The sequence below is a fragment of the Winogradskyella sp. MH6 genome, from assembly GCF_022810765.1.
In the GTDB taxonomy this organism is placed as follows: domain Bacteria; phylum Bacteroidota; class Bacteroidia; order Flavobacteriales; family Flavobacteriaceae; genus Winogradskyella.
In genome coordinates this window covers 3,287,276-3,402,618 of the sequence record NZ_CP094494.1, presented here as the reverse complement: position 1 = coordinate 3,402,618, position 115,343 = coordinate 3,287,276, and the positions used below count along the sequence as shown (strand labels likewise).

Below are 115,343 nucleotides of genomic sequence, written 5' to 3'. Positions count from 1 at the left end.
GATGGGATTAATTTATGTAAACCCAGAAGGTGTTAATGGCAAACAAGATCCTTTAAAAACAGCAGCCCAAGTTCGTGAAACATTTAAGAGAATGGCAATGAACGATGAAGAAACGGTTGCATTAACAGCCGGAGGACATACTGTTGGAAAAACTCACGGAAATGGAGATGCCAGTATTTTAGGACCAGATCCAGAAGCAGCACCAGTTGAAGAGCAAGGTTTTGGATGGCACAACCCAACAAAATCAGGTAAAGGACGCTATACCGTTACCAGTGGTTTAGAAGGAGCTTGGACCACACATCCTACTAAATGGGATAATGGTTTTTTTGAAATGCTATTTAACCATGAATGGGAATCTAGAAAAAGTCCTGCAGGCGCCAATCAATGGGAGCCAGTAAGTATTAAGGAAGAAGATATGCCAGTTGATGTTGAAGATATGACAACTAAGCATAACCCTATGATGACCGATGCTGATATGGCCATGAAAATGGATCCTATTTATCGTGAGATTTCATTAAAATTTATGAATGATTTTGATTATTTCTCCGATGCATTTGCACGTGCTTGGTTTAAATTAACACACAGAGATATGGGACCAAAAGACCGTTGGTATGGTCCTGATGTGCCTCAAGAAGATTTAATTTGGCAAGATCCTGTTCCTAAGGGTAATAAAGATTATAATGTTGATGCAGTTAAATCAAAAATTGCTGATTCAGGACTTTCAATAGCAGATATGGTTTCTACTGCTTGGGATAGTGCAAGAACTTTTAGAGGATCTGACTTTAGAGGCGGTGCCAATGGTGCGCGTATCCGTTTAGCGCCTCAAAAAGATTGGCAAGGAAACGAACCTGAACGTTTAAGTAATGTATTATCCGTTTTAGAGCCTATAGCATCTGAGTTTGGTATTAGCATTGCCGACACAATTGTTTTAGCTGGAAATGTAGGTGTTGAAAAAGCGATTAAAAATGCAGGAATGAATGTATCTGTACCATTTTCACCAGGACGAGGAGACGCTTCTAGCGAAATGACAGATCCAGAATCTTTTGCGCCATTAGAGCCATTGGCAGATGGATTTAGAAATTGGTTAAAAAAGGATTATGTGGTTAGCCCAGAAGAATTATTGCTAGATAGATCTCAACTAATGGGTTTAACAGCTCCTGAGATGACAGTCTTAATCGGAGGAATGCGTGTGATGGGAACCAATTATGGAGGAACAAAACATGGTGTATTTACTGATAATGAAGGTGCATTAACCAATGATTTCTTTGTGAATTTAACAGACATGTCTAATAGTTGGAATGCTAAAGACGGTATGTACGAAATCTGCGACCGTAAAACAGGAGTTAAAAAATGGACAGCTACTAGAGTAGATTTGGTCTTTGGCTCAAATTCTATTTTACGAGCTTATGCAGAAGTTTATGCCCAAGATGATAGCAAAGAAAAATTTGTAAAAGACTTTGTTGCAGCTTGGACAAAAGTGATGAATGCTGATAGATTTGATTTAAAATAACAATTGATTAATAGCAAAATCAACCCAATGAAGGAATGTGTTAAAGTTTAGCACGTTCCTTTTTTTAATGAAAAATACAATGAACGAAAACGAATTATTCTTTAGAACCATACAATCAGGTAACGTTGAAAATATAGGATTCCAGTTAGATAAAAATCCAAATTTAGCTAACATAAAAGATGGAAGAGGTTTTACTCCATTGATTTTTGCTACTTATTTTGGTCAACCTGATATTGCAAAATTATTAATCGAAAGAGGAGCAGATGTTAATGCGCAAGATGCGTCAGGAAATACAGCTTTAATAGGTGTAAGCTTTAAGGGAAATAAAGATTTGGTAGATTTATTACTAGATTCTAATGCAGCTGTTGATGTTCAGAATAAAAACGGTACAACAGCCCTAATTTTTGCAACACAATACAATCAAAAAACTATTGTGGATACTTTATTAAATCGCCAAGCCAATACATCTATTAAGGACAACGAAGGTAAAATGGCTTTAGACTATGCTCAAGAAAAAGGCTTTGAAGCTATTGAGGCATTACTAAAGTAAGGGTATAAAAAAACCACTTCTATAATTTGAAGTGGTTTTTATTCTTCTTTTTCAATTAATTCTATTTATCAATAGACCCAAGAACACGAGACATAAAAGTGTTTAAGGCTTCCTTTTTTGGTGTACCGTCTTTTACCATTTTATGGACTTCAATAGCACCATACATATTAGAAATCAATTCGCCTATAACGTCTAACTCTTCATCTTTTAAAGATGTTACTTCGGTTAGGTTTTCTAAGGTTTCAATGGTTTCTACTACGTAGTCTTCATCGTTATCTTCGATAAATTGTGTTAATTGCTTTATTACAGGTAATTTCATAATTAAATAACTTCATCAACAAGTTCTTTTAAAACATCGAACTTATTTGTTTGTACTTGATTTTTGAATTCACCATTTTTAAAAGTAGCGAACGTAGGTAAGTTGTCTACGGTTGCTAACTTTCTGCTTTCAGGAAATTTTTCGGCATCAGCAATTACGAATGTTACATTTTCGTTTTCTGTTGCTAATTTCTTGAATTTAGGTTTCATAATACGACAGTTACCACACCATGTTGCTGAGTATTGTACAACAACAGTATCGTTTTCTGAAACTATATTTTGTAAGTTATCTTGATCTAAATCTTGAATCATACTACAAATACTTAGTTTAAGTGTGCTTTTAAATATTCTCTTGTACCTTGGGCATTAGCTTGCATAGCATCTTTACCTTCTTCCCAGTTTGCAGGACAAACCTCACCTTTTTCTTGTACGTGTGTTAAAGCATCAATGATTCTTAAGTACTCATTTACATTTCTACCAAGTGGCATGTTATTGATACTTTCGTGTTGTACAGTACCTTCTTCATCGATGATGTAAGTAGCTCTGTAAGTAACGTTATCGCCATCAACAGTTACAACACCTGTTTCTTCATTGTAAGTTTCGTTAGAGATGTCTAAAATACCAAGAGTTGACGCTAAGTTTCTGTTAGAATCAGCTAAAAGAGGATAGGTTACACCTTCAATTCCGCCATTGTCTTTTGCTGTGCTTAACCAAGCAAAATGAACTTCGGCAGTATCACAAGACGCACCAATAACAATGGTGTTACGTTTTTCGAACTCACCTAAAGCAGCTTGAAAAGCATGTAACTCAGTTGGGCAAACAAAAGTGAAATCTTTTGGGTACCAGAATAACACTACTTTTTTGTTGTTGTTTTTTGCTTCTTCAAGAACGTTGAGTTTAAAAGTATCACCCATTTCGTTCATTGCGTTTACGTTTAAATCTGGGAATTGTTTTCCTACAAATGCCATTATCTATTTTTTAAGTTATTAATGATTTGAAACAAAAATACCCAATAGACAAGTATGTTTTTATAGCAATTATTTATTATAAATCAATAGGATTATAGTGTAAGTATATGGCTTCAAAAAAGCACCTTTAAATTTATGATAATGATAAAATAGAATAGGATAAAATACGAACCTCTTAAAATTGGTTGATTTTACTTGAAAAATAAATTTTTACTTTTTCAATAAATATTTAATCTTAATTCTGAATGCAGCAAAAAGCAATGTGGTAAATGGACTAAGCCAGTTAAAAATAGCATAGAAGAAATATTCGCCAACACCAACACCCAAAACACCACTTTGGTAAGCACCACAAGTATTCCAAGGGATTAAAACAGAGGTTACCGTACCAGAATCTTCTAATGTTCTACTGAGATTTTCTGGCGCAAGACCTTTGTCCTCGTAGGCTTTTTTAAACATTTTTCCAGGAACTACTAAAGCTAAGTATTGGTCTGAAGCTGTTACATTAAGCGCTAAACAACTCGCAACAGTACTTGCAAAAAGACCAAAAACAGAGGTGGCCATACTTAAAAGTGATTTGCTTATTTTAGATAAGGCACCAATAGCATCCATTACACCTCCAAACGTCATGGCGCATAGGATTAGCCATATAGTACCGAGCATTCCACTCATTCCTTTACCAGAAGCAGAGAAGAGGCTTTTAAGAGTATCATTATCTGTTTCAATCGTAGTACTTACTGTGATGGCATCCATTATACCTTGGTAAGCAGACTTAACAGATAAAGATTCAACACCTGCTATTTGAGCAACAATTTGTGGTTGAAAAATTAAAGCAAAAATACCTCCTAATATTGTACCTACTAGCAGCGCAATTAAAGGCGAAGTTTTCTTTATGATTAAGAATATAACAAATATTGGAACCAAAAATAACCAACCAGAAATGTTGAAGGTTTTATCAATATCATTGATTAGGGTAGAAGTATCTGCTGCACCTTCTGTGTTTTGAGTAAAGCCTAAAATGATAAATACAATAAGTGTTATAACAATAGTTGGCACAGTTGTGTATGCCATATATTTTATATGAGAGAATAATTCACCTCCAGACATGGCAGGCGCTAAATTTGTGGTGTCACTTAAAGGAGACATTTTATCTCCAAAATAAGCACCAGAGAGCACTGCACCAGCAGTCATTCCCATTGGAACACCCAAGGCTTCTCCAATTCCTATTAAAGCAATACCAACTGTGGCAGATGTGGTCCATGAGCTGCCAGTTGCTACAGATATAATGGCACAAATTATAACGCAAGCGGCTAAAAATATGGTAGGATTTAGAATTTGTAAGCCATAATATATCATTGCGGGTATAATACCACTTATTAGCCAAGTGCCTGCTAATGCACCAACCATCAAGAGGATTAAAATTGCACCTGCTGTAGATTTTATGTTTTCAGCAACTTCTTCAACCATTTGATCAAAGGATACTTTATTGAAAAAACCTACAATGGCAGCCACAGCTGCACCTAATAATAGTATAAATTGATTACTACCGCTCAAAGCATTATCACCATACACATATACATTAAATGCTAGCATACCAACCAAAGCAAACACAGGGATTAAAGCCTCCCAAATATTAAGTTCTTTATTTTCTACTATATTTTCGTCTTGTGGTTGTCTTGGTTTAATATTTTGACTCTCCATAGGGTGTTTCTAATTTATCTCCGTAATGTTACAATTTTGTTAAGCGATTTGCAAATGATAACATTGTTGATAGTGCATATTAGTAATGAATATTTTGACACAAATAGTATTTGCAAATTTGTTACTATATCAAAAAAGCCTGATAGATAATCCATCAGGCTTGTTTAGAAGGGTATGTTTTATTGTTTTTAAACTAATTCTTTTTCTAAAATATTTAGTTCTATCATACAGGCTTTCATCATTTCGTATGTACGATGTATATCAGCATCTAAACCAATTGAAAAACGAATAAGTCCATCACTTAATCCCATTTCGGCTTGTTCGTCCTCAGGTATTTCAGAAGATGTAGAACTGCCAGGTGCACTAAATAAAGTTTTGTAGAACCCTAAGCTAACTGCTAGATATCCAAGATTACGCTCTTGCATTAATTCCATTAACGCATTGGCTTTATCCAGAGAACCTACATCAATGGTAAGCATTCCTCCAAAGCCATACATGTCATTCATCATAGATTTAAATAATTCATGAGATGGATGAGAGGCTAAACCAGGATAAACGGTTTTTAAGCCATCATTTTCAAATTTTTCTGCAAGATAACTAGCATTATGGCTATGCTGTTGCATTCTTATATGAAGCGTTCTTAAGTTTTTTAAAACTGATGCTGAACGCAAACTGTCCATTGTAGAACCTAGTAACATTGCTGCTCCATCATTTACATTTCTTAATTGGTCAATGAATTCTTGTGTGCCACAAACTACTCCACCAACAGTATCTGAAGAACCGTTAATAAACTTTGTTAAACTATGAATAACGACATCAGCACCCAATTTTGCAGGTGAGATAGACAGCGGAGAAAAAGTATTGTCCACAACCAGTTTTAAGTTGTGTTTTTTTGCAAGATCAGCTAAGCCTTTGATGTCTGCAACTTCTAGCAATGGATTACTTACAGACTCACAATAGAGCACTTTAGTTTTTGGTGTAATGGCTGCTTCAACAACATCTATTTTTGTGATATCTACAAATGAAGTTTGTATTCCTAATCTTGGTGCAAAGTTCTTTAAGAAAGCATAGGTTCCGCCATAAATGGTTCTACTACTAACGATGTGTTCACCTGCTTCACACAGTTGCATTAATACAGGTGTAATGGCTCCCATGCCAGATGCAGTAACCGTGGCTGTTTCTGTACCTTCCATTGCGGCAAGTGCTTCACCTAAATATAAATTTGAAGGCGAAGAGTGTCTTGAGTAGAGATAACAGCCATCCGCATTCCCTTCAAAAGTATCGAACATGGTTTTAGCAGATAAAAAGGTATAGGTAGAAGAGTCAGATATTGATGGGTTTACTCCACCAAACTCTCCAAAATATTGTAGGTCTTGTATGTTGTTTGCAGGTTTAAATTTCATTTTAAAATGATTTAAAAGGTTTATACAAATTTGAAAGTTATTAGAATAAAAATCAATACTTTATATTATTAAGTGAATATTATTCATTATTTTTTGTGTATGATAGAACAATAGTTGTTATTTTTATTCAAAAGGTAATTTCTACCGAAAAATATTAAGCAAATGTTAGATGAAATAGATAAAGCGCTTCTAGAACTTCTTCAAAAAGATAGTAAACAAACCAATAAAGCACTTTCTTATGCACTCGGTTTATCGGTTACAGCTGTATATGAGCGTATTAGAAAGTTAGAAAAAAAAGGGATTATTAGTAATTATGTTGCGCTAGTTGATAAAAAGAAAGTTGATAAGGCTTTTGTAACCTTTTGCCACGTAAAGCTGGTACAACATTCTCAGGACTATGTTATGAAATTTGAAAGAGAAGTTCGTAAATTAGACGAAGTGCTAGAGTGTTATCATATTAGTGGAGACTATGACTACTTGTTAAAAGTGTTGGTTAAGGATATGGAAGCGTTTAGAGATTTTATGGTTAAAAAGCTTACCAATATAAACCATATAGGTAGCACGCATAGTATGTTTGTAATAAATGAAGTAAAGCACACAACAGCAATAACATTATAATATGCAAAGCATAAGGTATAGACTTTTTGAATTTTTTATTGGGTTTGTATTAATTCCGGTAAGTTTTGTATTAGAGTTTCAGCTTTGGATTAAACTAGTTATAGGTTCATTGGCATTTGTTTATGTAACCTACGTACTTCTTAAGGTTGAAAATAATAAGTTTAAAATTAGACAGCATATTAATTGGACTCAATTTTGGCAACGAACCATCATAAAGTTTTTAGTAATAGCAATTATCACTAGTATTTATGTGTATATAGTTGACTATAAAAATTTATTTGAGGTCATAAAATCAAAGCCTATGTTGTGGGTGGCGATTTTGTTTGTGTATTCTGTTTTTTCGGTATATCCACAAGAGTTGGTTTACAGAACGTTTTTCTTTCAACGCTACGAATCGCTATTTAGAAGCAATGCCTTGTTTATAATGGTAAATGCTGCATTATTTTCATTGGCACATATATTCTTTAAAAATACTTTAGTCATGATTTTTACGTTTATAGGAGGTATTTTATTTGCACTAACTTTTAAAAAAACAAAATCTACACTTTTAGTTTCTATAGAACATGCTATTTATGGTTGTTGGCTATTTACGGTGGGTATGGGTGAGATGTTAGGGTTTCCTAATTAAAATGATTAATACAGTTTATGAAGTATTCCAAAATCAAAGAATTATACAATTTTATATTTGAATCTTACGATAAACCATCTTTAGAGAAGCATATAGAGAAAATCATAGAGATGGATCGTTTTTTACCTTATAGCTCAACCTTTTTTTGCATAACCAATACGCAAGATCTAACCTTTGAATATGTTAGTAAAAATTACAAAGCTTCCTTAGGACTAGATCCAAATGAACTTAAGGAAAAAGGAATGCGTTACTTCTGGAGTAGAATTCATCCTGAAGATATAGAGTTTTGGCTACAAGCATTAAATAGTCTTATGAAGTTTACATTGAGTGAAATTCCGAAGGAAAAAAGACAAGATGCTAGTTATACATGGAATTTTAGATTTAAAAACGCACAAAATATTTATGTAAATGTGGTACAAAATACCACACCATTGATTTTTGACTCAGAGAACAAGCCAATTATAGGCTTGGCTCATTATACAATTATGCATCCAGATGTTAAGTTAGATATTACAGCCTCTGCCAAATTGCTAAATGATAAGCAAGAATACGAAACCATATACTTTGATAGCTTTTCTCAAAAATTACTGCACGATAGTGTTACCAATAGAGAAAGAGACATTATAAGACTTTTAATTTTAGATAAGACAAGTAAAGAAATTTCCGAAAAGCTTAACATCAGTTCACATACCGTAGATACGCATAGACGTAATATTCTAAAGAAGTTAGATATTACATCTACAGGAGAATTAGTTGGTATTTTAAAGTTAAATCCGCATTGGCTATAAAAAATACTCAAATTGAGTATTGTAGAGCTGTTTGTTATTTTGCAACTTTGAATGCTATTAACTTTTAGGGAATAAAGAGTCCATTTTAATTAGATTTTTGATCTGTTAATTATGGGCTTTTTAATTTCAGTTTATAATCAAAATTTATTTAAGCTCTTTTCGTTAATCACTAATCAATATTGTATTTTTGTCTGAGATAAAATTAACATCAAAAAAACACTTATGAAATCATACGATGTAGCAGTAATTGGATCAGGACCTGGAGGCTATGTAGCAGCAATTCGTTGTGCGCAACTAGGCTTGAAAACTGCAATTATTGAAAAATATTCTACGCTTGGCGGTACATGTCTTAATGTAGGTTGTATTCCAAGTAAAGCCTTATTAAGTTCTTCGCATCATTATGAAGAAGCTACAAAACACTTTGAAGAACACGGTATTGAAATTCCTGGTGAGATAAAGGTTAATCTCGAAAAGATGATTGCACGTAAGCAAGCCGTTGTAGACCAAACTACAGGAGGTATAGATTTCTTAATGAAGAAAAACAATATTGATGTTTACGAAGGTTTAGGATCTTTTAAAGATGCAACCCACATCAAAATAGAAGGAAAAGATGCTGGCGAAATTGAAGCTAAAAACACAATTATAGCTACAGGTTCTAAGCCATCTAATTTACCATTTATCAACATAGATAAAGAAAGAATAATAACTTCAACGGAAGCTTTAAAACTAAAAGAAGTACCTAAGCATTTAATTATTATTGGAGGTGGTGTTATTGGTTTAGAGTTGGGACAAGTATATCGTCGTCTTGGAGCTGAGGTTACTGTTGTAGAGTACATGGACAGAATCTTACCAACTATGGATGCTGGTTTGTCTAAAGAACTTAACAAAGTATTTAAAAAGGCAAAATGTAATATGATGGTCTCTCACAAAGTTCAGTCTGTAGAACGTAATGGTGATGAGGTTGTGGTAAAAGCTGAAAACAAAAAAGGTGAGGTTGTTGAGTTTAAAGGAGATTACTGTTTGGTATCTGTTGGTCGTCGTCCTTATACAGATGGATTAAATGCCGAAGCTGCTGGTGTAAAACTTAACGATAGAGGTCAAGTAGAAGTTAACGAGCATTTACAAACAAATGTATCTAACATCTACGCTATTGGTGATGTTATCAAAGGTGCAATGTTAGCGCACAAGGCTGAAGAAGAAGGAGTTTTTGTAGCAGAAACTTTAGCTGGACAAAAACCACATATAGATTACAACTTAATTCCAGGAGTCGTTTATACTTGGCCAGAAGTTGCAGCAGTAGGTAAAACAGAAGAAGAATTAAAAGAAGCTGGTACCGAATATAAAGTAGGTCAATTTCCATTTAGAGCTTTAGGTAGAGCCAGAGCAAGTGGAGATATTGATGGCTTTGTAAAAATCTTAGCAGATAAAACTACAGACGAAGTACTTGGTGTACATATGATTGGTGCACGTTGTGCCGACTTAATTGCAGAAGCAGTAACAGCTATGGAGTTTAGAGCATCTGCCGAAGATATATCACGCATGTCGCATGCACATCCTACGTTTGCAGAAGCTGTAAAAGAAGCGGCTTTAGCTGCAACAGACGATAGAGCATTACACGTTTAGATTTTAAAAATATTATCATTCTAAACTTGCTTGTGCTGAACTTGTTTCAGTATTTAAGAATCTGAAAAGCGAACCATTTGGTTCGCTTTTTTTGTTTTAAATACAACTTCAGCCACATAAGAAAATACTCAAATTGAGTATATAGGTGTATTCATATAATACTTAGATTTGTTAAAACGTAAGTTATTTCTTAAACCCCAAACAAGAAACCATGAAAAAAGCCTATGCACATTACTTACTAGTCATCTTTGTACTATTAAGTACACTTCCTGTTTTTAGTCAAAATGATAATGAACCAATAAAACTTGGATCTGATGTTATGTTTACAATTTTTGAAGTTACAGGTGGTGGTCCAAAAATTGTTCTACTCTTACAGAAAAAGGATAGCACAGAAGTATCACTTGAAGAATTTAAAAGTTATTCATATCAAGATAAACCAGGAATTCCTGAAGGTTTTAAAGAATTAAAGCTAGAACCTGGTAATTATACGTTCGACAATTTTTTTCAAAGTGCAGATTTTGATTATTATGGTAGATATTCTCAGGGTAGATATACATTGTTTTTTTACCCAATCACTGTAATTCTTAATGTGGAATCCGGTCAAATAATGGTCAAATCTTGGCGTGATTCTTCAAGGGCAGATAGTAAGGAGCCTGTTACATTTGAGTCTGAAGAATACTATGACAATGGAAAAATATCTGCCAAAGGATTCATAGAAAAAGAGGGCAATAAAACGGGAGAATGGAAACATTACGATAAAGATGGTAACCTAACCACGTCAGGTGCATATGAAAATGACAAAAAAAATGGAGTATGGAAATATTATGATAAAGAAGATGGTCATCTAACCATGTCAGGAGCATATGAAAATGATGAAAGAGTTGGAGTGTGGAAAGTATATGGCAGCAATGGAAAGGTAAAGGAAGAAGTAAACTTCAGTAAAAAAAGTGAAGGCAATGCTTTCGAGTATTTTTCTAAAAACTAAACTTTATAATTATGAAAAACCTACTACTAATCACAGTACTACTACTTACTAATGTGTTTTTTGCACAATCCTCTAAAGAAGTTTCTGAAACTGAAGAATACTATCTGTATCATGAAAACGGAAATATTAAACTAAAAGCATATAAGGACAAGAATACTAAGGATGGAGAAATAGTTCTTAATGGTGAGTTTACAGTATATTATGAGGACGGAACTATTATGAAGAAAGGTAATTCAGTAAATTCTAAAATGGATGGTGTAATCTATAGTTATTATGAAAGTGGAAAGCTACAAAAAATAGACAATTATAAAAATGGCAAGCCACATGGTGAGAGTAAAGGCTATTATGAAAAAGGAAACTTAAAATACATTACCCATTACAAAGATAATTTACATCATGGTACAGAAAAAAATTATTACAGTAATGGTAATTTACAATCTGAGGGAAATTATATTGACGGAGAACCAGATGGATTGTGGCAGTATTATTATGAAGAAGGTGGAATAAAAGAAGAAATAAAATTTAAAAATGGAGAGAAAGTTTTGACTGAAGAACAAAAAAAAGCTAGGTCTTCTTTGTTTTGGCTTACAGATGGTGAAGGAGCAAGTTATTTAAAAGAAGATATAGAGAAAAAGAGACATTATTATTACGGAGGTGATGAATATGAATTAAAAATGGGCGGTTACCGTATAAAATTTACAGATAATCATTTTATTCTTGAACATTATGAAAATAAATATGAATTGAATAACGATTTTATTGAAGTAAAAGTCGGTGAAACGGTAAGCAAATCTTATTTTCCATTAAGTTGTATATCAAACATTAACAATTTAGGCAGAACTAATGCGTCCTCTAACGAAGGAACATGGATAGGAGCCATAACTATTTTTTTTAAGGAAGATTGTGTTTACCATGAAGATACAAAAGAGTATAATAATAAATTATCAATCCCTTTTAAAAAGATGAAGATAAGTGATGCACAATTTAGTATATATTGGGATCATTTAGAGAATGTAATGATTGCAGGAGGAGCAAAACTGTAGTCTAAAATTTAATAATCTAATGAATAATAATAACTTCTTTTACTTGTTTATATAAAAACCAACACTTTAAATATGAAAAACAAACTATTATTAATCTTAATTTGTTTTGCAGCAGCTAATCTTGCAAACGCTCAAACAACAGTAAAAAAAGAATACCATATAACTGGAGAACTCTTGTCTACGCAAGAATATAAAAACGGAAAAAAAGACGGCTGGTATAGAATTTACAATTTAGAGGGAACACTTACCGCAACATTTATATATAAAAATGGACTAAAGCAAGGTGAAAGTAAAAGTTATTATGATAACGGAACATTAAGTGAGGCAGGTCAATTTTTAAATGATAAACAGACTGGTCTGTGGAAAAAATGGAATGATGAAGGTGTTTTGATAGCTGAGGATAATTATAAAAATGGGAAAAAAGTTGGAATTTCTAAAGCGTATTATAAAAGTGGTGAAATAAGAAGTATTACTGAATACAAGGAAACTAACAGTAGAAAGGAAACGTCTACACACAAATGGTTTTATAAAAATGGTATTATAGAAGGGAGTCAAAGTTTTATCGAAAGTGTGCGCCAAGATTATAAAACTTATTATGAAACAGGTGTCTTATCTTCTTCTTGGGTTTTAAAAGATAATGGTAGAGGTCCAAAAGAAAATTTTTATCCATCTGGTAAACTATCCTCAACGGGAAATTATAAATTTAGCGGTAGTGATAAAATAGATGATTGGAAGTATTACTATGAAAGTGGGCAATTAAAAGCAATAGGTAGTTATACTTATACAAGTGATAAAGATGGAGAGTGGAAACATTATTATGATAACGGCAAACTAGAAGCCATTAAAGTTTATAAATGGGGAAGAAAAGTTGGTCAATGGAAATATTATGACAGAGAAGGGAATTTAACAAAAACTTTAAGCTATTAACATTTACAATTTTTGATAACAAACCAAGTTAATAGTATATCCTGCTAATCAAAAACCATAATCATGAAACGCAATTCTATTTTTTTCATAGTCATAATACTTTTTTCGTTAAACGTTAAAGCCCAAGACATATCAGACAAACAAATCTTAAAAAAGATAAAAGGCAAAAAGATAGAATGGATACCTAATGAAAATGGTTTTGCAAAAGTATTAATGAAATCTACCAAAAAATGGGGCATTTATCATATAGATGCTTATAAAGATTTGGATGAAGAAATTATTGACTTTGATATGGTAATAGAACCAAAATTCGATTCCATTGGCTGGTTTAAAAACATGGAACCATTTACCATTGTAAAAATCAAAAAAAAATATGGCATTCTTTTAAACCCTTATGAAATACACGATGCAGCTGAGAGAGCTAACTGCATTTATGATGCTGTAAAATTAAAGGAAGTAGATGGTAGGTTTTATGCGCTTATAAAACAAAACGAAAAATGGGGATTAGTAGATTGGTTCGAAGATGTGGTTTTAGTAGATCCAACTTTTGATAATCCAGAAGATGTGCCTTTGGTTTGGATAGAAGGTTGGGCAAAAGATATGTTTGTGTCATCCAAGAAAAAATTAAAAGCCGATATTCTTATTTTTGATGAAGGTAATGGTGATGGTGTATTTAAGGCAAGGAATAAAGCCACTAAAAAATGGGGAATGTATCAATCCTTAGGAGAAAAGAATCTAACAACACTTATTCCTGCAAAATACGATAGTATTCGTTTTTTTGGATACAATTCAAAATACACGGCAGTTTACAACAAAGGAAAAGTAGGTATGCATTTGTCTTATTGGAGTTATAATGAAAATACAAAACTGTCTGTGCCTTGTATTTACGAAGATTATAAAAATTTTAATGCAGATGGTGTACTAAAGCTAGCTGTTAAAAAAGATGGAAAATGGGGTTGGGTAAACTGGTTAACAGGAGAAGAAAAATCAGAATTTAAATACGAAACCACAGACGATTTGCCATATCCTTATTATAAACAAGACATTTGGATTGAAGACTAGATAAAACCTATTTTTAGTAATTTTATAAATGAATCTTCAACCCTTAAAAATACCAGCAGGTTGGTCTGTAGAGTGGAATTTGTTAACAGATACAGATCCAACAGAAGACACCATACACGAATTTACAGGTAGTTCGCTATTGCTTATAAACTCACCAACACGACTAAAATCGATTGATGTATCATGGCGACCAGAAGGTGATATTAATGGAGCATACCTATTGCAGGTTATTTATTTGTTGCCAAAATTCAATAGTAAAACCAATACAATAGAATATGAAGGTGTTTGGGAAGCTCCAGAGTTAGAATTTTCAACCCAAAACCGATTAGAACTAGTCGATAAGCTAAATCATTTACTGTTTTACTTAAAACCCTATACAGATACACGCATTTTACTACAACCTGGTGTTGTAGATGAACCTAATGAAGCTATTAGGCAAGAGTTGTTAGCTAACAATTTAACTGAAGAAGTTGTAAAAAAAATAATGGCATCTAACCATAAAAAACTTCAGGAGTTACTGTTAGACCACGAAGCTGTTTCGTATGCAGTTGTAGAAAAATTATCGCAAGAGGGTGCTACTAAAGGTGTAAAAAACAAAGCAAAGCAATTGCTAAACAGCAAACAGTTTAGAAATCAGAAACCTGAGACATCATCAGAATTTGAAAAGGCTAAACTCATTTCAAATATTACAAATAGGATGGAAGCTGTTCTTGCAGAGTTACAACAGCTAAAACCAGAAAAAGAATTCACGCTTAAAACTTATGAGTCTAATGGATATTGGAGTTTCCATTGGAAAAGCACAAAACTTTGGAAAACCGAACATTATTTAAAAGAATGGTTTACCGTTAGTTTAGATGGTAGTATTGATGCGTTTTCATTAAGTGGCTCTCATAGCATTAAAGATATTTTTGAACAACTTGAAGACAGGCATTTTCTATATAAAGAAAAAACAATAGAAACGCTTCATAAAATGATTAACACTATTGAAAAGCAAACTAAAGAAGCTGTTTTAAAAGCTATAGACCAACAATTTGATCCTAGTTTTTAAAAAACGAAAGTTTATAACTCTTGCATTAAATCTATAATCCGTAAACGCTTGGCATAATTGTCTTCATTTACATCTCGTACAAAGCAGTACGCACTAATGTCATCTTTTTTCACCTTTTCTTTAAGCTCTTCAACGGTAAAAGGTCCAAATTCTTCAGATTTTGAGATGTAATAGAATTCGTGTTTGTGTATAACCTTGTTAACCTTCTTTTTGTATTTATCTTTTAGATAGTCTTGAATATCTTCAATAGAATTCAAGTCTTCAGAATAATTAGTTGTATTAATATACATAGCAAACTCTTCTTTATCCTGATGATTTAAGACTAAAATATCATCATCCTTAAAGTAAGCTTTGACGGTTATTATACCGTCTTCGGTTTCGATAGTAAATATATTCTGTATACTTATTGTCCAAGACGTTGTAATAGTTGCGTCCTTTCTTTCAATCTCTAAAATATTGTTGTCTCTAAACGTGTAAATCGCTTTCTTTTTAGAAATACCATTCACCAAAACCCATTGCTGATTTATAAAATGAGAATCGTGATGACGCTCGTAATCAAACGGTTTTAAATTTGGGATGGTATTATGAAGGTATGCACTCATTAAGCGGTTAATAACATAGTCTAGAGACTATGATAACGATAGATTTGGACTTTTATTTATCTAAAGTTAAAAATTTTCAAGATGATTTAAAACATCTTTCTTATAACTTCGACTAATAGGTAGTGCTTTTCGATTAACTGTAATCTCTTCGTTTGTAAAGGATTGAATTTTTGCCAAGCTTACAATGTATGAACGGTGGATTCTTAAAAAGTCTTTTTGTGGTAGTTTGGCTTCAATGGCACTTATAGTTTCTCTGGTAACTATACAGGTTTCAGTAAGATGAATTTTAATATAATCACTTAAACTTTCAATATAGAGAATGTCTTTAAAGGTGATTTTTAGCATACGTCTATCAGACCTCACAAAAATAAAATCATTGTCATCTAATTGATTGGATTCATTTTTTAAATGCTTAGCATTGACTTCAAAATAGCGATTTACCGCTTTTAATAATCTTTCAAAAGGAATAGGTTTTAATAAATAATCTACAGCTTGAAGATCAAAACCTTCTACAGCATAATCTCTGTAGGCTGTGGTAAAAATTATTTTGATGTTTTTATTGATGGATTTTGCAAAGGCAATTCCTGAGATTTCAGGCATATTAATGTCTAGGAAGATAAGGTCCACGGCATTATTGTTTATAAAATTGAAAGCTTCAATAGCATTTTTACATTGTGCTACAACTTCAATATTTTTTATGCGAGATAAATGTGTCGCTATAATATCTCTAGCCATGCTTTCGTCGTCAACTATGATGCAAGAAATAGGTTTAGTCATGGGCTAGTTTGGATTTTATGTTAAGTTCTAAGTCAACTTTAAATGTAGAGTCATTGTGAGTGATGTCTAACTTATAACGATTAGGGTATAATAAATCTAATCGTTTTTTAATGTTTTGTAAACCAATGCCATCGTTGTGAGTTTTTTGATTACTGCTGCTGTTGCTAATATTAAAAATAATGGTTTCTGAATTGGCTTTTACTGAGAGGTCAATAGATAAAACGCCTTCTTTTAAAGTGCCATGTTTAAAACTGTTTTCTACAAAGGGAATAAAAAGCATTGGTGCTATATCAATAGCTTTTGATTGAATGTCTTTATAAAATGTAATAGCTAATGTGTTGTTAAATCGCATTTTTTCTAAAGAGATATAATCTTCAATATGATTTATTTCGTCTTCGAGACTTACAAAAGGTTTATCGACTTGATACAGTAAATAGTCTAATAGATTAGACAATTTTAAAATCATTTCGGGCGTTTCATCTGCCTTTTTTAATGCAGAGCCGTACATGGTATTTAATGTGTTAAAAAGAAAATGAGGATGAATCTGCATTTTCAAATAGTTTAATTCTTGCTCTTTTAGTTTTAGTTGGGTTTCTAGAATTTTGGTTTCTAGTTTTTTAGTGATTTTGGTTTGTTTTAAATTTAATTTTAAAAGCTTAAAGGCACTAATTACAAAAACAATAAGATACACAGCGCCAAGAACTAAAATAATGTTCTTTGTTGCCGGATTCATTTCAGAATACTCAAAGCCAGATAAATAAATTAAGCTAAAAAACACACTGGCCACAACTAAATAAGCAGAAATAATAAGGGTGTATATACTATATAGAGCAAATCTTGCGTAACGTTTGCTAATGAGGTAATCTGGTATTAGTTTATAAATAAAAACATAAGTAGTAGCAATGGTTATAGGCATCAAAAATAAGCTAAACGAAAATGAATTTTTAAAACTCGTATTACCTATACTAAAGAAATAACTGTAGAAAATTAGTACTGCTAACCAAAATAAAGTATGCAGCAGTATCTGAAGACATTTGTGTAATAAAAAACGTTTTAAAGACATTTAGTTATAACCTCTTACAATAATACTATATTTTTAGAGCCAACAGGAATTTTGTAGACGAATAGCAGATTTAGTAATGGATTTAGCATTTAGTTAAATCACATGCCAAAAAGGTTATTCGTCGCAAAATAAAAAATTGACAAGATGTAGTTTATAGTTTTGAAATGCAATCAAAAAACAAACAGTTTTAAAACTATAATTAAATTTACACACTATGCAATCAACAATTTTATCTTTAACAGTTCAATTCGCAGATCGTTTTTACGAAGGAGGACCGCTTTTTATGTCGCTCATCTTAATCTGCTTATTGCTTTCTCTAGCTTTACTTACAATAGGTTTTATTAATCTAAAAAAAGATTCTAAGAAAGCTCGTAAAATGCTCAATCTTACCGTAGACAGTAGTCTATTGGGTTTGGTTATTGGTTTTTTTGCCTCCGTAATCGGATTGATTACAGCTTTTGATTCTGTAGAAGCCTTAGGAGATCCAAATCCGGCTATTTTTGCAGGTGGACTTAAAGTATCATTATTAACAGCAACATTTGGTTTGTTTACCTTTATAATTGCAAGAATAGGTATTCTAATATTAAGATGGTTGCTGCAAAACAAAGAGTAATCTTAGAAGAGTAATTATATACTAGCGAACTTATTAAGTTCGCTTTTTTTATGCCTAGAAATTAAATTCAGTAATTTTGTAAAAAGTTTTTTATATGGAAGAACTTACGCTTACAACTCCGGCACTTTTATTCTCTGCAATTTCTCTAATCATGTTAGCATACACAAATCGCTTTTTAGCTTATGCGGCAATTATTAGAAATCTTAGTGATAAATATTTAGAACGTAAGGAAGCTGTGTTAATGCGGCAGATTAATAACTTAAAACTAAGGTTAAATCTTACACGATGGATGCAAATTTTAGGTATTTCTAGTCTTTTGCTATGTGTCTTAACTATGTTTTTAATTTATATAGATCAACACAATGCTGCTATTTGGATTTTTGGTTTTGCATTGTTACTACTTATTTTTTCTTTGGCATTTTTAATAAGAGAAATTCAAATTTCAACATTAGCTCTAGAGCACCATCTTAGAGATATGGAAGATCAAATTAATGAGTAAAAAATTTTTTTTAAAATTTTTGTGACTTGTTAAGAAGCTTTGTGTCTTAAACGTATAACCAATCAAGTTAAAATAGAATTTTCAACCAAAATTGACTGAAGACGCAATTCATAGCCTAACCGATGAAGCGCTTGTGGAAGCAATCGTAAAAACCAACGACACTATGTTGTTCGAGGTGCTTTATGATAGATATGCCACTATGGTATATAATAAATGCTACGGGTTTGCAAATGGAGTCGATGAAGCTAAAGACCTAACTCAAGACGTGTTTTTGAGAGTCTTTGTTAAATTAGCTAGCTTTAAAGGGAAGTCTAAATTTTCAACTTGGCTATATGCGTTTACATATAATCATTGTGTAAATTATGTAACCAGAAATACAGCAAAAAAGTTCGAAAAACAATCTGTAAGTTCAGAAAGTATTGATATACAAAATATAGGTGAGGAAATTGATTCTGCTCGTGAGTTTGAAAATATGCGAGTAGATAAGTTAAAAGGCGTAATGGAGTTGATTTCACCTGAAGAAAAAATGATATTGTTGCTAAAGTATGAAGATAACTTAACAATTAAAGAATTATCAGAAGCTTTAGATATAGGGGAAAGCGCAGTTAAAATGCGATTAAAAAGAGCAAAAGAAAAACTCGTACATAAGTACGATAATTATACGAAAGATGGAGAATCCATTTAAGCAAATAAACCAGCCTTTAAAAGAGGTACCAGCAGAGCTAAAGAGCAAAGTTATGAGCGACATTGCTATGGCAAAATTGCTCATGGAATTAGCCGAACTGTTTTCGTATAATTTAGGCTATATCATAGATACTGTAAGTAAGAACAGAAAAAAATAATTAAATATATAGTAACCCTAACATTATACTATAAGTATGGAAAAAGTAACAGATTTTAAAAATTCGGCAATGCAGTCATTATCTTCTATGTGGCCAGAAGTTTCGGCGTTTTTAGTTAAAGCTTTAGCTGCACTAGCTATTTTAATTATAGGGTGGATAGTGACAAAACTTGTTGTAAAGGCTGTAAGGAAAGTTTTAAAATTAGCTAAGGCTAATAAATTAGACGACAGTCTGAATGATATTGAAATCATAGAAGGCAAAAAGTTGAATTTTGATACGATTAAGATTGTGTCAAAATTCGTAAAATGGGTGATGTATATCATTCTGGTAATAATGATGTCTGATGTTTTAGGATTAGAGATAATCTCCAATCAGATAAGTGAATTGTTATCATATTTACCACAGCTATTTGCAGCCTTAATCATTTTTACATTGGGTTTGTTGTTTGCCAATTTTGTAAAAAATGGATTGAAATCATTTTTTGAATCTATGGATTTATCTGGAGGCAAAATGATTAGCCATATAGTTTTCTTTTTATTGTTAATATTTATTTCAATTACAGCTCTAAATCAAGCAGGTATAGATACTACAATAATTACAAGCAACATTACCATGATTTTGGGAGCTTTTCTTTTGGCTTTTACAATTGCATTTGGTCTTGGAGCAAAAGGTGTTGTATCTAAGCTTATGCATACATTTTATGCAAGAAAAATGTTTGAAGTTGGGCAGAAAATAGTTTTTAATAACGAAAGTTATACAGTAGATGAAGTTAGAAGTATATCAGTGATATTAAAAGGTTCAAAAGGTAGGTTAATAGTACCAATAAACGATTTAATGGATAATCAAGTACAAGTGCAGGATCAACTATAAGGTTAGGGTTATAGATTTTATTTCATATAAAATGCGGTCCTGCGGTACTTGACGTATATAGAAAACCTCTTCAATTTTTGAAGAGGTTTTCTTTTTTTATCAGCGTTTCTTTTTGTTACGCTTGTTATAATTTTTATCACCTCGTGTTTTAGGCTTCTTGTACTTTTTAGAAATTTCGCGTCTGTAAGAACCACCTAAATTTACCTTTTTGTTCTTCTCCTTCTTTTCGTGAAATGCAGGACCAGGTATATCTTCAGTACTACGCTTTGTGGGATTATTGCGTTCTCTAATTTGAGGTCGCTCTTCTTCAATAAGTTCAGTTGAGATTTCTACAACATTTGGTATGTCCTTAGTTTCAATCTCTAGTTGCATTAAAGCTTCAATACGTTCTCTGGCTTCTTGCTCTTTTTCGGTAGAGAATAATAGCGCATAACCTTGTTTTTCTGCACGACCAGTTCTACCGATTCGGTGCATATAGTTTTCAGGATAATCTGGTGTGTCAAAATTGATAACGTGTGTAACATCATCAATATCTAATCCTCTTGCCATAACATCTGTGGCTACCAATAATCTGTGCTCGCCTTCACTAAACTGTTCTATACTTCTAAGTCTATAATTCTGTGTTTTGTTAGAGTGAATAACACAGCTTTGACCAGGAAAAAGCTCTTCTAATTTATCAAACAATCGGTCTGCCATTTTCTTGTAGGCTACAAAGATTAAAACTTTAGAAAACTCATCTTTATCACTTAATAGGTATTCTAGTAAATTAACTTTTGTATAAAAATTAGGAACATTGTAACGTTCTTGTTTAATATTTTCTAGCGGAGTACCAGAGACTGCAATTTGAATTTTAGTAGGATTAATAAAAAAATCTGTTATCAACTCATCAACATCTGCTGTCATCGTTGCAGAGAACATAATGTTTTGTCTGCGCTCTGGAAGAATATCAAAGATGTTCATTAATTGATGTCTAAATCCTAAATCTAGCATCACATCAACCTCATCTATCACTAATTTTTGAATAGATTTAAGCTGTAAAACTCGGCTAACTGCAAGGTCGTATAAACGTCCTGGTGTAGCCACAATAATATCTAAACCTTGTGCAACAGCTTGTTTTTGCGTATTGATATTAGTACCTCCATAAACACCTAAAACACGGTTATTAATGTATTTAGACATTTTTTCTATTTCGCTTACAACCTGTACAACGAGCTCGCGTGTTGGTACCAAAACTAAAACTCTTGGATTGTCTTGTCTTGAGTATTTAAGATGACGCAAAATAGGTAGCATATACGCAAAGGTCTTACCAGTACCAGTTTGCGCTATACCAACCACATCTTTACCAGAAGCTACAACATTAAATGCTTCAGATTGTATTGGAGTAGGAGTTGTAAATCCTAAGTCTTCAATAGCATTGTATAAAGGAGTATTTAGATTTAAATCTTGAAAAGTCACAGCCATAGATTTTGTGCAAAGCTACTATTAATAATCTATATCAGTTTAACAAATTGCGATTAAGCGTTATACTATACGTTGCTTTGAATAATTTTTTGGGTTCTAAAGTCACAATACCTTCCTTATCTTTTAGTTGTTGATTGGTACTTTCTGAATCAGCGATGCCAATCCAAGGCTCAATACAAACGTAAGGTGCATTAGGTTTTGCCCAAATGCCCAAAAAAGGAAAACCTTCAAATTTAACATTAAGAATTTCACCTTTTGCTTTGTGTTTTAATGCCACTTGTCTCGATTTTAAATCTTTAAAAATCAATGCATCTTCATTAAAAAGATCTCCATGTAAATTTATAGTGTTGGGACTGTCAAAAACAGGTTTTGTTTTATCCGAGACCAATCCTGTTGCCATATTAAGCAAATATGATCTGCTGGTTTCTTGTTTTTCAAACTCTAAAAAATAATCGGTATAAGATTCATCTTTAAACAAAGGACATGCAAACGCAGGATGTCCTCCAAGAGAAAAATACATGGTCTTAGAATCTGTGTTTTTTACAGTATGGTGTATTAAAAGTTCATTGTCATTAAGCTCGTAAGTGATTAAAAACTCAAACTCAAAAGGATAAATTGCTCTTAGCTCATCATTTGAGTTTAGTTGAAATGTAACTTCAGAATTTGAATTAGAAATCACTTCAAAATCTTTGTTGTGCCTTACAAAACCATGTTTTGGCATGTTATACTTTTTGCCGTTATAGATATAACTGTTCTCTTTCATGGCTCCAATAATTGGAAACAGATTTGGAGCATGACTTCCCCAAACATCTGGGTTTGCTTCCCAAATAAACTCGGTATTATTTTTTAAGGAACGTATACTACATAGCTCGGCTCCTTTAGACTTTATTTCAATTTTAAGTAGGTCGTTTTCTAAAAATGGCATGGTTTTTATTTTTTATTGAAAGATACAATTCTTCTACGCTAGAAAATGTATTCTCATTATTTTTACAAAATTATTTTACTCCGTTGAGAACATCACATAATCAAACAATAAAAAATCCTAAAGTTTTTAAACAACAGTTGTTGTGTTGGGCACAGCAGTTTGATGATGTTGTTTGGTTAGACTCTAATGATTATAAAGACCAATACAGTAATTATGATGCTGTTTTGGCTGTTGATGCTTTCACAAGTTTGCAAACAGACTACATAGACGCTTTTGAGCGTTTAAAGGAATATCAAAAAACTACTAAAGACTGGATTTTTGGTTACTTAACGTATGATTTAAAGAATTCAATTGAAGACTTAGAGTCTAAAAATTTTGATGGTTTAGGATTTCCGGATTTGTATTTTTTTCAACCAAAAAAACTGATTTTAATTAAAGGTAATATTGCAGAATTTCAGTATTTAAACCTAGTTGATGATGAGATTGAAAGTGATTTATTAGCAATAGAACAATCTGGTAATCTAAACATCCAAGAATCTAAACATCCGATTAAGATAAAACTCAGAATTCACAAGGACGAATACTTTGAGAAAGTCAACACAATGTTAGCGCGTATTCATAGAGGAGATATTTATGAAGCTAATTTTTGTCAGGAGTTCTATGCAGAAAATAGCGTTATAAATCCATTAGAAGTTTACAACAAATTAAATCAAATCTCTAAACCACCTTTTGCAACCTTATTTAAGTCTTTTGATAAGTACCTTTTGTCTGCTTCGCCAGAGCGTTATATCAAAAAAGAAGATGATAAGGTCATTTCGCAGCCTATAAAAGGTACAGCCAAGCGTTCTAAAAATGAAAAAGAAGATCTCAGATTAGCTGAAAATTTAGCCAGCGACCCAAAAGAGCGTAGTGAGAACATTATGATTGTAGACTTGGTTAGAAATGATTTGTCTCATACAGCAACAAAGGGAAGTGTACAGGTGGAAGAATTGTGTAAAGTGTATTCCTTTTTACAAGTACATCAAATGATTTCAACGGTAACTTCTAAAGTTTCAGAAGATATTCATCCTGTAGATATTATAAAAACTACGTTTCCTATGGGAAGTATGACAGGAGCACCAAAAATCTCAGCGATGAAAATTATTGAAGATTTAGAGGAGACCAAACGTGGATTATATTCTGGTGCAGTTGGTTATTTTACACCAAAAAACGACTTTGACTTTAACGTCATAATACGAAGTATTCTTTATAATGAGACCAAGAAATATGTGTCTTATTCAGTTGGTAGTGCCATTACAGCAAAGAGCAATCCGCTTAAAGAATACGAGGAATGTTTGGTAAAAGCCAAAGCCATGCGAGAGGTTTTGGAAAATTAGATATTTAGACGGTTAGATACTTAGATCTTTAGACTCTTTCTAATGGTAATCGTATCTAACAAATCCAAATATCTAATTATCTAATAGGTCTAAAAAATCTATTCAATATGCGATCTAAAGCTCTTTTTAACACGATCAAAAATAAACTCAATTCTAGACGTTGTAATGTTCTTTATTTTGGCGATGTCCTCAAATTCTAAATTACCGAAAATATACAAATCAATAATATTAGAAATATTAATTGGTAGCCAACTGTAAAAGCGACCAAAGACTTTAGGAGACTCTTTGGTGGACAAATCTTTAACTTCAAAAGCATTTAAAATAGAAGTTTCTTTATCTTCATATAAGTACAGCTCATTATCCATTTCTTGTCTGTAAGAAATGTCATTAAGCTCAGTATTTAAGATTAAATCTAAGTCAGCGTCAACGGTGTATTCTTCGCCAAGTTTAGCGATTTCATGTCGTCTAATGTCGTCTGTGCTAATGGTGTTTTTATGAAAAACTTCTTTCTTAAAAAGTTCGTTCATATAATTATCCACGAGTTTAAAAAGCTCAAGTCTAACTGCTGAATATTCAGCTTCTATATTAAAACCATTGCTGTAAAGTGTAATGATACATTCGTCAATTATACCGTTAGATGAATACATGTTTTTTGGTAAAATGCCTGTAGATTCTGCTATGTAAATTCTGTGTTTTACATATGGATGCAAATGCTGTACTGCGGTTAGCACTTTTTTATCAAAAGTAGTTTGTGCAGATTTTGCTGAAAGTTCTTTTATTGTGCTCATAACCATAGTTTTTAAATTACTTCTTTAAAGTTACCAATAAAGGAACAATTTCGATATGATTTTTATCATTTTTAACTAATTGTAAGAGTAGTACATTATCGTATCTTTACGCTATGTTAACTGCTTTTAAAAACCATATTGAGGAACAATTTCCTTTTCTGAAAAATTCTCGTTTAGTCATTGCTATTTCTGGTGGAATAGACAGTGTGGTATTGGCGCAGCTATGTCATAAATTGAATTTTGATTTTGCTTTAGCACATTGTAATTTTAATTTAAGGGGAAATGAAAGTGATGCTGACGAAGATTTTGTTTTAGACTTAGGAGAGCAGTTGAATGTTGAAGTGTTTGTTCAGAATTTTGATACTGAAGCCTATGCTGAAGAAAACAAATGTTCTATTCAAATGGCTGCTCGCGAATTACGATACGATTGGTTTTCAGAATTAGCACAACAATTAAAATTCGATTACATCCTTACCGCACATCACGCAGATGATAACCTTGAAACATTTTTAATCAATTTCACCAGAGGAACTGGACTTAATGGTTTAACAGGAATTCCGGAACTGAATGGAAATATTGCTAGGCCATTATTGTCATTTTCTAGAGAAACAATAGAAGCATACGCTAAAAGTGAAAACATAGCCTGGAGAGAAGATAGTAGTAATTCATCAAGAAAATACCTTAGGAATAAATTAAGGCATGAAGTGATTCCAATTCTAAAGGAAATCAATCCTAATGTTTTGGATAGCTTTCAGAATACCTTATCAAACCTAAAGGAGACGGAAGCTATAGTCAACCAAAGTATAAAAGATTTTCTAAGTAAAGCAATATTAAAAGAAGAAGGAAATACGATAACCTATGCAGTTTCAGAATTTAAAAAACAAAATAACCCTAAAGCCTTTTTGTTTGAAGCTTTTAAAGAATGTGGTTTTAATGAATGGAATGATGTTGAAGGTTTACTAGATGCCGAAACAGGTAAATACATAACTTCAAACACGTATAAGCTCACCAAGCATCGCGATTTTTTGATTTTATCTGAATTATGTCATTCAGAGCAAAGCGAAGAATCTCTATTAATTACAAAAGAAAATCGCTCTATAAAAACACCCATTGGTATTTTGTTTTTTAATGAAGCAGAGGCTCTAATGGACAAATCTAAAACTACAATTTACGTAGATGCAGAAAAACTAAACTATCCTTTAGAACTTAGACCATGGGAAACTGGCGATGTTTTTTATCCTATTGGTATGAAAGGCAAAAAGAAAGTGAGCAAATACTTAAAAGATGAAAAGTTAACTCCCATTGAAAAAGAGAGCACTTGGGTTTTAACATCAGAAAATAAAATAGTTTGGGTTGTTGGGAGAAGAGCAGATGAACGTTTTAAGGTTACAGACCAAACAAATCAAATTTTAAAAATTGAATTAAAATAATATTGTCATTCCTGCGTAGGTAGGAATCCATTTCTAATATGACATTAAAAGGAAACATAGTAGACATACAAAACCGTAGCATCTACAAAGGAGAAATCACTATAGAGAATGGTAAAATCAAAGCTATTAAAGAAAACGACTGCGAAGAAAGCCTCTATATATTACCAGGTTTTGTAGATGCACATATTCACATAGAAAGCAGTATGTTAGTGCCAAGCGAGTTTGCAAAAGTAGCTGTAAAACATGGTACAGTAGCCACAGTTTCCGATCCACACGAAATAGCCAATGTGCTCGGAGTAAAAGGAGTGGAGTTTATGATAGAAAACGGCAAACAAACGCCTTTTAAATTCAATTTTGGAGCACCAAGTTGTGTACCAGCCACTAGTTTTGAGTCTGCTGGAGCTGTTATAGATTCCGATGACATAAAAACCTTAATGGCAAATCCAGATATTAAGTATTTGGCGGAAATGATGAATTATCCAGGAGTCATTTACGACGATGCTGAAGTGCTTAAGAAAATTGAATGGGCAAAACATTACAATAAACCTATTGATGGGCATGCACCAGGTTTAAGAGGTGAGGATTTAACCAAATATATCTCTACAGGAATTTCCACCGATCATGAGTGTTTCACCTATGAAGAAGGTTTAGAGAAACTTCAAAAAGGCATGAAAGTTATCATCAGAGAAGGTAGTGCTGCTAAAAATTTTGAAGCCTTGATTGGTTTATTAGATGAGCATTACCAAAACATGATGTTTTGTAGTGATGATAAACATCCAGATGATTTGTTGGTAGGACATATTAATCAGCTTTGTGCAAGAGCAGTAGATAAGGGCAATGACATTTTTAAAGTCCTTCAAGTAGCTTGTGTTAATCCTGTTAAGCATTACAATTTAGATGTTGGTTTGTTACAAGTTGGAGATACAGCAGATTGTATATTGGTTGAAGATTTAACCGACTTTAAAACCCTTCAAACCTATATAAATGGAGAATTGGTTTACGATAATGGCGAATCTAAAATACAACACGTCAATTTTGAAAATCTAAACAACTTCAATACCAGCAAAAAATTAGTTGAAGATTTTAGAGTTGAAGCTAGTACAACCAAAATTAGAGTTATTGAATGTCTAGATGGAGAATTGGTCACCAATCAAATTATTGAAGATGCTACTATTAAAGATGGCAATTTAGTGTCTAACACAGAAAACGATATCTTAAAAATGACAGTCGTTAACCGTTACCAAAATAATAAACCAGCGATGGCATTTATAAAGAATTTTGGACTTAAAGAAGGGGCAATTGCAAGTTCTGTTGGTCACGATTCGCATAATATTATTGCAGTTGGGGTATCTGACGAAGCTATTTGCAAAGCAGTTAATCTTATTATTGAAAATGAAGGAGGAATTTGTGCGGTGAGTAATACAGAACAAAAAGTAGTTGCACTTCCTGTTGCTGGTATCATGAGCGATAAAGATGCTGAAACTATAGGGAAACAGTATTCTGAATTAGATAAAATGGCAAAACAATTAGGTTCTAAGCTTCACGCACCTTATATGAGTTTGTCCTTTATGGCATTGTTGGTGATTCCTTCTTTAAAACTCAGTGATAAAGGTCTGTTTGATGGAGGGAAGTTTGAGTTTACGGATTTGGCGTACATTCCATCTTAACATTGTCTTCAAACTTTTATATAATTTTAAAGATTATCTTTAAACCTTTCAAAAAAGTTAACCCTATTATGATTAAGAATTTTACGCTCATTTTACTACTATGTATCGCTTTAGTTAATTGCAAAGACGAAAAACATCAAGCTCTCGAAAATCCTGAAACAGCTAAAGTTGAAGATACTTTTGTCAAGGATAATTACACTAAAAAAGAGGTCATGATTACCATGAGAGATGGTATTAAGCTACATACAACCATATATTCTCCAAAAGACACCACTAAAACGTATCCTATGTTAATGATGCGTACACCATACAGTTGTAGACCTTATGGAGAAGATGAATACAGGAGTAAGATAGGACCAAATAAATATTTAATGGAAGAAGGAAACATCATGGTGTATCAAGATGTTCGTGGGCGTTGGAATAGTGAAGGAGTTTATGATAATATGCGAGCTTATATTCCGAATAAAACAGGAAAAGAAACTGATGAAGCAAGTGATACTTACGATACCATAGAATGGTTAATCAATAATGTTGAAAACAACAATGGCAAGGTTGGTACGTATGGTATTTCGTACCCAGGATTTTACACGACGTATTCACTGTTAGATGCGCATCCAGCTTTAAAAGCAGCATCTCCACAAGCGTGTATTGGCGATTTCTTTTTCGACGATTTTATTCATAACGGAGCCTTTTTATTGAGCTATTGGAGAGCGACGTCGGTGTTTGGATATATGAAAGATACACCAACAACAGCATCTTGGTACGAATTCCCAGACATTGGAACAGAAGATCAGCATCAGTTTTTCTTAGATAACATGCCTTTGAGCAAATTGAATAAATTTTACGACAGTACCAATGTGTTTATGGAACAGATAAAAACACATGTCACGTATGATGATTTCTGGAAACCTAGAGGTATTATTCAGCATTTAAAAGATATAAAACCAGCAACGATGGTTGTTGGCGGTTTCTTTGATGCCGAAGATTTATATGGTCCTTTCAATACCTACAAAAACATTGAAAAGAATAGTGATAATTACAACACCGTAGTTTTTGGCCCTTGGAGTCATGGTGATTGGGCAAGAAGTTCTGAAAGACAGGTTGTGGGTAATATTCACTTTGGAGATAGTATTTCAGACTATTTTCAAAAGGAAATTGAAACTAAATTCTTTAATCATTTCTTAAAAGGTGAAGGTGATGGCAAAACAGGATTGCCAGAAGCACAAATGTTTAATACAGGTACAAAATCATGGCAATCTTTTGAAAGTTGGCCACCAAAAAACACAGCTAAAGAAAGTTACTTTTTACAACCTTACGAGCGTTTAACGCAACGTGCTACAAGAAATATAGCGACGTCAGATTTTATAAGTGACCCTAAAAAGCCAGTGCCTTACACTGAAGATATTAAAGTTGGATTCACACCGCGAAAATTCATGACAGACGATCAGCGTTTTGCATCGAGACGTCCAGATGTATTAACCTTTGAAACCGAAGTTTTAGAAAATGATATCACTTTAGCTGGTGATATTTTAGCGAAACTAAACGTATCAACTACAGGAACTGCAGCCGATTGGATTGTAAAAGTAATCGATGTGTTTCCGGCAGATACAGAAAATACAGATGATGTGCAAGATCATTTAAAGTTGAGTAATTACCATATGATGGTACGTAGCGAAGTGCTGCGTGGTCGTTTTAGAAATAGTATGGAAAAACCTGAACCTTTTGTGCCAAATCAAAAAACGTCAGTAAACATTAAGTTGCAAGATGTATTTCACACGTTTAAAAAAGGACATAAGATTCAGGTGCAAGTACAGAGTACATTTTTTCCTTATATAGATGCTAATCCTCAGACGTATGTAGATAATATTTTTAAAGCCAAAGAATCAGACTTTAAAGCGCAGACACACAGGGTATTTAACGACTCGTCTATTGAGTTTACAGTTTTGAGATAAACAGTCTTTGAGCTAACTGCCAAAAGCTAATAGCCAATAGCTAGAACATGCCAATAATAGAATCCACATACAAACCACCATTTTGGGCAAAGAAAAGCTTTGTGTCTACTGTATTTTCAGGACTAGCAAGAACAGTAAGCGGTGTTCTACAAACCAGAGAACGTATTGAGTTAGACGACGGTGATTTTATAGATGTAGATTGGAGTTATGCAGAAAGTCCTTCGGACAAAGTGATTGTCTTACTTCATGGTTTAGAAGGCAATGCGCAACGACCATACATTACAGGAACCGCTAAATTATTTAATGAAAATGGTGTAGATGCTTGTGCTGTAAATTTTAGAGGTTGTAGTGGTGAGCCAAATCGCTTGTTTAGAAGTTACCATTCTGGTGCTACGGAAGATTTAGAAGCAGTCATTGACTATATTTTAAAACAAGACAAATACAGCGACATTTATATAAAAGGTATTAGTCTTGGTGCTAACATGGCTTTAAAATATGCTGGTGAGCGAGAACAATTACCAAAAGCACTAAAAGGTATTGTTGCAGTTTCATCTCCATGTTATCTAAAAGGGGCTTCAGATGCTTTGATGCATATAAAAAACCGACACTATGCTATCAGGTTTTTAGCGCATCTTAAAGACAAGTTGAAGCCCAAGCTAGAGCAGTTTTCACAAGATATTTCTACTGCTGATTTTAATGCCATTAAAACCTTGGTAGATTTTGATGATGTATATACATCAAAAGCCCATGGTTTTAAGGATGCTTTAGACTATTACGAACACGCTAGCAGTTTACAATATCTATCGAGTATTGCTATTCCAACACTAATTATCAATTCGCTTAACGATTCTTTTTTGTCAGCAGAATGTTATTCCGTTAAGGAAGCTAAGCAAAATCCAAATCTTTATTTAGAAATGCCAAAGTATGGTGGGCATGTTGGGTTTATTGATAAAGGGAATATATATTATAATGAGAGACGAGCTCTAGATTTTGTAAATCAACTTTAATTTGTAGATTTAAGCAAATCAATTCTTTATGCTCAAAAAAGTTTTTGGAAGCGCCGTTTTTGGTGTCGAAGCTACAACGATTACAGTAGAAGTAAATGTAGATAAAGGTGTAGGTTACCATTTGGTTGGACTTCCAGATAACGCCATAAAAGAGAGTAATTACCGTATTGCAGCAGCTTTGCAAAATAACGGTTACAGAATTCCAGGAAAGAAGATTACAATAAACATGGCGCCAGCCGATTTACGCAAAGAAGGTTCTGCTTACGATTTAACTTTGGCAGTGGGAATTCTAGCAGCATCTAATCAAATTAAAGCAGAAAATTTAGATGAGTATCTCATAATGGGTGAATTGTCTTTAGATGGTAGTTTGCAACCTATAAAAGGTGCGTTGCCAATTGCGGTAAAGGCTAGAGAGGAAGGTTTTAAAGGTTTTATTTTGCCAAGCCAAAATGCCAAAGAAGCAGCAATAGTTAATGATCTCAAGGTTTATGGTGTCGATAATATAGAACAGGTTATCAACCATTTTGATAACGATGAAACCTTAGAGCAAACCATTATCAATACACGAGAAGAGTTCTATAAAAACCTCGATTTTCCTGAATTTGATTTTGCAGATGTCAAAGGCCAAGAAAGCATTAAACGCTGCATGGAAATTGCAGCAGCAGGTGGTCATAACATTATTCTTATTGGTCCGCCAGGCTCTGGAAAAACCATGTTAGCAAAGCGTTTGCCAAGTATTTTGCCGCCAATGACCTTGCATGAAGCACTAGAAACAACCAAGATTCATTCTGTGGTTGGGCGTGTCAAAGACCATACAGGTTTAATGGCACAACGACCATTTAGAAGTCCACACCATACTATTAGCAATGTAGCCTTGGTTGGCGGCGGAAGCTATCCACAACCAGGTGAAATCTCACTATCTCATAACGGAGTTTTATTTTTAGATGAGTTGCCTGAATTTAAACGTGAAGTTCTAGAAGTTATGCGCCAACCGTTGGAAGATAGAGAAGTGACAATTTCCAGAGCAAAGTTTACTGTTACTTATCCAAGTTCGTTTATGTTGGTCGCAAGTATGAATCCAAGTCCAGGCGGTTATTTTAACGATCCTGATGCGCCTGTAACGTCTAGTCCAGCGGAAATGCAACGTTATATGAGTAAGATTTCGGGACCATTATTAGATCGTATCGATATTCATATTGAAGTGACTCCAGTACCATTTGAAAAACTTTCCGACGATAGAAAAGGTGAGTCTTCAGTTGATATCAGAAAACGTGTTACAGCAGCTAGAGAATTACAAACCAAACGCTTTGAAGATTTAGAAAATGTGCATTACAATGCTCAAATGAATACCAAACAAATACGTGAGTTTTGTAAACTCGATGAAGGCTCTTTAGAGTTGTTAAAATCTGCCATGGAGCGTTTAAATCTCTCGGCTAGAGCTTACGACAGAATCTTAAAAGTGTCTAGAACTATCGCAGACCTAGAAGGTTCTAATGATGTCACTGGAGCACATATCAGTGAGGCCATTCAATATAGAAGTTTAGATCGTGAAGGCTGGTTAGGCTAAAAATTCCTTAAAAGTCGATATCTTGTCGTACAAATTTTCAATTTAGTTTTTGATAAACCATGAAAAATAAAATTATTTTAATATTACTTGTGTTAGGTTTCAATTGTAATAATCAAAAGGAAAAAGAGGTTGATGTTACAGAAGCCAACCCAAAACCTTTGGAAATAGTTGAAGTCCCACAACTCAACCTCGAACAAGCCAATCGTTTAGCAACACTGCCAATTCACTGTATTAATACAGAATATCCTAATAAGTTAGGACAGGTTTTAGGTGGTAATGACGATTTAAAATCTCCGCAAGAATTACATCCTGCTTTTTATGGTTGTTTCGATTGGCATTCTGCTGTGCATGGTCATTGGAGTTTGGTAAAACTATTGAAGGAGTTTCCAGAGTTGAATAATCGTGAAGAAGTCATTCAAAAATTATTAGCTAACATTTCAAAAGAAAACATAGAGCAAGAAGTTATCTATTTTACAGGGAAACACAACACTTCATACGAGCGTACTTATGGTTGGGCATGGCTGCTAAAGTTAGCAGAAGAATTACATACTTGGAATCATCCTGAAGCTAAAATCTTAGAAGAAAATCTTCAGCCTTTAACCGATTTAATTGTTGAGCGTTATTTGGAATTTCTGCCAAAACTAAATTATCCAATTAGAGTGGGAGAGCATCCTAATACTGCTTTTGGGTTGAGTTTTGCCTATGACTATGCTTTGGCTGCTGAGAATACACAGCTACAAACTTTGATTGAAAATAGAGCAAAGGAATTTTATTCAGAGGATCAAGATTGTCCGTTAGAATGGGAGCCAAGTGGTTTTGACTTTTTATCACCTTGTTTGGAAGAAGCAGCCTTAATGAAACGTGTGTTGCCAAAAGAAGAATTTCTGTCTTGGGTAAATGATTTTCTTCCAGCATTAAATAATAAAGATTTTAATATCGAAGTTGGTAAAGTGTCAGATAGAACCGATGGTAAGTTGGTACATTTAGATGGTGTGAATTTTTCAAGAGCATGGAGTCTAAATTACATTGCGAAGAATTTACCAGAGTTTAATCATCTTCAAAATTTGGCAAACAAACACATTAACTATTCCTTGCCAAGCATTGTTGGTGATAGTTATGAAGGCGGTCATTGGCTAGGAAGCTTTGCTATTTATGCACTAAACTCAGTAAGTAACTAATGAAAAACTGGTTCAAAAATATTGGGCCAGGACCTTTGGTAGCTGCTGCATTTATTGGTCCAGGAACTGTAACCGTTTGTACTTTAGCAGGTGTTAACTTTGGTTATGCCTTGCTTTGGGCAATGGTATTGTCGGTTTTTGCAACAATAGTTTTGCAAGAGATGGCAGCACGATTAGGAATTATTGCCCAGAAAGGATTATCTCAGGTTATCCGAGAAGAGGTAAAAAGTCCTGTTTTAAGAGGTTTTAGTGTTGTTTTAGTGTTATCAGCCATTGTTGTTGGTAATGCAGCTTACGAAGCAGGAAACATTAGTGGAGGTGCGTTGGGTTTAGAAACACTTTTAGGGCATCCAACCGTTAATATATTTAATGTAGAGTTATCTGTTCTTCCATGGGTATTAGGATTACTGGTCTCTATGCTACTGTACTTAGGAACTTATAAAGTGCTTGAAAAAGTTTTAGTAGGTCTCGTTATTTTAATGAGTTTGGCGTTTTTGTCAACAACAATTCTTACCAAACCAGATGTTATTAGTATACTGAAAAATATGCTGGTACCACAATTCCCTGATGAAGGTATATTAACTATTGTGGCACTTATTGGTACAACTGTAGTGCCTTACAATCTGTTTTTGCATGCCTCGTTGGCAAAAACGAAATGGAACAAGAAATCGGATATTAAATTGGCTAGAAAAGATACTGTTTTGGCTGTGGTTTTGGGAGGTATTGTTTCTATGAGTATTATTATTTCTGCAGCGGCAATCAATATAAAAGATGTAAGTAATGCAGCAGATTTAGCTTTGGCTTTAGAGCCATTATTTGGTGTTAATGCCAAATATTTTTTATCGGTTGGCCTATTTGCAGCAGGAATCACAAGTGCTATTACAGCACCTTTAGCTGCAGCTTATGTGGCAAGTGGTTGCTTAGATTGGAAAGCTGATTTAAAATCTTCACGATTTAGAGCAGTTTGGATGTTTATCTTAGGTCTTGGTGTTGTGTTTTCTTCGGTAGGTTTTAAATCCATAGAAATTATAAAATTCGCGCAAGTTGCTAATGGTTTGCTATTACCTATAATTGCTGGATTTTTATTGTGGATTATGAATAAAACATCAGTTTTAGGCACCTATAAAAACTCAAAATTTCAAAACTTTTTGGGTTTAATTATTTTGGTAATCACTATCTTATTAGGACTAAAAGTAATTCTAAGTGTTTTTAATCTTATATGAGTTTTAAAACTGTAGATATTAATGCCGATGTTGGTGAAGGTTTGGGTAACGAAGCGTTGCTGATGCCTTATTTATCGTCCTGTAACATTGCTTGTGGAGGTCATGCAGGCGATGCCAAAACCATGACTGAAGTAGTGCGTTTAGCCAAAAATCATGAGGTGAAGATAGGTGCGCATCCTTCATTTCCTGACCCATTGAATTTTGGAAGGGCTGTTATGGATATATCTGCAGCAGACTTGTACAGTAGTTTAAAGTCGCAAATTCGAAGACTGCAACAAATTCTGCATAAGGAAAATGCACAATTACATCATATAAAACCACATGGTGCGCTTTATAATTTAGCAGCTAAAGATGAAAAAACAGCCAAAATAATTATTGAAGTGGTAAAAAGTATAGCCATGCCAATTCAACTTTATGTGCCCTATAATTCTGCAATTTCTAAGCTTGCTGAGCAGGAAAAAGTCAATATGACTTTTGAGGCTTTTGCAGATCGAAATTATGAAGAAAATTTAAGTCTGGTTTCGCGTAAAAAAGAGGATGCAATTTTACATAAAAATTCCAAAATTTTGAATCATATTTTAGGGATGATTCATCGCGAAAAAGTAACGACAATTAATGGAGTAGAAGTGCCAATAAAAGCATCGACATTTTGTGTGCATGGAGATACTAAAAATGCACTTGAAATTTTGGAATTTTTAACGAAGGAATTGCCAAAATATAATGTAAAAATTCAGTAGCTGTTTAATGGAGTATGAATTAAAATTTTCGCGTTATAATGAACATTCAATTTTAATTGAATGGCCAGCTATTATGGATGAAAATATGCTAAAAGACATCCTTAATTTCAAAAATATAATTGAGAAAAAATATATTAAACAAAAAGTTGAGGTAATTAATGCATTCAATTCGATATTAGTAATTTATAATTACACTATAGATAATATCAATGATGAGATATTTAGGCTAAAAGCGCTAAAATTTACCGAAGATGATCTTGTAGATTCAAAATCTAAGTTATGGAAAATTCCGGTGTGTTATGACGATGAATTCGGGATGGATTTAAACGAATTTTCCAAACAAAAACAGCTTTCAGAAACTGAAGTTATTGAGCTTCATTCTACTGCAATATACACCATTTTTTTTATAGGGTTTTTACCTGGGTTTTTATACTTGGGAGGGCTCGATAAGAAGCTCCATTTAGATCGAAAATCAACACCAAATTTAGATGTGAAAAAAGGTGCTGTTGGCATAGGAGGAAACCAAACCGGAATCTATCCACAAAACAGTCCTGGAGGTTGGCATATTATTGGCAATACTCCTGTAGATTTTTTCAATCCAAAAACAAATCCTCCTTGTGTTTTTAATGCAGGTGATCAACTCAAATTTTATCCCATTTCTAAGTCAGAATTTTTAGACTTAGAACAAGATGTAAAGCATGGTTGTTTTCAATTAAAGCCTTTACAAAATGCTTAAAGTTCTACAACCTGGATTTTATTCAACCCTACAAGATTATGGTCGTTTTGGCTATAGAGACTATGGAGTTCCTGTTTCTGGTGTTATGGATTCGTATTCGGCTCAATTTGCAAATGCTTTGCTTGGTAATACTAAAGATGCTGCACTTATTGAAATGACTATGGTAGGTGGTAAATTTCAGTTTTTAGAACCAACCACTATTGTTGTTTCTGGTGCTTTTATGAATCCTAAACTCAATGATATGCCTATTGAGCAGCATAAATTAATGCATATTCACTCTAATGATGTATTGCATTTTGCACAAGTAGAGCAAGGCTTTAGAACCTACTTAGCCATTAAAGGAGGTTTTAAATCTGATGTGCTTTTAGGGAGTAGAAGCCAGTACAATCCAGTTACTTCCAACAACACAATACACAAAGGAGAGTTAGTTCCTTATCAATCTTTTTCTAGCCTTCATGGTTCAAATTCTAAAGTCAAATTTGATGATTCCATATTGAAGTCTAACACCTTAGATGTCTTCAAAGGGCCTGAATTTGATAGACTTTCAGAAAAACAAAAACAGCAAATAGAAAATGGAGAGTTCAAAGTGTCAAAAAACAATAACCGAATGGCTTATCAGTTAGAGCCAATGGTTGAAAATGACTTAGAACCAATACTAAGTGCACCAGTTTTACCTGGAACTGTCCAACTTACACCAAATGGCAATTTAATAGTTTTAACGAGAGATTGCCAAACTACAGGAGGCTATCCAAGAGTACTACAGTTGATGGAAAGCGCAATAAATATGCTTGCTCAAAAAACAACAGGAAACACATTAAAATTTAGATTAAAAGAATAAATTTGTAAGAAAAGAATGAATAATAGTTTTTATATGTTTCATAATTTCAATACATTAGATTTAACTATTAATTAAACCTCAACATTATGAAAAAGCTATTGTTACTTCTAGTAGGTGTGGTTATTGGTATTGCCGGAACCTATTACTATCTATCAACCAATCAAAATTTAGAAGAAATGACAAAACCAAAAGGATTAATTACTCCAGCTGAAATTAAAGCACTCGACCAAGCTTATAATAGCAGACACACTATTATTAGCGATTCTTTAATTAAAACACCAGACAACAGATCGTCTTGGTATGCTCTAGAAGAGATAGAGTCTTATATTGCACATGCTAAGCAACAAGCAGATTCATTAGGTTACACCTTAGACGGATTAAGACTTTATGCTGGTGCCTATCCAGATACCAAAGAAGGACCAGGATTAATGACCATGTTCTTTGTGCCAACAGGCTCTAAAAATGTATCAGAAGGTTCTGTGTTGCCAACTTTACAAGGTGGAGGTAATGATATTGGAGATGCTGATGGCCTTAATAAGGGAGGTGATGGAAGCCCACCAAGTGCAAATTATCCTCAGTAAGTCTAAAGTAAGTGTCAAATTATTTACTGGCAATTCATATTGTTGAACTTATTGCTGCTCTTGCAGGTACTTATTACTATCTAAAAACTAAAGATAGCCAAATGAAAATTTTCATTTGGTATCTATGGTTTGTTGTTTTGGTTGAAACTGTTGGGATGTATGGTTATCTATTGCTAAACAACTATGATTACGATTGGTTTATATGGCTTAAAAACAGTGTTATATGCTCTAATACTTGGTTGTATAACATCTATTCATTTGTCTCAATTCTAATATTCGGAAAGTTTTTTAGAGATATTATTCATTCAAAACCATCTAAAATTATCATTAAAATTACAGTTGTTTTATATGTAATTTTTACAATTTCGTATTTTTTAATTAGTGGGACATTCTTTGAGAAGTCGTTACCTTATGATGAGTTTTTGGGAACATTTGCCGTTCTTATCTTTGTAATTTTATATTACAAACAATTATTGGCTAGTAATAAAATTTTGCTTTTTTACAGATTACCAGTATTCTATATAAGTTCTGGGCTACTTTTATTTTATTTGTGTGTAGCTCCACTGTTTACGTTTGATAGTTATTTTTTAGCAGTAAATAAAGGGTTCGTTCAATTTAGAATAGTTTTCATGTTCCTTATTAATACGTTTTTATATTCATGCTTTACATTTGCCTTCTTATATACTATTCAGTTCAAAAAAGAATAACAGAAGAAGAGATTGCATTAATTGTATATGTTGTCTTTTTTGTATTAACTATTGTTGTTGTTTTTGTTGCTTTCTTTTTGACCTTTCAAAAGAGAAAAAACCAACTATTATTAAAAAATATTGAACAACAAAAGCAATTTGACCAAGAGCTAATAAAAACACAACAGGAAATTCAGGAGCAAACGCTTAAGAATGTTGGGAGAGAACTGCACGACAATGTTGGTCAGTTATTAGCTTTTGCAACTATGCAAATGAATAGTGTGTCTCGTAATGCTACTGAAGACCTTAAGCCTAAAGTAGAGAACGCTTCAGAAGCCTTGAGGGAGAGTCTCGCTGAAGTCAGAGCCTTATCAAAATCACTAAACAGTGATGTGATACAAAATATGGGTTTTAAGGCAACTGTTGAAAATGAAATTAATCGCTTAAACAAATCAGGCTTAATAGAAGCATCGCTTAAAATTAAAGGTAAGGATCAAAATCTTGAGAATAAAAAGGATGAAATTATTTTGTTCAGGATAATCCAAGAGTTTCTTTCTAATACCTTAAAATATGCTGAAGCTGAAACTTTAAAAGTTTATCTGGACTATGGTATCGATAAGCTCAAAATTAAGGTTAAAGATGATGGAGTAGGGTTTGATACAGAAGGTGCTGAACAAGGTTCTGGAATGACAAATATGAAAAAGCGCGCTGAACTTTTGGATGCTAAATTTAGCTTAGAATCAGAGCCAGATAAAGGCACTGTGCTTACCTTAATCTATCCGTATCGTAAAGCTTAATCTTCGCAAGCTAGCCATAAGGCATCTTCTGGTAAAGGTGCGGTAATGCTAAGTTTTTCTTTTTTTACAGGATGCGTAAATTCTAGTTGTCTGGCATGAAGGCTTATGCTAGCGTCCTTGTTGCTACGAGGAAACCCATATTTTAAATCCCCTTTTATTGGGCAACCAATTTTGGCCAACTGACAACGAATTTGGTGATGTCTTCCGGTTTCTAAATCAATTTCAAGTAAGTAGAAATTATCTAAAGTTTTGAGAATACGATAATTTAAAATTGCTTTTTTACTGCCTTCAACTTCGTTGTCAAAGGCAGTAGATTTATTGTTCTTTGGGTTTTTCTTTAGCCAATTTACAAGTCTGTCTTGTGTTTTTGGTGGTTTGTTTTTTACCAAAGCCCAATAGGTTTTATTGGTTTTCTTTTCAGCAAATAATTTATTTAAACGTGGTAAGGCTTTACTGGTTTTAGCAAAAAGCACAATACCTGTAGTAGGTCTGTCTAAGCGATGTACTACACCCAAATACACATTACCAGGCTTGTTGTATTTGTCTTTTAAAAAGTCTTTTACAACATCGCTTAGCGGTTTGTCACCAGTTTTATCACCTTGTACAATATCTCCAGCACGTTTGTTAACCACAATGATGTGGTTGTCTTCATAAAGGATTTGAAGATTGTTCTTATTTGATAAAATTTTTGACACGATTTGTTAATTTTCCCTTATTGCGAATAAAGGGACTTTTTAATACTGCTCTTTCTCATTAGGAAAATCCTGACTCTTTACATCTTCTACATATTGTCCAATAGCATTCGTCATCTCTTCGTAAAGGTTCATGTAACGGCGTAAAAATCTTGGGTTAAATTCGTGAGTCATGCCAATCATATCATGAAGTACTAACACTTGGCCATCAACACCATCTCCAGCTCCAATACCAATAACAGGAATACTCACACTATCAGCAACTTCTTTAGCTAAAGCAGCAGGTATTTTTTCTAATACAATAGCAAAACAACCTGCTTTTTCAAGCATTTTGGCATCCTCTTTTAATTGTTGTGCTTCTTGTTCTTCTTTTGCTCTTACTGTATAGGTTCCAAATTTATAGATAGACTGAGGTGTTAGTCCTAAATGACCCATTACAGGAATCCCAGCATTTAAAATACGCTTAATAGAATCTTTAATTTCTTTACCTCCTTCTAATTTCACAGCATGTCCACCAGATTCTTTCATAATTCTAATTGCAGAACGTAACGCTTCTTTAGGATCACTTTGGTATGTACCAAAAGGTAAATCTACAACAACTAATGCTCTATCTATTGCACGAACAACCGAAGAGGCGTGATATATCATTTGGTCTAATGTAATGGGAAGTGTTGTTTCGTGACCTGCCATAACATTACTTGCAGAATCACCAACCAAAATAACATCAACACCAGCTCCATCTACAATTTTTGCCATTGTATAATCATAAGCGGTGAGCATTGATATTTTTTCGCCTCTAGATTTCATTTCTACAAGGCTTTTTACGGTTATTCTTTTATATTCTTTTTTTGCGACTGACATAGTAGTTAAATTAATATCTGTAAAAATAAAGAGTTTTGTTAAACTTTCTTTAATCTAAGACACAAATACTGACAAATCATTAATTTGAACCAAAACTATTTCAAGATGAAAAAACTATTACTATTAATCATGTTTTGCTGTTCGTTTGGTGTTCAGGCACAAGACACAGATTCTGAAGCTGTAAAAGCAACAATTGTCAACTTTTTTGATGCGTTTCACAAACAAGATACCACAGCTTTAAAAACCATGGCAAAAGGTGACATAAAGCTACAATCAATCTCTGTAAATAAAGAGGGTAAATCAGTCTTACATGAAAGTGAATACGGTCAGTTTTTAAAAAACATTGCAAGTATTCCAAAGGATAATACATTTGAAGAAAAGTTATTAAGCTTCAATATTCAAGTAGATGGAAATATGGCAAACGCTTGGACACCTTACGAATTTTGGTATAACGGAAACTTTAGCCATTGTGGGGTCAATTCTTTCCAATTAATGAAAGAAGATGACGTGTGGAAAATTATTTATTTAGTAGACACAAGACGAAGAGAAGAATGCAAAAAATAGATCATTAGATTTATAGAATTTTAGATTATATCAAATCTAACAGATCTAACCAATCTAATTAATCTAAAAAGTCTAAATCAACAATCGCTTAAATGTACACCAACAGCTAATCCTCCTTCAGAGGTTTCTTTGTATTTTGTATTCATGTCCTTAGCGGTTTCCCACATGGTATTTACCACTTTGTCGAGAGGTACTTTCACATTATTAGGATCGGTTTCTAACGCCAACTCAGCAGCATTTATAGCTTTTATAGCTCCCATAGAATTACGTTCTATACAAGGTATTTGTACCAATCCACCAATAGGATCGCAAGTAAGACCAAGATGATGCTCCATGGCAATTTCTGCAGCTACTAAAACTTGTTCTGGTGTTCCGCCAAGTAATTCGCATAATGCACCAGCAGCCATGGCTGATGAAACACCAATCTCAGCTTGGCAACCTCCCATTGCAGCACTTATGGTTGCACCTTTTTTAAAGATGCTGCCAATTTCGCCTGCCACGAGTAAGAATTTTTTAATTTCTTCAAAGTCAGCATCATGATTTTCAATCACTAAATAATACATCAATACAGCAGGAATTACACCAGCACTTCCATTTGTTGGTGCTGTAACCACGCGTCCAAGCGATGCATTAACTTCGTTGACCGCTAAAGCAAAACAGCTTACCCATTTAAGGATTTGTCTAAATTTAACTTCGGTTTTTCTAATAGTTTTTAGCCACTCTTGAGGACTTTCATAGGTAAAATCACCAATTAAGTTTTTGTGCATGTCAAATGCTCGTCTGCGTACATTAAGTCCACCAGGCAATGTGCCTTCGGTATGGCAACCAACGTACATACATTCTAACATGGTATCCCAAATACGTTGCAACTCAAAATCTATGATTTCAATATCTCTTATAGACTTTTCGTTTTCTAAAACAACACCAGAAATAGGTAAATTGAGTTGATGACAAAACTTTATGAGTTCATCACCATAAGAAATAGGATAAGGAAATGTGCAATAAAAAATAATCTTATTGGCTTTTGAAATCTTTCGTTCTTCTTGAACCACAAATCCGCCACCAATAGAGTAGTAGGTAGACTTATAATTTCGACCATTAATTAATGCCGAAAATGACATACCATTGGCATGAAAAGGTAAGAAGTTACGATTGAATTTAATGTCTGTATTAATATCAAAGGCAATTGGCCTTTCGTTGTTAAACATTAAGGTATTTGTATTCTTAATTGAAGAAATAATGATGTCTATAGTATCAACAGGAATGCGCTCAGGATCTGCACCTGTTAAACCAAGTAATACGGCAAGATCAGTAGCGTGCCCTTTTCCTGTTAGAGATAGAGAGCCATAAAGATCTACCGTTACTTTTTCGACTTTATGAAAACGATTTTTGTCTTTAAGTTCTTTTATCCAGCGCTCTGCTGCGCGCCAAGGTCCTAAAGTGTGAGAACTCGAAGGTCCTACACCAATTTTTAGCATATCAAAGACAGAAATACATTCCATTTGTTAAGTTTAATTTGGCAAATATACTTTATTGTTTAAATCTAAATTGCATAAAAAAAGCGATGATTATTTTCATCGCTTAATTGTTTTTTAATGTATAGAATGCTATTGTACATATTGAACTACATCATTATAGTTATTGAGATCTATGTCAGTGCTATTTACAAAATCAACAGGTAAGACCACAATCCTAAATATTTGATCTAATCGGTCTTCATCTAAAAGTGAATTGAAATCGAATGTAGATGGAGCGTTTAAATAAATGGTGACAAAATCATAATTGTGTTCAAAGTTGTATTGAAATTCGCCGCCATCATCTGTGTAAACTGTCTCTGGCAATGGTTTCCAAACGTCAAAACCATCTATCTGCCCTAGAAATCTATAGACTAAAACCATGTCTGTTTCAAGCAGTTCAATATCAAGAGGAATTTCTATGTCTACAATATAATCATTTGTAGAAGTGAAATTTATGGTTCTTTCAAAGGATTGCCCTACAAAGTTAACACCATCTAGTCCATCTTGTCCATTAAAACCAGGAGGCCCTTGTGGTCCTGGATCACCTTCACAGGCTGTAAACAATAAAGTAAATACGGTAATTAAGGATAAAATACGCTTCATAATAACTAAATTTTTTTCAATAATACATCAAATCGTATTCCAAAGTATGTTTGATTGAAAAATCTTTTCAAAAAAGTAATCTGACATCATGTCACATTTTTTGTCATGGCATAATCATTGACTATTAGTAAACGAGTTTAAAAATTAAAATACAACACTTTCCGTGATAGCGGAAATAAAACAACAAATATAATTATGAGTAAGATTATTGGAATTGATTTAGGAACAACTAACTCTTGCGTTTCTGTAATGGAAGGTAACGAGCCAGTTGTAATCCCAAACGCTGAAGGTAAGAGAACTACACCTTCGGTTATCGCTTTCGTAGAAGGTGGTGAAATTAAAGTTGGTGATCCGGCAAAAAGACAAGCAGTAACTAACCCAACAAAAACGGTTTATTCTATTAAGCGTTTTATGGGTAACAAATATTCTGAGTCTAAAAAAGAAGCAGAACGTGTACCATATAAAGTGGTAAAAGGTGATAACGATACACCAAGAGTAGACATTGATGGTCGTTTATATACACCACAAGAGTTATCTGCAATGATTCTTCAAAAAATGAAGAAAACTGCCGAGGATTACTTAGGACAAGACGTATCTGAAGCTGTTATTACAGTGCCTGCTTACTTTAACGATGCACAAAGACAAGCTACTAAAGAAGCTGGTGAAATTGCAGGTTTAAAAGTAAGACGTATTATTAATGAGCCTACTGCAGCAGCATTAGCATATGGTTTAGACAAAAAATCATCAGACCAAAAAATCGTAGTATTCGATTTTGGTGGTGGTACACACGACGTTTCTATCCTTGAATTAGGTGACGGAGTATTTGAAGTATTATCTACAGATGGTGATACACATCTAGGTGGTGATGATGTAGATGAAAGAATTATAGATTGGTTAGCAGAAGAGTTTATTGCAGACGAAGACATGGACTTACGTAAAGATCCAATGGCTTTACAACGTCTTAAAGAAGCAGCTGAAAAAGCTAAGATAGAGTTATCGTCTTCTGCACAAACAGAGATTAACTTACCTTACGTAACAGCTACAGCAAGCGGACCAAAGCACTTGGTGCGTACATTAACACGTTCTAAATTTGAGCAGTTAATCGACGATTTAATTAAGCGTACTATTGAGCCTTGCGAAACTGCATTAAAAGCAGCAGGTTTGTCTAAATCTGATATTGATGAAGTAATTTTGGTAGGTGGATCTACACGTATACCAGCCGTACAAGCAGCCGTTGAGAAATTCTTTGGTAAAGCACCAAGTAAAGGTGTTAACCCAGACGAAGTTGTATCTCTAGGTGCTGGTATCCAAGGTGGAGTTTTAACTGGTGATGTAAAAGACGTTCTTTTATTAGACGTCACTCCATTATCACTTGGTATCGAAACTATGGGTAACGTTATGACCAAGTTGATTGAAGCTAATACTACGATTCCAACTAAGAAATCGCAAGTATTCTCAACAGCAGCAGACAATCAGCCATCGGTAGAAATTCACGTATTACAAGGTGAGCGTCCAATGGCAGCAGATAACAAAACAATCGGTCGTTTCCACTTAGATGGAATTCCACCAGCAAGAAGGGGAACACCTCAGATTGAAGTAACCTTTGATATTGATGCCAACGGTATCATTAAAGTATCTGCAGAAGATAAAGCGACTGGTAAGAAGCAAGACATTAGAATTGAAGCGTCATCTGGATTAACTGAAGAAGAAATCCAAAAGATGAAAGCGGAAGCTGAAGCTAACGCAGAAGCAGATGCTAAAGCAAAAGAAACTGCTGATAAATTAAATCAGGCAGATGGAATGATTTTCCAAACTGAAAAGCAGTTAGAAGAATTTGGAGATAAATTATCTGACGATAAGAAAAAGCCAATTGAAGATGCTTTAGCTGAATTAAAAGCAGCTTACGAGTCTAAAGATATCGCAGTTATAGAACCAGCTTTAGAGAAAATTAACGAAGCTTGGAAAGTAGCTAGCGAAGAAATGTACAAAGCACAAGCAGAAGCTCAACAAGGTGGAGCACCAGGTCCTGATGCAGGAGCGCAAGGTCAGCCATCTGATGAATCTAGCGATGTAGAAGACGTGGATTTCGAAGAAGTGAAGTAATAAAATCTTGAATGCCATTCTTTTGGATGGCAGGTATCTAAGATATGCAAAACGCAATCTCCCATAGTTATTGGGAGGTTGCGTTTTTTTATGGTTTTAAGGCAAAAAATCTTCAAGTTATAGTTATAGATTCCCTTTTTATCGGATTATTTGCGTTTTATGCAATAAATAAATTAGTTTTCGCCTAATCATTTAACCCAAATCGAAATGAATAAGCTGATAATAAACTTCACTCCTACCGGAATGATACCTACTAAGGACATGACTCCTCATGTTCCTGTTACTGTCAATGAAATAATAGAAGATGTTCATCGTGCATACGAATTAGGCATAACAATGACTCATATACATGCTAGAGATGAAAAAACAGGTGAGCCTACATATAAAAAAGAAGTTTATGCAAAACTTATAGCTGGTATTAGAAAATATGCACCAGATTTAGTTATTTGTACTTCATTAAGTGGGCGTAATTTTAATACTCTTGACAAAAGAGCGGATGTGCTGTCTTTAGAAGGTGATCTGAAACCAGATATGGGAAGTCTTACTTTAAGTTCTTTAAATTTTAATAAGGTGGCAAGCATGAATGCACCAAGCATGATTGAAGACTTGGCTGATACTATGAAATCTAAAGGCATCGTACCAGAGTTAGAAGTGTTTGATGTTGGGATGATTAATTTTGGGAAATATCTGGTAAAAAAAGATTATATAAGACCTCCATTATATTACAACCTTCTTTTTGGGAATATAGCCTGTGCACAAACCAACTTATTGCATACAGGAGTAATGCTCAATGATATTCCAGAGGATTCGCTGGTTAGTATTGCAGGTATTGGAAATGGACAATTAATGATGAATTCTTTGGCTATTGCTATAGGGAAAGGAGTGCGCGTTGGTCTTGAAGACAATATATGGTACGATGCAGAACGAACCCAATTAGCAACCAATGCTGCACTTATAGAGAGGGTACATATAATAGCTAAAGCTAATAATAGAGAGGTTATGACTCCTTCAGAATTTAGGAGTATAATGGATATGGAACCAGGTAATGGTCGTTACGGTCGTATCTATAAATAGCATACAATATGGAAGGAGATAAAGGAGGCTTAACTTATAGAATTAAATGGATTTCTAATATTATTAAGCATGGACTGTTTTGGCATGGCGTACGAAATAACCTTGCTAAGATTGGCTTAGACTTTATGCCATATTATTGGGTAAAGGAAGCTACTAGCCCTTTTACGCCACCAAAAATTAGGGGGGAAGATATAGATTTTGAAATTACAACATTTGGGGAAAATGAAATCAGTTATATAAAAAACACAATAATTGGTATTGAACAGAAAGATTTACTAGCAGATCTTAAAAATGGTGAAATATGTATTGGCTTAAAGAACAAAGACAAAATAGCTGCATATATGTTTATAAAATGTAAGCCATTTACTTTCAGAAAACGCTTTTTTGATTTACAACCTAGCGAAAGCTACTTGCACAGTATGTATACTTTTGAGGCATATAGAGGGTTAAATCTTGCTCCGTATTTACGCTACCATAGTTATAAGTATTTGAAAGAAAAAGGTATAACAACCTATTACAGTGTTAGTGAGTATTTCAATAAATCTACAATTAGATTTAAGAAAAAACTAAATTCCAAGCCAATTAAACTTTACTTAAGTTTAGTCATTTTAAAGAAGTGGACTTTTAATTTTACATTAAGGAGCTATAACTAAAAAGTTCTTTAGATGTTATTGTAATGGAAAATAATAAAAAAGGAATTGTAAATAGAATAAAGTGGGTTTATAAACTCACCAAACATGGCTTGTTTTTGCAAGGTCTACGTAATAATCTTGCAAGGATAGGAATAGATATAATGCCTTATTATCACTTTGTTTCAACAAAAGATACAGCTACACCTCAGAAAATTAGAGGTGAAAAAATAAGTTCAAAAATTACGGTATTTGAAAAGTCAGATTTAAAACAGATAAAAGCTTCAGTTAGTGGCTTAGAACAAAAAGATTTTCTCGAAGATCTAAAAAATGGTGATATATGTATGGGTATTAAGAACAATAATGAAATTGTTGCATATTCACTTATAAAACGTAATCCTTTTTATTTTAGAAAGCGTTATTTCCCATTAGGAGAAAAGGATATTTACATACATAGTCTATATGTTTTTGATAAGTATAGAGGTAAAAATATATCTCCTTACATGAAGTATGAACGTTTTGGGTTATTTGAGAAAGAGGGAGTAAAATTTCATCATGGCATTACAGAATATTTTAACAAGTCTGCATTGAAGATTCAACACAAACTAAATGCTAAAACCGTGGCTCTTTATTTAAATATCATATTATTTAAAACATGGACATTTAATTACACCTTAAAGAAGTATTAATTCCATGATATGTTCCATTTTTTAAAAAAAATATCGACCAAATATTTAAAACGTATCAAAAAGCGTTTTCTAGATTTTAACCACTCAATGAATTCTAGAACGCGGATTAAAGCTTTAATTAGAGATAATAATATTTCTAAATTGAATTCAAACGAAATAGAGGAAGCAAAAATATTTTTTAAGTCTCGAGGTTACAAGCTAAACCACACAGATTGGCATGCGTTCTACAAATCCAAGAATGGTGAGTTTCATAAAGATTATATTCCTTTAGGAATGTTTAAAACTAAGATTTCACCAAAACTAAATCAATCTACACAGTGGCCAGCATTACTAGATAAGAATATATTATACAGAATTTTTAAGGATTTTGAACTACCACTACGAGTGGTTCAGAATATAAATGGTTTTTATTTTATAAACGATAAACCTGTCAGTCTCATTGAGGCTATAAATGAAATAAGTAAATATGGTAAGCCTCTTATTATAAAGCCAAGTATCGATTCTGGTGGAGGTAAAAATGTTGTAGCCTTTGAGGTGATAGGTAATGAAATATCATACAAAAATCTAAGTATTAAAAGTCTACTTAAGCTTTACAAAAAAGATTTTATTGTTCAGGGGTTTTTAGATCAAAGTGAGATAATGAGAGCGCTTAATCCATCAAGTATCAATACTTTACGTGTTATATCCTATTTAAACGAAAAAGGTGTGCATATTCTCTCTTCAACAGCTAGAATTGGAGGTTTAAATAGTCGTACAGATAATTACTCTTCTGGCGGTCTATTATGTGGTGTTGATAGTAAGGGAATATTTAAGACTAAAGGCTATCCAAAAAAAGGTTTGGCAGTTAGTGAAACTTCTACAGGAATAAAGCTTAAAGGATATGCCGTACCAAATTATGATTTAATTATAGAGATGGTGAAAGCTATGCATGTAAGAATACCTTATTTTAAAATTGTTTCATGGGATATTGCTCTTAATAAGAAAAATAAACCAGTTTTGATTGAGTATAATACCTATAATCAGGGTTTAGAAGTTCAAATAGTTACAGGACCTTTTTTTGGTAGGTTTACAGATGAAATATTAGCAAAAGCACTAGAATAGTATTGAAGAGTCAAATAGAGATTATTTATGTCTGTATATCAATATTTTAAAAATAAACTTGTTAAGCGAATACCTAGTGTTCAGCAACGTATTGTGCGGTTTCATTCAGAAATAAGTGCTAGGAGATATATGAAATCTTTATTGGCAAAAAGAGATTTGCCTAAATTAAGTGCTGAAGAAATTAATGAAGCTAAATCTTTTTTTAAAGCAAGAGGTTATAAATTAAAGAACACTTATTGGCACAGATACTATACTGGTATTAATGGTCAATTCCACAAAGACTATATTCCTTACGATATTTTTAATCCTACAATTAACCCTAAGCTGAATCAAAGAACACAATGGCCAGCATTACTGGATAAAAATTTTACTTATAGTTTATTTAAGGAGTTTAATCAGCCCAAACGTATTGTCCAGAATATAAATGGTTTCTATTACATAGACGATAAAATTGTTAGTCTGCAAAAAGCGGTCGAAGCTTGCCAAGCTATCACGGGAAAATTAATAATTAAACCAACTATAGATACCGGAAGTGGAAAAATGGTCAATGCCTTTAGTATTGTTAATGACAAAACCACATATAAGGATTATAGTATTGAAAAAATGTTTGGGTTGTACAGGAAAGATTTTGTGGTTCAGGAATTTCTTGAGCAAAGTGATGTATTGAAATCGCTAAATCCTTCGAGTTTAAATACCCTTCGTGTTGTATCTTACTTAAATAATGATGGAGTACATATATTAACTTCTGTATTACGAATAGGTAAGTTAGGAAGTTCAACAGATAATTTCTCAACAGGTGGTCTTTTTTGCGGAATTTTAGATAACGGTGCATTAAAAGGTAAAGGCTACAGCCCTAAAGGAAATGTTGTAACAGAAACTTCTACAGGTGTATGTTTAAAAGATTGTAAAATACCTAACTATGAAAAAGTGCAGGATATGATAAGATCTATGCACTATGTTGTGCCTTACTTTAAAATTATTTCATGGGATATAGGAATAAACAAGTTCGATGAGCCTTTCTTAATAGAATATAATACACATAGGCAAGGTATTGATTTGCAAATAGCAGCAGGACCTTTGTTAGGAGATTTTACAGACGAAATATTAGCACTTGCATTAAAACGTTCTTAAGCTTTTTTGTAGTTGTTAACTACTTTCCTTCTTTTTCCAGAAGATAGTGGTGGAATTTCATCAACATAGGTAATGGTAACATTAGAATCGTTACCAAAGTCAGATTTTATACTGGCAATTAAGTCATCTTCAAATTCAAAATTATTGCCTTGTAGATTGAGTTTTACTTCATAGTCTTTCTCACCTTGTTGAATAAACTGATACTGCTTTAATAAATGGTAATAATTGTAAAATTTAGTATATACAACAAATGAAGACACAATGTTACCTTTAGAATCATGGATAACGTCCATTTTACGACCTTCAATTTGTTCTAATACAAAAACACCATCATTATTTAGTCCAAGTTTAGCAATATCTCCTGTATCGTATCTAATTATTGGCATCGCATAATTAAATAGATCTGTAACTACAATTCTTCCAAACTCACCTGTTTTTACAGGATTATCATTATCTATGTTTAAGATTTCAACATGGTAACTGGCATGATTGATGACAAAGTTATTGGGTGATTTTATAGTTTGTTGTGCAATCATACCTACTTCTTCACTAGAATATCTTGAAAGTACTTGGGTGTCTAAGTGTTTGCCCAATGTTTCTTTTGTGTAAGGGTTTAAATATTCTGAGTTTGCTATAGCAGCTATAATTCCGGTATTTTTTAAAAAGATGTTTTTTCTTTCTAAGTATTGAGCAATCATTTCATAAGAAGAAGCAAAACCTAGCATGGTTTTAGATTGCTTGTCTTTTTTTATAAGATCTATAAAGGCTTCAATTCTTTCATCGGTCATTCTAGAGATGTCAAACTGAACAGCATTTTGTAACAACGCTTTTAATTTGCCCTTTTCATTGTGTCCACGCCAAACCTCAAGTTCATATAATCTATTACCAACTTTAAAGTTTGAAGCATTAAAAAAGTATATAATGTCAGCATGGTTTCTGTTTCGTTTCCCTTGGTTTTGATACAAGAAAAAAGGAACTCCGGTAGAACCGCTTGTAGAGACTTTAAAGTTGTCTTTGTCCTTAAATTTATATGATTGAAACTGTTCAAAGCTATCCTGTATAGTCGTCTTTCTTATTACAGGAAAATCTGAAATAGTTTTTGCAGTTTTATAAGAGCTATAGAAAGGAGTCGTTTCAACAGCGTGTTTTATGAGGTTGTTAATGTGCGTTTCCTTTATTTGCTTTGCTTTGTCAGAATTGGGGTGTTTTATGCCAAGTTCTACTTCTTTTAGTTGTTTTTTTATAAGTCCACCCTTAAGATTGTCCAAAGCCCAAAAAGCTTTATTTCGTAGGGTGTTAAGAAGCATGAGACATTTTTTTGATGAAATGCTTGGAACACGTTTTTTTATCCTTAATCGTATTTATTGGAACTCCATAAGCCAATTTAAAATCTCCTATAGATTTCAAAACTAATGAAGCTCCTCCTATTGTGGTATGGTCTCCAATAGTTACTCCTTGGCTTACTGATGCACTTAGGCAAATAGAGGAACAAAATCCAATGTTAACGTTTCCTGCGATGGTTACACCAGAGGATAAGCTTGAAAAATCAGACATTACAGAGTCATGCCCTAATGATGCTTTTGTATTTAAAAGACAGAATTTACCAAGCTTAGCATTAGCGTTTACGATTGTGCCTGCCATTAATACGGCACCTTCAGGAACCAAGATATCTTCTGCTAAAATTGCACTTGGATGTACAATGGGTACGAATTCAATTTTTGGTGCTATTTTTTTGATACTTCTGTAAATACTTAATCTTAGGTCATTATCACCAATACCAATAACAATACCCTCAACATTAAATTTTTTAATTAAATCAGAAAGTGAGTCTAAGTTTCCTATAACTGTATGACCGTATACTTTAGAATTCAGGGGTTTATAAGAATCTATAAAACCAATGAGATTGTAATCATTATTCTTAAGAATAATATCTACAATCATTTTAGCATGGCCAGAAGCACCATAAATTAATATATTTTTCATCTCATTAGGTTTTGACAAATTGATTAGTTAAAGGTCAACAATCTAATTGTCAAAGTAGATTTGGTTACGGTTCGAAGATATTTAATCAAGACTAAATAGAGCAGTAAACACGCTAAACAGTGTAATTTCACCCATAAAATGTTAAAATCTTGAGCTATTTAGAGCTATTTTTGCACAAAATTCTGATATTTTAAAACTTCAGAAATGTAAATTTATGGCATTCAACAGACCTTTTTCAGTAAATATTCAACCCAAAAATCTAGCAGTTAAGCTTAACTCAAAAGGAGAGCAATCTGTGGTAAAAGGTCATCCTTGGGTGTTTTCTAATAGCATTGTAAAGATTAATGACGATGCCAAAACAGGCGATTTAGCTATTATTTTTAGCAAGAATAAGAATAAAGTTATTGGCATAGGTTTGTATGATGCAAATTCGCCAATACGTATTAAGATCATTCATAATGCGCAGACAAAAGCTATTGTTAGTTCAGAGTTTTTTCAACATAAAATAGAAGCCGCTTACCAAAAACGCCAAGAACTTCTAAAAACCAAAACCAATAGCTACAGATTATTATTTGGTGAAAATGATGGCTTTCCAGGTTTAATTGCTGATGTTTATGATAAAGTTTTAGTGGTAAAACTGTATTCCGAAATATGGTTGCCATATCTACAATGGATTTTAGAAAGTCTTCAAATGACCTCAAAATCTGAAACCATAGTACTGCGATTAAGCCGACAATTAGAAAACAGCAAACATCATAATTTTACAGATGGTGAAGTGGTTTACGGCAAGCTTAAAAACGAAGTTGTTGAATTTATTGAACATGGTGTTCGTTTTTCTGCAAATGTTTTAAAAGGTCATAAAACAGGTTATTTCCTAGATCATAGAGCCAATAGGAAAAGAGTAGGCGAGCTAAGTAAGGGGAAAACAGTTTTAGATGTGTTTTCATATGCAGGTGGATTTTCTGTACATGCGTTAGCCAATGGAGCAACAGAAGTTACAAGCTTAGATATTAGTAGGCAAGCATTGGATGTTGCCAGAGAAAATGGAAAATTGAATGCGTATTCCGGAATCCACAAAACCATTTCTGGAGATGCCTTTCAAGAAATGGAAAATCTTATTAAACACAAAAAGACCTTTGATGTAGTTGTTATAGATCCACCAAGTTTTGCCAAGCAACAGAGCGAAATAGAGTTGGCAAAAAAGAAGTACAAACAACTAGCGGAATTAGGAGAAAAACTTACCGCAAAAAAAGGGTTGTTAGTGTTAGCCTCTTGTTCATCTAGAGTAACAGCTCAATCGTTTTTTGATTTAAATCAAAACGCATTAAATGCACAAGGGAGGTTATATGATACCGTTTTAAAGACCAAGCACGATATAGACCATCCTGTTACGTTTCCTGAAGGAGCGTATTTAAAATGTGCTTATTATCGCTTTTTGGAATAAAAGTGTTATGCGTGCATAATATTTTTTATATTTGAATAAATTAATATAAAATGCAAACAAAACTAACCGAACTACTCAATATAAAATACCCAATAATACAAGCACCAATGTTTTTGGTGTCTAATGTAGCCATGGTCACAGAAGCCATGAAATGTGGTATTGCAGGCTGTATTCCAGCTTTAAATTACAGAACTTTAGAAGAGTTAAGAGCTGCCATTAAAGCGTTAAAAGCTAACAAGGTCGATGGTGGTGCATTTGGTTTTAATTTGATTGTGAATAAATCTAATCCCAAAGCCAAAGAGCAACTAAGGGTTATTTGCGAAGAAGGTTGTGATTTTATATTAACATCTTTAGGTAGCCCAGAGGAAACCATTAGAGAAGCGCATGCGGTCGGAATTAAAGTGTTCTGTGATATTACCGATTTAAGATTTGCTCAAAAGGTTGAAGCTTTGGGAGCAGATGCCGTTGTCGCTGTGAATAATGAAGCAGGAGGACATCGAGGTAACTTATCTCCAAAAGATTTAATTTCTACACTCGTTGAAAACTTAAAAATACCTGTAATCTCAGCTGGTGGTGTAGGTCAAAAATCAGACATTGATAAAATGCTTAGTTATGGTGCTGTGGGTGTATCGGTTGGTAGTCCTTTTATAGCATCTGAAGAAGCCAGTGTTACCGATGAGTATAAGCAAGCTTGTGTAGATTATGGTGCAAAAGATATTGTAATGACAGAGCGCATTTCTGGTACTCCGTGTACAGTTATCAACACACCTTATGTACAAAAAATAGGTACAAAATCTACTTGGATAGAAAATCTCCTCAACAAAAACCGAAAGCTTAAAAAGTGGGTAAAAATGATACGCTTTTCAATAGGTATGAAAGCGACTGAAAAAGCAGCTAAAAAAGCGACCTATAAAACGGTTTGGGTTGCAGGACCAAGTATAGAGCATACCAAAGAAATACTACCAGTAAAAGATATTGTAGCTAAGCTTATCAATTAAAGGAAGCTAATAATTCTTCTCTTTTTTTCTTTTTGCGTTTACCTGTAAAAATATTAAAGGTATAACTTGCGCTTAGTCCACCTAGCATTGTAGAAATCATTTCACTGTTATCAAACTTTCCTGTAATAATATTGCCATCGTAAAACTCTTTGGCAAAACCAGCTAAAGAAGATAAACCGAAACTGTACCAAAAGGCTTTACTTTTATTTTTGGTTTTAGAATAAACGTAAGCGTAAGTTCCGCTAGAGATAGCAGCACCAACAGCAAAATGTAAGCCATCGTCTTCTAAGGTTACCTGAGCAGAGCCTGTATTAAAAAAGAGAAGTGTGAAGAATAAAATTATAATTGTTCTCATGGTAATAATAGATTGGTTGGCTATAATGTAACCGTTTTGGCTAGAAACCCTTAAAATTCTCGGCAGGACTAATATTTTTACGATAAAAGCGCTAATTTCGCTTTAGTTTATTAGATATTTCTGAAAGAGTTTGAAGACTACCATACATACAAAAATGCCATTACTCATACTAATTGTCTTAGTATGTTCTTGTTCAACATCATCAGCAATTAAGTCTGGTGATATTGTCTTTAGAGGTGCTTCACAAAGTGATTTGTCTGAAGCCATTAATGAGGTAACACAAACCGAAAAAGCTACAAATTACACACACATGGGCATTTGTAGTGTTGAAAACGATACCGTTTTTGTTTACCACTCAGATTTGGGCAAAGGTGTGGTAAAAGAGTCTTTAGAATTGTTTTTAAAGCCTGATGATGCTTCAACTTATACAGCAGATGTATACCGAATTAAAAATAGTACCAAACCACAAGTAGAAAATGCCATTTCTAAAGCTAAGGACTTACTTGGTGAGCCTTACAACGTCACCTACATTTTAGAAGACAAAGGCTATTACTGCTCAGAGTATATCTACGAATTGTTTAAAGAAGACTCTGTTTTTACGCTAGAACCAATGACCTTTAAAAACGTTGAAACCAATACCTTTCACAACGGTTGGGTAACACACTACAAAGAGTTAGGCATAGAAATACCAGAAGGCAAATTAGGCTGTAACCCAAATGGTATGGCAGCATCTGAAACTTTAGATTTTATAAAGCGTTTACAATGATGTTTAAAACTACGTAAAGTTACGTATTGACTTATTGGTTATTAAACTCTAACTTGCTTACTTGTACTGAACTCGTTTCAGTATCAAATGATATAGTTCATTGAAACGGAACTATATCTTAACGTTGTATGCAATTTAAACCAAGCCAATGAGCATATTTAAAATTAAAGAAAATAAGAAGCCATCTCTAATTGGAAAAATCCTGAAAAGAACACCGAAAGAAAACGCTCTGATTGAAATCAACAACCTTTTTGTTGAAAATGAAGATGACTTGACCAAAGTAAGTTTAGAGCAAATTCAAGAAATAGCGGATAAATACAAACTCAAATTAAATAAAAAGTTCAAAGCTCTTCGACTTAACTTGTTTAGAAAATATATTCACCATTGTTTGGAAGACCACGTAATTGACGAAGATGAAATAAATACTTTTTTGCACTTGAAAAAATTACTGCATTTAACAGATGTGGAAATTAAGCAAGTCTTGAATTTTGAAACAAGAAAATTATACGACCAAGAAGTAAAAAGTGCTATTTCAGATGGAATTTTAACGCAAGAGGAAAAAGATAATCTTGAATTGCTTAAAAAAAATCTATTGCTTAATGACCAAGTTGCGGATGACATTTTGCAAACCAATTCAAATAAAGTTTTGACCGACTTTATAAATCAAGCAGTTTCAGACGAGCGATTGAGTGACGAGGAATTCGAAAAAATGAATGAGATTTCTTTAAGTCTTGGAATTGAGCCAAAACTAAATCAAAGAACAAAAGAAAATCTCGAACGCTATCGGCTTTATTGGACTATTGAAAACGGAGAATTACCGATTTATGAAAATCCACCAATTAATATTCAAAAAAGCGAAAACTTGTACTTTATGGCTAACGTAAATTGGCAAGAACAAAGACGAGTAACAAAACGAATAAATTACGGAGGACCAACAGCACGAATAAAAATTGCCAAAGGAGTTTATTATCGAATGGGTAGTATTTCAGCAAAATCAGTTTCAGAAGATGTTTGGCAAATTATTGACAGCGGAAATATTTACCTGACAAATAAACGATTGATTTTTATGGGTTCGAGAGGAAACAAAACAATCCGACTAAATAAAATATTAGACATAACACCATATAAAAACGGAGTTGACATTCAGAAAGATGCTGGAAAAAGCCCGTTTTTGGAATTTAATACAAATGTGGACATTTTTTCAATGATGCTTGTCCGATTAATGAATGAACTATAAAAAACTGCATATAACATTGGCTATAAGTAATTGCTCGTCCTCGTCTATTTTTGAAAATCCTCGCCCTAAAAATGACATAGACAAAAACCAATTAAATAATCACTAAACAAGCAAGATTATGAAACATCTAACCAACCAAAAAATTTTGTCCGTAATGCTTTTTGCATTAGTTCTAGGGTTCCAAAGTTGTAAACAACAACCTAAGGAAGACATTAAAGACGTAGAAAAAGAGGTTACCATTAAAGCTGAAAAGCCTGAGTATTTTCTGTTAAGGCCAGATGTGGAAAAAGCTTATGGGTATTCTCACGCTGTAAAAATTGGAAATGACATTAAAATATCTGGAGCGGTAAGTATGGATGATGAAGGTAATCCAACAGCTGTTGGTGATATAGAACAACAAATGAAAAACTGTTATGCTGACTTAGAAAAAATATTGAAGCACTTTGGCTGTACTTTTGATGATGTAGTTAAAGAAGATATTTTTACAACAGATATGGCTTCTATGCTCGAAAAATCTGCTTATAGAGCCGAAGTATACAAGAACGGTTTTCCTACAGGTTCTTGGCTAGAAGTAAAGGGGTTAGCGCTTCCTGAGTTTATGGTAGAAATAGAATTAGAAGTGCATAAATCGGAATAGCGTTACAAATGTTTAGAGTTAAATCTTTGGCACTGAATTTGTTTGTAACAAAGCACAAGATTTTACTACTAATAAGTAAAACAACGTTTAACTTAAAAAAGAAAAATTATGATTCAGTATAAAGGAGCATTAGTTTTAGGAGCATTAATTGGTGCTGCAGCAGGTGTTTTATTAGCGCCAGATAAAGGCAGTGTTACCAGAGATCATCTTAAAAAAGAAGGCAAGGATATAAAAGACAAACTTGTAGATGACTTTACAGAAGTAAAAGAAGATTTGTCTAAAGCCGCAAAATCTGGTAAAGACAAGTTTAAAGAAGACATGAAGGACTTTGCCTCAAAAGCGAGTTACAAAACAGAAGAAGCCATTACCTTTTTAGAAAAGCAATTGGCTATTCTTAAAGAAAAGAATAAGACCTTACAGCAAACAAGTTAGTAATAGAAGCCACAATGTAGTTGTGGCTTTTTTTTTATGTTATTGAGAGTGGTAGCGTGGCAATCTTTTGAATTGAAGTTTTATGATGAGATTACCACGTCATTCGTGCCTCATTCCTCGTAATGACATCCTGTGCGTCAGTTCGAGTGGATTTTATGAGTGAAAGGAATAAAATTTGTATCGAGAACCGATAAAAAAAACTTCTCGATACGATTTACTCATGCTTCGTAAATCACTCGAAGTGACGTTACGCTTGCTCAACAACTTTAAGCAATTCCACTTTTATACCTGGCCACTCTTCCTTTAAAATACCATAGCAGCAGGTATTACGTCTGTAGCCATCTTTCATAGGGACGTCTTTGCGTAAAATACCTTCTAAAGTCGCTCCGAGTTTTTCAACAGCGCGTCTCGATTTGTTGTTCCTATCATCTACCCTGAATTCTACTTTTTCAAATTCAAGCGTTTCAAAAGCATACTGAAGCATTAAAAATTTCATATTAACATTCAATCCAGTGCCTTGAAATTCGTGCCCAATCCATGTCCAGCCAATATGCAGCAGTTTGTTTTTCCAGTTGATGAGTCCAAAACGAGTTGAGCCAGCATAGGTTTGGGTTGCTTTATCAAATACAATAAACGGAATAACGATTTTGTGATAGTAGCCATCTACAGCCAATTGCACATAATCCCTTAGTTTTTTTGGTGTAGAAATATCAGAAGGCGAGTAGTAGATAAGATCTTTTTGCTGCGCAATAGTTTCTAAATGTTTGTAATTACTTAAATCTAGCAGACTAAGTTTTACACGGTTGTTTTCGAGAGTTGGTGCTGTCATGGTCTATTCCCATGAAAATGGGATTTTTTTATTTATTATATCGTCAGTTCGAGTGTTTTGTGTCATGTTGAGCGCAGTCGAAACCGATACAAAATGTATCGAGAACTATAGTAAAATTGCTTCTCGATACAATTTACTCATTCTTCGTAAACCACTCGAAGTGACGTTATCATTAAACCAAATCATTAATATAATCTACATTAACCACATGCTTTCCTTCAAACGGAAGAATCTCTAATCTATCACCAAATAACTCATCCGCACGTTGCGACTCTTGTGCTATACGTTCAGCATCTAAATATTCGTCTTCGGTACCGTAAATGAGTTTTACTTTAGTGTCTTTAGAAAGATGCTCAAAGTCTTTAGCGGTTAATTCTTTAGGAATACCTCCAGAGTGCAGCACCAACTGAGAACATTGTAATTGTCGTTTAGCCAAATAGCGCATAGCAACACTCACGCCTTGTGAGTAACCCAATACGATAAAGTTGACATCTTCAGGAATGTTTTCAGCTTCAAACACCGCATCAAAATAGTTGAGAATGTTCTTCATGCCACTTTCGGTATTATCTCTTGTTAACCAATTAGCACCAACATGCATTTTTGGTTGTATGTAATATTTGCTTGGTGCTTGTGGAGCTATAAAATAGTTGTCTTCAGCATTTAGGTGTTTAAAATAGCGTAAAAAGTAACGACTTAGATAACCCATACCATGGCACACAAACCACACGTTTTTAGTATGTTCGGTTAATGTGTTTAAAGTAGAGTAGGAGTTGCACGTTTTATATGTGATTTCTTTTTCTTCTGAATTCATTATTCTTAGTAGTTTCAGTATTTTTGTGTTAAATAATTAATTACCTCGCGGCAAGCCTAAGAGGTATTAAAAGGATACAATTTTAAACATTTCGACGTAACTATCGGAGTATTTAAACCTCGATTATCGAGTAAAAATAAAGGTTTTATATGCAATTATCTAAGGAAATGATTTTGGCTAAGGCCAACGAAGTCTCAAAAAATACTTTAATGGAAACTTTAGATATAGAGATGGTAGACTATGGCGAGGATTTTTTGGTTGCCAGAATGCCTGTAACACCAAAGGTGCATCAACCAGATGGTGTGTTGCATGGTGGCGCAACAGCAGCTTTGGCAGAGAGCGTTGGTAGTTTTGCATCTCATATTTTTACAGATTTAGAACAGTATTTTGTGAGAGGTTTAGAGATTACAGCTAATCATTTAAAGAGTGTAAAAGAAGGCTATGTGTACGCTAAAGCCACTTTTTTGCATAAGGGTCGTACCACGCAATTGCTAGATATTAGAGTAACGGACGAGCATGATAATTTAATCTCAGTTTGTCGATTATCTACCATTTCATTACCGCTTAAAAAGTAATAAATGACCCAAGATTCTTTTTTTGAAACTTTAGAGCAGCAGTATAAAAATCAATTACCTTTTGTAGTTTATAGTAGAGCCATTAATTCTGTAATTAAATGTTGGCTGCAAAATGATGCTGCTTTGCATACAACTTCAGATTTTTCAGAAAGTGGTTTTGTGTTTGCTCCTTTCGACTTAAATAATAAAAGTATACTACTACCTGAAAGAGATTGTGAGCATCTTACTTTGGAAATCTCTAATCTAGATTTAGATGAAGACTTTAAAACTTCATCTATAGAAAGTAAAGGTGAAGTAGCTCATATAAAGCTTGTTACCAAAGGTGTTGATACGATTAAGAATGGAGATCTAGAGAAAGTTGTTCTATCTCGAAAGGTTGAAAAAGACTTAGAAAACGAAAATCCATTTACAATTTTCAAAAGACTTTTCAATACCTACAAAAATGCGATGGTGTACTGTTGGTATCATCCAAAAGTTGGATTGTGGCTAGGAGCAACACCAGAATTATTATTCAAGGTTGAAGGGAAACAATTGACCACAATTTCTTTAGCCGGAACTCAGCCTTATGAAACAGACGCTGAGGTAACTTGGACTAGCAAAGAATACAAGGAGCAACAAATTGTAACTGACTATATCACCAAACAGATAGAACCTTACACGATTACTATAAATGTTTCTGAAGTTGAAACTGTAAGAGCTGGAAATCTCTTGCATCTAAAGACTTATATTCATAGTCGAATAAAACGTGAGAGTAGCTTAAAATCTATTATTAAAGCCTTGCATCCAACACCAGCAGTTTGTGGTTTTCCAAAAGAAACATCCAAACAGTTTATTCTTAAAAATGAAAATTACAATCGAGAATTTTATACAGGATTTTTAGGTGAACTGAATTTGAAAACTTCCAAAACCAGAAATACTAACCGACGAAATGTTGAGAACAATGCGTATGCTGTAGTAAGAACACATTCTAATTTTTATGTTAACCTGCGCTGTATGCAACTAAAAGGTCATAGAGCAATGATATATGTTGGTGGAGGTATCACAAAGGATTCCATACCACAAAAGGAATGGGAGGAAACGGTAAACAAAACCAAAACTATTGCTAACGTTTTAAGTTAAAACGAAGAGAATCCTTATCTTTGTTATTTGATGAAATACTCTAAAATTCCCTTATCCCAAACGGTTGTTACGTTATGCAAAACGCATAATGTAAAGCATATAATTATTTCGCCAGGAAGCCGAAATGCACCATTAACCATAGGTTTTACGCACGATGAATTTTTCAACTGCTATAGTATAGTAGACGAGCGCTGTGCTGCTTTTTTTGCACTTGGTATCGCGCAACAATTACAAGAGCCAGTAGCGTTAGTTTGTACTTCTGGTAGTGCGTTACTTAATTATTATCCTGCAATTTCTGAAGCGTATTACAGCAATATTCCATTATTGGTTTTATCTGCAGATAGACCAAAACATTTAATAGATGTAGGAGATGGACAAACCATAAAACAGAAAAATGTTTATGGAGAACACGTCTTGTATAGTGCAAATCTAAAGTTAGATTTAAAAGATAAAGAGCAAAAGTCTACAGACGATGAGTTGCCAATAATGCGAAGTATAGAGAATAAGTTAGAGCGATTCTTAGGATTACAAAAAGACATACAATCGCATAACGAATCTGAAATACATGATGCTATAACCATATCAAGATTAAAATCTGGACCAGTTCATATCAATGTTCCTTTTGATGAACCGCTTTATGAAACGGTAGATGAATTGAGTATTAACCCTAAACCATTTAGTATAGCAGACCGAACAGAGAAGATAGACGATTTTGAAATAAAGAGTCTGTTGGATGTTTGGCACTCAGCAAAACGAAAGATGATATTGGTTGGTGTGCTGCAACCAAACTCTATAGAAGAGCAGTGGTTACGAGAATTAGCAGATGATGATAGTATATTGGTTTTTACAGAAACCACTTCAAACTTGCACCATCCTGATTTTTTCCCAGGAATCGATAAAATGATAGCTCCACTTAACGAGGAAGAATTTCAGTCGCTACAACCAGACATTCTATTGACTTTTGGTGGTATGATAGTTTCTAAGAAGATTAAAGCTTTTTTAAGACAATACAAACCAGAAGATCATTGGCATGTAGATTTGTTTAATGCTAATGACACGTTTTTCTGTTTAGACAAACACATCAAACTAACACCTAACACGTTTTTAAAAACGTTTTTACCACAAGTAACACATCATACAAAAAGTGACTATAAAACCAATTGGTTAAAGGTGAGACAAAAGCGTAGAAAGCTTCAGGATGATTATTTGAAGACGATTCCTTTTTCAGATTTTACGGTCTTTAATACGTTGCTAAAGAGCGTTCCAAAGCAAAGTCAATTACAATTAGGTAATAGTTCTGCAATACGTTACGCACAACTATTTCAGCTCAGAAAAAATATTGCAGTGTTCTGTAATAGAGGTACAAGTGGTATAGATGGTAGTACAAGTACAGCAATTGGAGCAGCTTTAGCTAATACACAGCGCACAACATTTATTACAGGTGATTTAAGTTTCTTCTACGATAGCAATGCACTTTGGAATAATTACATTCCAAAAAACTTCAGAATCATTGTTATAAATAATGAAGGTGGCGGTATTTTTAGGATTTTACCTGGGCATAAGAATACCGAAAACTTTGATACGTATTTTGAAACCAAACATCATTTAACAGCTAAGCAACTCTGCGAAATGTATGGTTTTGAATATTCTATAGCTTCAGATGAAAAATCTTTAGATGAAGCATTGGAAAAGTTTTATAATGGTTCAAAAAAGCCAAAACTCTTAGAGGTTTTTACTCCCTCAGATACTAATGACAAGGTGCTTTTAGATTATTTTAAATTCATAAAGTAATCTTATCGTTAATTATCAATAAGATGTGACTTCTTCTCTTTTTAGGTGTCTAAAAAATACTTACCTTTAGAGGACAATTTATTTAACCTAAAACAAATAGAAAAATGAGTAAAAGAGACGAATTAATTGCGAAATACGCAGCTGATTTAAAAGACAAATGTGGTGTGAATCCAGATATGGATTTATTAACTAAAGTTACTGTAGGTTTAGGACCTTCAATTTACAATGCAGATTCTTCAACTGTTTCTGGTTCTGACGAAAGCGAATTAGCAACTGTAAAGAACAATTACTTAATTAAGAAATTAGGTCTAAGTGAAAGCGATGATTTAGATGGAGCTATTGCTTCTGTAATGGAGACATATGGTCAATCAAATAGAAATAAATACAGAGCTGTAGTATATTATTTATTATGTACTCATTTTAACAAAGCTTCTGTTTACTAATAGAATTTAGTTTATAAAATATAAAGGCCTTTCTATTTAAGAGAGGCTTTTTTATTTCTGAAACTTTCTACTTTTCACAAGCAACTTATTTCTACCTTTGCAGCATGATACATTTAGGAGAATACAATACATTAGAAATACTAAGAGATACTGAACCAGGATTATTTTTGGGTGATGGAGAAGATGGTGAAGTTTTATTACCAAATAGATATGTGCCAGAAGCATTTGAAATAGGTGATAAGCTAGAGGTTTTTGTGTATTTAGATAATGAAGAACGACCAGTAGCAACTACAGACAAACCATTTATTAAAAAAGGTGATTTTGCATTATTGCGTTGTAACCAGGTTACCAAGTTTGGTGCTTTCTTAGATTGGGGTTTGGTAAAAGAATTGTTTTGCCCATTTAAAGAACAGGCTTTTAAAATGAAAGCTGGTGGCTGGTATTTAGTGTATTGTTATTTGGATGAAGAGACAGAGCGTTTAGTAGCATCTAGCAAAACCAATCGTTTTTTAGATAATAAAGAACTTACTGTTAAGCAGTTTGATGAGGTAGATTTAATAGTATCACATCCTTCAGAAATAGGTATGAATGTTATTGTTAATAAAAAGCACTTAGGCTTAGTATTTAAAGATGAAATTTATAAAGACATAAGTGTAGGTGATAGACTGAAGGGAATCGTTAAAAAAGTACGACATGATAATAAGTTAGACATATCTCTTAGTCAAATAGGTTACAGAAACATCGAACCAAATGCAGAGCATATACTTAACGAGTTAAAAGATAATAGTGGCTTTTTACCTCTGCATGATAAATCTAGCCCAGAAGATATAAAGGATCAACTGCAGATGAGTAAAAAAGCATTTAAAAAAGCAATTGGCTCTCTTTACAAAGACAGATTAATAACAATAGAAGAAAAAGGTATTAGGTTAGTTTAATATATTGGCTAATACAATTTTCTACTTCTTGCTATATAGCATATATTAAAGACTTGAGAGTGTATTCTCTACCCAATTTATGGCATCATCAAGATTCCTAAAAGATTTTCTATTGAATGTAAAAAAGTGATCTTCTATTTCAAATACCTTTTCAGTTATTGGGTTGTGGGCTACAACTGCGTAAGCTTTTAGGTTAGGAAACATTTTATTAAACTTATTGGCATCTGAAAGATTTATAGAATAAGAGTTTATTCTATTAGAAATAAAACCAAAAGGTCTGTTTTCGAATTGAGTTTTAATAATGTTTGTAATTTCACTAAAGTTTTCAAAATTGAGATCTACACCTTCATCAAAGACTGCTACCAAATATCTATGATTAAAACGGAGTTCACCTAACTCAACTTTTAAACTTGTAAAATTTGTATTATTAATCCTAGGGGATGTAATCATAATAATAAAAATTCAGCGACAAATATAGTATGTGAGTAAAATAAATTCAAACTAAAATTAGAGTTTAGGCATTATTATTAATTCCTTATTTTTGCTATCAAAATTTTAAAGAATATGAGCCATATAGATTGGAAAGTTGCCAAATCTTATGAAGATATTACCTATCATAAATGCAATGGTGTAGCAAGAATAGCCTTTAATCGTCCAGATGTCAGAAATGCGTTTCGTCCAAAGACAACTTCAGAACTTTATGATGCATTTTATGATGCTAATGAAGATGTAAACATAGGTGTTGTATTGTTAAGTGCCGAAGGACCTTCGTCAAAAGATGGTATTTGGAGTTTTTGCTCTGGAGGAGACCAAAAAGCCAGAGGTCATCAAGGTTATGTAGGTGATGATGGTTACCATCGATTAAATATTTTAGAAGTTCAACGCCTCATACGTTTTATGCCTAAGGCTGTTATTGCTGTAGTACCAGGTTGGGCTGTTGGTGGTGGTCACAGCTTACATGTTGTATGCGATTTAACACTTGCTAGTAAAGAACATGCTATTTTTAAGCAAACAGATGCTGATGTTACTAGTTTTGATGGTGGATATGGTTCTGCATATTTAGCAAAAATGGTAGGTCAGAAAAAAGCGCGAGAAATATTCTTCTTAGGGCGAAATTATTCTGCTCAAGAAGCTTTTGAAATGGGTATGGTTAATGCAGTTATTCCACACCAAGAGTTAGAAAGTACAGCTTACGAATGGGCTCAAGAAATACTGGCAAAATCACCAACATCTATAAAAATGTTGAAGTTTGCAATGAATCTTACAGACGATGGTATGGTTGGGCAACAAGTATTTGCAGGAGAAGCTACACGCTTAGCATACATGACAGATGAAGCAAAAGAAGGTCGTGATGCATTTTTAGAAAAAAGAAAACCTAACTTTCCAAAAAAGTGGATTCCTTAAAATAAAAGGCTTAATAAAACCACATGAAAAAAATTAAACCTTGGCTTTCTGCCATGAGGCTTAGAACCTTGCCGCTCTCTGTTTCTGGAATTATTTTAGGAACTTGCTTTGCTATCTATAATGGGCACTTTAGTTGGTGGGTTTTGGTATTAGCCATCTTAACAACTATAAGTCTTCAAATACTATCTAATTTAGCAAATGATTATGGCGATGGTGTTAAAGGTACCGATAATGATGATAGAGTAGGACCAAAAAGAGCCATACAAAGTGGTATCATTACACCAGACGAAATGCTAGATGCCATTAAGTTTAATATAGTGGTAGTTATTATACTCACATTGTCATTAATTATGGCTGCTTTCGGTCCAACCAATTTCTTATTCTTATTGCTCTTTGTTTTTTTGGGAGGTCTATCAGTTTACGCGGCTCTAAATTATACCATGGGAGATTCACCTTACGGTTACAGAGCATTAGGAGATGTTTTTGTATTTATATTTTTTGGGCTAATAAGTACTTTGGGTAGTTATTTACTCTATATGCATACCATAGATCACGTTGTTTTATTGCCTGCTATAGCCTTAGGGTTATTAAGTGTAGGCGTTTTAAATCTAAATAACATGAGAGACATTGATGCAGATGCCAATGTTGGTAAAATTACAATAGCCGTAAAGTTGGGCATTAGTAGAGCTAAACGATACCACTATTTTCTCATAACTGGAGCGATGTTAGCTTCTGTAGTTTTTTCAATTTTTTATTACGTAGAAAACTCGTATAATTTTCTGTATTTGATAGCTTTTATTCCATTATTAATTCACCTTAAAAAAATAAAAGCAGCAAAAGAACCTGACGATTTTGATAGTCAATTAAAAGTATTGGCATTATCTACATTTCTTTTCGCATTATTGTTAGGTGTTGGGTATGTTTTGTATTAATTAGTTAATAGACATATTGTACTAGGATGAATAATATGTAAAAGGATTTTTCTTTGAACAGTAGCTAAGTTTTTATTACATTGAAAACGTAATTATTTAAAACTTATAAACCCTATTAATGAAGAATCTATTATCGATTGTCCTCTTTGTGACAATATGTTTTGTAAATGCCCAAGAAACCAAATTACAAGTAAGTGAAAGTGAAGAGTATAAAGATGATGTAAAGTCTACCGAAATTTTAACCATTCATACCACCAAAGAGGGATTAACAGGAGTTGTAAGAGAAAGTAAACGAGATATTTTATTTGATGTTTTTGATAAAACCCTTGCTAAAACACATCAAGTCGTTATAGAAAGCGATAAAAAGGAGCGTTATGTTGGAGAAGTGGTTTTTGGAGATGAGATAAAAGTTTTTACGGTCTACTCACCCAAGGTTAAAGAGCGTATAGTTTATTGCCATGTTTTTAATATTAAATCAGGTACCCATAGTAAAAAGACACTTTTTGAAGCTAATGTAGCCAAGAAAAGATATTTATTTTCTGGAAGAGGTGAGCGCCAAACAAGCTTTAATTTATCACCTAATGGAAAATATTTGGCGATAGCAACAGACAATATCTATAAAGATGTTAATGACTATGCAATTAGAGTTTTTGATGCTAATAGTTTAGAGCTTTTATTTACCAAATCTTACCAAAAGCATGATAAAAAATATTTTAAGCATAACGATATTTCTGTAACAGATAATGCCGAGGTTTATGTATTAGGAAAACTGTATAAAGATGGTAAGAAAGAAAAGAAAAAAGGTGAGGCCAATTATGATTTTATTTTAAATAAAATAACAGAGAATGATAACAAAGAATTAGTTATCAGTATTGCAGACCAACATATTAGAAGTCTCAATATAACAGATTTAAAAAATCAACTACACCTTATTGGTTTCTATTCTGAAAAGCGTACTGGAAAAATAAAAGGTGGTTGTAATTTTATAATTGATTCCGAAAATTTTTCAGTTTCTAGTCAGAAAAATTATGAGCTTCCTATTGATGTTTATGAAGACCTATATGGAGATAAAAGAGGTGACAAAAAGAAAGGTAAAGAGCTTAAGAATTTTTATGTAGACTATATTTTAGAAGACTCTGATGGTAATACTTACTTATTGGCTGAAGAATTTTATATAACACAAACCTATGTTTCCACAGGTATGAATGGTGGTTATTGGCAAACAGTTTATCATTATGATGATATATTAATATTAAAGTTTGGTGCTTCAGGTGGATTAGATTGGGGAAGAAGTATTTTTAAACGATCTACGACGCCTTCATATAATGCATTTGTAAAAAATAATGAACTGCATGTACTGCTTAATTCAGGAAAAAATCTTTTAGAAAAGAAAGATGGTAGAACAAAGGTATCTAAAGGTTTCTTTGAGTCCTCTTCGTTATATGACATCGTTTATGATAATTCAGGAGAGGTCATTTATAGCAAAATACAAGACAATAAAGGTAAAACATTCTATTTGCCATTTTATGGTACTTATCAAGATGAAACTTTTATTATGATGAGTGATAGACGCAAGAAAAAACAGTTTATGATATTAAAATAACATTTAGGTTATGAAAATTACATTTTACGGTCATGCCACATTGGGTATTCAGATTAAAGATATCCATATTTTAGTTGATCCTTTTATTACTGGTAATGAAAAAGCTTCAGAAATTGATATAGAGCAGATTAAAGCCGACTATATCTTATTAACACACGCACATCAAGACCATGTTTTAGATGTAGAAGCTATTGCCAAACGAACAGGAGCAATCATCGTTTCTAATTTTGAAATTGTAACCCATTATCAAAACTTAGGTTTTGAAGGTCACCCAATGAATCATGGTGGTTCGTGGGATTTTGAGTTTGGTAATGTGAGATATGTTAACGCTATTCATACATCATCTTTTCCTGATGGAAAATACGGTGGACAACCAGGTGGTTTTATTATAGAAGGCGAGCACAAAAATATATACATAGCTGGTGATACCGCATTAACTATGGATATGAAGTTGATTCCATTACGTACAAAGCTAGATTTAGCTATTTTACCAATTGGAGATAACTTTACTATGGGAGTTGAGGATGCAATCTTAGCAAGCGACTTTCTAGAGTGCGATAAAGTATTAGGTTATCACTTTGATACTTTTGGTTATATAGAAATAGACCACGATGAAGCCAAGCGCAAATTCTTTGAAAAGGATAAAGATTTAATGCTGTTAGGTATCGGTGAGAGTGTAGAGTTGTAAAAAATGACCAGGAAAGAATTCTTATTTGTTATTTGGAAAAAGGCAATTAGGCCAATTCTTTTTATAGGAGTCATATATTTCACAATAGACTTCCTTTATAAATTATACATTGATGAAGGTGAGGTGGTGAGTACGTTAATCATAGGTGTTTTTTTACTTTTATTACTTTACTCAGCAGTTCATCTTCTAAATATAGTTCTTGATTATTTTTCAGTGCAATTAAAGTCAATTCTCCCTGAAAAAGTAAAGGTTTGGTTCAAGTTTATCTCTAAATTATTTAGATTCTTGCCACCTATATTATTGGGTATTGCTATTTATCATCTGTGGAATAAAGATAGGTTAGCAGTTTGTTTTATGGGTGCTTACTTTATATATGAATTGTATAGGTTAACAAAAAATGGAAGAGAGAAAAAAGATGTTTTAGACATTGCTAATTAGAAAAGTTGTTCTAGGATACTTCCAACTTATACCCAATACCATGTACGTTGGTTAGCTTAATATTAGGGTCGTCTTGTAGTTTTTTACGAAGTTTAGAGATGTAAGTATCTAAGCTTCTACCTACCACAACACCATTATCTTCCCAAATACGTTTTGTGAGTTCTTCTCTGGAGATAATTTCATTAGGCTTTTCAGAGAAGATTTCAAGGATTTCACATTCTTTTTTAGAGAGACTTATTTCCACGGCTTGTTTTACGAGCTTATGCTGTTCTGGGTAAAAAATAAAACCTCCTAACTTTATTCTGTCATCGTTGTGTTCTTTAGGTTTTAAAACGGTTCTTCGTTTTAAAATGAATAGAACTATCAAAATTAAAATGAGTAGTAAAGCAATAGGAATCCAAAACGATACAATAGTTTCATCATTATTTTGAAATTTCACCAATAGTAAATAACACGATTTTGGTAAAACCCGACTGCCACAAGGAACAATTTCACTATCCTTTTTGCGCTTCATTTGATAGCTATAAGCAATTTGGTCATCGCTACACTGTACAACTTCAATAATGTAATTTGAAGGTAACTCAGCAGTTTTAAAGTTTCGAGTTATAGCATCTACTAAAAATCCAGGCTCAATAGACAATTCATTTTGAAATTGAAGTTTATAAGTCCCTGTGTCAATTTCTTCAATAGGTAAAACCAAAGAAGTAGAATCATTTTGTAACAATAGTAGCTCATGACCGACAGCTCTAACAGCTACTTTTACTGTATCAGAATTAGTCTCTTGCATTTTAGAAGCACAAGAGGTTAGCACAATTGCAACTACTAATAATAGATTAAAGCGACAGTGTTTTTTCATAAGCTATGTAAAGAACAGCATTTTAAACACTTTTTACAAGACTTCACATTTCTTTTACACTTTTTTGACACTTTCTGAGCGCTAACAATCTAGTTTTGGATAAAATCTTAGAAATGAAAAAATGTCTTATCATCTTATTATTAATGTTTCTTCTTGGGTGTAAGAACTCAAAAAATGATGTCTTATCTAATGATGTTCAAATTCAAAATAATAATATATCTCAGCAGTCGATAAGTCTAGTTTTAAAAGAGAATGCAGATCTAACGATTAATGAAAGAATAGAACTATACAGAACTCTAAAACGTAATGAAGCAGATGCCTACAATTTTGAAAACAAGGACGAAATTACAATGTATGGTTACGGATTGCTTTGGGACAATAAACCAGGTGAAGCTTTAGAGGTTTTTAAGTTGATTGTAGAGCAATTTCCTGATTGGTATAACGCTTACGATAGTTTGGGTGAAGCATATTTCAATCTGGGTGAAATGGATTTAGCCATTAAAAATTATAAAAAATCCTTAGCAATGAATCCAGATAACTTTAATGCTGAGGATATGATAGCTCGCATTAATTTTCCGAATAAAAAACCAATAAATCCTTCAGAAAAATTTGCAAAAATATTTCCTGTTGAAGATTACAAAGCCGATTTAGATCAATTGGCTAATAAGTTATTAGAGGTTCATCCCAATGCATTAAAATTTATTTCTAAAGCCAATTTTTGGAAAACGGTAAACGAAAAGAAAGCTGCCATAAACGAAAATACAACCTATGCTGAGTTTTCTTGGTATTGTCGTGAGATTATTTCAAGTATCAACTGTTCGCATACATCTAACAATTTCTCGCAAGATTGGGATGCTATGCCAATACAATTGTTGTTTCCTTTAGATGTAAGGTGGATTAACGAACGACTGTATGTCATTGATGGTTGTACCAATGCCAATAAGGTTGCCGTAAAAGATGAAATCACTAAAATTAACGGATTGCCAGTTGAGGATATTGTTTCAGAAATTTACAAACATATTCCGTCTCAAGGTCATATAGAGACTTATAAACGTCATAAATTTAATTATTGGGCAACAGCCATGATTCCGTATGCGTTGAATTTTCCAAAACGCTTCTCAATTCAAATAAAAGAACAAAAAACACCAATTATCTTGAACGCTTTAGATGCTTATCCAAGCTTTAAAGAACCTTTTGCCAAACCTTGTCCAGATAATTTATGTCTCGATTTTGAGTATGATAAAATCGCTGTATTAACCATTTCGAGCTTTAATTATTATCCTTGGAATAACCTTAGCGAGTTTGAAAATTTTATTGATGATAGTTTTCAAAAAATAAACCAAAATAAGACTGAAAACCTTATTATAGACTTGCGTTTTAATGGAGGAGGCTCAGCAGAATCAAGTATTCACTTACTAAAATATTTAATAGGCAAACCATTTGCTTACTTCTTAAATATAGATGCAGAAACAGAAGAAATTATGCATCAACCCTTTAAGAAAACTTACAAAGGGAAACTCTATTTTTTAATTGATGGTAATGGCAATTCTACTACAGGTCACTTTATGGCAATGACAAAGTACCACAATCTTGGTACTGTTATAGGCGAAGAATTAGGATCTAATCACTTTTGTACGGCTGGCCAAACAGTTTTAAGATTAAAGTATACAAAGTATCAATATTACGCAGCAAATACGACATCTCAAGTAGCTGTTAAGGGACTAGATGATAGTAAAGGTATACTTCCAGATTATGAAGTAATACAACCTATAAACGATTATCTCAATAATCAAGATTCTGTCAAGGAATTTACTTTTAAACTTATTCAAAATCAATAAAATAAATCAATTATGAAACGAACAATTATTCTATTAATCTTTATGGCAGTTTGCATTTTTACTGGTTGTAAGAAAGAAGCAAACACAAACAGCGAGAATTTATTGGTGTCAAAAGAAGAAATTCCAGAAAAAAGTACAGCAAATTTAGAAGGAAAGATTGCAATTAATTTAGAGAAGAGTGTTGTAAAGTGGAAAGGTTCTATGCTTTTTAGCTTTGGAAACCACTTTGGAACGGTAGATTTTAAAGCAGGTTCCCTAGAGTTTGAAAATAATGAAATTAAAGACGGTAGTTTTGTTGTAGATATGACTACTATTGTTAATACAGATGGAGATTATAGTGAAGATTTGGTAAACCACTTAAAGAATGATGACTTTTTTGATGTTGAAAAATTTCCAGAGTCTAAATTAGAGTTTACAAGCTTTGAAAAGGTTAATGATAATAGGCTTAAAATAGATGCAAACCTAACTATTAAAAATGTTACAAAGCCAGTAACTTTATTCAATGTAGAATATTATCCAAATGAACAGAAGCTTTCCACTAAATTTAAAATAGACAGAACAGAATTTGGGATAACCTACAGCTCAAAGGGAGTAGCAAAAGTTAAAGATTATGCGATTTCCGATGCTGTAGAACTTGAGGTCGAAGTGCATTTTAACCATTAGAATATGAAAAGAATTTCATTGTCAATAGTGTTTGTGTTTTGTTTTTTATTTGGTGTTGCTCAAATAAACAAATCAGAAAATCTTTTAGAGGTTGATAGTTTGTGGGCAAAAGAAGTCTTTGAATTTCCAATTCATTTTGCCCGAGAGATTAACTATAAAGGATTTGAAGAAGCCTATTTTCCAAAAGAATGGTCTAATCAAGATAGTATAGAGTATTGGTCTTATGCCTTTGCTTGGAGTATAGAAGGAAATATTGGAGTAAATGAAAGCACCTTAGAGCAAGATTTGCAATTGTATTTTGATGGCTTAATGACCGTTGTCAACAAGGATCAAAATTTTAAAGTTCCTGAATCTATTGCACTATTTTTAAAAGACGGAGAAAACAGTTTTAAAGGAAAAATTCGTCTTTATAATGCGTTTCATTCAAAAGATATGATGACTTTAAATGTTTCAGCTAATTATTACAAGTGTTTAGAAAAGGATAAAACATTATTGCTGTTTCGGTTTTCTCCAAGTGATTTCGATTTCGATATTTGGGAAACATTAGCAGCTATAAAATTCAAAGCTAATGCCTGCGAAATAGATATTAATGAAGACTAAAGGACTTACCGTACTTGACTTCTCAAAACAACTTTATGCAATAACTTAGGAAAAAAGCGTTTCAGGTAAACACCTTTGGTTTCGCCTTTACCAATATATACTTCAAACTTTTGTTTTTTAATGGCTTTTAGCATCCGTTTGGCAAAAACATCAACATCTAAGCCGTTTTCTGTTGCTGTATCTTGTTCGTTTTGGGTAGAGCCATCACCTGTCAATGCATTGCGCGCAACGTTAGTATTTACAAAACCAGGGCAAATCATGGTCACTTTTATGTTGTCTTTATCGTGCTCTAATCTTAAGGCATCAAAAAAGCCATGGAGTGCATGTTTTGCACCGCAATAAGCAGAGCGATAAGGCGAGCTGAATTTGCCCATTAAACTAGTAACAGTAACAAAATGACCAGATTGATTGGCAATAAAATGTGGAAGTAAGGCTTTAGACAGAGCTACTGTACCTAAATAATCAATATCCATAAGTTTTTTGTCTACTTCGATATCTGTATCTATGATTAAAGAGCGCTGACTAATGCCACCATTGTTGATGAGAATATCAACGTTGCCAAACAATGAAATAGCTTTTTCTATTATGGTTGGCATGGTTTTATAATCTGCTAAATCTAAAGGGAGGACTTTGATATGTTCAGGTTGTTGACATTCGTTTTTAACGGTGTTTAAAACTGTTTCTCTTCGAGATGATATTATGAGTTTGCAATTTTGTTTTGACAATTCCAATACTAAGGCTTTGCCAATACCACTCGAAGCTCCTGTTATCCAAAAAACTTTATTGTCAAATGTCATGTTTTATTTCTTGGAGTTCAACCATTCTTCACGTAAATCATCACTTAGCTTACCAGTGCCATCGTGTTTCCAACCTGGTGGTTTTATCAAATATTGAAAACGATCTTTTAAAGATTTTTTTCCGGTAAATGTGTCTTTTAGCATGTTCCACCACTCAATAAAAGCAATCTTAACAGGATTATAAGTGTTGATGTTAGTTACAAGTCCATATTTTACCTTTTCGTCATCTAACTCTGGTTGAAATGTTCCGAAGAGTTTATCCCAAATAATCAATATTCCAGCATGATTTCGGTCTAAATAAATCGGGTTACTACCATGATGCACTCTGTGATGCGAAGGTGTATTAAATATGGCTTCAAACCAACGTGGCATTTTATCTATGGCTTCGGTATGAATCCAAAACTGATATAATAAACTAATGGACATTTGTAATAATATCATGGCAGGATGAAATCCTAAAAGCGGTAACCACAGCCAAAAAATGAACGAATAAAAACCACCAGACCAAGTTTGTCGTAATGCTGTGCTTAAATTGTAGTGTTGAGATGAATGGTGTACCACGTGAGATGCCCAAAACAAGCGACACTCATGCGAAATTCTATGAAACCAATAATATGCCAAGTCGTCTGCAAAAAATAGTAGAACAAAAGACCACCATGCTACCGGAATTGTAAACAATCTAAAGTTTTCATAAACCCAAGTTAAAGCCAATAAGACTAACACTTTACTCGCAAATCCTAAGATTACATTACCCAAACCCATTGCTATAGATGAGAAAGCATCCTTTGGTTCATAACCTTTTACGTGCTTTAATTGTTCTCTTGTAGTAACATATAATTCTAGCAACATAGCTAAAATGAAAAAAGGTATTGCATAAAGAATAATATTTGGAAAATCTGGCATTTGTAGGTGTATTTGAGCTTCTAAAATACGAAAATATTTAACTACTTTTGCTATTGAATTATGATAGCCACTTACCATAAGTATACTCTCAATTTTAAGCGACCAAGCGGTACGTCTAGAGGTGTTATGACAACCAAAGAAACCTGGTTTATTCTTCTCAAAGAAGAGGGTAAAACAGGAATAGGTGAGTGTGGCATTTTAAGAGGTTTGAGTATAGATGATAAACCAGATTATGAAGACAAACTAAAATGGGTTTGTAATAATGTTCATCTTGGTTTAGAGTTTTTGTTAAAGGAGCTAATAGAATATCCAAGTATTCAATTTGGATTAGAAACAGCTTTTAAATCTTTAGAAAGCGCATCTAAATTCAACCTTTTTCCATCTAAATTTACTAAAGGGCAAGATACTATTCCGATTAATGGATTGGTTTGGATGGGAAACGAAGTCTTTATGCGTAAGCAAGTAAAGGAAAAAATTGAAGCTGGATTTGACTGTATAAAACTAAAAATTGGTGCTATAGATTTTCAAACCGAGCTTGATATTCTAAAGTCTATACGAAAAGAGTTTTCAATTTCAGATATAGAATTGCGTGTAGATGCTAATGGAGCATTTTCTCCTAAAGAAGCTCTCGAAAAATTGAAGCGTCTTTCGGAATATCAATTACATTCCATAGAACAACCCATTAAACCAAAGCAGTTTGAGGAGATGGCAAGCCTTTGCGAAACTACACCATTACCAATTGCTTTAGATGAAGAATTAATAGGTGTGTTTTCAAAAGAAAATAAACTACAGGTGCTTCAAACTATAAAACCACAATATATCATCTTAAAGCCAAGTCTTGTTGGTGGTTTTAACGGAAGTCAACAATGGATAAATATTGCCGAAGATTTAAATATAAAATGGTGGATAACTAGTGCGCTAGAAAGTAATATAGGCTTAAACGCCATAGCACAATGGACTTATACATTAAAAAATACGATGCCTCAAGGGCTAGGAACAGGAAGTTTATATACTAATAATTTTGCTTCACCATTAACCGTAAAAAATGGTACTTTGCAATACGATTTAAACAAAGATTGGAAATTTAAAATATGAGACTTAATTACATACAACAAGCCTATAAAGGTCAACGAGAAATCTGGATGTTTATCCTAACTACAGTATTGGTTGCAGGTATCTTCTTGCTAAACTTTGTGTTTTATTTAATAACAGATCCTTCAGAAATGGAGGCTGCTTATGAAATGATGAAGGATATACCATCTAGTCTCAATCTAGCAATTAATCTTATACCTTTTGCATTTTTATTGGGTCTATTGTTTGTGTTGGTAAAATATGTTCACCAACGTAGTATTTTATCCTTAACTACAACTAGACGCAAAGTTGATTATGGTAGGGTATTTTTTGCTTTTATGATGATTGCTGTTTTTACAATAGTATCATTCATTGTAGGCTATAACATTGATGCTTCAGAGATTGTTTATCAATTTGACTTTAAGAAGTTTTCAATTTTATTTTTAGTAAGTATTGTTCTTTTTCCTTTTCAGATAGGATTAGAAGAATACCTGTTTAGAGGTTATTTTATGCAGTATATTGGTGTTTATGTAAAAAATAAATGGTTTCCATTAATCCTTACTTCGGTTTTGTTTGGTATAGCTCATAGTGCAAACCCAGAAGTTACTAATGTTGGTTTTTGGAAAATGATGATATTTTACATAGGTACAGGTTTGTTATTAGGTATTATGACTTTAATGGATGACGGATTAGAACTTGCCTTAGGGTTCCATCTAGGAAACAACTTGCTTGCATCTCTTTTGGTTACAGCAGATTGGACAGCATTACAAACCGATGCCATCTTTAAAAGTACTGCTGAGCCATCAATGAGTATTGTTGGCGAAATTTTAATACCAGTATTGGTTGTTTATCCAATTATGTTGCTAATTTTATCTAAGAAATATGGTTGGAAAAACTGGCAAGAACGTTTGTTTGGTAAGGTATACGAACCACCAAAAGAAGATTATAAAATTATAGGAGAATAATGGCACCAAAATACGATAAAGTTCATAATAGATTTAAACTAAACGGTCTGCACTACGACCACGAAGATTTAAAAGAAGTAGCATACAGTCTTATAAAAGAAGGCGAACCTTACGAAAAGGCTACAGGAAACTTTTTAATCGATTGGTTAAATGATAAAGATTATATAGAAGTTAATACGTCTGGATCAACAGGTAAACCAAAACTGATAAAACTCAAAAAACAAGCCATGGTAAATTCTGCCATTGCTACTGGAGATTTCTTTGGTTTAGAGCCAGGCAACACAGCTATAGATTGTTTACCAAGCCATTACATTGCAGGTAAGATGATGTTGGTGAGAGCCATGATTTTAGGGTTAGAGCTTGATCATGTAGAACCAAGTGCACATCCAATTTTCGATTATGAAAAACACTACGACTTTTGTGCTATGATTCCTTTACAGCTTAAGCACACGTTAAAGTATACTTACAATATAAAAACCATTATTGTAGGTGGATCTAAAGTGACACAACCATTATTAGAGCGTATTAAAACTTGCAGTCCTAAAGTTTTTGAAACCTATGGAATGACAGAGACCGTTACTCATGTTGCTGTTAGACAATTGGCATCAAAAGTATCTAAAGGCGAGAAGTATTTTAATGCTATACCTAATGTGAATTTTTCTCAAGACGAGAGACAGTGTTTGGTTATACATGCATCTAATTTATTAGGAGAGCCTTTGGCAACAAATGATATTGTAAAATTAAAATCAGAGACCAGTTTTCAGTTGTTTGGGCGTTATGATAATGTCATTAATTCTGGTGGTGTAAAATTATTTCCAGAACAAATTGAAGACAAATTACATCCTGCTATAGACGAGCGTTTTATAGTTGCTGGAGAAGAAGATGAAACATTAGGGGAACGTCTTGTTTTAATAGTAGAAAATCCAAGGGATTCTGCTGAAAGTATTGCAAATAGGATAAAGTACATCAAAGACCTTACTAAATTTGAAGTGCCAAAGCATATTTATATTACTGATAAGTTTGTTGAGACTGTAAATGGTAAAATTCAGCGTGCTAAAACTATAGAATCGGTTTTAGGATAGATTAATGATTTTCTATGTAATATTAAATGTACATTAGGATAAAACAAAAACCCAATACATGAGCATTGGGTTTTTAGTTTAAAATAAAATATGTGAGTTCAAAAATTAGTTTCCTGCAGAAAGATTTTTCATTTCTTCTTCAATCATTTCGTAGAACTGATCAATTTTAGGAAGTACAACTATTCTTGTACGTCTATTTTTTGCTCTGTTTTCAGCAGTATCATTTGCTACTAATGGCACATAGTGACTGCGTCCAGCTGCAATTAGTTGCTGAGGGTTTACTTCTAAGCTTTCTAAAACTCTAACAACAGAGGTTGCACGTTTTACACTAAGATCCCAGTTGTCTAATAATGGAGGTTTATTATAAGGTACATTGTCTGTATGTGCTTCCACCATAGCTTCAAAATTAGGCTTACTGTTGATTACCTTAGCTACTTTAGCTAAAATTTCTTTAGCTCTATCTGTTACAGTATAACTTCCGCTTTTAAATAATAACTTATCAGCAATAGAGATAAATACAACACCTTTTTCTACGTTAATTTCAATGTCTGGATCGTCAATACCAACTTCCTTTTTTAAACTAGTAACGATAGCAAGTGTTACACTATCCTTTTTAGTTAAGGCGTCTTGTAAACGAGAAATCTTTAAATCTTTTTCTTTTAAGCTTTCTAAAGATTTTTCAAGGTTTTCAGCACCTTTTTGTGTTAAGGTTGTTAAGTTTCCTTTGGTGTCAATTAAATCTTGATTCGCTTTACGTAAATCAGCTAACTGATCTTTCATGGTTTCTACTCTGGCATTTGCCGCAGCAGCATCAGAGAGACATTTATTTAATTTTACAGTAGCAGTATTTAATAAATCTTGTGTTTCTTGTTGTTTTGCTTCAAGTGCAGCATATTCTTTCTTCGATACGCAAGATGCTAGCAACACCATTGAGCAAACACTTAATAACATTAGTTTTTTCATAATTTTCATTATAGTTTAAATTGTTAATTTTAACATATCAAAATTATAGAAAAGAAAACTGCGTAAGATATAGATTAACAAAACTTTTAACAGTTTTATAAACAATTAAAAGTTTTTACCTTCTTTATAAAATAAGACCAAACAATAGAAGAGGTTTGGTAATAATTAGAACGTCTCTTGAGTGTTCTGCGTTCCTTTAAAATTCTACCCAAATTTATATAAAACGAATAATGTGCTTTTAAAACTGCCCAAAAATGTAAAGGTTTTAACTGAAATAAAAACCTAATACCTGCAACACCATCTAAAAACATTCTTGTTATAGCCTTAGAAAACACGTTTTTTTCTGTGTTTTTAACCAAAGTCATAAGGCTATTTCTAAAATTTAAGTATGTCTTTTTAGGATTGGTATTACTTAGAGTTGCACCACCAACATGATACACTGTAGATGTGCCAACATATTGTGTTTTATAATTACTATTGTAGGCGCGCCAACATAAATCTATCTCTTCCATGTGCGCAAAATAGCTTTCATCAAAGCCGTTTAAAGTTTTGAAAACCTCATTTTTAATAAAGAAACAAGCACCAGAAGCCCAAAAAATATCTATGACATTATTGTATTGCCCTTTGTCGTCTTCAATGCTATCAAAAATACGACCTCTACAAAAAGGATAACCATACTTATCTATAAATCCACCTGCAGCACCAGCATATTCAAATTTTGACTTGTCTTTGTAATCTAATATTTTAGGTTGAAGGATGTCTGGTTTAGCTTCAGAATTGAAAGCCGTTAGAATTCCATGAAGCCAATTCTCAGTAACTTCAATGTCACTATTTAAAAGGCAAAGTAGTGGTTCAGAAACATGTTGCAACGCTTCGTTATAACCTTTAGCATAACCACCATTTTCAGAATTTTGAATTATTGTAACCTCAGGAAACGAAGTTTTTAAAAATTCAACAGAATTATCAGTAGAGGCATTGTCTGCAACATAAATTTTAGCAGCTTCAGAATACTTTAAAATCGAAGGTAAAAATTGCTCTAACAGAGTTTTACCGTTCCAGTTTAAAATAACAATTGCTATATCCTTGTCGCTGTACATTTATGCCTTTTTATAATTAGGAATATCTCTTAAGAACTGATAACATTCAGCCTCAGTGTCCATTTGACAATAATAGTGATTTATGCCGTTTGTTACCATTAGAAATTCGGCATTTAACGCTAAATTATAACGTGCAATCTGGTCGAAAGTATCTTGGTTTATAGTAATGTCATACGATTTACATTCAACGATGAGTAGGATGCTACCGTCAGAATTGAAGATAACAATATCGTAGCGTTTCTTTAAGCCGTTAATGTTTAATTCTTTTTCAACATTAATTAACGATTTAGGATAATTTTTCTCATTAATTAGATAGTGGACACAATGTTGTCTCACCCATTCTTCGGGTTGAAGGACGATGAATTTTTTCCGAATAACATCAAAAATAGAAACTTTATTTTCTGTACTTTTGAATCGGTATTCAAACTGTGGAAAGTTAAGTTTTTGCACTTCACAAAATTAAAATTATAATATCATTCGAGCAAACGATTTAAGAGATTGGACGAAGTAAAGGCATTAGTAGCAGATATTAAGAAAGGACAAATTAAGCCCATCTATTTTCTTATGGGTGAAGAGGCTTATTATATTGATAAAATTTCAGATTTTATTGAAGATAATCTTTTAGATGAAGCTGAGAAAGGGTTTAACCAAATGGTGCTTTACGGAAGAGATGTTACCATAGATGATATTGTAAGCAATGCCAAGCGTTATCCTATGATGGCAGAGCGCCAAGTGGTTATCGTAAAGGAAGCGCAAGACCTTAGTCGTACTATAGAAAAACTAGCATCGTATGCCGAAAATCCGCAGCCAACAACGGTTTTAGTCGTTAATTACAAGTATAAAAAAATTGATAAGCGCAAAGCATTATATAAGGCCATAAACAAAAACGGTAGTGTAGTTTTTGAAAGTAAAAAACTCTACGATAATCAAGTGCCAGATTGGATAAGACGTGTGCTAAAAGGGCAAGGATATGATATTTCGCCCAAAGCAGCTCAAATGCTGGTTGAGTTTTTAGGAACAGACTTAAGCAAGGTGAACAATGAGCTCGATAAGCTAAAAATTGTTTTACCAGAAGGCACGCAGATTACACCAGATCATATTGAGGAAAATATCGGAATAAGTAAAGATTTCAATAATTTTGAGCTACGTAAAGCTGTTGGTGAACGAAACATTGTAAAAGCACACCAAATTGCGAAGTACTTTGCAGATAATCCTAAGGATAATCCTATGGTAGTGACTGTAGCTTTGCTGTTTAATTTCTTTTCTCAGTTATTGCATCTTCATGGTATGACTGACAAAAACCCAAGAAGTGTGGCTTCAGCACTGAGGGTTAATCCTTACTTTGTAAATGAATATCTTACAGCTGCTCGCAACTATCCAATGAAAAAAGTAAGCGCTGTTGTAGCTTTACTCAGAGAATTTGACGTAAAAAGCAAAGGAGTAGGTGCTAATGCAGTTCCTCAAGGCGACTTGCTAAAAGAACTTTTGGTAAGGATAATGGGTTAATTATTCTATCAACAAGCGTTTTCTTATTGTGTTTTTTCCAGAGGTATCTTCAATGGTTATGAGATATATTCCAGAAGTTAAACCTGAAACATCAATATGTTTTTTGCTTGATGTTTTCACGAGTTGACCAGTTACATTATAGATTTTAGTTTGAAGATTTTCTTCGCTCAACGTAATTTTGGTTTTAGCTGGATTTGGGTAAAATGAAATCGATGTCAATTCAGTTTCATTCATAGAAAGGGTAGAGGTATTGAAGCTATACAAAGCAGGTTGAAGAGCACCGTTTTCTTCAGCTGTTATATAATACTCGTTTGCGTTAAGAGGATATATACCTTCGATTTGAAATGAATAATTTTCTGGTACAGCAATAGAGGTTTTTGTAACACTTCCGTTAGAAAATAAGCCAGAGTTAAACCCGCTTAATTCAATTAAAAAAGCGCCACCACCATCAAATCCTGTAATAACAATTTCGTTACTCAATGTATTGAATGTCGCTCCAGATACCAAACCACCTGCTGTAATACTATCAACCATAGAAATACTGTGTGAGCCAGGTGTTTTTGGTAATTCGTAAATGTTGGTGTTGCCATCTAGCCAATTTCGGGTAAACACATAAAGACTATTATTATAATGTATTAAGCTCTCTGCATCAAAATTGGTAGCAAACGGATTTGTTGTAAAATCTGTTTGATCAGCGTAACTAAAGTTAATGACATCTGCGGTAACAGAAGTATTATTCAAATAATCTGAAATGGCAATTCTGTAAACCTTTAAATCTGTTCTATCCCCTTGGTAATTACCAAAATCGCCAATGTAAATGTATGTTCCGTCTTGAGTAAGATCTTCCCAATCGATATTAGTAGCATTAGTAACAGTAACTGTACGAGTTACATTTCCTGTAGAAATATCTATATCAAAAAGTTGATTGGTATTTGCACTATCGTTATGCGTAATCAATGTGTTGTTAATATACAATAACCCTGAGGTTTCACTGACGGTTGTGTCTAATGAAGTTTCTAATGTAAACTGTTGCGCATTGATGCCTAAAAATGATAAAACCCAAAATAGACTAAAACAGAGAATAAGTCTCATAAAATAATGATTAAAGCTTAAATGTACACAACAAAAGGTATCACAGGCAAAAAAACATGTGAGTCACCTTTATTTGGGTTAAAACTATAGTTTTCTATGATAATGCAACAATTCTTCATCAGATGTAGGCAATGTTCCGATGCCTTTTAGTTCAAAACCTAAACGCTCTAGTAGTTTTCTTGATGATAAATTTTCTTCTAAAGTATAGGCGCTCAGTTGGTTTAGACCATGATTATCTTTCATTATTTCTACAAGCTTTGATGTGGCTTCAAAAGCGTAACCTTTTCCTTCGTTAGATGGCAAAAACGCAAAGCCAATGTCGGGTATTTCTATACCCTCTCTGTGGTAAACTCCACAGGTACCAAGTTTTACATTGTCAGATTTTCTAATAATAACATTATTGCCATAACCATGAGTAGCTATTTGTGGTAATGCTTTTTCTGTAATATAAGCTTCAGCATCTTCAACGGTTCTTACATTTCTATCGCCAATAAATTGAATCCATTTTGGCGTATTCATTAATTCTAAAACGAATGGTGCGTCATCTGTTGTTATTGGTCTAATGTGAAGACGTTGGGTTTCGAATGAATCTTTCATTATTTAATTAATCTAAATACATTATTATTCTATTGGCTCGGAAAACCTTATTTTTACTTCCTCAAAAAGCTTTTTCAATATACAGAATATTATTAATGAAGTTATTCTCAAAAGAACAAATATACGAAGGTGATAAACTCACTACCGAACGCCAAAATATTTCTTCAACAGACCTTATGGAGCGTGCAGGAACCCAAATTTTTAATTGGATTCATATGCGTATGCAAGGTGCACAAGTGCCAATTCATGTATTTTGTGGAATAGGTAATAATGGTGGAGACGGTTTGGTATTGGCTAGACATTTAATCACTCACGGTTATAATGTTGTGACTTATATCGTTAATTGTAGCGACAAGCGTTCCAAGGATTTTTTAATCAATTACGATAGAATAAAAAACGTTACCAAAGACTGGCCAAAAATGCTAAGTTGTTCTGGCGATTTTTCTGAGGTTACTATAGATGAAAGAGATATTATAGTTGATGCTGTTTTTGGTATAGGTCTTAATCGTCAACCTAATGAATGGGTGCAAGAATTGTTTCAAAAATGGAGAGCGTCTAAAGCATTTACCTTGTCAATAGATATTCCTTCAGGATTATATACAGATAGAGCTATTGAAGACGAAAATGCCGTAGTACATGCCAACTACACATTAAGTTTTCAGTCACCAAAATTGATATTCTTCTTACCAGAAACTTCAAAATTCACGGTGCAATGGGAAGTATTGGATATTGGTATAGATCGCGATTACTTAATGCAAACCGAAGCCGAAGCGGAGTTAATTTCAAAACATGAAGTTTTACCCTTATACAAACCAAGGGAAAAATTTTCACACAAAGGAGATTTTGGTCATGCTTTAATCGTTGGTGGAAGTTACGGAAAAATAGGTGCTGTTAATTTAGCTAGTAGAGCTGCTTTAAGCTCTGGTGCAGGATTGGTTACTGCATTTATCCCTAAATGTGGTTATCATAGTATGCAGACGTCTTTTCCAGAATCTATGGTGATTACTGATAAAGATGAAGAATACATTTCAGATATTTCATTTACAATAGAACCCAATTCAATTGGTTTGGGTGTTGGACTTGGAACTGAAGACAAAACTGTAAAAGCTATCGAGGCTTTTTTAGAGACCAACAAAGTACCATTGGTTATAGATGCTGATGGCTTAAACATCTTATCTAAGAAAAAAACATTACTTAAATTATTACCAGAACAAACAGTGTTAACACCACACCCAAAAGAGTTAGAACGCTTAGTTGGTGAGTGGTCAGACGATTTTGATAAGCTTAAAAAAGTAAAAGCGTTTTCTAAAAAGTACAAAACAATAGTTGTTATAAAAGGTGCTAACACAATAACAGTTTTTGGAGACAAACTTTATATAAACACAACAGGAAACCCTGGAATGGCAACTGCAGGCACAGGCGATATATTAACAGGAATAATTACAGGTTTAATCGCCCAAGGTTATGAACCATTGGCAGCAACTATTTTTGGTGTGTATTTACATGGTAAGTCTGCCGATATTTCTCTTGAAGATTACGGGTACCAAAGCTTAATAGCAAGTCATATTATCGAAACATTAGGCGAAGCATACATCGATTTATTTAAACAACCAGAGCAAGAGCAACAACAGCAAGAAGAACAACAAGACGCACAATAACAGTTATGGATAACTATCATATTATATCATCAGATGCTTTAGATATTGTAACCATTTACAACATTTTTAAAGACAATAAAAAACTAAAACTTTCTGAAACATCTATTCAGAAAATAGAAAATTGCAAAACGTATCTCAATAATAAATTAGCCAACAACAAAAAGCCAATGTATGGCATTAATACAGGTTTTGGGTCGTTGTATAATGTTAAGATTTCGGATAAGGACTTAACTAAGTTACAAGAAAATTTAGTGATGTCTCATGCATGTGGAACTGGTGATCGTGTACCAGAATCTGTAGTGAAGGTAATGTTACTGTTGAAAATTCAGTCGTTAAGCTACGGTCATAGTGGTGTACAGCTAAAAACGGTTGAACGATTAATCGACTTCTTTAATAATGATATTTTTCCGTTTGTATATACGCAAGGGTCTTTAGGTGCTTCTGGTGATTTGGCACCTTTGGCACACTTAGCATTACCACTTTTAGGAAAAGGAAGTGTTGTGCATGATGGTGAAAATTATGAAGCTTCAGAATTGTTAGAAAAATTCAATTGGGAGCCTATAAAGCTTGAAGCTAAAGAAGGTTTGGCTTTATTAAACGGAACACAATTTATGAGTGCCTATGGTGTGTATTTGTTGTTAATGTCTCATAAAACATCTTATCTAGCAGATATAATTTCTGCGATTTCTTTAGATGCTTTTGATGGCAGATTAGATCCGTTTCATGATTTAGTTCATGATGTTAGACCTCATCCAGGACAACGTAAAGTAGCCAAGCGATTTAACGAGCTTTTAGAAGGCAGTGAGTTAATTACCAGAGAAAAAGAACACGTACAAGATCCTTATTCGTTTAGATGTATTCCGCAAGTGCATGGAGCTACTAAAGACACTTTAGACTTTGTTGAAAAGGTAATCTTAACCGAAATCAATTCGGTAACTGATAATCCTAATATTTTTTCAGAAGAAGATTTAATTATTTCAGGAGGAAATTTCCATGGACAACCATTGGCTTTAGCTTTAGATTATTTAAAGATTGCTATGGCAGAAATAGGCAATATTTCTGAACGACGAATTTTTCAACTCGTTTCAGGTTTAAGAGGTTTGCCAGCCTTTTTGGTAGATAACCCTGGATTGAATTCTGGTTTTATGATTCCGCAGTATACTGCTGCTAGTATTGTTAGTGCTAATAAGCAATTGGCATCACCTGCAAGTGTTGATAGTATAGTGTCTAGTAATGGGCAAGAAGACCATGTAAGTATGGGAGCCAATGCGGCAACACAAGCTTATAATTTGATTAGAAATGTGGAGCGTGTTATTGCTATTGAGTTGATGAATGCATCTCAGGCTATAGAGTTTAGAAGACCTATGAAAACATCTCCATTATTAGAGTCGTTCTTGGAGCATTATAGAAAAGCTGTACCTTTTATTAAAGAAGACGAAGTGTTGCATGATGATATTGAAGCATCTATACAGTTTTTGAAAGATGTAGATATTGAAGTAGAAGAGTTGTTTTTAAATAACTATGGAGTAGAGAAGCATTAGATAGAGTAATGGTTAATTCTTTTTGATTAAATCTTTTGCCCAATTAATAGCATCTTCTAATTCTGAAAATATTTCGAACGGCTTAGAAAAAAACATCTGTTCTATTTGTGCGTTTAGTTTTGCCATATGAACTCTTGAAACAACTGCAAACCCAGCAAGATTTTTTACCCTCGTGGTTCTCGGGTAAACATTTGGGTCAACAGAATAAGAGTTAATTCTATTGGTGATGTACACAAATGGTTTGCTATAATGATTTTCTGTGATTTCAATTAAAGCTTCATTGTGCTGATGGTCTAAATGTACACCTTCGTTAATTTCTGCAATTACATATCTATCGTAGAAAGAAAGTGTACAAAACTTTAATTTTACAACAGTTTCAAGCATTTTTAGAACAGTTTTTATGTATTAAGATAAAAAAAACTCCTCAATTTTTGAGGAGTTTTAACTTAAAATATTAAATCGTCTTAAGATTCGGTAGGCTTACCAGAGCTCTTAACCTTAATTTTTAGCTCATCTTTTTTAGCATCTAAATCCATTGTGATTGTGTCCCCTTCTTGGATTTTAGCATTGATAATCTCTTCGGCAAGCGCATCTTCAACATATTTTTGAATTGCCCTGTTTAACGGTCTTGCACCATACTGTTTGTCAAAACCTTTTTCAGCAATGTAGTCTTTAGCTTTGTCAGTAAGTACTAAATCGTAACCTAAATCTTTAATGCGTTTAACAAGTTTAACTAGTTCTATATCAATGATTTTATCAATATCTTCTTTTTCTAATGCATTAAAGACAATAACATCGTCAATTCTATTCAAGAATTCTGGTGCGAATGCTTTTTTAAGAGCATTTTCTATAACGCCTTTTGCATGATCAGATTCTTGAGCTTGCTGTGCAGATGTACCAAAACCAACACCAGTACCAAAATCTTTAAGCTTACGAGCTCCAATGTTGGAAGTCATAATGATGATTGTATTTCTGAAATCGATTTTGCGACCTAAACTATCCGTTAGATAGCCATCATCAAGAACTTGTAAAAGCATATTGAAAACATCTGGATGTGCTTTTTCAATCTCATCTAATAATACAACAGCATAAGGTTTACGTCTAATCTTTTCAGTAAGTTGTCCACCTTCTTCATAACCTACATATCCTGGAGGTGCTCCAATAAGTCTAGATACTGCAAATTTTTCCATGTACTCACTCATATCTATACGAACTAATGCATCATTGCTGTCAAATAATTCGCTAGCTAAAACTTTAGCTAATTGCGTTTTTCCAACACCAGTCTGCCCTAAAAATATAAATGAACCAATAGGCTTATTTGGATCTTTTAGACCAGCTCTGTTACGCTGAATCGCTTTTACAACCTTTGCAACAGCATTATCTTGCCCAATAACACGTCCTTTAATAAGCTCTGGTAATTTCGCCAGTTTATTTAATTCGGTTTGAGCTATCTTGTTTACAGGAATGCCAGTCATCATAGAAATAACATCTGCAACATTGTCTTCAGTAACGATTTCTCTATGTTGTTTGGTTTCTTCTTCCCATTTCTCTTGGGCAGTAGCTAATTCTTTTTCAAGACGTTTTTCATCATCTCTTAGCTTTGCAGCTTCTTCATACTTCTGTTTCTTAACAACACTGTTTTTAGTTTCCTTAACTTCTTCAAGTTGCTTTTCCAACTCTATGATTTGCTTAGGAACATCAATATTTGTGATATGCACGCGAGAGCCAGCTTCATCTAAAGCATCAATAGCTTTGTCTGGTAAGAAGCGTTCTGTCATGTATCTGTTTGTTAATTTTACACAAGCCTCAATAGCTTCAGGTGTATAATCAACATTATGGTGTTCTTCGTATTTACCTTTAATGTTGTTCAATATTTCTATAGTTTCTTCTACAGAAGTAGGCTCAACAATAACTTTCTGGAAACGACGCTCTAAAGCACCATCTTTTTCAATATACTGTCTGTATTCATCTAAAGTGGTTGCACCAATACATTGAATTTCACCTCTTGCTAAAGCAGGTTTGAACATGTTAGAAGCATCTAAACTTCCGGTAGCTCCACCGGCACCAACAATGGTATGTATTTCATCAATAAAAAGAATAATATCATCATTCTTTTCAAGCTCGTTCATTACGGCTTTCATACGTTCTTCAAACTGACCTCTGTATTTTGTGCCAGCAACTAAGCTTGCTAAGTCTAATGTAACAACACGCTTATTAAAGAGAGTTCTAGAAACTTTACGCTTTACAATGCGTAAAGCCAAACCTTCTGCAATGGCAGATTTACCAACACCAGGTTCACCAATTAAAAGAGGGTTATTCTTTTTTCGTCTGCTTAATATCTGAGAAACACGCTGTATTTCTTTTTCTCTACCCACTACTGGGTCTAATTTTCCTTCTTCGGCAAGAACGGTTAGGTCTCTACCAAAGTTGTCTAAAACTGGCGTTTTAGACTTTTTATTTGTTTTGCTAGACTGGCTTCCACCGAAAGGGTTTTGCTTAGCATCATCCTCTTCATTTACATCGTCATCTGAGTATGATTCGGCTTTTGGCTCATCTAGGTAATCATCTTCGCTTGTAATCATAGATTTAAATTCGTCTTTAACATTATCATAATCAACTTTAAGTTTATTTAATAACTTAGTCGTTGGGTCATTTTCATTTCTTAATATGCACAGTAATAAATGTGCTGTATTTATAGAGGTGCTTTGAAACAACTTAGCTTCTAAGAATGTTGTTTTTAAGGCACGCTCAGCTTGCCTCGTAAGGTGCAAGTTTTTCTTTTCGTTTGATGTTGTAGCGATATTGGGATTGGCTGGGCTTAAAATCTCAACTTTACGTCTTAAATGATTTAAGTCCACCTCTAAAGCGCTCAAAATATCTATAGCTTTTCCACTACCATCTCTTAAAAGCCCTAACATTAAATGTTCGGTACCTATAAAATCGTGGCCTAGGCGTAAAGCTTCTTCTTTGCTAAATGCTATAACATCCTTAACTCTTGGGGAAAAATTATCATCCATAGTAAACTCCTTTCTGCATTAAAAATAGTAAAAACATATTATCTAAATGGCAAAAACCATACCTTAAATAAAATGGTTTAACGAATAGACTAAAAAAGCATTTCAAATCAAAGCAAATTCAATGATACTTATTAACGAAAAAGATATTAAAAATTGTTAATAAAAACTCCTAAATTAGACTTTTAAAAGTGCTTTAAACACTACTAAATTGGTTATATTAGCACGTTTTGAAAACCTACAAAAAATCTAATTAATTTTATATATGGCAGAAGGAGAAAAACTCATTCCGATTAACATTGAAGATGAAATGAAATCAGCCTACATTGATTACTCAATGTCGGTCATAGTGTCACGTGCGTTACCAGATGTAAGAGATGGCTTAAAACCAGTTCACAGACGTGTACTTTACGGTATGCACGAGCTTGGTGTTAGAGCAAATACAGCTCATAAAAAATCAGCAAGAATTGTTGGTGAAGTATTGGGTAAATACCATCCACATGGTGATACATCAGTATACGATACAATGGTGCGTATGGCACAGGAATGGAGTTTACGATATATGCTAGTTGATGGTCAAGGTAACTTTGGCTCTGTAGATGGCGATAGTCCTGCAGCAATGCGTTATACCGAAGCTAGAATGCAGAAGATTTCTGAAGAAATGCTAGCAGACATTGATAAGGAAACGGTTGATCATAAACTGAATTTTGATGATACTTTAGAAGAGCCTACGGTATTGCCTACACGTATTCCAGGATTGTTAGTTAATGGTGCTTCGGGTATTGCTGTTGGTATGGCAACCAATATGCCTCCTCATAACCTTACCGAAGTGGTTAACGGTACTATAGCATACATCGATAACAACGATATTGAAGTTGATGAATTGATGCAGCACATTAAAGCACCAGATTTCCCAACAGGTGGAACTATTTATGGTTATGATGGTGTTAAGGAAGCTTTTCATACTGGTCGTGGTAGAATAGTGATGCGAGGAAAAGCTAACATTGAAGAGGTTAATGGACGTGAGTGTATCATTGTTAATGAAATTCCTTACCAAGTCAACAAAGCAGATATGATTAAGAAAACTGCAGATTTGGTTAATGAGAAAAAGCTAGAAGGTATTTCTACCATTAGAGATGAGTCTGATAGAAAAGGAATGCGTATTGTTTACGTTTTAAAGCGTGATGCGATTCCAAATATTGTACTCAACAAGCTCTATAAGTATACAGCTTTACAGTCGTCTTTTAGCGTAAATAATATTGCATTAGTAAAAGGTCGTCCGCAACTTTTAAACTTAAAAGAGTTGATTCACTATTTCGTAGAACACAGACACGAAGTAGTTGTAAGACGTACGCAATACGAACTAAGAAAAGCAGAAGAAAGAGCTCATATCTTAGAAGGGTTAATTATCGCTTCAGATAATATTGATGAAGTTATTGCGCTTATTAGAGCCTCTGCAAATGCCGAAGAAGCGAGAGAAAAGTTAATTGAACGTTTTAAGCTTACAGAGATACAAGCTAAGGCTATTGTAGAAATGCGATTACGTCAGTTAACAGGTCTAGAACAAGACAAGTTAAGAGCAGAGTATGAAGAGTTAATGAAAACTATAGAAGACCTTAAAGATATCTTAGACAAAAAAGAACGTCGTATGGATATTATTAAGGAAGAACTTGAAGTTGTTAGAGATAAATATGGAGACGAGCGTCGTTCTACAATCGAATATGCTGGAGGAGATTTAAGTATTGAAGATATGATTCCAGATGAAAAAGTAGTCATTACTATTTCTCACGCTGGTTATATAAAACGTACTTCACTTACCGAGTATAAAACCCAAAATAGAGGAGGAGTTGGTCAAAAAGCATCAACAACTCGTAATGAAGATTTCCTAGAGCATCTATTTGTTGGTACAAACCACCAGTATATGTTGTTCTTCACCCAAAAAGGAAAATGTTTCTGGATGCGTGTGTATGAAATACCTGAAGGTTCTAAAACTTCAAAGGGTAGAGCTATTCAAAACCTTATCAATATAGAACAAGATGATAAGGTAATGGCATTTATCTGTACCCAAGACCTTAAGGATGAAGATTACATAAACAGTCATTATGTCATAATGGCAACTAAAAAAGGTCAGGTTAAGAAAACATCTTTAGAACAATACTCTAGACCACGAACTAATGGTATCAATGCAATTACTATTAAGGATGGAGATGAGTTATTAGAAGCTAAGCTTACAACAGGTGAAAGCCAGGTAATGTTAGCCTTAAGATCTGGTAAAGCCATCCGTTTTGAAGAAGCTAAAACAAGACCAATGGGTCGTAATGCATCAGGTGTTAGAGGTATAACTTTAGCAAATGATAACGATGAGGTAATAGGAATGGTAGCTGTAGATGATTTTGAAAGTAATATCTTAGTGGTGTCAGAAAATGGGTACGGAAAGCGCTCTAGTTTAGACGATTATAGAATTACCAACAGAGGCGGAAAAGGTGTAAAAACCATTTCAATTACAGATAAAACAGGTAACTTAGTAGCCATTAAAAACGTGTCTGATGAGGACGATTTAATGATTATTAATAAGTCTGGTATTGCGATTCGTATGGAAGTTGCAGATTTACGTGTAATGGGAAGAGCAACTCAAGGTGTAAAATTGATTAACCTTAAAGGTAACGATTCTATTGCAGCTGTAGCTAAAGTTATGAAAGATGACGATGATGAAAATGCAGACGAATTAGATATTGAAAATGCTGATGACCAAACAAAAAATGAAGATGGCACGGCTATTGATAATAATGAAACTGAAAACTAAAAATTAACAACATAAACTATTTTATTAGAAATGAAAAAATTAATGACATTAGTGCTGGTTTTTACAGTGACAGCTGTGTCTTTTGCTCAAAAGGATGAAGTAAAAGCAATAGAGAAAGCACTAAAAAATTCGAATTTTGCTGATGCCAAGTCAGCTGTGTCAGCAGCTGAAGGATTGATAGGTAATATGGATGATAAAATGAAGGCTAAGTTTTTATTTTTAAAAGCTCAAGCACTTTATGCTAATGGAGCTGCTTCTGATAGTGATATTGATAAAATAATAACTACTCTAGAAGAATTGAAAAATCATGAATCTTCTATTGGTAAATTACGTTATACAGAGGATGCCAATGAAATGAAGACAGGTATGATCAATTCCTTTATCACTAAGGCAAATAGTGATTTTGAAACTAAGAATTACAAAGCAGCAGCTATCAAGTTTGAGAAACTATACAAAATGTCTCCAAAGGATACTACTTACCTTTATTATGCTGCTTCTTCTGCAGTAACAGATCAAGATTATGATAAAGCATTGGATTACTATATTCAACTTAAGAATTTAGGTTATACAGGTAAAAAAATGAATTATTACGCTACGAATAAAGAAACTGGTGAAGAAGATTATTTTAATGATAAGAATACCAGAGATTTTTATATCAAAGCAAAATCGCATAATAAGCCTAGAGATGAAAAGAGCGAAGCGAAAACAGCTGAGATTGTAAAGAACATTGCGTTGATTTATGTTCAGAATGGTGAGACAGAGAAAGCAATTAGTGCAATTAAGGATGCGAAGGAAGAAAATCCAAATGATTACAACCTAATTTTATCCGAAGCTAATATTTACACTAAACTAGGTAATAATGAAAAAGCTTCTGAATTGTTCCATGAAGCATTGTCTATGGATCCTGAAAATCCTGATTTAAATTATAATGTTGGATTCTATGCTATGAATGCAGAACAATATGAAGACGCAAAGATAGCTTTCAAAAATGCTCTAAAATATAATCCTGGTTATGCTGAAGCAGCCTTAAATTTATCTACAGTAATAATCAGCGAAGGTAATGCTTTAAATGATGAGATGAGTTCTTTAGGTAATTCTTCTGCGGATAACAAAAAATATGAAGAATTAAGAGCCCAAAAGAATGAGATTTTTACTAAAGGAGCTGAAGTTTTAGAATCATTTATTAAAGCAAATCCAAATTCTAAAAATATCAATATTTATACTCAATTAAAGAATATATACGGAGCTCTTGGTGAAACAGATAAGTTCAATGTTATGAAAGCCAAAGTTGCTGAGATTGAAGCTGGCAACTAAAATTAATTATATATAATAATAAAAAAATGCGACTTTAATCAAGTCGCATTTTTTTGTTTAAATTATTTTTTTAATCACCCTAAGTCTATGGGTGTGCATATTTTTATCAATATTATAAATGCCACTATGGTCTAAACGATCAATTCTAACTTTGCCATGCGCATGGATAATATAGTTGTCTTTCATTATTATACCAACATGTATAATATTACCATCAGCATTATCAAAAAAGGCTAAATCACCAGGTTCGCTTTCTTCAATAAAGCTTAATGCTGCACCTTGTGTAGCTTGCTGAGACGCATCGCGTAGTAATTGATAACCATTAAGTTTATACACCATTTGCGTAAAGCCAGAGCAATCGATTCCGAAAGGAGATTTTCCTCCCCATAAATACGGAGTGTTGAGGTATAAAAATGAAGTATCTATAATATTAGATTTGTCACTCTTTTCAGTAATCTTATTGCCTTCAAAATTCTGTTCCAACAGATTTAAGCAATTTAGGTCTGAACCTAATGGTATTGGGTAAAGGCTGTTGTTTATGTCAGATACAAATTGTACTAGATCTTTTGATAGACAAATATTAGAATTTGCTAATCGATTGTATTGATCTTCTTCGATTTCAACATATTGTTTGTTGTCTATCCAACCTTCATATTTATCATATGCAAAACGAATGCGACTCCATTTTTTTCGCTGTTCAAGCACTTTAAAAAAGTCACCATATAAAGCTTGAGTTACCATTTCACTGGTATCAGTAGGCTCTAATCGTATTGGTACAATCCCTAGATTGCAAACTCCGTATTGCATATATGAAATTTATGGGCGTTCTATTACCATTGCAGAAGCACCACCACCACCATTACAAATAGCGGCTGCACCAATTTTAGCATTGTTTTGGTGTAATACGTTAATAAGAGTAACTAAAATTCTAGCACCAGAACAACCAAGTGGATGACCTAATGAAACAGCTCCACCATTTACATTTACTTTATCGTCAGATAGACCTAAAATTTTCATATTTGCTAAGCCAACAACAGAAAAAGCCTCATTGAACTCAAAGAAATCAACATCACTTAATTCTACATTTGCTTTTGCTAATGCTTTTGGTAATGCCTTTGCTGGTGCAGTTGTAAACCATTCAGGCTCTTGTGCAGCATCTGCATAACTCTTTATAGTCGCTAAAGGAGTTAAACCTAATTCTTCAGCTTTTTCTTTACTCATTAAAACTAAGGCAGCAGCACCATCGTTAATGGTCGAAGCATTTGCAGCAGTTACAGTGCCTTCTTTTGTAAATGCAGGACGTAAAGCCGGAATTTTTTCCATCTTTACATTAGTATATTCTTCATCTTTGCTAACAACTACAGCATCACCACGACGTTGAGGAACTTCAACAGGTATAACTTCATTATTAAACTTCCCAGCATCCCAAGCTGCTTCAGAACGTTTATAAGATTGTACAGCAAATGCATCTTGGTCTTCTCTGCTAAAATCATATTCTACAGCACAAGCATCTGCACAAACACCCATAGCATTGTTGTCGTAAGCATCTACTAAACCATCTTTTTGCATACCATCTACTAAGGTGGCAGGTCCAAATTTAGTAGCACTACGAGCATGGTAATAATGAGGAATTAAACTCATATTTTCCATTCCACCAGCAACCATAATATCAGCATCGCCAAGTTGAATAGCTTGTGCAGCTTGCATTACAGCTTTCATTCCAGAAGAACAAACTTTATTTATTGTTGTACAAGGAACAGAGTTTGGAATACCTGCGTATATAGCAGCTTGTCTTGCAGGAGCTTGACCTGTACCTGCTTGTACTACATTTCCCATTAGTACTTCATCAACCATTTCTGGTTTTAAATTAATTTTTTCTAAAGCGCCCTTTATGGCAGCAGCTCCAAGTTTTGGGGCTGGTACACTAGATAAACTTCCTAAAAAACTTCCTATTGGTGTTCTAACGGCAGATACGATAACTACGTCCTTGTTCATTATTATTTTGTTTATAATTAGTTCCTGCGAAATTAATGATTTTTTGAGATATTTCGGAATGTATTATAGAATATAGAGGTTTAAAATTTAATATTTGTTACATTTGATTTATATGAAGGAACTTCTGAACAAATGGTATAAAAATCATGCTTTAGTATATAAAATACTATTGTTCTTGTTGACCACTCTTTTCATTGTTTATTTATTTCCTAAAACAGGCAAGTTTAGATATTCTTTTGAGAAAGGTAAACCTTGGCAATCCGAAAGTTTATTGGCTCCATTTAATTTTGCGATTCAAAAAACGCAAGCTGAAATAGAAGAAGAGCAACTTGAAATTGAGAATAATGCTCCTGTTTACTTTGATATTGATCTTGAAATTCCAAAGAACATAAAGTTAAACTACATTACTAAATTCAATGAAGTCTTTAATGATTCTACTACTGCAAAAAAAGCTTTATTTAAGCAAGGAACAGATATAATAGAAACTTTATACGAAAACGGAATTTTAGATACTGATTATCCATATTCTAAAGACAAACCTGTTGTTTTAGTAGCCTCTAATAAAGTTGAAAAAAGGCTAGAGTATCAAAATCTTGTTGAAGAAAAACAGTTAACAAATAGGTTAGAAAACTATTTAGAAAAATCAATTTCTTCAGAGAATAAAAATAGGATGATATCCTTATTTTTTGATATCGTTAAACCTAATGTGACATTAAATGAAACTCTTACAAAAACTACATTAGAAGAGGAACTTTCTCAAATATCACTAACGCGTGGAAGTATAGATAAAGACCAATTGATTATTTCAAAAGGGCAGGTGGTAGAAGATGAGGAATACAACATTTTAAAATCACTGAAATCTGAATATGAATCTCAGGTTTGGAATACTGCTAATTACAATTGGGTACTTGTAGCATATACATTGTTGGTGGCATTGGCACTTTTGATGCTTTTACTTTTTTTGCAGAAATATAGGTTGGAGGTTTTTCAAAATAATACCAAAGTAACCTTTATATTTTTTAATATCGCTCTGATGATATTGCTCACCACTTTGGTGATTAATTATAATTCTCAATACATATACGTGGTGCCATTATGTATATTACCCTTGGTGTTAAAAGCCTTTTTTGATGCGCGACTTGGTTTATTCTCTCATGTACTCACAGTGTTACTTTTAGGCTTTATTGTGCCAAATAGTTATGAGTATATGTTTCTTCAAATCATAGCCGGAATTGTAACTATATTAACGGTTTCAGAATTATATAAGCGTGCCAATCTTTTTATCTCAGTAGGACAGATAACATTGATATATATAATCGCATATTTTGCATTTTTTGTAATTCACGAAGGACAAATAACAACCTTAAAATGGGATACATTTGGGCTATTTATTCTATGTGGTTTAGCAACACTTTTCGTTCAGCCACTCATCTATATTTACGAAAAGATTTTTGGCCTTGTATCTGATGTTTCGCTTTTGGAATTATCAGACACCAATACTAAGCTTTTAAAAGAATTATCTAACAAAGCACCAGGTACATTCCATCATTCTTTGAATGTTGCCAACTTGGCTGAAGCTTCAGCAAACGAAATTGGTGCGAATGCTATGTTGGTTAGGGTAGGTGCTTTGTATCACGATATAGGTAAAATGAAGAATCCAACCTATTTTACAGAAAATCAGAGTAATGGTATTAATCCTCATGATGAGTTATCAAGTAGAGAAAGTGCAGCGGTAATAGTAGACCATGTATTGAATGGCATTGAAATTGCCAAAAAATATAATTTACCAGACCGTGTGATTGATTTTATTAGAACACATCACGGTACAAGTGTTGTTTATTATTTCTACATGAAAGAGAAGGCGGAAAATAATGCTGTAAAAATTGAAGATTTTTCATACCCAGGACCAAAACCATTTAGTAAGGAGACTGCTATTTTAATGATGTGTGATAGTGTTGAGGCTGCATCAAAAAGTCTAAAAGAGCCAACTACAACCAAGATTAATGATTTTGTTGAAAACATCATTAATAAGCAAATGGAAAGTGGACAATTCTTAAATGCTAATATTACTTTTAAAGAAATTCAGTCCATAAAAAAGGTGTTAAAGCACAAACTAGCCAATATCTATCATTTGAGGATAGAGTATCCGGAATAAAACAAAAAAGCCACACTATTACTAGTATGGCTTAATGTGATCGCGACAGGATTCGAACCTGTGACCGTCTGCTTAGAAGGCAGATGCTCTATCCAGCTGAGCTACGCGACCATTAAAAAGTCGGGGTGGCAGGATTCGAACCTGCGACCTCCGCGTCCCAAACGCGGCGCGATAACCGGGCTACGCTACACCCCGAAAATTGGTTATCTAATTGCGGAGAGACAGGGATTCGAACCCTGGCAACACTTACGCGTTGACAGATTAGCAATCTGCTCCATTACCACTCTGGCACCTCTCCAATAAATTTTATAAGAACGTTTCTTAAAATTGCGGATGCAAATGTAACTTATCATATTAATTATCGCAACAATTTTTTTGAGTTTTTTAATTCAAATACTCTAATACTTTGATAGCGTATAGAATATGATTAATTTTATTGCTATATGTCTAAATATTCTAAAGATAGAGCGTTCACTAATTATGTCCACAGAAACTTGGCTATACCTTTAATATATAATCCATTAAACTGGTCAGAAGTGCAGTTAAGAAAGGATTATTCAAAATATATAGACATGATGGATGGTATTGATTATGTTTTTAGAAAAGGAAGCTCTATAATGAGTGTTCAGGAGCGATTTAGAGAAAAGCAATACCAGAGTTTTACAGATTTTACAATTAGATACCGCAGAGACTCGAATAAAATTAAAGAGCGACATGAATCTGAATACTATAAAATGAAGGCTCACTATTTCACTTATGGTATTATTGATAGCTCTAAAGACGAAACAGAGAAAGCCTCATCATTTATTAAATATGCTATTATAGATTTAAAGAAAGTGTATGAGAAACTTGATGAAAAGAAAATATTTATCTCTGATAATGGTAAAAACACATGTGAAATTGTTGATGGTAATCGCTTGGAATGTCCTGTAAAATATAATTCCGATGGTTCATCATCTTTCTTTCCAATAGATATATCGTACTTGGTTGAGTTATGGGGAACTGATATGATTATAGCTCAAAAAGGTTTTTTGGATTAAATATGTGTCATTTTTAAAATTACACTTTATCGAATATTTTAGACTTTTTGTCGATAAATTAAAAAATCTTTTATATGTTTGTCTTCCCAAATTGATTGTTAGGGTTTTAAAACCTTAACAACGAAACTATTAACCAATGAAAAACCTACTTAAAAGCACACTTTTAACGTGCGTTGCATTAATGTTATTTGCCTGTACATCAGACCCTAGCGGAAATGATATTTCTACAGATTTAACTCCAACCCAACTTAATGATCCTTGTGTAGCACAAGACCCAATTACAAGAGTTATAAACAACGGAACAGTTACTGTTGATTTTAAAGTTGTTGATAGCGATGGAATTGTATTGGTTGATATTCCCAATATTCCAGCTAATACAACAACGTCATGGGCTAGCTTCGAAGAAGGTGATGTCTTGTTTTCAATAGACACTAATCAAACATTAGTAAATGATGATAAAGTTGTGATTAGTATGGGGTCTTGTATGGCTTACGAGATCGAGATTGACAGTAATAATGAAATTGTATCTTACTTGCCTATTTTTCTTTAGAGCAAAAGATTATAATTTTATTATTATCTCTATCTGTGGTAAAAAACAAGTAATCTAAGCCGCCATCTTTTATTTTCAACTTTTTTCTGATATCATTGACAGATAAGGAAAAATTACGTGTGGTGACGTTTGCTTTTTGTATACTAGTCTTAGAAAACTCTTTTTTGTTGAAGGAGATGACTTTTTCTATACGGAATCGTCTTCCGGGAAAACTTTTTAACTCATTTGAAGTGTACAAATGTGAATGTTTATGAAGTTTGTAAACATTGAGGGTAGAACATACAGAATTGAAAGCTCCAGCTTTTAATATTGCTGAATTAGGCTCATATAAATAGGTGAGTGGCTCAGAATATTCTACTATAGTATTAGATTCATCACCAAAATTAAACTCAAAAACTTCATTTTTATCCTTTGTAAGATTAACGGTTTTAATTGTTAATTCACCTTCAAAATCCCGTTCTAAAATCCATAGTAGTTCTTTGACTTCGTTGTTTACTGCAACAACATGAAGCTGTTTTGCGTGTTTTAAATCGCTTTTTGTTGCTGATACATCTAATAATGGTGATGTTTTTATCATCACATGCTTAGCATATTTTAAAAATAACGCTTGATGTGTTTTAATATCTGGTGTACAATCTGAAAGCAGGAAAACTTTATTTTTTGTCTCGTCTCTTCGAGATGGATCTATATAGATCCAATCAAAGGGTTTATCTAATCGCTTTAAAGCATCTATACCATTTTCATTTAAGCAATTGATATTGTCAGATTCAAGGACCTTGTAATTGTGTTTTACAATCTCAGAAAGCTCAAGATTAATTTCGCAATGCGTAACTGTTTCAACCTTTTTTGAAAAATAATAGGCATCTATACCAAAACCACCTGTAAGATCAATTAAGGATTTTTTAGAAACCAAATCAGCTTTATAATTTGCTGTTATTTCGGACGAAGTTTGCTCAATATTTAACTTATTTGGGTAATAAATATTAGAGGTTTTAAACCAGGTTGGCAACTTTTTTTCGCTTCGTTTTTTGGCTTCAATTTGCTCTATTATGAGTTTGGAGTCAATATCTTTAAAAGGGACACCTTTAAGTAATAAACTTGAAATGTCTGATTTTAAATTTGAATTTATAAATTCTTGTATTTCAGTATTTAAAATAGTGTTATTCAAACTATAACTACAATCCTTTTGTAAGCTTGTTTACGATTTTATATTCTGACAAAAACTCTTTCAAAATCACTTTTATTGCTGTGTAAGCAGGTACAGCGACAATCATACCTACAACACCAAATAAAATGCCTGCAATAATGATAACCAAGAAGATTTCTAATGGATGCGATTTTACACTTTTGGAGAATATAAAGGGCTGACTAAAGAAATTATCAACCAATTGTGCGATGATAAATCCAATCATTACGTAAGTGGTTTTTGGTAAAATAACATCGCTAAAGCTTTCGCCTAAATTGCTAGACATACTCAATACGAGCATTAAAAAACCACTTACCAAAGGCCCAACATAAGGTACTAAATTTAGTAGGGCACAAAGGAAAGCAATAACAACTGCGTTATCTATTCCAAAAATAAGCAACACAATGGTGTAGATAACAAATAGGATTAGAATCTGAAAAATAAGTCCAACAAAGTAACGAGACAGAAGGTCTTTTATCTTGTTCCAAGAGCGTTTAGAGCGTGTTTCATTACCTTCTGGTACAAAGATCATCATGCCGTCTTCAAACAGTTTACTATCCTTTAAAAAGAAAAACGAAATAAATAGCACCGAAAATAAACCAATACTAAAACTGCCCAATCCGCTAACCAAACTATTAAAGAAGTTAGGGATCAATGAAAAATCGAGTTTAGATAGTATATTGGAGTCTTTTAAAGACTGCTCAACATCGATGTTGTTGAACTCAAAATAGGTTACTATCTGCTGATATAGATGGTCTAAATTACGTTCTAACTGATCAAAATCCAGGAGTGCCAAATTTTTGCCTTGGTCTGTGATTAGAGGAATAAACATTCCTATTAACCCTCCAAGCATTCCTATGAATAATACCATGGTAACAACAACAGCAAGGGTATTGTTGAATTTTAGTTTACGTCTTAGAAATAGTATAATAGGTCTGCCTATTAACGAAATTACAGCCGCAATAGCTATATAGACAATTACAGATTGAATTTTATAAAGAAAAAATAAAACCAATACAATGGCTAGTATGATACCTAAAGCTCTAAGAATGCCGTTTGCTATGATTTTTGAATTCATATCTCAAAGATGCTGAAAAATTTTGATAACAATGGAAGCAACTACGTAAATTTAAGAATTAAGTTGTTTGGTAAACTCGTAAAGCGCAATGCTGGTAGCTTGAGCTACATTCATACTACTATTATTTCCGTACATATTGATGTGTACAACAGCATCGCATTGTTCTAAAACAAATTCTGAAACTCCAAAGTTTTCATCACCAAGAATTAATACTATTGGTTTATTGTATTCAAGTTTAAAAGTGCTTAGTTCTGTGCTGCTTTCGGTAATTTCTAAAGCAATGATTTGATGTGTTTCTTTTAACTGAAGAATAACATCGTCAATCTTTTCTTCAATTCTATTGTTTACATACTTTTCGGTAGAACGCGATGTTTTGGTCATGCGTTTTCCAATAGGAATATTGTTTCCGCAAAAAATAAGTTCTTCAATATTAAAAGCATCTGCAATACGAAATAAGCTTCCAATATTTGGTGCATTGGTAATGTTGTCACATACAAGTGTAATAGGATGCTTTTGCTTTTTAAAGTTTGAAGTGTAGTGGGTGAGCTGCATAGTTAGACTCTAAAAGTTAGACTTGAGATAAGAGAAGTCTTGTTTTGTGAAATAAATAGTCTCATATCTAGAATCTATTATCTCTTTTCTAATTCTCAAAAGCATATTTCATAATGTTAGCTCCCATTTTAAGTGCTTTTTCACGCACATGTTCAGGGTCATTATGTACTTCTGGGTCTTCCCAGCCATCTCCTAAATCACTTTCAAAGGTAAAAAGTAAGACTAATCTATCTTCATGAAAAATACCGAAGGCTTGCGGTGCTTTACCATCATGTTCATGGATTTTTGGTAAACCGTTTGGGAATTCAAAAGCAGTGTTGAATATTTCATGATCTTTTGGTATTTCTATTAACTCGTTATTAGGAAAAACCTTTTTTAGTTCTTTGGTAATGTACGGCTCCATACCATAATTGTCGTCTATGTGAAGAAAACCACCTGAGATGAGATATTTTCTTAAGTTTTCGGCGTCATCATCACTAAAGAACACATTGCCATGACCTGTCATGTGTAAAAACGGATATTGAAAAATGTCTGTGCTACCAACTTCTACAGTTTGAATGTTTTCATTGATGTTGGTGTCTATATTATCATTACAAAACTTTACCAAATTAGGTAGAGCAGTAGGATTGCTATACCAGTCGCCACCACCTTTATACTTTAACACAGCTACATCTTGAGCAAAAAGTGAAAAAGTAAAGAGTATAAGGTATAGAGTTATTAATTTTTTCATGTTATTCATTTACAAAAGCAACCGAATGACAAGCCGCAATAGCAGCAGTCTCAGTACGCAAACGTGTGTTACCCAAAGTTACTGGAATAAAATCAGCAGCCAAAGCCATTTCGATTTCTTTAACGCTAAAATCACCTTCGGGTCCAATAAGTATTAAAGTATCGTCATTATTTTTTAGCTGAGACTTTAGTGATTTTTTATCAGTTTCCTCGCAATGGGCAATAAACTTTGTGGCTACAAAAGAAGAATCTAAAAAATCTTTGAGAGCGATTGGAGCATTTAGTTTTGGTAAATAGCATTGCAAAGATTGTTTCATAGCAGATTGTAATATTTTTTCAAAACGCTCTAGTTTTACAACTTTGCGCTCGCTGTTATCACAGATGATTGGTGTAATCTCTTCGATACCAATTTCTGTAGCTTTTTCTATAAACCATTCGTATCTGTCGTTCATTTTGGTTGGAGCAACAGCAAGATGCAAGTTAAAAGGACGTTTTGGTTGTAGGTTTTGAGATAGGATATTTACCGAACAGTGTTTGGCATCAGCTAAGGCGAGCTCTGCATTAAACAGCCAACCTAATCCATTTGTTATATGTAATTGGTCGCCAACTTTTTTACGAAGCACTTTTATGATGTGTCGGCTTTCGTCTTTATCAAAACTAAATGTAGCATCTCCTTCTGAGATATTGGGATTATAAAATAATTGCATTAATCTATGGCTTCTGAGTATTGTAAAACGGTAATTTCTTCAATGGTTTTAGAGTCGTGTGTTTTAAGAACAATATAATACCAGTTTTTGTCTTCAATATCTAAAGTGAAAATTTCATTAGTATCATGGTCTTTAACAGCGTCTTCAAACATTTGGTACATTTGTCCTTCTGGAAACCAGCCTAAATCACCACCTCTTTTTGCATTTAAATCCATTGAGTGTAATTGTGCTAGCTTATCAAATTTATAACCTTGTTGGTATTGCGAAATAATTTTATCGCGCTTTTCATTAATCTCTTCTAGTTCCATTTTATCGCCATCAAAAAAAATGTAGCTAACTCTGTAGTGTAGTGTTTTTTGCTTGTCAATAACTTTATAGTAAGTCTTTTTGTAATCTCCTTTTATAACTTTTTTTCCACCTTTAGAAAGTTTGAAAAGCTCATCCGCTAAACGTGTTTTGTGCTTCTCTTTGTTAAACGTAAAGACTTTACTATTATTTGATTTTTTGTGGTTTTTGGCAAAGGTTTTAGCGTCTTCAATAGAACTAATGGAATCGAGTTCGGTTTCTAAACTTTCTTGAGAAAAACTTAAAAAAGGAATGAAGAGTAGTAGAAAAAATAGCTGTTTCATTGTGTAACTGATTTAGCCTAAATAGGTATACTTACAAAACAACTAAATTTTAAAATGTAATTGAACCCTTACGCTATCTGTTATCAACAGATGTTTTAACAATTTAGATTTTATGAGTAAAATACTTTACAAGACTAATAATTATATTGAAAACTATAAGCAGTTGAGCCAACAGTCCAACCAAAGTAATAATGGTAATTAGTAATTGAGAATTTTGAGTACTATCTAAAAGCGGAAAGTTAGAAGGAGGGTTAAGTAATTCCAACAAATAACTACAAATAAAGTATAAGGGAAAAATTAAAATGCTTATCGAGGTGTGTAATTGGGTTAAGGCTTTTATTAGTTTGATATTTATTTTTTTAAACAACCAATAAATGAATCCTAAGAAAATATATACAAATGCAATAAGTTGAAGAATATGAGAATTGTGAATCACATAGTATGTATCATGAACATTAATATCTAATGTCGCATCTTCAAAATTTAACCAATAGATACTTAAGGCAATTAATACAATTGCAGTAATCCAGAAATAATAATAAACATTTTGTTTGATTAGCTTCATGTTAAATCTTCAACCGAGCCGTAGCCATAACATCAAAATCAGAAAAATCTTTTTCCAAATATTTTAAATACCCAACAATAGCAATCATAGCAGCATTGTCTGTGGTGTACTCAAACTTTGGAATGTAAGTGGTCCAACCATGTTTCTTTTCGGCTTCTTTAAGTGCTTTTCTAATGCCAGAATTTGCAGAAACTCCACCACCAATAGCAATATGTTTAATACCAGTTTGCTTTACAGCAAGTTTTAATTTATCCATTAAAATGCCAACAATTGTGTATTGAATAGACGCGCAAATGTCGTTTAAGTTCTCTTCAACAAAATTTGGGTTGACTTTAGTTTCGCGTTGTACAAAATAGAGTATTGCAGTTTTTAAACCCGAAAAACTAAAGTTAAGACCATCTACTTTGGGTTTGGTAAACTTATAAGCTTTAGGATTTCCTAATTGCGCACGTCTATCTATTTCTGGTCCTGCAGGATAGCCAAGACCTAATATTTTTCCACTTTTATCATAGGCTTCACCAACAGCATCATCAATGGTTTCCCCTAAGACTTCCATTTCAAAATGACTAGTCACTTTTACAATTTGTGTATGTCCGCCAGAAATAGTCATTGCCAAAAACGGAAATGGTGGTTTTTGGTGCCCTTCTTCTTCAATAAAATGTGCCAAAATATGCGCTTGCATGTGGTTAACATCTATCAAAGGAATGTCTAAACCAAATGCTAAAGACTTAGCAAACGAAGTACCTACAAGTAATGAGCCCATTAAACCTGGTCCACGTGTAAAAGCAATAGCACTTAGTTGGTCTTTGGTAATGCCAGCTTTATTAATAGCTTGGTGCACTACAGGAACTATATTTTGTTGGTGTGCTCTAGAGGCCAATTCTGGGACAACACCACCATATTCGGTATGAATTTTTTGGTCCGCCACAACATTGCTCAAAATGGTATCATTATATAGTATAGCAGCAGAAGTATCATCGCAAGACGATTCTATACCAAGGATGTAAATATTTTCTTTTTTCATTAACTAAAAAGGGCACAATAATTGTTAATTTTACGGAATATAGTCTAAGACTACACTTGCTTACGTATTAGTATTGCAAATGTAGTGAAGATTTCATCAACAAGTAATCATTAATCCATATCAAAAGAGTACTCAAAATAATAGGTAAAATAGCAGGTATCATTCTGCTCCTGTTTCTTATAGTGTTTTTAATTTTGGGTATTCCTGCTGTGCAAACTAAACTTGGTAAATATGCTACGCAAAAAGTAAATGAAGACTTTAAAACTAACATTAATATTGGTAAAGTTGGTCTTCAGCTTAATGGAGATATAGAGTTAAAAGAAATCTTAATTAGAGATTACAAAAATGACACACTTATAAGTATTGGAGAAATTAACAGCTCTATCATAAGTTTTAAAAACCTATATGATGGTAAGTTTAATTTAGGAGATATAGATATTCAGGATTTATTCTTCAATTTAAAAACTTACAAAGGAGAAGAGGATACTAATCTAGACGTTTTTGTAGATAAGTTTGAGGACGATAACCCAAGGCAAGGTCCAAGTAGTTTCTTGTTTTCGTCTAGTGATATGTCTATAGAAAATGGCATTTTTAAATTAACAGATGAAAATCTTGAAACTCCAAGAATTTTTGAGTTTACAGAGCTCAATGCCAATACAACCAATTTTTTAATTAATGGTCCAGATGTAAGTACACGTATTAATAAATTCAGTTTTAAGGATAGTAGAGGTATAACGGTAGATAATTTAAAAGCCAATTTTGAATACACCTTAGACCACATGAATTTTGGTGATTTGAGTATAGAAACCGAAAAATCTGAATTAAAAGGAGATTTAAGATTCGATTACCAACGAGAGGACCTAAAAGACTTTACAGACAAAGTAAATGTTACGGCTAGCTTTAAGGATTCAGAAATATCATTAACAGAGCTAAATGTGTTTTTTGATGAGTTTGGTATTAATCAGCGCGCCAGTTTCAATGCAGATTTATCAGGAACTTTAAATAACCTTGAAGCCAAAAACCTAAATGTAAGTACCACCAGAAATACAAGGATTGTTGGAGATATTACCTTTAAAAATCTATTTAGTGCAGAAGACGACACTTTTGCTTTAGATGGTGATTTTAAAAATTTAGCATCAAATTACAATGACTTAACAGCGTTATTGCCAAGAATTCTTGGCAATGCCATACCAACGGTTTTATCTAAGGTTGGTAATTTTAAAATTACAGGAACATCTCAAATAACCACCAAGCGTATCAATGCAGATATTGAAATTGATACCGATTTAGGTTTTGTAAAATCAGATTTAGAACTCACCGAAATTGATGATATTGATAGAGCAAGCTATGTAGGGAATGTTGTTTTTGACGAATTTGATATAGGTAAACTAATTAACGACCCAAAAGCCAAATTTGTATCTGCAAATCTCGATGTAGACGGTAAAGGATTTACCTTGGATAATTTGAGTTCAAATATAAAAGGGGATGTTTTTAGCTTAGAGTACAACGGTTACAAATATCATGGTATTACGGTTTCAGGAGATTTAGGGAATAAAATCTTTAATGGTAAGTTGGTAGTAGATGATCCAAACCTACAATTAGACTTTAATGGATTAGTAGACTTTGTTGATGAAAAAAAGAAATTCGACTTCAGTGCCGATGTTAATTACGCAAACCTCAGAGTGTTAAATTTTGTTACAAGAGATAGTGTTTCAGAATTTAAAGGTTTTGTAGTAATGACAGCTACAGGCTCTACTCTAGATGACGCTACTGGTGCCGTTAATATTAAGAATACAACATATAAAAATCAAGATAGTAGATATAGATTTGAAGATTTTGACATTGTATCTTCTTTTCAGGGTGATGAGCGTACAATAGCCATTAATTCACCTGATATCATTAATGGAAATATTAAAGGGAAATTCAAAACTGAAGATATATTAAAATTGGTTGAAAATTCTATCGGAAGTATTTATACCAATTATGTACCTTATGAAATAGAAGAAGGACAGTATATAGATTTTAGATTTAATATTTATTCTAAAATAGCAGCTGTCTTTTTTAAGGATTTGTATTTGGGTAAAAACACATTTATTGAAGGACGAATTGAAACAGATGCAAGAGGGTTTGACCTTACTTTTAATTCTCCAGAAATTAAGTTTAAAGATTATTTTGCCAACAATATTAACCTAAGTGTAGACAATAGCAATCCACTGTACAATACATATATAGAAATAGATACGCTCAGTGCTGGTGTTTACAATGCTTCAGATTTTAGTCTAATTAATGTAACCAGAAGAGACACGCTTCTTGTAAAAACCGAGTTTAAAGGAGGTGAAAACAATAAAGACATGTTTAACCTAAATATGTTTTATACCATTGACGAGGCTAATAAGTCAGTTGTGGGTTTCAGAAAATCTGATGTGCTATTCAAAGGGTACGAATGGTTTATAAATTCAGAAAAAAATAACTTCAATAAAATTAGTTTCGACAGAACACTATCAGCCTTCGATATTTTTCCAATTACTATAAATCAGGGTAATGAAATTATAGAAGTCTCAGGTACCATTAGCGATAGTATTAATAAAAACCTTAAAGTAGATTTTAAAGATGTTGAATTGGTAAAAATTACACCAAGGATAGATAGTTTAGATTTAGCTGGTTTGGTAAACGGAAAACTAGACCTTATACAAAAAGATGGTACTTATTTGCCAAAGTCTAACTTAGAAATAAGTAATCTCTTTGTTAATGATTATGACCTAGGTAATTTAACGGCAGATATAGAAGGAAATAATTCTATTACAAATTATAAAGTTGATGTTTCTTTAGTTAATGATAATCTTACTTCTTTTTTAGCTAAAGGAACTATAGATGTTGCAGAAAGAAGACCAACAATTGATTTAGATGTTTCTTTTGAAGAGTTTTTACTAGACCCTCTAAATCCACTTGGAGAGGGTGTTATAAGTAACATTAGAGGATTGGTTTCTGGTGAAGCCAGAGTTACAGGTAGTCTTAAAAAACCGAGTATAGATGGCGAACTATTGCTCGACAGGGCAGGCTTGTCCATACCATATCTAAACGTAGACTATGGGTTTGATTTTGACTCAAAAGTGTCTTTACGAAATCAACAGTTTATATTCAATAATGTAGCTATGACAGATTCCAAGTACTTCTCTCAAGGACATTTAAATGGCTACATTGAACACAATAATTTTTCAGACTGGGAACTAGGTTTAGATTTAAGTACAGATCGTTTACTAGTCTTAAATACAGAAGAGTCTGAAGACGAATTGTACTACGGAACAGCTTTTGTATCTGGAGAAGCCAGTATTAGTGGTCCAACAGATCAATTAATTATAGATGTAGAAGGGAGTACAGCTCAAGGAACTGTTTTTAATATTCCGCTAAATGATTCTGAGAGTTTTGGAGATAACTCCTTTATTCACTTTTTAAGTCCAGAAGAAAAGAAAGCCAGAATTAATGGAGAAGTTACCGAAGCAATAGAGGTAAAAGGTTTAGAACTTGTTTTTGATTTGGATGTTAATACCAATGCAACAATAGAAATAGTTATCGATAAAGAAGCAGGAAGTACCATAAAAGGAAAAGGTGATGGCAACCTTGGTTTTTTCATTAACACCAATGGTACTTTTAATATGTGGGGAGATTTTGTAGTCAGTGAAGGAACATATAATTTTAAGTACGGTGGTTTGGTAGAGAAAAAGTTTGAGGTAGAACGAGGTGGAAGTATTGTTTGGGAAGGTGATCCTATGGGAGCAGAGATTAATTTAAAAGCTATTTACAAAACAAAAGCAAACCCTTCGGTTTTATTAGATAATCCAATATCACAAAGAATTCCGGTTGAGGTAGATATTTACCTTACAGGAGATTTAGAGCAGCCACAACCAGATTTCGACTTGCGTTTTCCAAGTGTGTCTTCTACTGTAAAATCTGAGTTAGATTATAGATTGTCATCAAAAGACATAAGAAATAATCAGGCACTTACATTGTTAGGTACAGGTGGTTTTACAACAACAACAGGTGGTTTGGATATTACCGGAACACTCTCTGAGCGTTTAACAGGGATTTTGAACAATATACTGGGTGATAATAATGACAATTTAGATATAGGTATTGTTGCAGAAATAGGTCAAGACACACCAGATTTGCAAACTAATAATTCTGTAGGTTTTACACTTCAAACAAAAATTTCAGATAAGGTTTTGGTTAATGGTAAGGTAGGTGTGCCATTTGGTAGTACACAACAAACAACTATTACAGGAGATGTGCAAATAGATTTTCTACTCAATGAAGACGGAACATTAAGAGCCAAAGTATTCAATAGAGAAAACACAATCAGAAACTTTGGTGAAGAAATAGGTTACACGCAAGGAGTTGGTTTATCTTACAGTGTAGAGTTTGATACTTTCAAAGAATTGATTCAAATAATTTTCTCAGGAAAAAATCGCAAAGACAAAAAGGCAACAAGGGAAGAAAATGAGGACGAAAATGATGATAATAATCTTATGCCAGAGTATATGTCCATGAAGAAAAAGAAGACAAAATCTAAGTCTTAGACACCTCTTTCTCTAATTTTATTAAAATACTTATTAACGAAAACGTTTGAATTGTTTTTCGTAACTTTTTTTTATGACAATAGTCACATTATTCCGTGCATTGTTTATTAATTTTACTGTATTGAATAAAAAATAATATGCTACATAAAATAAAAAAAGTTGCTGTTTTAACATCTGGAGGAGATTCTCCAGGTATGAATGCTGCTATTAGATCTGTAATTAGAACCTGTGTTTTTCATGGTTTAGAATGTTATGGCATTTACAGAGGTTACCAAGGAATGATAGAAGGTGATTTCGAAAAAATGGATGCTCGTAGTGTAAAGGGTATTATTAATAAAGGTGGTACAATTTTAAAGTCTGCACGTTCACAAGAATTCAGAACCAAAGAAGGTAGACAAAAAGCCTACGACGCGCTCACTAAAGCTGGCATAGATGCTTTTGTGGTTATAGGTGGTGATGGTAGTTTTACTGGTGCCATGATTTTTAATCAAGAGTTCGATTTCCCAGTTATGGGTATTCCTGGTACTATAGATAATGATATTTTTGGTACAACACATACACTAGGTTATGATACTGCTTTAAATACTGCGGTAGAAGCCATAGATAAAATTAGAGACACGGCTAGTTCACATAACAGACTCTTCTTTATAGAAGTTATGGGACGAGATGTGGGTCATATTGCCTTAAATGTTGGTGTTGGTGCTGGTGCAGAAGAAATTTTAATACCAGAAGAGGATCTTGGTCTAGACAGATTACTTGAGTCTTTACGACGAAGTAAACAATCTGGTAAGTCATCTAGTATAGTAGTTGTTGCAGAAGGTGATAAAATTGGTAAAAACGTATTTGAATTAGCAGATTACGTTGAAGAAAATAAAGGTGAATATGAGGTGCGAGTTTCAGTTCTTGGTCACATGCAACGTGGTGGAAGTCCATCGTGTTTTGATCGTGTTTTAGCAAGTAGAATGGGAGTAAAAGCAGTAGAGAGCCTCATAACAGGAAAAAGCAATTATATGGTTGGTCTTAAAAATGATATTATGGATTTAACACCATTTGACCAAGCAGTAAAAGGAAAATCAAAAATTAACATGGAACTACTTAGAGTTTCAGATATAATGACAATTTAAAAACAAGAGAAAAATGTCAAACTTAAAATTAGGAATTAACGGATTCGGAAGAATAGGAAGAATAGTATTTAGAGCAACAGTAAAGCGTCCAGATGTAGATGTCGTTGCAATAAACGATTTATTAGATGTAGAACATCTTGCATATTTATTAAAATACGACTCAGTTCATGGTCATTTTGATGGAACTGTTGAAGTAAAAGATGGTCATTTAGTTGTAGATGGTAAAACCGTTAGGGTTACAGCAGAAAGAGATCCTAAAAACTTAAAATGGGATGAAGTAGGAGCAGACGTAGTAGCTGAGTGTACTGGTATTTTTACAACATTAGAAACAGCGCAGTATCATATTGATGCTGGTGCTAAAAAAGTGGTAATTTCTGCACCAAGTAAAGATGCTCCAATGTTTGTAATGGGTGTTAATGACAGCGAATTAAAGGCAGATCATAAAATTGTTTCTAATGCATCTTGTACAACCAACTGTTTAGCTCCTTTAGCTAAAGTTATCGATGATAATTTTGGTATTGAAGAAGCTTTAATGACAACTGTACACGCAACTACAGCAACACAACTTACTGTAGATGGTCCTTCTAAAAAGGATTATAGAGGTGGTCGTAGTGCATTGTTAAATATTATTCCTGCTTCTACAGGTGCGGCTAAAGCTGTAGGGAAAGTAATTCCAAAATTAGATGGAAAATTAACAGGTATGGCGTTTAGAGTACCAACTGCCGACGTTTCTGTTGTGGATTTGACTGTAAAAACTCAAAAAGAAACTTCTTTAGAAGAAATAAAAGCTGCTTTCAAAAAGGCTTCTGAGGGAGTTATGAAAGGTGTCTTAGGTTATACAGATGAATTAGTAGTTTCTCAAGATTTTGTGAGCGATGAGCGTACAAGTATTTTTGATGCTGAAGCTGCGATAGAATTAAACTCAACATTTTTTAAATTAGTATCTTGGTACGATAATGAGTTTGGTTATTCAAATAAACTAGTTGACTTAGCTCAAAAGGTAAATAGCCTATAATTTCATAACATAAATTCTAGATTCCGTAGGATTATGTTTTCGCATAGGCTACGGAATTTTTGTATATAATTATCATCATGATTTTAATAACAGATGGAGGTTCTACAAAATGCGATTGGATTGCTATAGATAAAAACGGACAGCAAGCCGCAGACAAGATCAGAACCAAAGGTTTAAATCCTGCAATAGTTGCAGAAAAGAAATTAAAAAAGACAATTAAAGGAAGTGAAGAGCTTATGGCCATAGCCAATGAAGTAACTCACGTTTACTTTTATGGTGCTGGTTGTGGTACTGAAAAGCCTAGACTTTTACTCAAAGAAATCCTTGAATTATATTTCCCAAAAGCTTTGGTAGAAGTTAAGGAAGATACTTATGCAGCAGTACGAGCTTGTATCAACACTAATGATGAAGCTGCAGTGGTTTGTATTTTAGGAACAGGTTCTAACTGTAGCTATTTTGATGGTAAAAACCTTCACCAACGAGTTTCTAGTCTTGGTTTTATTCTAATGGATGATGCCAGCGGAAACTACTTCGGAAAACAATTAATAAGAGATTACTACTTTAATAAAATGCCAGACACAATAAGAGTGGCATTTGCACATAAGCACAATCTTGATGCCGATTTTATAAAGTATAATTTATACAAGCAGACTAATCCAAGTGCATATTTAGCAGATCATGCTGAGTTTATGTTTATCAACAAGGATTCAGAATATATCCAAAATCTTATCATAAAAGGCATTCGTTTATTTGCTGAAAATATGATCCTTCAATATAAAGAAGAATTAGAAACCGGAATTCCAGTGCATTTTGCTGGCTCTATAGCTTTTTTCGGAAAGGATGAAATAAAGCAAGTTGCAGATGAACTATGTTTTAAAGTCGGTAACTTTGTAAGGAGGCCTATTGAAGGTTTAGTAGATTATCATGTTAATAATCTTTAAATGGAAATAGCAATAATTGCACACGATGGTAAGAAAGCAGAAATGGTTCAGTTTTTAAATGAGCATAGCGAGACTTTACATCAAAAGAAAATACATTTAATATCTACAGGTACAACAGGAGAGAAGGTAAAGAAAGCAGGTTTTGAGGTCGATGCACTTTTATCAGGACCTTTGGGAGGAGATGCACAAATAGCAGCCAGAGTAGCAGAAGGTCAATGCAATATGGTGTTGTTTTTTAGAGATCCATTAGATAAACATCCACACGAGCCAGATATTTTAATGCTTATGCGTTTGTGTGATGTACATAATGTACCTTTAGCTACAAATCCAGCTACTGCAGAATTGTTGATTAAAGCTATCTAGATGTTGTGTTGTTCATTTTGTGTTAATAAATCTGAAAAAGTCTATTGTAAAACTTATTTTTTGGTTATATCTTTGCGATAACTAAAGCGCAAATTAAATTATAGTATGTTCGATTTTGACCAATATTTAGGATTCTTAGCATTTTTAACCATTTTAACCATCGGTTTTTGGTTAATGATTTTCCTTTTAACATTTGTAGTTCCTTATTGGATTTTTGGATCTGCTATTGAGCGCTTTAAAGAAATAAAAGAAGAAAGAAAAGCTGAAAGAGAGAGTTTAACTCACTAATTAGCTAAAATATATAAATAAAAAGAGCGCAATTTGCGCTCTTTTTTTATGTACCATATTTACAATATTATACCTGCAACACACCTAAATTAAAAGGTTTTTCAATAGGAGCGTGGTTGGCAGCTTCTATACCCATACTTATCCACGTTCTTGTATCTAAAGGATCTATTACAGCATCGGTCCATAGTCGAGCTGCTGCGTAATAAGGAGATACTTGGTTGTCGTATCTCGATTTTATTTTATTAAAAAGCTCTTCTTCTTTTTCTTTGGTAATGGTTTCACCTTTCTTTTTTAATGAAGCTGTTTCAATTTGAAGTAAAACCTTAGCAGCCGATTTTCCGCTCATTACAGCAAGTTCAGCGCTTGGCCATGCTACGATTAATCTTGGGTCATAGGCTTTTCCACACATTGCATAATTACCAGCTCCATAACTATTACCAATAACAATCGTAAATTTTGGCACTACAGAATTACTCACAGCATTCACCATTTTGGCACCATCTTTTATAATACCACCATGCTCAGATTTACTACCAACCATAAAACCGGTAACATCTTGCAAAAAGACTAAAGGAATTTTCTTCTGATTACAGTTGGCTATGAATCGTGTAGCCTTATCGGCAGAATCGTTATAAATAACACCACCAAACTGCATTTCGCTAGGTTTGGTTTTAGCACCTTTAGTTTTTACAATTTGTCT

Annotated in this window: 115 protein-coding genes and 3 tRNA genes (2 of these 118 running past the window's edge); 73 read left to right on the top strand and 45 right to left on the bottom strand. The window is 33.3% G+C overall.

Annotation, left to right across the window (positions count from 1 at the left end; genetic code table 11):
* Both katG and MST30_RS15285 read left to right on the top strand, forming a co-directional pair.
* Positions 1–1,510 carry the 3' portion of a catalase/peroxidase HPI gene (gene katG / locus MST30_RS15290; protein ID WP_243472280.1) on the top strand. It extends 662 nt beyond the left edge of the window, so only the last 1,510 of its 2,172 coding nucleotides appear in the window; its start codon lies beyond the left edge, outside the window; its stop codon occupies positions 1,508–1,510.
* A 79-nt stretch (positions 1,511–1,589) separates the two neighbouring features.
* Positions 1,590–2,060, top strand: a complete 471-nt coding sequence (locus MST30_RS15285; protein ID WP_243472279.1) for an ankyrin repeat domain-containing protein — start codon at positions 1,590–1,592, stop codon at positions 2,058–2,060.
* A 61-nt stretch (positions 2,061–2,121) separates the two neighbouring features.
* Here the strand turns inward: MST30_RS15285 and MST30_RS15280 are convergent, their stop codons facing one another.
* The 5 genes from MST30_RS15280 to MST30_RS15260 form a co-directional block, all read right to left on the bottom strand.
* A complete protein-coding gene (locus tag MST30_RS15280) occupies positions 2,122–2,379 on the bottom strand; it encodes a DUF6952 family protein (protein WP_243472278.1) in 258 nt (85 codons plus the stop codon).
* 2 nt (positions 2,380–2,381) lie between these two features.
* Positions 2,382–2,690, bottom strand: coding sequence for a thioredoxin family protein (locus MST30_RS15275; RefSeq protein ID WP_243472277.1), 309 nt, complete (start codon positions 2,688–2,690; stop codon positions 2,382–2,384).
* Positions 2,691–2,701: 11 nt separating this feature from the next.
* The gene (locus MST30_RS15270) at positions 2,702–3,346 is read right to left on the bottom strand and encodes a peroxiredoxin (RefSeq protein WP_243472276.1); all 645 of its coding nucleotides are present in this window, start codon (positions 3,344–3,346) and stop codon (positions 2,702–2,704) included.
* Positions 3,347–3,556: 210 nt separating this feature from the next.
* Positions 3,557–5,044 (bottom strand): Na+/H+ antiporter NhaC, encoded by a 1,488-nt coding sequence (nhaC, locus tag MST30_RS15265; protein ID WP_243472275.1) that lies wholly within the window; start codon positions 5,042–5,044, stop codon positions 3,557–3,559.
* Positions 5,045–5,232: 188 nt separating this feature from the next.
* On the bottom strand, positions 5,233–6,447 hold the full coding sequence (locus MST30_RS15260) for an aminotransferase class I/II-fold pyridoxal phosphate-dependent enzyme (protein ID WP_243472274.1): 1,215 nt from the start codon (positions 6,445–6,447) through the stop codon (positions 5,233–5,235).
* 162 nt (positions 6,448–6,609) lie between these two features.
* Here MST30_RS15260 and MST30_RS15255 point away from each other — a divergent pair, with 162 nt between their 5' ends.
* From MST30_RS15255 to MST30_RS15215, 9 genes are all read left to right on the top strand, one after another.
* Positions 6,610–7,065, top strand: coding sequence for an Lrp/AsnC family transcriptional regulator (locus tag MST30_RS15255; RefSeq protein WP_243472273.1), 456 nt, complete (start codon positions 6,610–6,612; stop codon positions 7,063–7,065).
* Between the two features lies 1 nt (position 7,066).
* Complete coding sequence (locus MST30_RS15250; RefSeq protein ID WP_243472272.1) at positions 7,067–7,693, top strand: CPBP family intramembrane glutamic endopeptidase; 627 nt, start codon at positions 7,067–7,069, stop codon at positions 7,691–7,693.
* Positions 7,694–7,710: 17 nt separating this feature from the next.
* Positions 7,711–8,481, top strand: coding sequence for a LuxR C-terminal-related transcriptional regulator (locus MST30_RS15245; RefSeq protein ID WP_243472271.1), 771 nt, complete (start codon positions 7,711–7,713; stop codon positions 8,479–8,481).
* Positions 8,482–8,703: 222 nt separating this feature from the next.
* Positions 8,704–10,104 carry a dihydrolipoyl dehydrogenase gene (lpdA, locus tag MST30_RS15240; RefSeq protein ID WP_243472270.1) on the top strand — a complete coding sequence of 467 codons (1,401 nt, stop codon included), beginning with the start codon at positions 8,704–8,706 and terminating at the stop codon, positions 10,102–10,104.
* A 211-nt stretch (positions 10,105–10,315) separates the two neighbouring features.
* Complete coding sequence (locus MST30_RS15235; RefSeq protein ID WP_243472269.1) at positions 10,316–11,089, top strand: toxin-antitoxin system YwqK family antitoxin; 774 nt, start codon at positions 10,316–10,318, stop codon at positions 11,087–11,089.
* Between the two features lie 11 nt (positions 11,090–11,100).
* Positions 11,101–12,132 (top strand): toxin-antitoxin system YwqK family antitoxin, encoded by a 1,032-nt coding sequence (locus MST30_RS15230; RefSeq protein WP_243472268.1) that lies wholly within the window; start codon positions 11,101–11,103, stop codon positions 12,130–12,132.
* A 72-nt stretch (positions 12,133–12,204) separates the two neighbouring features.
* A complete protein-coding gene (locus tag MST30_RS15225; protein WP_243472267.1) occupies positions 12,205–13,059 on the top strand; it encodes a toxin-antitoxin system YwqK family antitoxin in 855 nt (284 codons plus the stop codon).
* 63 nt (positions 13,060–13,122) lie between these two features.
* Positions 13,123–14,121 carry a WG repeat-containing protein gene (locus tag MST30_RS15220; protein WP_243472266.1) on the top strand — a complete coding sequence of 333 codons (999 nt, stop codon included), beginning with the start codon at positions 13,123–13,125 and terminating at the stop codon, positions 14,119–14,121.
* 28 nt (positions 14,122–14,149) lie between these two features.
* The gene (locus tag MST30_RS15215) at positions 14,150–15,169 is read left to right on the top strand and encodes a hypothetical protein (protein ID WP_243472265.1); all 1,020 of its coding nucleotides are present in this window, start codon (positions 14,150–14,152) and stop codon (positions 15,167–15,169) included.
* A gap of 11 nt (positions 15,170–15,180) precedes the next feature.
* On the opposite strand, the gene MST30_RS15210 is transcribed toward MST30_RS15215, so the two are convergent.
* From MST30_RS15210 to MST30_RS15200, 3 genes are all read right to left on the bottom strand, one after another.
* Complete coding sequence (locus MST30_RS15210; RefSeq protein WP_243472264.1) at positions 15,181–15,771, bottom strand: hypothetical protein; 591 nt, start codon at positions 15,769–15,771, stop codon at positions 15,181–15,183.
* Between the two features lie 66 nt (positions 15,772–15,837).
* Positions 15,838–16,548 carry a LytR/AlgR family response regulator transcription factor gene (locus tag MST30_RS15205; protein ID WP_243472263.1) on the bottom strand — a complete coding sequence of 237 codons (711 nt, stop codon included), beginning with the start codon at positions 16,546–16,548 and terminating at the stop codon, positions 15,838–15,840.
* Positions 16,541–17,464, bottom strand: coding sequence for a sensor histidine kinase (locus MST30_RS15200; RefSeq protein WP_243472262.1), 924 nt, complete (start codon positions 17,462–17,464; stop codon positions 16,541–16,543). The genes MST30_RS15205 and MST30_RS15200 overlap by 8 nt, the downstream gene beginning before the upstream one ends.
* A gap of 361 nt (positions 17,465–17,825) precedes the next feature.
* On the opposite strand from MST30_RS15200, the gene MST30_RS15195 reads away from it, so the two are divergent.
* From MST30_RS15195 to MST30_RS15175, 5 genes are all read left to right on the top strand, one after another.
* On the top strand, positions 17,826–18,224 hold the full coding sequence (locus MST30_RS15195; RefSeq protein WP_243472261.1) for a MotA/TolQ/ExbB proton channel family protein: 399 nt from the start codon (positions 17,826–17,828) through the stop codon (positions 18,222–18,224).
* Between the two features lie 94 nt (positions 18,225–18,318).
* Complete coding sequence (locus MST30_RS15190) at positions 18,319–18,723, top strand: DUF2721 domain-containing protein (RefSeq protein WP_243472260.1); 405 nt, start codon at positions 18,319–18,321, stop codon at positions 18,721–18,723.
* A 91-nt stretch (positions 18,724–18,814) separates the two neighbouring features.
* Positions 18,815–19,408, top strand: coding sequence for an RNA polymerase sigma factor (locus MST30_RS15185; protein ID WP_243472259.1), 594 nt, complete (start codon positions 18,815–18,817; stop codon positions 19,406–19,408).
* Entirely contained in the window at positions 19,392–19,565 is a 174-nt protein-coding gene (locus MST30_RS15180; protein ID WP_243472258.1) for a hypothetical protein, read from the top strand. The genes MST30_RS15185 and MST30_RS15180 overlap by 17 nt, the downstream gene beginning before the upstream one ends.
* 36 nt (positions 19,566–19,601) lie before the next feature.
* Complete coding sequence (locus MST30_RS15175; RefSeq protein WP_243472257.1) at positions 19,602–20,435, top strand: mechanosensitive ion channel family protein; 834 nt, start codon at positions 19,602–19,604, stop codon at positions 20,433–20,435.
* Between the two features lie 99 nt (positions 20,436–20,534).
* Here the strand turns inward: MST30_RS15175 and MST30_RS15170 are convergent, their stop codons facing one another.
* Positions 20,535–21,890, bottom strand: a complete 1,356-nt coding sequence (locus tag MST30_RS15170; protein ID WP_243472256.1) for a DEAD/DEAH box helicase — start codon at positions 21,888–21,890, stop codon at positions 20,535–20,537.
* A 40-nt stretch (positions 21,891–21,930) separates the two neighbouring features.
* The gene (locus MST30_RS15165; protein ID WP_243472255.1) at positions 21,931–22,821 is read right to left on the bottom strand and encodes an aldose 1-epimerase family protein; all 891 of its coding nucleotides are present in this window, start codon (positions 22,819–22,821) and stop codon (positions 21,931–21,933) included.
* Positions 22,822–22,904: 83 nt separating this feature from the next.
* Here MST30_RS15165 and MST30_RS15160 point away from each other — a divergent pair, with 83 nt between their 5' ends.
* Complete coding sequence (locus MST30_RS15160; RefSeq protein ID WP_243473886.1) at positions 22,905–24,197, top strand: anthranilate synthase component I family protein; 1,293 nt, start codon at positions 22,905–22,907, stop codon at positions 24,195–24,197.
* 98 nt (positions 24,198–24,295) lie between these two features.
* On the opposite strand, the gene MST30_RS15155 is transcribed toward MST30_RS15160, so the two are convergent.
* Positions 24,296–24,985, bottom strand: a complete 690-nt coding sequence (locus tag MST30_RS15155; protein ID WP_243472254.1) for a hypothetical protein — start codon at positions 24,983–24,985, stop codon at positions 24,296–24,298.
* A 113-nt stretch (positions 24,986–25,098) separates the two neighbouring features.
* Here MST30_RS15155 and tilS point away from each other — a divergent pair, with 113 nt between their 5' ends.
* From tilS to MST30_RS15090, 13 genes are all read left to right on the top strand, one after another.
* Positions 25,099–26,415, top strand: a complete 1,317-nt coding sequence (tilS, locus tag MST30_RS15150) for a tRNA lysidine(34) synthetase TilS (protein WP_243472253.1) — start codon at positions 25,099–25,101, stop codon at positions 26,413–26,415.
* A 38-nt stretch (positions 26,416–26,453) separates the two neighbouring features.
* On the top strand, positions 26,454–28,082 hold the full coding sequence (gene ade / locus MST30_RS15145; RefSeq protein WP_243472252.1) for an adenine deaminase: 1,629 nt from the start codon (positions 26,454–26,456) through the stop codon (positions 28,080–28,082).
* A gap of 68 nt (positions 28,083–28,150) precedes the next feature.
* On the top strand, positions 28,151–30,034 hold the full coding sequence (locus MST30_RS15140) for a CocE/NonD family hydrolase (protein WP_243472251.1): 1,884 nt from the start codon (positions 28,151–28,153) through the stop codon (positions 30,032–30,034).
* 47 nt (positions 30,035–30,081) lie between these two features.
* Entirely contained in the window at positions 30,082–31,041 is a 960-nt protein-coding gene (locus MST30_RS15135; RefSeq protein WP_243472250.1) for a YheT family hydrolase, read from the top strand.
* Positions 31,042–31,069: 28 nt separating this feature from the next.
* A complete protein-coding gene (locus MST30_RS15130) occupies positions 31,070–32,608 on the top strand; it encodes a YifB family Mg chelatase-like AAA ATPase (RefSeq protein ID WP_243472249.1) in 1,539 nt (512 codons plus the stop codon).
* A 59-nt stretch (positions 32,609–32,667) separates the two neighbouring features.
* Positions 32,668–33,786 (top strand): DUF2891 domain-containing protein, encoded by a 1,119-nt coding sequence (locus MST30_RS15125; RefSeq protein WP_243472248.1) that lies wholly within the window; start codon positions 32,668–32,670, stop codon positions 33,784–33,786.
* Positions 33,786–35,009, top strand: a complete 1,224-nt coding sequence (locus tag MST30_RS15120) for an Nramp family divalent metal transporter (RefSeq protein WP_243472247.1) — start codon at positions 33,786–33,788, stop codon at positions 35,007–35,009. Before MST30_RS15125 ends, MST30_RS15120 begins: the two co-directional genes overlap by 1 nt.
* The gene (pxpA, locus tag MST30_RS15115) at positions 35,006–35,746 is read left to right on the top strand and encodes a 5-oxoprolinase subunit PxpA (RefSeq protein ID WP_243472246.1); all 741 of its coding nucleotides are present in this window, start codon (positions 35,006–35,008) and stop codon (positions 35,744–35,746) included. The genes MST30_RS15120 and pxpA overlap by 4 nt, the downstream gene beginning before the upstream one ends.
* 7 nt (positions 35,747–35,753) lie before the next feature.
* Positions 35,754–36,482 (top strand): 5-oxoprolinase subunit PxpB, encoded by a 729-nt coding sequence (pxpB, locus tag MST30_RS15110; RefSeq protein ID WP_243472245.1) that lies wholly within the window; start codon positions 35,754–35,756, stop codon positions 36,480–36,482.
* Positions 36,475–37,320, top strand: coding sequence for a 5-oxoprolinase subunit C family protein (locus MST30_RS15105; RefSeq protein WP_243472244.1), 846 nt, complete (start codon positions 36,475–36,477; stop codon positions 37,318–37,320). Before pxpB ends, MST30_RS15105 begins: the two co-directional genes overlap by 8 nt.
* Positions 37,321–37,406: 86 nt before the next feature.
* Positions 37,407–37,901: a hypothetical protein gene (locus MST30_RS15100; RefSeq protein WP_243472243.1), complete on the top strand. Its 495-nt coding sequence runs from the start codon at positions 37,407–37,409 to the stop codon at positions 37,899–37,901.
* A gap of 11 nt (positions 37,902–37,912) precedes the next feature.
* Complete coding sequence (locus tag MST30_RS15095; protein WP_243472242.1) at positions 37,913–38,608, top strand: hypothetical protein; 696 nt, start codon at positions 37,913–37,915, stop codon at positions 38,606–38,608.
* On the top strand, positions 38,560–39,384 hold the full coding sequence (locus MST30_RS15090; RefSeq protein ID WP_243472241.1) for a sensor histidine kinase: 825 nt from the start codon (positions 38,560–38,562) through the stop codon (positions 39,382–39,384). The genes MST30_RS15095 and MST30_RS15090 overlap by 49 nt, the downstream gene beginning before the upstream one ends.
* Here MST30_RS15090 and MST30_RS15085 read toward each other — a convergent pair.
* Together MST30_RS15085 and panB are read right to left on the bottom strand one after the other, a co-directional pair.
* Positions 39,381–40,079, bottom strand: a complete 699-nt coding sequence (locus MST30_RS15085) for an RluA family pseudouridine synthase (RefSeq protein WP_243472240.1) — start codon at positions 40,077–40,079, stop codon at positions 39,381–39,383. The genes MST30_RS15090 and MST30_RS15085 overlap by 4 nt on opposite strands.
* Positions 40,080–40,118: 39 nt before the next feature.
* On the bottom strand, positions 40,119–40,937 hold the full coding sequence (gene panB / locus MST30_RS15080; protein ID WP_243472239.1) for a 3-methyl-2-oxobutanoate hydroxymethyltransferase: 819 nt from the start codon (positions 40,935–40,937) through the stop codon (positions 40,119–40,121).
* 105 nt (positions 40,938–41,042) lie between these two features.
* Between panB and MST30_RS15075 the strand changes: the two genes are divergently transcribed.
* Positions 41,043–41,501 carry a nuclear transport factor 2 family protein gene (locus tag MST30_RS15075; RefSeq protein ID WP_243472238.1) on the top strand — a complete coding sequence of 153 codons (459 nt, stop codon included), beginning with the start codon at positions 41,043–41,045 and terminating at the stop codon, positions 41,499–41,501.
* A gap of 77 nt (positions 41,502–41,578) precedes the next feature.
* Here the strand turns inward: MST30_RS15075 and MST30_RS15070 are convergent, their stop codons facing one another.
* Both MST30_RS15070 and MST30_RS15065 read right to left on the bottom strand, forming a co-directional pair.
* The gene (locus MST30_RS15070; protein WP_243472237.1) at positions 41,579–43,003 is read right to left on the bottom strand and encodes an L-serine ammonia-lyase; all 1,425 of its coding nucleotides are present in this window, start codon (positions 43,001–43,003) and stop codon (positions 41,579–41,581) included.
* Positions 43,004–43,108: 105 nt separating this feature from the next.
* Positions 43,109–43,621, bottom strand: coding sequence for a dihydrolipoamide dehydrogenase (locus tag MST30_RS15065; RefSeq protein ID WP_243472236.1), 513 nt, complete (start codon positions 43,619–43,621; stop codon positions 43,109–43,111).
* 195 nt (positions 43,622–43,816) lie between these two features.
* Here MST30_RS15065 and dnaK point away from each other — a divergent pair, with 195 nt between their 5' ends.
* From dnaK to MST30_RS15035, 6 genes are all read left to right on the top strand, one after another.
* Positions 43,817–45,724 carry a molecular chaperone DnaK gene (gene dnaK, locus MST30_RS15060; RefSeq protein ID WP_243472235.1) on the top strand — a complete coding sequence of 636 codons (1,908 nt, stop codon included), beginning with the start codon at positions 43,817–43,819 and terminating at the stop codon, positions 45,722–45,724.
* Positions 45,725–45,931: 207 nt separating this feature from the next.
* The gene (locus MST30_RS15055; protein ID WP_243472234.1) at positions 45,932–46,798 is read left to right on the top strand and encodes a beta-keto acid cleavage family enzyme; all 867 of its coding nucleotides are present in this window, start codon (positions 45,932–45,934) and stop codon (positions 46,796–46,798) included.
* An 8-nt stretch (positions 46,799–46,806) separates the two neighbouring features.
* Positions 46,807–47,451 carry a GNAT family N-acetyltransferase gene (locus tag MST30_RS15050; protein WP_243472233.1) on the top strand — a complete coding sequence of 215 codons (645 nt, stop codon included), beginning with the start codon at positions 46,807–46,809 and terminating at the stop codon, positions 47,449–47,451.
* Between the two features lie 23 nt (positions 47,452–47,474).
* Positions 47,475–48,116 carry a GNAT family N-acetyltransferase gene (locus MST30_RS15045; RefSeq protein WP_243472232.1) on the top strand — a complete coding sequence of 214 codons (642 nt, stop codon included), beginning with the start codon at positions 47,475–47,477 and terminating at the stop codon, positions 48,114–48,116.
* Positions 48,117–48,203: 87 nt separating this feature from the next.
* Positions 48,204–49,217, top strand: coding sequence for a sugar-transfer associated ATP-grasp domain-containing protein (locus MST30_RS15040; protein WP_243472231.1), 1,014 nt, complete (start codon positions 48,204–48,206; stop codon positions 49,215–49,217).
* A 129-nt stretch (positions 49,218–49,346) separates the two neighbouring features.
* Positions 49,347–50,348 carry a sugar-transfer associated ATP-grasp domain-containing protein gene (locus MST30_RS15035; protein WP_243472230.1) on the top strand — a complete coding sequence of 334 codons (1,002 nt, stop codon included), beginning with the start codon at positions 49,347–49,349 and terminating at the stop codon, positions 50,346–50,348.
* On the opposite strand, the gene MST30_RS15030 is transcribed toward MST30_RS15035, so the two are convergent.
* On the bottom strand, positions 50,345–51,655 hold the full coding sequence (locus MST30_RS15030; RefSeq protein WP_243472229.1) for a phenylacetate--CoA ligase family protein: 1,311 nt from the start codon (positions 51,653–51,655) through the stop codon (positions 50,345–50,347). The genes MST30_RS15035 and MST30_RS15030 overlap by 4 nt on opposite strands.
* Positions 51,645–52,331 (bottom strand): NeuD/PglB/VioB family sugar acetyltransferase, encoded by a 687-nt coding sequence (locus MST30_RS15025; protein ID WP_243472228.1) that lies wholly within the window; start codon positions 52,329–52,331, stop codon positions 51,645–51,647. The genes MST30_RS15030 and MST30_RS15025 overlap by 11 nt, the downstream gene beginning before the upstream one ends.
* A gap of 214 nt (positions 52,332–52,545) precedes the next feature.
* On the opposite strand from MST30_RS15025, the gene MST30_RS15020 reads away from it, so the two are divergent.
* Together MST30_RS15020 and MST30_RS15015 are read left to right on the top strand one after the other, a co-directional pair.
* Positions 52,546–53,775: a class I SAM-dependent rRNA methyltransferase gene (locus MST30_RS15020; protein WP_243472227.1), complete on the top strand. Its 1,230-nt coding sequence runs from the start codon at positions 52,546–52,548 to the stop codon at positions 53,773–53,775.
* A gap of 50 nt (positions 53,776–53,825) precedes the next feature.
* Positions 53,826–54,773 (top strand): NAD(P)H-dependent flavin oxidoreductase, encoded by a 948-nt coding sequence (locus tag MST30_RS15015; protein ID WP_243472226.1) that lies wholly within the window; start codon positions 53,826–53,828, stop codon positions 54,771–54,773.
* Here MST30_RS15015 and MST30_RS15010 read toward each other — a convergent pair.
* Positions 54,766–55,128: a YfiM family lipoprotein gene (locus MST30_RS15010; protein WP_243472225.1), complete on the bottom strand. Its 363-nt coding sequence runs from the start codon at positions 55,126–55,128 to the stop codon at positions 54,766–54,768. The genes MST30_RS15015 and MST30_RS15010 overlap by 8 nt on opposite strands.
* Positions 55,129–55,282: 154 nt before the next feature.
* On the opposite strand from MST30_RS15010, the gene MST30_RS15005 reads away from it, so the two are divergent.
* The 4 genes from MST30_RS15005 to MST30_RS14990 all read left to right on the top strand — a co-directional run bounded on the left by MST30_RS15005 (position 55,283) and on the right by MST30_RS14990 (position 58,200).
* Entirely contained in the window at positions 55,283–55,894 is a 612-nt protein-coding gene (locus MST30_RS15005; RefSeq protein ID WP_243472224.1) for a YiiX/YebB-like N1pC/P60 family cysteine hydrolase, read from the top strand.
* A 148-nt stretch (positions 55,895–56,042) separates the two neighbouring features.
* A complete protein-coding gene (locus tag MST30_RS15000; RefSeq protein WP_243472223.1) occupies positions 56,043–57,131 on the top strand; it encodes a hypothetical protein in 1,089 nt (362 codons plus the stop codon).
* A gap of 118 nt (positions 57,132–57,249) precedes the next feature.
* Positions 57,250–57,768 carry a RidA family protein gene (locus MST30_RS14995; RefSeq protein ID WP_243472222.1) on the top strand — a complete coding sequence of 173 codons (519 nt, stop codon included), beginning with the start codon at positions 57,250–57,252 and terminating at the stop codon, positions 57,766–57,768.
* Between the two features lie 108 nt (positions 57,769–57,876).
* On the top strand, positions 57,877–58,200 hold the full coding sequence (locus MST30_RS14990) for a YtxH domain-containing protein (protein ID WP_243472221.1): 324 nt from the start codon (positions 57,877–57,879) through the stop codon (positions 58,198–58,200).
* Between the two features lie 247 nt (positions 58,201–58,447).
* Here the strand turns inward: MST30_RS14990 and MST30_RS14985 are convergent, their stop codons facing one another.
* Both MST30_RS14985 and MST30_RS14980 read right to left on the bottom strand, forming a co-directional pair.
* Positions 58,448–59,029: a GNAT family N-acetyltransferase gene (locus MST30_RS14985; RefSeq protein WP_243472220.1), complete on the bottom strand. Its 582-nt coding sequence runs from the start codon at positions 59,027–59,029 to the stop codon at positions 58,448–58,450.
* A 172-nt stretch (positions 59,030–59,201) separates the two neighbouring features.
* On the bottom strand, positions 59,202–59,840 hold the full coding sequence (locus MST30_RS14980) for an alpha/beta hydrolase (RefSeq protein ID WP_243472219.1): 639 nt from the start codon (positions 59,838–59,840) through the stop codon (positions 59,202–59,204).
* Between the two features lie 149 nt (positions 59,841–59,989).
* On the opposite strand from MST30_RS14980, the gene MST30_RS14975 reads away from it, so the two are divergent.
* The 5 genes from MST30_RS14975 to MST30_RS14955 all read left to right on the top strand — a co-directional run bounded on the left by MST30_RS14975 (position 59,990) and on the right by MST30_RS14955 (position 64,703).
* On the top strand, positions 59,990–60,415 hold the full coding sequence (locus MST30_RS14975) for a PaaI family thioesterase (RefSeq protein ID WP_243472218.1): 426 nt from the start codon (positions 59,990–59,992) through the stop codon (positions 60,413–60,415).
* Between the two features lie 3 nt (positions 60,416–60,418).
* Positions 60,419–61,534 carry a chorismate-binding protein gene (locus MST30_RS14970; RefSeq protein WP_243472217.1) on the top strand — a complete coding sequence of 372 codons (1,116 nt, stop codon included), beginning with the start codon at positions 60,419–60,421 and terminating at the stop codon, positions 61,532–61,534.
* 30 nt (positions 61,535–61,564) lie between these two features.
* Positions 61,565–63,325: a 2-succinyl-5-enolpyruvyl-6-hydroxy-3-cyclohexene-1-carboxylic-acid synthase gene (gene menD, locus MST30_RS14965; RefSeq protein ID WP_243472216.1), complete on the top strand. Its 1,761-nt coding sequence runs from the start codon at positions 61,565–61,567 to the stop codon at positions 63,323–63,325.
* 104 nt (positions 63,326–63,429) lie between these two features.
* Complete coding sequence (locus MST30_RS14960; RefSeq protein ID WP_243472215.1) at positions 63,430–63,768, top strand: DUF2853 family protein; 339 nt, start codon at positions 63,430–63,432, stop codon at positions 63,766–63,768.
* A 104-nt stretch (positions 63,769–63,872) separates the two neighbouring features.
* Positions 63,873–64,703 carry a CvfB family protein gene (locus MST30_RS14955; protein ID WP_243472214.1) on the top strand — a complete coding sequence of 277 codons (831 nt, stop codon included), beginning with the start codon at positions 63,873–63,875 and terminating at the stop codon, positions 64,701–64,703.
* 45 nt (positions 64,704–64,748) lie between these two features.
* Here the strand turns inward: MST30_RS14955 and MST30_RS14950 are convergent, their stop codons facing one another.
* Positions 64,749–65,153 (bottom strand): hypothetical protein, encoded by a 405-nt coding sequence (locus MST30_RS14950; RefSeq protein WP_243472213.1) that lies wholly within the window; start codon positions 65,151–65,153, stop codon positions 64,749–64,751.
* Between the two features lie 114 nt (positions 65,154–65,267).
* Between MST30_RS14950 and MST30_RS14945 the strand changes: the two genes are divergently transcribed.
* The 5 genes from MST30_RS14945 (at position 65,268) to MST30_RS14925 (ending at position 69,768) form a co-directional block, all read left to right on the top strand.
* Entirely contained in the window at positions 65,268–66,107 is an 840-nt protein-coding gene (locus MST30_RS14945) for a 1,4-dihydroxy-2-naphthoyl-CoA synthase (protein ID WP_243472212.1), read from the top strand.
* Between the two features lie 23 nt (positions 66,108–66,130).
* Positions 66,131–67,039 (top strand): 1,4-dihydroxy-2-naphthoate octaprenyltransferase, encoded by a 909-nt coding sequence (menA, locus tag MST30_RS14940; protein WP_243472211.1) that lies wholly within the window; start codon positions 66,131–66,133, stop codon positions 67,037–67,039.
* A 118-nt stretch (positions 67,040–67,157) separates the two neighbouring features.
* On the top strand, positions 67,158–68,642 hold the full coding sequence (locus MST30_RS14935; protein ID WP_243472210.1) for a hypothetical protein: 1,485 nt from the start codon (positions 67,158–67,160) through the stop codon (positions 68,640–68,642).
* 10 nt (positions 68,643–68,652) lie between these two features.
* A complete protein-coding gene (locus MST30_RS14930; RefSeq protein ID WP_243472209.1) occupies positions 68,653–69,330 on the top strand; it encodes a metal-dependent hydrolase in 678 nt (225 codons plus the stop codon).
* Between the two features lie 3 nt (positions 69,331–69,333).
* Complete coding sequence (locus tag MST30_RS14925) at positions 69,334–69,768, top strand: hypothetical protein (protein ID WP_243472208.1); 435 nt, start codon at positions 69,334–69,336, stop codon at positions 69,766–69,768.
* A 10-nt stretch (positions 69,769–69,778) separates the two neighbouring features.
* Here MST30_RS14925 and MST30_RS14920 read toward each other — a convergent pair whose 3' ends face one another.
* Complete coding sequence (locus MST30_RS14920) at positions 69,779–70,624, bottom strand: winged helix-turn-helix domain-containing protein (protein WP_243472207.1); 846 nt, start codon at positions 70,622–70,624, stop codon at positions 69,779–69,781.
* A gap of 113 nt (positions 70,625–70,737) precedes the next feature.
* On the opposite strand from MST30_RS14920, the gene MST30_RS14915 reads away from it, so the two are divergent.
* Genes MST30_RS14915 through MST30_RS14905 form a run of 3 tightly spaced genes read left to right on the top strand, consistent with a single transcriptional unit; the run spans position 70,738 to position 73,725 of the window.
* Positions 70,738–72,462, top strand: coding sequence for a S41 family peptidase (locus MST30_RS14915; protein WP_243472206.1), 1,725 nt, complete (start codon positions 70,738–70,740; stop codon positions 72,460–72,462).
* Between the two features lie 12 nt (positions 72,463–72,474).
* On the top strand, positions 72,475–73,125 hold the full coding sequence (locus tag MST30_RS14910; protein ID WP_243472205.1) for a YceI family protein: 651 nt from the start codon (positions 72,475–72,477) through the stop codon (positions 73,123–73,125).
* A gap of 3 nt (positions 73,126–73,128) precedes the next feature.
* Positions 73,129–73,725, top strand: a complete 597-nt coding sequence (locus MST30_RS14905) for a hypothetical protein (protein ID WP_243472204.1) — start codon at positions 73,129–73,131, stop codon at positions 73,723–73,725.
* Positions 73,726–73,730: 5 nt separating this feature from the next.
* Here MST30_RS14905 and MST30_RS14900 read toward each other — a convergent pair whose 3' ends face one another.
* Both MST30_RS14900 and MST30_RS14895 read right to left on the bottom strand, forming a co-directional pair.
* Positions 73,731–74,522 (bottom strand): SDR family oxidoreductase, encoded by a 792-nt coding sequence (locus tag MST30_RS14900; RefSeq protein ID WP_243472203.1) that lies wholly within the window; start codon positions 74,520–74,522, stop codon positions 73,731–73,733.
* Positions 74,523–74,525: 3 nt separating this feature from the next.
* Positions 74,526–75,425 (bottom strand): sterol desaturase family protein, encoded by a 900-nt coding sequence (locus MST30_RS14895; protein WP_243472202.1) that lies wholly within the window; start codon positions 75,423–75,425, stop codon positions 74,526–74,528.
* 60 nt (positions 75,426–75,485) lie between these two features.
* Here MST30_RS14895 and MST30_RS14890 point away from each other — a divergent pair, with 60 nt between their 5' ends.
* From MST30_RS14890 to MST30_RS14880, 3 genes are read left to right on the top strand one after another with little or no spacing between them, the layout of a single operon-like run.
* Positions 75,486–76,520, top strand: a complete 1,035-nt coding sequence (locus MST30_RS14890; protein ID WP_243472201.1) for an o-succinylbenzoate synthase — start codon at positions 75,486–75,488, stop codon at positions 76,518–76,520.
* Positions 76,517–77,461: a CPBP family intramembrane glutamic endopeptidase gene (locus MST30_RS14885; protein ID WP_243472200.1), complete on the top strand. Its 945-nt coding sequence runs from the start codon at positions 76,517–76,519 to the stop codon at positions 77,459–77,461. The genes MST30_RS14890 and MST30_RS14885 overlap by 4 nt, the downstream gene beginning before the upstream one ends.
* Positions 77,461–78,543, top strand: coding sequence for an AMP-binding protein (locus tag MST30_RS14880; RefSeq protein WP_243472199.1), 1,083 nt, complete (start codon positions 77,461–77,463; stop codon positions 78,541–78,543). The genes MST30_RS14885 and MST30_RS14880 overlap by 1 nt, the downstream gene beginning before the upstream one ends.
* A 105-nt stretch (positions 78,544–78,648) precedes the next feature.
* Here MST30_RS14880 and MST30_RS14875 read toward each other — a convergent pair whose 3' ends face one another.
* The 3 genes from MST30_RS14875 to MST30_RS14865 form a co-directional block, all read right to left on the bottom strand.
* Positions 78,649–79,506, bottom strand: coding sequence for an OmpA/MotB family protein (locus MST30_RS14875; RefSeq protein ID WP_243472198.1), 858 nt, complete (start codon positions 79,504–79,506; stop codon positions 78,649–78,651).
* Positions 79,507–79,601: 95 nt separating this feature from the next.
* Positions 79,602–80,603, bottom strand: a complete 1,002-nt coding sequence (locus MST30_RS14870; RefSeq protein WP_243472197.1) for a glycosyltransferase family 2 protein — start codon at positions 80,601–80,603, stop codon at positions 79,602–79,604.
* Positions 80,604–81,053: a type I restriction enzyme HsdR N-terminal domain-containing protein gene (locus tag MST30_RS14865; RefSeq protein WP_243472196.1), complete on the bottom strand. Its 450-nt coding sequence runs from the start codon at positions 81,051–81,053 to the stop codon at positions 80,604–80,606.
* Between the two features lie 48 nt (positions 81,054–81,101).
* On the opposite strand from MST30_RS14865, the gene holA reads away from it, so the two are divergent.
* Positions 81,102–82,109, top strand: a complete 1,008-nt coding sequence (gene holA / locus MST30_RS14860; RefSeq protein ID WP_243472195.1) for a DNA polymerase III subunit delta — start codon at positions 81,102–81,104, stop codon at positions 82,107–82,109.
* On the opposite strand, the gene MST30_RS14855 is transcribed toward holA, so the two are convergent.
* Both MST30_RS14855 and MST30_RS14850 read right to left on the bottom strand, forming a co-directional pair.
* Entirely contained in the window at positions 82,110–83,201 is a 1,092-nt protein-coding gene (locus MST30_RS14855; protein WP_243472194.1) for a T9SS type A sorting domain-containing protein, read from the bottom strand.
* Positions 83,202–83,285: 84 nt separating this feature from the next.
* Positions 83,286–83,798, bottom strand: a complete 513-nt coding sequence (locus tag MST30_RS14850) for a GNAT family N-acetyltransferase (protein WP_243472193.1) — start codon at positions 83,796–83,798, stop codon at positions 83,286–83,288.
* Between the two features lie 95 nt (positions 83,799–83,893).
* Between MST30_RS14850 and MST30_RS14845 the strand changes: the two genes are divergently transcribed.
* Positions 83,894–85,456: an NAD(P)H-hydrate dehydratase gene (locus tag MST30_RS14845; RefSeq protein WP_243472192.1), complete on the top strand. Its 1,563-nt coding sequence runs from the start codon at positions 83,894–83,896 to the stop codon at positions 85,454–85,456.
* 5 nt (positions 85,457–85,461) lie between these two features.
* Entirely contained in the window at positions 85,462–86,997 is a 1,536-nt protein-coding gene (hutH, locus tag MST30_RS14840) for a histidine ammonia-lyase (protein WP_243472191.1), read from the top strand.
* 12 nt (positions 86,998–87,009) lie between these two features.
* On the opposite strand, the gene MST30_RS14835 is transcribed toward hutH, so the two are convergent.
* Together MST30_RS14835 and MST30_RS14830 are read right to left on the bottom strand one after the other, a co-directional pair.
* Positions 87,010–87,381, bottom strand: a complete 372-nt coding sequence (locus MST30_RS14835; protein ID WP_243472190.1) for a hypothetical protein — start codon at positions 87,379–87,381, stop codon at positions 87,010–87,012.
* 80 nt (positions 87,382–87,461) lie between these two features.
* Positions 87,462–90,014 (bottom strand): ATP-dependent Clp protease ATP-binding subunit, encoded by a 2,553-nt coding sequence (locus tag MST30_RS14830; protein ID WP_243472189.1) that lies wholly within the window; start codon positions 90,012–90,014, stop codon positions 87,462–87,464.
* Between the two features lie 262 nt (positions 90,015–90,276).
* Between MST30_RS14830 and gyrA the strand changes: the two genes are divergently transcribed.
* A complete protein-coding gene (gyrA, locus tag MST30_RS14825; protein ID WP_243472188.1) occupies positions 90,277–92,814 on the top strand; it encodes a DNA gyrase subunit A in 2,538 nt (845 codons plus the stop codon).
* A 30-nt stretch (positions 92,815–92,844) separates the two neighbouring features.
* On the top strand, positions 92,845–94,128 hold the full coding sequence (locus MST30_RS14820; RefSeq protein WP_243472187.1) for a tetratricopeptide repeat protein: 1,284 nt from the start codon (positions 92,845–92,847) through the stop codon (positions 94,126–94,128).
* Positions 94,129–94,185: 57 nt separating this feature from the next.
* Here the strand turns inward: MST30_RS14820 and MST30_RS14815 are convergent, their stop codons facing one another.
* Together MST30_RS14815 and MST30_RS14810 are read right to left on the bottom strand one after the other, a co-directional pair.
* Positions 94,186–94,935, bottom strand: coding sequence for a C40 family peptidase (locus MST30_RS14815; RefSeq protein ID WP_243472186.1), 750 nt, complete (start codon positions 94,933–94,935; stop codon positions 94,186–94,188).
* 9 nt (positions 94,936–94,944) lie between these two features.
* The gene (locus MST30_RS14810; protein ID WP_243472185.1) at positions 94,945–96,123 is read right to left on the bottom strand and encodes an acetyl-CoA C-acyltransferase; all 1,179 of its coding nucleotides are present in this window, start codon (positions 96,121–96,123) and stop codon (positions 94,945–94,947) included.
* A 112-nt stretch (positions 96,124–96,235) separates the two neighbouring features.
* Here MST30_RS14810 and MST30_RS14805 point away from each other — a divergent pair, with 112 nt between their 5' ends.
* Positions 96,236–98,278 (top strand): HD family phosphohydrolase, encoded by a 2,043-nt coding sequence (locus MST30_RS14805; RefSeq protein ID WP_243472184.1) that lies wholly within the window; start codon positions 96,236–96,238, stop codon positions 98,276–98,278.
* 37 nt (positions 98,279–98,315) lie between these two features.
* On the opposite strand, the gene MST30_RS14800 is transcribed toward MST30_RS14805, so the two are convergent.
* The 3 genes from MST30_RS14800 to MST30_RS14790 form a co-directional block, all read right to left on the bottom strand.
* Positions 98,316–98,389 (bottom strand) — tRNA-Arg (locus MST30_RS14800).
* 9 nt (positions 98,390–98,398) lie between these two features.
* Positions 98,399–98,473, bottom strand: a tRNA-Pro gene (locus MST30_RS14795).
* Positions 98,474–98,492: 19 nt separating this feature from the next.
* Positions 98,493–98,576, bottom strand: a tRNA-Ser gene (locus MST30_RS14790).
* A 145-nt stretch (positions 98,577–98,721) separates the two neighbouring features.
* On the opposite strand from MST30_RS14790, the gene MST30_RS14785 reads away from it, so the two are divergent.
* Both MST30_RS14785 and MST30_RS14780 read left to right on the top strand, forming a co-directional pair.
* Complete coding sequence (locus MST30_RS14785) at positions 98,722–99,318, top strand: hypothetical protein (protein ID WP_243472183.1); 597 nt, start codon at positions 98,722–98,724, stop codon at positions 99,316–99,318.
* A gap of 136 nt (positions 99,319–99,454) precedes the next feature.
* Positions 99,455–99,868, top strand: coding sequence for a hypothetical protein (locus tag MST30_RS14780; RefSeq protein WP_243472182.1), 414 nt, complete (start codon positions 99,455–99,457; stop codon positions 99,866–99,868).
* Here the strand turns inward: MST30_RS14780 and MST30_RS14775 are convergent.
* The 8 genes from MST30_RS14775 to tsaD form a co-directional block, all read right to left on the bottom strand.
* Positions 99,855–101,036, bottom strand: a complete 1,182-nt coding sequence (locus MST30_RS14775) for a class I SAM-dependent methyltransferase (RefSeq protein ID WP_243472181.1) — start codon at positions 101,034–101,036, stop codon at positions 99,855–99,857. The genes MST30_RS14780 and MST30_RS14775 overlap by 14 nt on opposite strands.
* Before the next feature lie 7 nt (positions 101,037–101,043).
* Positions 101,044–102,132 (bottom strand): AI-2E family transporter, encoded by a 1,089-nt coding sequence (locus MST30_RS14770; RefSeq protein WP_243472180.1) that lies wholly within the window; start codon positions 102,130–102,132, stop codon positions 101,044–101,046.
* 51 nt (positions 102,133–102,183) lie between these two features.
* Positions 102,184–102,684 carry a TrmH family RNA methyltransferase gene (locus tag MST30_RS14765; RefSeq protein WP_243472179.1) on the bottom strand — a complete coding sequence of 167 codons (501 nt, stop codon included), beginning with the start codon at positions 102,682–102,684 and terminating at the stop codon, positions 102,184–102,186.
* A gap of 88 nt (positions 102,685–102,772) precedes the next feature.
* Entirely contained in the window at positions 102,773–103,414 is a 642-nt protein-coding gene (locus MST30_RS14760) for a DUF4159 domain-containing protein (protein ID WP_243472178.1), read from the bottom strand.
* A gap of 1 nt (position 103,415) precedes the next feature.
* Positions 103,416–104,120, bottom strand: coding sequence for a 16S rRNA (uracil(1498)-N(3))-methyltransferase (locus tag MST30_RS14755; RefSeq protein WP_243472177.1), 705 nt, complete (start codon positions 104,118–104,120; stop codon positions 103,416–103,418).
* Positions 104,120–104,749 carry a peptidylprolyl isomerase gene (locus tag MST30_RS14750; RefSeq protein ID WP_243472176.1) on the bottom strand — a complete coding sequence of 210 codons (630 nt, stop codon included), beginning with the start codon at positions 104,747–104,749 and terminating at the stop codon, positions 104,120–104,122. The genes MST30_RS14755 and MST30_RS14750 overlap by 1 nt, the downstream gene beginning before the upstream one ends.
* A gap of 103 nt (positions 104,750–104,852) precedes the next feature.
* A complete protein-coding gene (locus MST30_RS14745) occupies positions 104,853–105,314 on the bottom strand; it encodes a heme-copper oxidase family protein (protein ID WP_243472175.1) in 462 nt (153 codons plus the stop codon).
* Position 105,315: 1 nt separating this feature from the next.
* Positions 105,316–106,338, bottom strand: a complete 1,023-nt coding sequence (gene tsaD, locus MST30_RS14740; protein ID WP_243472174.1) for a tRNA (adenosine(37)-N6)-threonylcarbamoyltransferase complex transferase subunit TsaD — start codon at positions 106,336–106,338, stop codon at positions 105,316–105,318.
* Between the two features lie 194 nt (positions 106,339–106,532).
* Between tsaD and MST30_RS14735 the strand changes: the two genes are divergently transcribed.
* The 6 genes from MST30_RS14735 to MST30_RS14710 all read left to right on the top strand — a co-directional run bounded on the left by MST30_RS14735 (position 106,533) and on the right by MST30_RS14710 (position 114,643).
* Positions 106,533–110,912 (top strand): translocation/assembly module TamB domain-containing protein, encoded by a 4,380-nt coding sequence (locus tag MST30_RS14735; protein ID WP_243472173.1) that lies wholly within the window; start codon positions 106,533–106,535, stop codon positions 110,910–110,912.
* A gap of 137 nt (positions 110,913–111,049) precedes the next feature.
* The gene (pfkA, locus tag MST30_RS14730; protein WP_243472172.1) at positions 111,050–112,036 is read left to right on the top strand and encodes a 6-phosphofructokinase; all 987 of its coding nucleotides are present in this window, start codon (positions 111,050–111,052) and stop codon (positions 112,034–112,036) included.
* 13 nt (positions 112,037–112,049) lie between these two features.
* Complete coding sequence (gap, locus tag MST30_RS14725) at positions 112,050–113,051, top strand: type I glyceraldehyde-3-phosphate dehydrogenase (RefSeq protein ID WP_243472171.1); 1,002 nt, start codon at positions 112,050–112,052, stop codon at positions 113,049–113,051.
* Between the two features lie 77 nt (positions 113,052–113,128).
* Positions 113,129–113,992 carry an N-acetylglucosamine kinase gene (locus MST30_RS14720; RefSeq protein ID WP_243472170.1) on the top strand — a complete coding sequence of 288 codons (864 nt, stop codon included), beginning with the start codon at positions 113,129–113,131 and terminating at the stop codon, positions 113,990–113,992.
* Positions 113,993–114,355, top strand: a complete 363-nt coding sequence (locus tag MST30_RS14715; RefSeq protein ID WP_243472169.1) for a methylglyoxal synthase — start codon at positions 113,993–113,995, stop codon at positions 114,353–114,355.
* 105 nt (positions 114,356–114,460) lie between these two features.
* Positions 114,461–114,643, top strand: a complete 183-nt coding sequence (locus tag MST30_RS14710; RefSeq protein ID WP_243472168.1) for a hypothetical protein — start codon at positions 114,461–114,463, stop codon at positions 114,641–114,643.
* Positions 114,644–114,710: 67 nt separating this feature from the next.
* Here MST30_RS14710 and MST30_RS14705 read toward each other — a convergent pair whose 3' ends face one another.
* On the bottom strand, positions 114,711–115,343 hold the 3' portion of the coding sequence (locus tag MST30_RS14705) for an acyl-CoA carboxylase subunit beta (RefSeq protein WP_243472167.1). It continues 1,011 nt past the right edge of the window; the window shows 633 of its 1,644 coding nt (coding positions 1,012–1,644); the start codon falls outside the window, past its right edge; it ends in the stop codon at positions 114,711–114,713.

Coding starts and splice junctions, on each gene's coding strand:
- MST30_RS15285 (WP_243472279.1), top strand. CDS start 1,590: ATGAACGAAAACGAATTATTCTTTAGAACCATACAATCAGGTAACGTT.
- MST30_RS15280 (WP_243472278.1), bottom strand. CDS start 2,379: ATGAAATTACCTGTAATAAAGCAATTAACACAATTTATCGAAGATAAC.
- MST30_RS15275 (WP_243472277.1), bottom strand. CDS start 2,690: ATGATTCAAGATTTAGATCAAGATAACTTACAAAATATAGTTTCAGAA.
- MST30_RS15270 (WP_243472276.1), bottom strand. CDS start 3,346: ATGGCATTTGTAGGAAAACAATTCCCAGATTTAAACGTAAACGCAATG.
- nhaC (WP_243472275.1), bottom strand. CDS start 5,044: ATGGAGAGTCAAAATATTAAACCAAGACAACCACAAGACGAAAATATA.
- MST30_RS15260 (WP_243472274.1), bottom strand. CDS start 6,447: ATGAAATTTAAACCTGCAAACAACATACAAGACCTACAATATTTTGGA.
- MST30_RS15255 (WP_243472273.1), top strand. CDS start 6,610: ATGTTAGATGAAATAGATAAAGCGCTTCTAGAACTTCTTCAAAAAGAT.
- MST30_RS15250 (WP_243472272.1), top strand. CDS start 7,067: ATGCAAAGCATAAGGTATAGACTTTTTGAATTTTTTATTGGGTTTGTA.
- MST30_RS15245 (WP_243472271.1), top strand. CDS start 7,711: ATGAAGTATTCCAAAATCAAAGAATTATACAATTTTATATTTGAATCT.
- lpdA (WP_243472270.1), top strand. CDS start 8,704: ATGAAATCATACGATGTAGCAGTAATTGGATCAGGACCTGGAGGCTAT.
- MST30_RS15235 (WP_243472269.1), top strand. CDS start 10,316: ATGAAAAAAGCCTATGCACATTACTTACTAGTCATCTTTGTACTATTA.
- MST30_RS15230 (WP_243472268.1), top strand. CDS start 11,101: ATGAAAAACCTACTACTAATCACAGTACTACTACTTACTAATGTGTTT.
- MST30_RS15225 (WP_243472267.1), top strand. CDS start 12,205: ATGAAAAACAAACTATTATTAATCTTAATTTGTTTTGCAGCAGCTAAT.
- MST30_RS15220 (WP_243472266.1), top strand. CDS start 13,123: ATGAAACGCAATTCTATTTTTTTCATAGTCATAATACTTTTTTCGTTA.
- MST30_RS15215 (WP_243472265.1), top strand. CDS start 14,150: ATGAATCTTCAACCCTTAAAAATACCAGCAGGTTGGTCTGTAGAGTGG.
- MST30_RS15210 (WP_243472264.1), bottom strand. CDS start 15,771: ATGAGTGCATACCTTCATAATACCATCCCAAATTTAAAACCGTTTGAT.
- MST30_RS15205 (WP_243472263.1), bottom strand. CDS start 16,548: ATGACTAAACCTATTTCTTGCATCATAGTTGACGACGAAAGCATGGCT.
- MST30_RS15200 (WP_243472262.1), bottom strand. CDS start 17,464: ATGCCTATAACCATTGCTACTACTTATGTTTTTATTTATAAACTAATA.
- MST30_RS15195 (WP_243472261.1), top strand. CDS start 17,826: ATGCAATCAACAATTTTATCTTTAACAGTTCAATTCGCAGATCGTTTT.
- MST30_RS15190 (WP_243472260.1), top strand. CDS start 18,319: ATGGAAGAACTTACGCTTACAACTCCGGCACTTTTATTCTCTGCAATT.
- MST30_RS15180 (WP_243472258.1), top strand. CDS start 19,392: ATGGAGAATCCATTTAAGCAAATAAACCAGCCTTTAAAAGAGGTACCA.
- MST30_RS15175 (WP_243472257.1), top strand. CDS start 19,602: ATGGAAAAAGTAACAGATTTTAAAAATTCGGCAATGCAGTCATTATCT.
- MST30_RS15165 (WP_243472255.1), bottom strand. CDS start 22,821: ATGCCATTTTTAGAAAACGACCTACTTAAAATTGAAATAAAGTCTAAA.
- MST30_RS15155 (WP_243472254.1), bottom strand. CDS start 24,985: ATGAGCACAATAAAAGAACTTTCAGCAAAATCTGCACAAACTACTTTT.
- tilS (WP_243472253.1), top strand. CDS start 25,099: ATGTTAACTGCTTTTAAAAACCATATTGAGGAACAATTTCCTTTTCTG.
- ade (WP_243472252.1), top strand. CDS start 26,454: ATGACATTAAAAGGAAACATAGTAGACATACAAAACCGTAGCATCTAC.
- MST30_RS15140 (WP_243472251.1), top strand. CDS start 28,151: ATGATTAAGAATTTTACGCTCATTTTACTACTATGTATCGCTTTAGTT.
- MST30_RS15135 (WP_243472250.1), top strand. CDS start 30,082: ATGCCAATAATAGAATCCACATACAAACCACCATTTTGGGCAAAGAAA.
- MST30_RS15130 (WP_243472249.1), top strand. CDS start 31,070: ATGCTCAAAAAAGTTTTTGGAAGCGCCGTTTTTGGTGTCGAAGCTACA.
- MST30_RS15125 (WP_243472248.1), top strand. CDS start 32,668: ATGAAAAATAAAATTATTTTAATATTACTTGTGTTAGGTTTCAATTGT.
- MST30_RS15120 (WP_243472247.1), top strand. CDS start 33,786: ATGAAAAACTGGTTCAAAAATATTGGGCCAGGACCTTTGGTAGCTGCT.
- pxpA (WP_243472246.1), top strand. CDS start 35,006: ATGAGTTTTAAAACTGTAGATATTAATGCCGATGTTGGTGAAGGTTTG.
- pxpB (WP_243472245.1), top strand. CDS start 35,754: ATGGAGTATGAATTAAAATTTTCGCGTTATAATGAACATTCAATTTTA.
- MST30_RS15105 (WP_243472244.1), top strand. CDS start 36,475: ATGCTTAAAGTTCTACAACCTGGATTTTATTCAACCCTACAAGATTAT.
- MST30_RS15100 (WP_243472243.1), top strand. CDS start 37,407: ATGAAAAAGCTATTGTTACTTCTAGTAGGTGTGGTTATTGGTATTGCC.
- MST30_RS15090 (WP_243472241.1), top strand. CDS start 38,560: ATGCTTTACATTTGCCTTCTTATATACTATTCAGTTCAAAAAAGAATA.
- panB (WP_243472239.1), bottom strand. CDS start 40,937: ATGTCAGTCGCAAAAAAAGAATATAAAAGAATAACCGTAAAAAGCCTT.
- MST30_RS15075 (WP_243472238.1), top strand. CDS start 41,043: ATGAAAAAACTATTACTATTAATCATGTTTTGCTGTTCGTTTGGTGTT.
- MST30_RS15070 (WP_243472237.1), bottom strand. CDS start 43,003: ATGGAATGTATTTCTGTCTTTGATATGCTAAAAATTGGTGTAGGACCT.
- MST30_RS15065 (WP_243472236.1), bottom strand. CDS start 43,621: ATGAAGCGTATTTTATCCTTAATTACCGTATTTACTTTATTGTTTACA.
- dnaK (WP_243472235.1), top strand. CDS start 43,817: ATGAGTAAGATTATTGGAATTGATTTAGGAACAACTAACTCTTGCGTT.
- MST30_RS15055 (WP_243472234.1), top strand. CDS start 45,932: ATGAATAAGCTGATAATAAACTTCACTCCTACCGGAATGATACCTACT.
- MST30_RS15050 (WP_243472233.1), top strand. CDS start 46,807: ATGGAAGGAGATAAAGGAGGCTTAACTTATAGAATTAAATGGATTTCT.
- MST30_RS15045 (WP_243472232.1), top strand. CDS start 47,475: ATGGAAAATAATAAAAAAGGAATTGTAAATAGAATAAAGTGGGTTTAT.
- MST30_RS15040 (WP_243472231.1), top strand. CDS start 48,204: ATGAATTCTAGAACGCGGATTAAAGCTTTAATTAGAGATAATAATATT.
- MST30_RS15035 (WP_243472230.1), top strand. CDS start 49,347: ATGAAATCTTTATTGGCAAAAAGAGATTTGCCTAAATTAAGTGCTGAA.
- MST30_RS15030 (WP_243472229.1), bottom strand. CDS start 51,655: ATGCTTCTTAACACCCTACGAAATAAAGCTTTTTGGGCTTTGGACAAT.
- MST30_RS15025 (WP_243472228.1), bottom strand. CDS start 52,331: ATGAAAAATATATTAATTTATGGTGCTTCTGGCCATGCTAAAATGATT.
- MST30_RS15020 (WP_243472227.1), top strand. CDS start 52,546: ATGGCATTCAACAGACCTTTTTCAGTAAATATTCAACCCAAAAATCTA.
- MST30_RS15015 (WP_243472226.1), top strand. CDS start 53,826: ATGCAAACAAAACTAACCGAACTACTCAATATAAAATACCCAATAATA.
- MST30_RS15010 (WP_243472225.1), bottom strand. CDS start 55,128: ATGAGAACAATTATAATTTTATTCTTCACACTTCTCTTTTTTAATACA.
- MST30_RS15005 (WP_243472224.1), top strand. CDS start 55,283: ATGCCATTACTCATACTAATTGTCTTAGTATGTTCTTGTTCAACATCA.
- MST30_RS15000 (WP_243472223.1), top strand. CDS start 56,043: ATGAGCATATTTAAAATTAAAGAAAATAAGAAGCCATCTCTAATTGGA.
- MST30_RS14995 (WP_243472222.1), top strand. CDS start 57,250: ATGAAACATCTAACCAACCAAAAAATTTTGTCCGTAATGCTTTTTGCA.
- MST30_RS14990 (WP_243472221.1), top strand. CDS start 57,877: ATGATTCAGTATAAAGGAGCATTAGTTTTAGGAGCATTAATTGGTGCT.
- MST30_RS14985 (WP_243472220.1), bottom strand. CDS start 59,029: ATGACAGCACCAACTCTCGAAAACAACCGTGTAAAACTTAGTCTGCTA.
- MST30_RS14980 (WP_243472219.1), bottom strand. CDS start 59,840: ATGAATTCAGAAGAAAAAGAAATCACATATAAAACGTGCAACTCCTAC.
- MST30_RS14975 (WP_243472218.1), top strand. CDS start 59,990: ATGCAATTATCTAAGGAAATGATTTTGGCTAAGGCCAACGAAGTCTCA.
- MST30_RS14970 (WP_243472217.1), top strand. CDS start 60,419: ATGACCCAAGATTCTTTTTTTGAAACTTTAGAGCAGCAGTATAAAAAT.
- menD (WP_243472216.1), top strand. CDS start 61,565: ATGAAATACTCTAAAATTCCCTTATCCCAAACGGTTGTTACGTTATGC.
- MST30_RS14960 (WP_243472215.1), top strand. CDS start 63,430: ATGAGTAAAAGAGACGAATTAATTGCGAAATACGCAGCTGATTTAAAA.
- MST30_RS14955 (WP_243472214.1), top strand. CDS start 63,873: ATGATACATTTAGGAGAATACAATACATTAGAAATACTAAGAGATACT.
- MST30_RS14950 (WP_243472213.1), bottom strand. CDS start 65,153: ATGATTACATCCCCTAGGATTAATAATACAAATTTTACAAGTTTAAAA.
- MST30_RS14945 (WP_243472212.1), top strand. CDS start 65,268: ATGAGCCATATAGATTGGAAAGTTGCCAAATCTTATGAAGATATTACC.
- menA (WP_243472211.1), top strand. CDS start 66,131: ATGAAAAAAATTAAACCTTGGCTTTCTGCCATGAGGCTTAGAACCTTG.
- MST30_RS14935 (WP_243472210.1), top strand. CDS start 67,158: ATGAAGAATCTATTATCGATTGTCCTCTTTGTGACAATATGTTTTGTA.
- MST30_RS14930 (WP_243472209.1), top strand. CDS start 68,653: ATGAAAATTACATTTTACGGTCATGCCACATTGGGTATTCAGATTAAA.
- MST30_RS14925 (WP_243472208.1), top strand. CDS start 69,334: ATGACCAGGAAAGAATTCTTATTTGTTATTTGGAAAAAGGCAATTAGG.
- MST30_RS14920 (WP_243472207.1), bottom strand. CDS start 70,624: ATGAAAAAACACTGTCGCTTTAATCTATTATTAGTAGTTGCAATTGTG.
- MST30_RS14915 (WP_243472206.1), top strand. CDS start 70,738: ATGAAAAAATGTCTTATCATCTTATTATTAATGTTTCTTCTTGGGTGT.
- MST30_RS14910 (WP_243472205.1), top strand. CDS start 72,475: ATGAAACGAACAATTATTCTATTAATCTTTATGGCAGTTTGCATTTTT.
- MST30_RS14905 (WP_243472204.1), top strand. CDS start 73,129: ATGAAAAGAATTTCATTGTCAATAGTGTTTGTGTTTTGTTTTTTATTT.
- MST30_RS14900 (WP_243472203.1), bottom strand. CDS start 74,522: ATGACATTTGACAATAAAGTTTTTTGGATAACAGGAGCTTCGAGTGGT.
- MST30_RS14895 (WP_243472202.1), bottom strand. CDS start 75,425: ATGCCAGATTTTCCAAATATTATTCTTTATGCAATACCTTTTTTCATT.
- MST30_RS14890 (WP_243472201.1), top strand. CDS start 75,486: ATGATAGCCACTTACCATAAGTATACTCTCAATTTTAAGCGACCAAGC.
- MST30_RS14885 (WP_243472200.1), top strand. CDS start 76,517: ATGAGACTTAATTACATACAACAAGCCTATAAAGGTCAACGAGAAATC.
- MST30_RS14880 (WP_243472199.1), top strand. CDS start 77,461: ATGGCACCAAAATACGATAAAGTTCATAATAGATTTAAACTAAACGGT.
- MST30_RS14875 (WP_243472198.1), bottom strand. CDS start 79,506: ATGAAAAAACTAATGTTATTAAGTGTTTGCTCAATGGTGTTGCTAGCA.
- MST30_RS14870 (WP_243472197.1), bottom strand. CDS start 80,603: ATGTACAGCGACAAGGATATAGCAATTGTTATTTTAAACTGGAACGGT.
- MST30_RS14855 (WP_243472194.1), bottom strand. CDS start 83,201: ATGAGACTTATTCTCTGTTTTAGTCTATTTTGGGTTTTATCATTTTTA.
- MST30_RS14850 (WP_243472193.1), bottom strand. CDS start 83,798: ATGAAAGATTCATTCGAAACCCAACGTCTTCACATTAGACCAATAACA.
- MST30_RS14845 (WP_243472192.1), top strand. CDS start 83,894: ATGAAGTTATTCTCAAAAGAACAAATATACGAAGGTGATAAACTCACT.
- hutH (WP_243472191.1), top strand. CDS start 85,462: ATGGATAACTATCATATTATATCATCAGATGCTTTAGATATTGTAACC.
- MST30_RS14835 (WP_243472190.1), bottom strand. CDS start 87,381: ATGCTTGAAACTGTTGTAAAATTAAAGTTTTGTACACTTTCTTTCTAC.
- MST30_RS14830 (WP_243472189.1), bottom strand. CDS start 90,014: ATGGATGATAATTTTTCCCCAAGAGTTAAGGATGTTATAGCATTTAGC.
- gyrA (WP_243472188.1), top strand. CDS start 90,277: ATGGCAGAAGGAGAAAAACTCATTCCGATTAACATTGAAGATGAAATG.
- MST30_RS14820 (WP_243472187.1), top strand. CDS start 92,845: ATGAAAAAATTAATGACATTAGTGCTGGTTTTTACAGTGACAGCTGTG.
- MST30_RS14815 (WP_243472186.1), bottom strand. CDS start 94,935: ATGCAATACGGAGTTTGCAATCTAGGGATTGTACCAATACGATTAGAG.
- MST30_RS14810 (WP_243472185.1), bottom strand. CDS start 96,123: ATGAACAAGGACGTAGTTATCGTATCTGCCGTTAGAACACCAATAGGA.
- MST30_RS14805 (WP_243472184.1), top strand. CDS start 96,236: ATGAAGGAACTTCTGAACAAATGGTATAAAAATCATGCTTTAGTATAT.
- MST30_RS14785 (WP_243472183.1), top strand. CDS start 98,722: ATGTCTAAATATTCTAAAGATAGAGCGTTCACTAATTATGTCCACAGA.
- MST30_RS14780 (WP_243472182.1), top strand. CDS start 99,455: ATGAAAAACCTACTTAAAAGCACACTTTTAACGTGCGTTGCATTAATG.
- MST30_RS14770 (WP_243472180.1), bottom strand. CDS start 102,132: ATGAATTCAAAAATCATAGCAAACGGCATTCTTAGAGCTTTAGGTATC.
- MST30_RS14765 (WP_243472179.1), bottom strand. CDS start 102,684: ATGCAGCTCACCCACTACACTTCAAACTTTAAAAAGCAAAAGCATCCT.
- MST30_RS14760 (WP_243472178.1), bottom strand. CDS start 103,414: ATGAAAAAATTAATAACTCTATACCTTATACTCTTTACTTTTTCACTT.
- MST30_RS14755 (WP_243472177.1), bottom strand. CDS start 104,120: ATGCAATTATTTTATAATCCCAATATCTCAGAAGGAGATGCTACATTT.
- MST30_RS14750 (WP_243472176.1), bottom strand. CDS start 104,749: ATGAAACAGCTATTTTTTCTACTACTCTTCATTCCTTTTTTAAGTTTT.
- MST30_RS14745 (WP_243472175.1), bottom strand. CDS start 105,314: ATGAAGCTAATCAAACAAAATGTTTATTATTATTTCTGGATTACTGCA.
- tsaD (WP_243472174.1), bottom strand. CDS start 106,338: ATGAAAAAAGAAAATATTTACATCCTTGGTATAGAATCGTCTTGCGAT.
- pfkA (WP_243472172.1), top strand. CDS start 111,050: ATGCTACATAAAATAAAAAAAGTTGCTGTTTTAACATCTGGAGGAGAT.
- gap (WP_243472171.1), top strand. CDS start 112,050: ATGTCAAACTTAAAATTAGGAATTAACGGATTCGGAAGAATAGGAAGA.
- MST30_RS14720 (WP_243472170.1), top strand. CDS start 113,129: ATGATTTTAATAACAGATGGAGGTTCTACAAAATGCGATTGGATTGCT.
- MST30_RS14715 (WP_243472169.1), top strand. CDS start 113,993: ATGGAAATAGCAATAATTGCACACGATGGTAAGAAAGCAGAAATGGTT.
- MST30_RS14710 (WP_243472168.1), top strand. CDS start 114,461: ATGTTCGATTTTGACCAATATTTAGGATTCTTAGCATTTTTAACCATT.